The following is a 109,469-nucleotide window of genomic DNA, read 5'->3' as shown; positions in this document are numbered from 1 at the left end:
TACTTTTGGACTGGTGCGTATTTTGTGGCTAGTTGTGGTGGTGTCACGGTTGAGCAATTAAAGAATTACGTTGAGAGCCAAGAACAACCAAAACAATGATTCGCTGCGCTCAATTTTTATGTTGGTCGCAATTCATCATCCCGTTAAGTCTTGCGACTGTAACGGGAGTCCTCTTGCTCCATTAAGATAGAGAGATTTTCTTTGGGTACTTTCCCTTTAGGTGAATGGCAGTGAGAAAACATGAAACTCTTGCTATGACTGGGTGTAGGGGTGATGAGAAGAGCAGTATTTATGAGGTATCTTGATTTAATTATTTAAATGTTTACCTTATCCCCCTACACCCTTACACCCTGAAAGGCTAATACCTTAAAGATTTGCGCTTATCTTAGTGCCATTCCCCTTTAGGTGTTTTTAACTGATTGTAGTACATATGTTCGTTACACCCAATTTACACCAAATTTTTTGTTCAGACGTAGTACATGAGTTTAGATTAAGTATCCTATAAACACAAAAAACCCTTGTAAGGGTTAACTCACAAGGGTTTTAAGATGAAAGCGGGCGGCGGGAATCGAACCCGCATTAATAGCTTGGAAGGCTATAGTTTTACCACTAAACTACGCCCGCGCTGAAGTCATAGGCCAATACATCAGAATACTAAGAGCGTTTTTTATCGCTTTGTGGGTTTTGTGTATTAGCTTGAATGAGTATAGCAGAAAATCTACTAAGAGTGCAAACCACAATCATGAATACAGAGTTGTACCGCAGATCACACCACAAATATATCTGGCGTTGCTGATTAGTGGGATGATTTTTGTCTCACGCATTCGCCCTTGGCGTTCCCGCAGGGTAGACGCAAGGAATCAATATTCTGCTTTGTACAAAAGTCCCAATTCATCCCGCATTTATGCAACGCCATATATCTCTAATCACAGCGTTACATAAATGTGGGATTTTTTATATATAGCTGTTGACTGTTGACGGTTAACAGACTTGAAAGCTTGGTTTTGTGAGAGTTGTATTTTAGCTTGATGTCCTAATCTATCTGGCTACGGCTATAAGTTACGAAAAAACCCCGGCTGTATACCGAGGTGATTAGGAGAAGTCCAAATGTCAATTAAAGATATAAATATTTAATCTTAGTTTGATTGCTGATTTAGATACGCAAGAAACCTTTTGTTGTCCCAGGTAAATTATTGTAACGGATTTGTTACGAATTGGTCAACGACAATTGACATTAAGATTTTGATAGCTTTAATAAGTTTTCGTTATGTGTTGGACGACTAAGCAGAAAATTTCATTAATTAATAGTAGTAATGAAAGGGAGTAGGGAGTAGGGAGTGGGGATTGGGGAGTAGGGAAACTAAGCCGCCCACGTTCGCGTAGCGTCTCGCAGAGAGGGGCGGGGTTTTAACCTACCTTGCAATACAAGGATTTTATCGCCCACAAGGGGCGTTAGCGTAGCGGGGCGCAAGTCCGGCTTTAAACCTTTTTCGGGGCTAATTTCTTCCCCTACTCCCTACTCCCTACTCCCGCCCCGAAGGGGCAGTAAAAAATTAATTAGTCAGCCAGACAAGTGGCACAGCGATCGCATAAATATAGACTAAGCCAATGATGATGTTACGTATATACTGATACGTCTGCGATTTATGTCATCGCCTTTTGATCACCCATTGAGAATTGAACTTAGGCTTCCGTCTTCCCACCCTGAACTACTGGAAGGGTTGGATATGTGGTTGCGTTTGGGTCTAATATCAGACACTCAGGTTAAGCAAATATGTCGAGATTACCTGGTTTGTCGGTTAGAATTACAATCCCAGCCTGTGCCAGAACCAGAAAGGGTAGCGGCAACTATTAGAACACCAGAAAAGCCGTTAGTGGCGCAGTTGCCAGAAAAACCCAGAAAACAACCAAAAGAACCAGCACAACCTAACATCGCCACCAGGATGTTGCAGTCGTTAGGAGAGGAACTAAGTGTTCGTTGGTTATTGTTTCTGGGTGTATTCTTAGTTGTAATCTCATCGGGGGTACTGGCGGCTAGCCAATGGGAGAGATTCCCGGCTTCTGGACAGTACGGGGTTTTATTGGCTTATACTTTGAGTTTTTGGGGCTTTAGCTTTTGGGCTGGTAGACAAAATAACCTGAGATTAACGGCGCAGACATTATTGATTGTCACATTGCTATTAGTGCCAGTTAACTTTTGGGCAATGGACAGTTTCCGGTTGTGGCATAATCCATTGGATTGGGTAACAGTAGCGATCGCTGCCCCAATATTAACGGTAGTAACAGTATTGCTGTGGAAAAATCGCACAGTTATCAGCAATTTTCCCAGAGGAAAATTACCGTTAGTAAATGTTCTAGGGTTGAGTTATTTGCATTGGGGGTGGAAATTACCAGGATTTCCCTTAATTGCAGTTTATGTGGCGATGATCACTACAACCATCATCACAATTTATCACAGCCGTCGCCAACCCATACCCTCAACAGATGAAGGTGAAACATCCCACAAACCAATCATCAATATATATGCTGCCGTTATTGTTTATGCCTTATTACTTCTGCTATCACGGGCGATTTTCGTTGCTGGGGTGGAGATTACCCAATTAGGTTTAGCCATTGGTATTTGTGGTTGGTTAACAACTTGGCTAGCACAGCAAGGAAGACAAAAACAAACATCCCCCATATCCCCACTTCCTTGGGAAAAACTCGGCGGTATTCTCCTCTTGATTGGTTGGCTAGTAGCAGTAATAGAACAGCCAGCCCAAGCGATCGCCGTTAGTGGCTTGATTTTGTGGGTGGGAGGAGTGCGCCTATATAGATACAGCTGGCAAGGTGATTTAGCCTTGATCTTTGTCGTCGGGTTACAGGTGATTTGGTTAGGTTGGCGATTAGTTCCCTCTGGATTCAAGCAATTAGCGATCGCCGTTGGAACCCAACTCACCCAAGCCCAAAATGAACCTTGGGCGTTAATCAGTATTGCTTTATTTCCTTACATAGTTTTCATGGTGGTGCTGACAGAAACCCTGCACTATTACCGCAAGCGTGAAGTTGCACAGTTTGGCGAATTTTTAACACTGCTACTGGGTACTTGCTTAACAACGATCGCCACAGTTAATCCTACCTTGCGATCGCTCAACTTGTTGTTGTCCACCACCACCTTAGCAGTCATCAGCAAACGTCGTTCTCCTGTACCTGTTCCTTTGGTATATCTGACTCACGTTGGTGGATTGTTAACACTTTGTTCAATTATAAATAAACTCTTACCCGCCCTAGATTTACATATTTGGGCTAGTATCTTCCTCCTGTTGATGTTGGCAGAGTGGGTGTATAGTTTGGGTACTGGAATATGGCAACGTAGTGGCTGGTATATCGGTTTAGGACTAGCTGTTGTTAGTTTTTGGTTATTGTGGAATAATGCACAGCCTATCTGGGCGGGTGGCGTTGACAGCCAAGGCCATTGGAATGTGATTTGGTTAGTTACACCCATAGCCCTGACAGCTTTAGCCAGTCGCACAACAGACCATTACCGTACCACCAACAGTCTTTTAAGCATCCTCACGGTAGGGATGGCACAGTTATTAACCTTACCCTTACCCGGAACTAGATTGATTAGTTTGGCAGTGAGTACAGGGGTAATGTATGCCAATAGCCGCTACCTACCTAGTCCACAAGTTGCAGGGGTTACCATTGGTTTTGGTTTAAGCTTCATTGGGGCTTTGTTGTGGGAAGTGTTACCGCGTTTTACATTTGCAGGATGGTGTGTTGCAGGTGCGATCGCTACCTTAAGTTTATGGTTAGGACGCACAGTATTACTACGCCGTAACCAAGAATTAGCCAGTATCTATGCAGATGCAGCAGATAAATGGGCGATCGCCTTATGTGGCTTTGAACTATTAAATCTCACCCGTCATTCCCTAGTTGTTTATCAAGGATTTGAAGCTCCTGGGATTTTATACTTAATTGCTACAGCCATCACCTTAGGGGCAATTACTTATCGTTATTGGCGACAACCTACAGACTGGGTGTTTTATGGAATTGGTTGGTGTGTGGAGTTATTAATTGCTGAGGTTTTGGGATTTACCGGACGTTCAATTATTCACGTAGCCATTGCCAATATCGCCTTGGGTTTATTCACCCAATTGTTAGGCGAGTGGTGGCGACGACGTTACCAATTAACCAAGCTACCAAATAGTTTCCACATCCTACCTGTAGTTTATGGTTTATTTAGTGTACTGCTGCGGTTTAACACCTTTACCGATTGGTCTGGGTTGTGTTCCTTGGGTGTAGCCTTAATTTTCATTGGTGTAGGGCGACGTAGCCAAGACTTCAAACCCCTACTTTATTTAGGGATTATTGGTGTATCCGTCTCAGCTTATGAGATGTTGTTTTATCAAATGTCACAAGCCTCCGGTGGTGGTTTAGGTGACGGCTTAATTGCGATGGCTGCTTTGGGTACAACTATTATGTCTGCCTACCGCATCCTCACCCCTTGGCTAAGAAATTACTTACTTCTCAGCACCCAAGAACTGAAACTCATTGCTCATCTACACTGGGCTTGGAGTAGTGCTTTACTCATGACAGCAATTACTCTACCCATCCAAGTTAATCGCCTTGTGGGATTGGGAACGGGAGTATTTTTAATTACCTACGCCATCCTACAAGGTAGAACCAAACCAGATGAACCCGTTTCCCGTGTTTTTGATCGCATCACCACCGCAGACTTATGGGTGTACCTTGGCTTTGTATTAGTAGCTGGGATGAGAGTATATTGGCGGGAAACTGCCGTGGGGCAATTGATCACGGGGGTTTTAGTGCCTTGGAATGGTGCGATCGCCTGCGTATTTGCTTATTTCTTATATATCCTACCGTGGCAAAGTTGGGGATGGTCACAAAAACCTTGGCGACAAGCCGCCTATATTGTGCCACTGGTAATTTTAGGAGAAACCAGACTCTACGTCCACCCGATTACATTAATCATAGCCGCAGGCTTTTACATCTTTTTAGCCAAAGTAGCGGAAAACATCCGTTTTACTTATATAAGCGTGACCTTGGTAGATTGGGCGCTATTTTCCTGGTTGTATCAGTTACGCCTCACCGATAACTTATGGTATGTCACAGTTATTGGTTTATCGCTGTTGTATATTGCCCAAGTTGATCCAGAACTGCTCCAGCCAGAATCTAAACTAACTCGTCACAGCCTCCGAATATTAGGTAGTGGCGTAATCTGTGGATGGGCAATCCTATTTCACCAAAATGCACCCCTTATACCTGGGAGTTTCGCCTTAATTGCCATTTTCACTGGATTAGCTTTAAGAATCAGAGCCTTTCTCTATGTTGGTACAGCAACTTTTCTCATCACCAGCGTTTACCAGTTAGTAATTTTTAGCTTACGTTACCCCTTCTTAAAATGGGTTGTCGGCTTATTTGTTGGTATTGCCCTAATTTCTATCGCCGCCAACTTTGAAACCCGCCGCGCTCAACTAAATTCCATACTTCGCAACACCACCAATCAATTTGACGAATGGGAGTAATCAATTCTTAACAATTCAAAATTCAAAATACCCTACGGGAAGCTAAAGCTACAAAATTCAAAATTAAAGACATTTTCAGTCGGGGATTTAAACCCCGACTGAAAATGATACTACGTATAGACGCAGGGGTCTTAAACCCTTTTATTTACGATAACTGGCGAACCAAAGATTAATTTTTGTACAGACGCGATTAATCGCGTCTCCTCCCAGATGGATAAAGCCACCCCTTAAACACGCGAGTTACTTGAGAGTAAAGGTAAGGGATTGGGGATTGGAGACTGGGAATTGGGGATTGGGAAGAAAGTAATAAATGTGTACTGAGTTTTATTTAAAAATCAAGTATAAGTCTTATGTATATTTTGCGTAGGAGTTGAGCAAACTTCAAGGCTGAAGCTGTTGCAGACTGCGCGTAACACGGAAACGTCAAGGCGGAAGCTATTACAAAGAAGACAAAAGCTGTTGCAGACTGCGCGTAACACGGAAACGTCAAGGCGGAAGCTATTACAAAGAAGGCAAAAGCTGTTGCAGACTGCGCGGAATACGGAAACGTCAAGGCGGAAACTATTACAAAGAAGACAAAAGCTGTTGCAGACTGCGCGGAATACGGAAACGTCAAGGCGGAAGCTATTACAAAAAAGACAAAAGCTGTTGCAGACTGCGCGGAATACGGAAACGTTAAAACGGAAACTACTACACAAAAGGCAGAAACTCTTGCAAACCGCGCGTAACAAGGTAATAATGCTAACAACATTCTGTCTGGTGAAGATGGCAATGACAATCTGACAGGTAATGCTGGCAATGATGTCTTGCTTGGTGGTAACGGCAATGATACCCTCAATGGCGATGCTGGCAATGATTTGTTAGTTGGTGGCGCTGGTAACGATCGCTTATTTGGTGGTGCTGGTGCTGATACATTTGGTTTTGGTACTGATAACCCCTTTAATAGTGTTGATTTTGGCATCGATACCATTGCAGATTTTGCGGCGGAAGTCGATACTATTATGTTAGATGGGACAAGTTTCACTGCCCTTAATAATGCGATTTTTGATAACTTTTCTGCTAGTGTAAATAACGATACCTTAGTTGCAACTAGCAATGAGTTAATTGTTTACAGTTTGGGTAGTGGTCGCTTGTTCTATAACGAAAATGGCAGCGCTGCGGGTTTGGGTTCTGGCGCTCATTTTGCGACTCTCTCCGGCGCGCCTACTCTGAGTGGTGATGATTTTCTGATTTTACCGTCTGCTTTGCTGGATTAAAAATTTAAAGCGATCGCCCTTGTTGTTTTTTTAAGGGTGATCGCTCTAAGCTCTTTAAGAGAATGTTTAAAAAGTATTTGGCTGTGATATTGGAGGATGTTTGAAAAATATCATTGCTAACACCAAAATCTTAAAAACCTAACCCCTTGAGCCTCCTCTTCACCTAATTCTTCGCTGCAAACACTTCCACCACGCTGCTGTAAACATGAGGTTCTACCTTAGCGATCGCTTCATAAAATCCCTCATTGTGAAGCTCTTGAAATCGCGGATGCTGTCTCAACGCTACAAGCTGCGCGGCTGATTCCCAGTGAGCAACGGCTGTAACTTTTTCACCATCATCACTCTTGAGCAACTGAGCATCTAAAAACCCTGGTTGAAACTGCACCACCTCGGTATAAATCTGATGAACGCGTTGAAAAGCATCTTCTTGTCGTCCAGGTTTGACAGTGAAAAAGTTGACAAAAGTAACCATAAACGTGTTTTATTTCCTTACTAATGGGGATGGGTAAACCTGATTTAAAAGTTGGGATATTGCTTCTTGGCTATTAGAGTTAGTTAAACTTAAATTCAAAGGTGCTTGACTGATAAATTGAGCATAAGAAGCGGTTAGATAAGACTTGTATTCTTGGTAATCCCGCAGATGGGTTTGGAAAAAAGCAACTCCCAAGGCATTGATATAAGTATGAGCATTTTTTCTATCAGGCCCTAGCAATCCTTGGGGTACAGGAATCACTGTTTCACTATTTTGTAGGTCTGATTGTACGGAGAAGTGAGTACCATTTTCGATGACAGCCAAATATTTATCTTTGCTGGGTAAGTTGATGAAAGGTCGAATTTGTTCGGGAACTGCGGGGGTAAAGATATCTTGGCTTCCCGCTACCATCATCACAGGCATGGGGATTGTACTGATGCCTGTGTCTCCAAACACTACACTACTTAAAGGATTCATCACCATAATCGCTTTGATGCGATCGTCTTTGATCGTGTAGTTGTCGGCTTTGAGGTCAATGGCTCGACATTGGAGAAAAGTGGAAAGATTGAGGGAGCGATTAGGATTACATTCTTGGCGAATTTTACCAAAATCAAAGTTGGCACCAGCTAATGCTAAAGCTGTGTAACCACCAAGTGAATGTCCAATTACACCAACTTGTTGCAGATTTAATTGATTTTTAAATCTAGAGTCGGTTTCGTTCAGTCGTTGCAGTTCATCTAAAAGATATTTGATATCTAAAGGACGGTCAATTAATTCTGTGGGTTGGGGAGGACTGGCAATTCCGGCTAAAAATTCTTGTAATTGCTTGGAATTAGCCACAGGATGGTCAAGGGCAGCAACGACAAAGCCGTGGGACGCTAAATGTTGAGCGATATATGTAAAACTATGACGATTGTCAGCCAAACCGTGGGAAATGACGATGACTGGATAAGGTGCTGATGTCGTCGCTGATTTTGGTTGGGGTAAGTAAACATCAACATCATATTTTCGTTCTAGAACAGTTTTTGACTGTCCATCACGAGAGCGATCGTGTAAGTTTAAGGTGATTTTTGTGCTATTAAATTCCCCAGATTTACGAATATCTACTTTTTGGTTAAAGTCTATGGGCGGTAAATTGGTAGCTTCTTGAGTGGCTATTTGTTGGATTTTGGCAATAACTATATCTCTTTTTTGCAGTAGTTCTGATAATTGCCCCATTGTTTGTACAGTCTCAGAAAAGTTGAGGCGGATACTGGGGCTGGAATACTTTCTCAATATATTAATTAAAGAAAATCCTTCAGGACTAGCAGCAGATAAGATGAGGGCAGAACGCAAAGCATGAAAACCATTTTGTCTATTTTGAGTTTGGATTAATTCCCCAAAACGTTGCAGCATTTTTTCACCGATGGGGGAATAGGTGAATTGTGATACAAGCGTCGGTGAAACTGGGAATTTAGTTCTGAGAAAATCTCGGATCTGTCCTAATTGTTCTGGTTTGGCGCGATTGGCATAAAAAGCAAAATCCTTGGTAATTTTGCCTTCATTCACAAAGACTTCTAAATCTGCTGTGGCAATATCAAAGTCGCCAAAAGGGGGGTAATTAAATTCAATGCGGTCTGCTGCTAAAACAGGAGTAGTAATGGCAAGACTGGAGATTATGCCTAAGAAATAGCCGACAGGTTTTTTCCACATGAGGCTGGGGATTGGGGATTGGGTGAAAAGTCTTTTTGTGTCTAATTTGTATCATTTATTGATGTCCTAACACTACTGGCGACGGCTATATTTACCGTCGCAAAGCCTTCAGCCCCAGATTCGGAAACAACTTACTACTCACAGCGAACTGTACCCAAGCCGTTGCTAAAGTTTCTAAAGAACGGGCTACGAGCAAATCTCCTGCATCCACCGCCTCATAACCGCATTCCGTAATCAAATCAGCCACAATAGTCTTAGCTGCGATATCATCACCACAATAGAAAATACTGGGGCGATCGCTTCCAAATTGTCTAGAGTCAGCAGCAATCACCTCTGCAAAGGTAATATTAAAGGCTTCCACAACTTTGGCTTTTGGTGCAAACTGCTGAATTATCTCGGCAACAGATGTTTTTAATTCAGTGGCGATACCAATTGTTTTGCCTGTAAAGTCTGGTTGTAAGCCACTCACACAAGTAACGATAATTTTGCCATCAAGGGAACTTACAGAGTGGAGGGCTTCTTCTAAAAAAGGCACCCAGACAGCCAACATCACAACATCACTTTGAGCAACGGCTTCTTCAGGTGTTCCCACCTTGGCGTTTTCACCTGCCGAAATAGCTAATTGATGTAGTTTCTCTTCATCTCTGGAGTAGGAGAAAATAACTTGATGTCCGGCTTGCGCCCAAATTTTCCCCAAGCCGCCACCCATATTTCCTGAGCCAATTACGCCAATTTTCATGATTTACTACCCTATTTGGATGATTTAGGCAATCTTGGTCATGCCGCTATTTTCAGCAAAGTATTTAGGTGTAACGCCCGTATACTTCTTGAAGTGTTTTGTCAAATGGCTTTGATCTGCACAGCCGACCATGAGAGCGATGTCAGCGATCGCATATTGTCCTTGTTGGAGTAATTGCTTTGCTTTTTCCATCCGTTGCTGAAGTACATATTGATAGGGCGCAACACCCATCAACTGCTTAAACAATCGGCAAAAATAATATGGGCTGAGTCCGTAAATTTCTGCCAGTTCAGCCAACTGGATTGGTTGGTCTAAATGGCTGTGGATGTAACTTAGTACCTGCTGGAGTCTGTGAGTAGACACAAAATCAAACGATAGTTGTTGAGTGCAGGAATGGGTAGTCGGTATAACCTTTCTCATCACCACCATAGAAGGTGCTACGGTCGGCTTGATTGAGTGCCGTATTTAACCGCAGACGTTCTGGTAAATCTGGATTCGCCAGGAACAACACACCAAAGGAAACTAAGTCAGCATCACCCTTGGCGATCGCTGCATCTCCTTTTTCTCGGTTGTATCCACCGTTAGCAATCAGGGTTCCTGAATAAAAAGGACGAAAATCAGCAACAGGAATTGCTTTACCACCATGTCTGATATCTGCGGCTGAAGCTTCCATCAGGTGAAGATATCCCAAATCAAAAGAGTTAAGTGCAGTGATCGCATAGCTAAATAGAGCTTTGGGATCAGTATCATGGATATCGTTGAATGTGTTGCTTGGTGAAAGCTTAATACCTACCCGATTTGCTCCCCACACACTACAAACAGCCTCCGTCACTTCCAACAGAAATCGCGCCCGATTTTCTATGGAACCACCATAATCATCAGTGCGTTGATTAGCCCCATCTTGGAGGAACTGATCGATGAGATATCCGAAGGCTCCGTGGATTTCCACACCGTCAAATCCGGCTTCCAGGGCATTTTTAGCCCCCTGACGAAATTGCTCAACCACACCGGGAATTTCTTCTGTTTCCAAAGCGCGAGGGGTAACAAACGGTTGAGAACCAGTGTAAGTTGAGACATTACCAGCAGGAGCGATCGCCGAAGGCGCTACGGGTAATCCTCCATCTAGTTGTAAGGAAGGGTGAGAAATCCGTCCTGTATGCCATAGTTGCAAAAAGATCCGTCCACCTGCACTATGTACTGCATCTGTCACCAATCGCCACCCTGCAATTTGTTCTGAGGTATGAATTCCTGGTGTTCCTGGATAACCAAAACCCTGGGGTGATACTTGCGAACCTTCCGTGACAATTAGTCCAGCCGTGGCACGTTGAGCGTAGTATGTGGCATTGAGTTGTGTAGGAACATTTCCCTCACTAGAGCGATTACGAGTCATGGGTGCCATGACAATTCGATTTGCTAACGTGTAGGGGCCAAGTTGAACTGGAGAAAATAAATCTGCGTTAGTTAGTTCACTCATAGAAAAAATTTGAAGTTAACAGTCAACACTCAACAGCCCTTATTAGTTATGCTTTTTTAGCGCGCATTAGCTTATCATTCCCCTGTTACAGAAATACCTAGTGCTTTAGCCACACCTTCACCATAAGCTGGATCAGCTTTAGTAAAGTGAGCCAATTGCCTTTCGATAATGGATTGGGGTACACCTTGCATTGCCATAGCAATATTGCGGCACAATCGCTGCTGTCCGTCTTTTGGCAGTAAGCGGAACAAATCGCCGGCTTGGCTGTAATCTTCGTTACCATCACGATGGTCATAGCGATCGCCATCACCAGAAATCTTCCATGCTGGTTCTTTGTGGATGGGATCGGCAACGGGGCCGCCAAAGCTGTTTGGTTCATAGTTCACAGCACCTTTGCCGTTATCATCGTGGCGCATTAAACCATCCCGATGATAGGTATGTGCTTTGGTGGCGTGGGGGCAATTCACTGGCAGACTTTCATAATTCACACCCAACCGATAACGGTGAGCATCAGTATAAGACAAAATCCGCGCTTGCAGCATTTTATCGGGACTGAAGGAAATTCCTGGCACTACATTCGAGGGAGCAAAGGCAGACTGTTCTAACTCAGCAAAGTAGTTTTCAGGATTGCGATTCAGTTCCAAAATCCCCACCTCAATCAAAGGATAATCCCTGTGCGGCCAGACTTTAGTCAGGTCAAAGGGATTGTAGGGAGTTTTATCTGCATCTGCTTCTGGCATAATCTGCACCAAGAAACGCCACTGGGGATAATCACCACGAGCGATCGCATAAAATAAATCACGCTGGGCGCTTTCTCTGTCTTCCCCCACAACTTGGCTAGCTTCTTCGTTGGTGAAATTCTCAATGCCCTGTAGAGTTTTGAAATGGAATTTCACCCAAAAACGCTCATTAGCGGCGTTAATAAAGCTGTAGGTATGGCTACCATAACCATTCATGTGGCGATGTCCGATGGGCAAACCGCGATCGCTAAATAAAATCGTCACCTGATGTAAACTTTCTGGAGACAACGACCAAAAGTCCCACATAGAAGTGGGGTTACGCAGATTGGTTTTGGGGTCACGCTTTTGGGTGTGAATAAAATCGCTAAATTTTAAAGGGTCACGCACAAAAAAAACCGGGGTATTATTACCCACCATGTCCCAATTGCCTTCTTCTGTGTAAAACTTCACAGCAAAACCCCGCACATCTCGCTCCGCATCCGCAGCCCCACGCTCACCCGCCACGGTAGAAAAGCGTGCTATAACTTCAGTTTGCTTACCAACTTGGGAAAAAAGTTTTGCTTTTGTATACTTGGTAATATCTTGAGTGACAGTAAAGGTACCATAAGCCCCTGAACCTTTAGCATGAACCACCCGTTCAGGAATCCGCTCCCGATTGAAGTGAGCCATTTTCTCAATCAGGTAAAAATCCTGCATCAGTAAAGGGCCGCGCGCTCCCGCAGTTAAGGAGTTTTGGTTATCGCTGACGGGGATTCCGGCATCGGTAGTCAGAATTTGTTGTTCATGTTCGTTACTCATGATCTAATCTCCAATGCTGGCTGGATTGACACAGTAAAATGAAAAATTAAGGAACACAGCTTAAGGGTTTATAAGGGTTTAGGGGAAAACTAATGACTATTGACTAATGACTATTGACTAATTCGAGAATGGACTAACTCTACAATAACCAGCCAAATTTTGTCCCTATACCCCAGTTCAAGTTCTCAGTATGAATCAAGTTTGGTTGATGCCCAACGCCCCGACGAGTTGATTACCCTAACTTCCGGCTAGGTATTGTCGCTGTTGACGGTTGATGGTTGACAGACTTGAAAGCCTTGTGTTGTCAGCGCTTGATCTTAGCTTGATGTCCTAATCTATCTGGCTACGGCTATGTCTTATTGAAGAGTGACGATTCCCCGTTTCAAGGCGGTAATCACGGCTTGGATGCGATCGCTTACTCCCAATTTGCTGAGAATATTATTAACGTGATACTTTACAGTACCCTCGGATATCTGCAAAGCTGTACCAATTTCTTGATTGCTCTTACCGGTAGCCATCAAGCGAATTACTTCTAATTCACGTCCGCTTAGTTGCAGGATACCTATACGCTCTGCTAATTTAGCACCAACGGAAGGGGGAATATATTTCTGTCCTGCATTCACCACGCGAATGGCGGCGAGTAGTTCATCAGGTTCAGCATCTTTGAGCAGATAGCCTCTAGCTCCAGCTTTTAGCCCTCTGTAAATGTCTTCGTCACCGTCGTAAGTAGTCAAGACAATAATACGAGAGTTTTCAAACTCGTTACAGATAGTGCTGATGGCTGCTACTCCATCCATTTCCGGCATCCGTAGATCCATCAGTGTCACATCAGGTTGATGTTCTCGAAATGCCAAAACTGCCTCAAATCCATTACAAACCTGTCCAACAACTGCCATATCCGATTCTCTGTTAATCATCGCTGCTAAACCTTGGCGAACAACCGGATGATCATCAACAATCAAGATATGAATGGGGTTTTGTGAAGTCAAGTCGCTTTGCTCCAATTCAAAATTCAAAATTCAAAATTAAAGACCAATAGTGAGAGCTTGTTGGCCTAGCCTTAGAGTAGGGTATTTCGCTTTTCACCCAGTCCCCAATCCCCAGTCCCCACTGATTGGAGTTATCCAATTTAAACGCCCATTAGCTTAATTCGTAATGAGTATCGTAATTTCCGTTCCCTGTCCGGGGATACTTTGGATTGTTAATTGTCCTCCTATGCGATCGCTCCGTTCTTTAATTCCCATTAAGCCAAAACCTTTAACTACAGACAAGCTATCCGTATTTAATCCCTGCCCATTATCTTTAATTCGCAGAATCATCTGTATTGTTTCATACACCAATTCAATTTTAATTTCACTAGCTCTGGCGTGTTTAATGGCGTTTGTCAAAGCCTCTTGCCCAATACGTAGTAAGTTATTTTCTATATCTACTGATAGGGAATATACTTGACCAACAATACGACAGACAATCTGCGTATCAATGGAAGTAGACATTTGCGAGACAAGACGGTTAAAAGCTTTAGACAAATTACCAGTTTCTAAGATTTGGGGACGGAGAGCGTTGAGCGATCGCCTAGCCTCCGCTAGTCCTTCCCGCGCCAAATCCCGCGCCTGGGTAATGTGTGTCTGCACCTCTATCAAGTCATCAGTAACTATGCGAGAAGCCGCCCCCAATTGGACAATCACGCCTGTAAAGGCTTGAGCTAAAGTATCGTGAATTTCTCGCGCCATCCGGTTACGTTCTTCTAAAATGGCTGCGTGACGGCTGTTTTCAGCTAACTTGGTTAAGTGAATTGCTAGGGTGGCTTGCTGTGCCAATGTCATAATTAATTCTATGTTTTGGGGTAAGCTAGCCCTGTATTCTCGAAAGCATAAACCAATAAACCCCAGGGGACGGGAACCCAAAATCAAAGGTACACGCACGATAGAACGATGTCCTTGAGTCCGATGCCAATTTATTTGTGGATAAACTTGTTCATCGCAGTCATCCAAGTTAAAAACTACTGCCTCACCTCTTAAAAGAGATGTTTCCCAGAAAGTACAAGTATTTCCGGAAATCGGCACTTGAAACATAGCCATTTCTGGATTTTTCTTGATAGGAACTACTTCACCTTCACGTACATATCCTTTCATAACACGAGTATTATGAGATGAATCCTCGTAGAGAAACAGGGCAGCTGCATAGGAACCGATTTGAGCAGAGGCTTCTAAAAGAATATGTTCTAAAAATTTTTCTGAGTCTAGTTGGTCTGCTAATCTATTCACACAAATTCGCAAAGATTCGTTAGCTCTGGCCAGTTCTGTTAGCTGTCTTTGGGATGCTTTTTCTTGTTCACTGGCAACTGCGGCTTGTTTGGCTTCCACTAACTGTTTACGGTGCAGTGCAGCGCCAATGCCCTCAGCCGCAGTGGTAAGCACATCTATTTCTTGCTGACTCCATTGCCGATATTGAATGCAATCATCGAAGGTGACAGCACCGATGTAACGCCCTTCTATGAATAAGGGAACGCCCCCAGTTGATTTGATGCCTATCGATTCAAATTGCCATCGGATCACATCTGGCAAATCATCAATGATCCGCCAAATAGACCGCCCAGCATACAATTCTTTCACGATCACCTCGGCATGATCATTATCAATTACTGCCATTGTGGGATGATTGATTTGAGGCACAATACCTGGGGCTACCCATTCATAGGTGATGCGGTGATGTAATTTTTTGGTAGCTTGATCAGCAAATTCGAGAATTAGTTGAACGCGACTCATATTTGCTACTTCCCCGATCGCTTGCAGGGCAGTAGGAACTGCTACATCAATATCTTCCGTTTCTAACAAATTTTTAGTAACCTGGGCAACAGCAGAAAGTAAGCGATCGCGATGTTGCAGAGCTTCATTAATCCTGATCAATTCGGCAGCACGTTCTTTTTCTGCTTGTAGCAATGTTTCCTGAATCCGTTGACGTTGAATGGCACTGCCAATACAAGCTGCTGCTGTCTTCAATACTGCTAATTCATCAGTGCTGCGGCGCTTGGCTTCCCGACAGTCATCAAAACCCACAGATCCCCAACATTTACCATCGATAAAAATAGGCACAATGTGCAGGGCTTTGACTCCAATTGCTGCTTGTCCACTACGAAAAGGTTCTGGCATTTCCTCTAGTAAGTAGCTCAGGGCTTGCCCTTGGTTGATGCGATCGTACCAATCAGTAATTCCCTTGTATGTTCCTTGGGCTACTTGAGGATGATAAATTTGCGATACTGTGTGTCGGGAATGCCATTCATACAGAATCTTCCAGCCAGGAAATAACTCTGATGGTCGCTGAAAATTCTCAATTACACAAACTCGATCTGTATCTAAAGTTTCCCCTATAATTTGCAGTGCCATATTCACTGCTTGATCCAAATTATCTACAGTTAATAGCGCATTTGCCGCCGATGCCGTCGCTTCTAATAAATGGGTTTGTTGGATTGCGCCTTTTGGCTGACTCGTAGAAATGAGCATAAAGTAATGTCAATTCCAGGGGCAAGTATCTATTTAGTGATGTGATGCAAACTTCAAAATCAATCCCAAAAATAAGTATATTGTTATACGTATTTACTTAGTTAGATATATTGGTTTTATTTAATCTTCAGTAAAATCCATTAAAGATTGAGTAAATTAAATGATTTTTTAAGTAAAAATTGTTCAAAAATAGTAATATTCGGGTGGTAAAAAAACTTACGTACTTAATTTAGCTAAATATTTTAGTAAAAACATCATAAATTTATGGACACCGGACGCAATTCTTTACCCGCAGACTCATTACGGGTGAGTATTTTTCACAATCTGGCATCTCATTTAGCTGCCATGCGTCCAAAACAATGGACAAAAAATTTAGTGGTATTTGCTGCCCCATTGTTCGCCTTCAGTATCAATCTACAGTCCTTCCTGGGCGGATTGTTTGCATTTATACTATTTTGTTCTGCCTCCAGTAGCTTTTATCTCATTAACGATATTGCCGATGTTGCCTCTGATCGCCAGCATCCCGTCAAGTGTAAGCGGCCAATTGCGGCTGGGTTGGTGAGTATTCCAGTAGCGATCGGGATGGCATTGATTTTACTAGGAGGCGCTTTGAGTATCAGCTGGTGGCGATCGCCGCAGTTAGGTGCAGCAATTACAGGGTATGCAGTTTTACAAGTTGCTTATAACCTCAAACTCAAACGCCTAGTGATTTTAGATGTAATTGCGATCGCCACTGGATTTGTCCTGCGGGCTTTTGGTGGTGCGGCTGCAACAGATATTGTTTTATCAGCTTGGTTTTTACTTTGTACAGCAATGCTGGCGTTATTTTTGGGCATTGAAAAACGTAAAGCCGAATTGCGTTTGGCAGAAATTCAAGGTACAAAACTCCGTGCTGTACTCAGACGCTACTCCTTACCCCTCTTAGGACGGATGGAAAGCGTAGTGACCACAGGTACAGTCCTCGCTTATGCACTTTGGAGTTCAGGCCCAGCTTTACATGGCGCATCAACTCCTTGGATGCTAATAACCTTACCATTCGTACTGTATGGTATTTTCCGCTATCAACTTCTCAGCGACCCCCAAGAAATTGCCCATGAAGGCGAGGATCATCTAGAAAAAGGTGGACGCAGTGAAAGACCCGAAGAAGTTTTGTTAAAAGACAAAGGAATTCTCTTCACAGTAATTGCTTGGATCTGCACTTGTTTTGTCATTCTATTGTTGAAAAATCAGGGAATTATTCAATAGTTGACCATGCGATGGGTATTATTTGAATTCGGAGCAAAGTAACGTGACACATATCAAAACTTGGTTGAGTAAACTGCATTACTCAACCTCTATAGAGCAGCCTAATAAATTACCAAAACAAATCCTTACTTTAGCTGAAATTAAAATTGACTGGCTTAAAAATGCCGGGATTCGAGGTGTTATCCTTGACCTAGATAACACTATTATTTCAGAAGACGATCGCTACCTTTCTCCTTGGGCAGAAGATTGGATAGCCGAAGCTAAGTTAGCAGGCTTAAAACTTTTTATCCTCTCAAATGGTAAACGTCGCTACCGCGTTAAATATTGGTCACATCGCCTCGATATTAACGCCATCAGTCCAGCTAAAAAACCTTTTCCCTCAGCATTTCGCAAGGCCATGACTCAGATGCGCTTGTCATCGAAAAATGTCTTAGTCATTGGCGATAGTTTACATACAGATATTATGGGAGCAAAGCTTTCTGGATGCCTTTGCATTCAAGTTGCTAGTTTACCCCATCCACCGCGCTGGTGGGAAAAGCTAGCAGGTAAATGGGTACAAATACCTTATCCCAATGGTAAAGAATTATGGGATTTTGAAGGAGCTTTTGGATATAAAATATTTTCGTAAATAGCTGATTAAACATTAAAATAATGTACTCTATTTAAATCAAGCAAATTATATAATAGATTTCCAAAATTAGTAATGAATAATCCAATTATCTTTGCTTTATTAATTCTAACTACAGTAAGTTTAAATACAGTCGCACAAACCCTATTGAAACTAGGCTCAGGACAAAACCCTTTAAATTTGTATCTAATAGGTGGGATTTGTTGCTACGGCTTAAGCACAATTTTTTATGTGTTGGTTTTAGGGAAACTAAACTTATCCATAGCCTACCCATTAGTGATCGGATTAACTATTGTTCTGACTACAATAGCTGGGGCTGTAGTTTTGCGAGAAAAAGTTTTAGTTTCTCAATGGATAGGCATAGGTTTGCTGTTGAGTGGAATCAGTGCGTTCGCCTTAGCTAAATAGTCTTGTATTTGTGTATCTAAAATTAGAATTTTTATGAAAAAGCATCTCAAATTCCGTATAGTCCTTGGTTTAACAATACTAGGACAGTTAGCTCTACACTCAGTATATGGCGATGAGACATTTCTGTTTTCACTGCATTTTGCACCCTTATTAGTGGTTTTAGCAGCATTAAGTACACTCACTCGCGCTCGTCCTTTGGCTTTGGTGTTAGCAGGAATGTTGGTACTCATTGTTAGTGTGAATAACGGTCTGCAATTTAGCAAGGTAGTAGGGTTTTTTGCAGACCAAGGGCTAACACGTCAGGAAATCCTCCAAGAAATGGGCTTACAGAAAATAGTCGGAAGTTTGAAAGCCCAGCAATAGAAATCGAAAACGGGGATGTGTCAATGGGAACAAGCCTCTGAAAGGCAAATATCTTTCAGAGTTATGTCATAGTCAAGTGTACAAAGCCTTCACCCACTCCCATTCTAAGTTCAAACCCTCCCTCAAAGAAACCTTTGGCTCATATCCTAAAATTTTCCGTGCCTTCGACACATCAGCAGCCGTGTGACGTGCATCACCCATTGCCTTTTCTATGTGATTTCTCTTAATTGGCTGACCAACGATTTGTTCCATCGTGTCTAAGACCTCAGCCAAAACCACCCTACTACCACCACCAATATTAAAAATTTCTCCTACAGCCGCCGTTACACTAGCAGCAGCTAAATTTGCCGCTACAGCATCACTCACAAACGTAAAGTCACGAGTTTGCTGTCCATCTCCGTAAACAGGAATTGCTTCATCCTGCAAAACAGATTTAAAAAACTTATGAAAAGCCATATCAGGGCGCTGTCTGGGGCCATATACAGTGAAATAACGTAGAGCCACAAACGGCACACCGAAATTTTTGTGATATAGTCCACACAAACGCTCGGCAGCTAACTTAGTAATGCCATAAGGAGAAACCGGTTGAGGAGGAATTCCTTCATGAGTAGGTAAGGTTTCCGCATCCCCATACACACTAGAAGTAGATGCAAACACTAACCTAGTTAATTGTTGAGCATCCTTAGCTGCTTCCAACAAAACTTGTGTTGCATTAATATTGCGCTCAGTATAAGCACGGAAACCCTTACCCCAACTTGCCCTCACTCCCGCCTGCGCCGCCTGATGATAGACCACAGTCACGTCTTGGAGGAGGGATGTCCAATCTAGAAACTGAATATCTCCCTCAATGAAGGTGAAGTTAGATAAAGATTGTAAATAGGCAATATTTTTACGTTTTAGCAAGGGGTCATAGTAATCATTCACTTCATCAATCCCGATTACCTCTTGACCTTGTTTTAGTAAAGTTTCTACTAGGTGGGAACCAATAAATCCTGCTGCTCCAGTAACTATAATTTTTGCCATGTTACCTACTTTGTTCTTATTTTCTTAGTTTCTCTAGGCATCCGATTTGATTATTGAACAAATTTAAGTATTTGTAGGTTGGGTAATGTTTACCCCACCTATGTTTCAAAAATCAAGTACGAATCTCATATATTCACAGGTTAATAGTGAAAATGATGATACGTCATTATTTCCTAGTTATTTTTAAAACAATTATTCTTACTTTGGCAAATTGATGATGGGATTGGGGACTGGGGACTGGGGACTGGCTCATAAGTGTAGATTTTTTACTAAGTAGTGAGTAATGACTCTCAGCTAACGAGAAAATCATCATTTCACTAACCCCTACACCCCCATACCCTTAAACCCCTAGACCCCTACACCCTTACTAAAAATCAGCACTCCCCATCATTAGGACTTGCATCAGGGTCAGAATTGGTGAAAAATTGATCCGCGAGAGTCATCAGGTATTCTCGCTTTGCCAGAGACGTAAGAGGAAATCAGTGAAAGTTTTAGTTGTTGGTAACGGGGGACGTGAACACGCTCTAGCGTGGAAACTGTTGCAATCACCGCAAATTGAGCAAGTCGCCTGTGTGCCAGGAAATGGGGGTACGGCAACTTTGGCACGTTGCCAAAATGTAGCTTTAGCCGTGGACGATTTTGAGGGAATTAGTCAATACGCCTTGAGTCAGGGTTTTTCTTTGGTGGTGGTAGGGCCAGAAGTACCATTGGCAAAAGGAATTACTGACTATCTACAAGAAAAAGGGTTGATGGTATTTGGGCCCAGCCGAGCAGGGGCGCAAATTGAAGCGAGTAAGGCTTGGGCAAAAGCGCTGATGCAGGAAGCGGGGATTCCTACTGCTAAGGCTGCGGTATTTACAGAGGCGGCAGCAGCCAAGTCATATATTCAGGCACAGGGAGCGCCTATCGTCGTTAAGGCCGATGGTTTAGCTGCTGGTAAGGGTGTCACCGTGGCAACAACAATTGAGCAGGCGCAGAGCGCCATCGATGCTATATTTCAAGGGCAGTTTGGTAGTGCGGGTGAGTTTGTTGTCATTGAAGAATGCTTGACTGGGCAAGAAGTTTCTGTGTTGGCTTTGACGGATGGGTTGACAATTCGTCCTTTGTTACCAGCCCAAGACCATAAGCGGATTGGGGAAGGAGATACAGGGGAAAATACAGGCGGGATGGGAGCTTATGCACCAGCGCCAATTGCCACACCAGAGTTAATGGCACGGGTGCAAACTGAAGTTTTAGAAAGAGCGATCGCCACCTTACAATCCAAAGGCATTGATTATCGTGGTGTACTCTACGCCGGGTTAATGATTACACCCAATGGCGATTTTAAGGTTTTAGAATTTAACTGCCGCTTTGGCGACCCAGAAACACAAGTCATCCTCCCTTTATTAGCTACCCCCCTAGAAGAATTGATCCTAGCTTGTGTACAGCAGCGTTTAGGGGAACTACCACCCATTGCTTGGCAGGGGGGAGCATCCGCCACCGTCGTAGCAGCTTCCGGTGGTTATCCTGGGGATTATGAAAAAGGCCAAGTCATTACCGGCATTCCCCAAGCAGAAGCCACAGGCGCAACGGTATTTCATGCAGGCACAAAGTTGAACGCGCAACAACAGATAGTTACAGATGGGGGCAGAGTCCTAAATGTTACAGGAATTGGAGAAAATTTCCAACAAGCCCTCGCACGAGCGTACACTGGAATTAGAGCCATAGACTTTTCGGGCATATATTACCGGAGAGATATTGGTTATAGAGTCAATAATTGATAGTCCAAAGTCCATTGTTAACTGTTGACTGATGACTGATGACTGTTGACTGTTGACTGTTGACTGTTGACTGTTGACTGTTGACTGTTGACTGTTGACTAATAACAACTGACAACTGACAACTGACTAATGACTAATGTCCAAAATAACTGTTAATTTTTAAGTTGTTGGGGTTCATAACCAAAGCTACTAACAACTTTATTAGAGATGCTGGCGCTGTTAAAAACAATTCGAGAAGCGATCGCCAATTGGTGGTCAGAGTTCACACTCCAGACTAAACTGTTAGCCGCAGCCACTTTGGTGGTTTCCTTGGTGATGAGCGGTCTCACCTTTTGGGCGGTAAACACAATTCAGCAAGATGCCCAAGTGAATGACACCCGTTTTGGGCGGGATTTGGGTCTACTTCTGGCTGCTAACGTTGCACCCCTGGTTGCTGACCATAATCTGACTGAAGTTGCCCAATTTTCCCAACGCTTCTACAGCAGCACTTCTAGTGTGCGCTATATGCTCTACGCTGATGAAACGGGGAAAATCTTTTTTGGTATTCCCTTTTGGGAACCAGAGGTAGAAAATTCCCTTTCCATTGAGCGACGAATACAATTACCAGAAGAGTACCCTGGTGATGGCGAGAAGCCAATGGTACGGCAACACATGAGTCCAGATGGAACTGTGACTGATGTGTTCATTCCCTTAATTGTCGATAAACAATACTTGGGTGTTTTGGCTATTGGTATCAACCCCAACCAAACAGCCGTCATTTCTACCAATTTTACTCGTGATGTCACCATTGCAGTTTTTATTACGATTTGGGTCATGGTGATTTTGGCAGGGGTGGTTAATGCTTTGACTATCACCAAGCCGATTAAAGAATTATTGGTGGGGGTAAAACAAATTGCGGCTGGTAATTTTAAGCAGCGTATAGATTTGCCATTGGGAGGCGAACTAGGAGAGTTAATTCTTAATTTTAATGAAATGGCAGAGCGCCTAGAGCGTTATGAAGAGCAAAATATTGAAGAACTAACAGCCGAGAAAGCCAAGCTAGAAACCTTAGTTTCCACCATTGCCGATGGTGCTGTGTTGATTGACAACAATATGCAGGTGATTTTAGTTAACCCCACAGCCAGACACATTTTTGGCTGGGAAGGTGCTGATGATGTGGTGGGTAGTAATGTGTTGCATCACTTACCCCCGACTGTACAAATGGAAATCACTAGACCACTATACGAAATGGCAGCCGGTGAATGTGATAGTGCTGAATTTCGCCTAACTCTCAACCAACCCAGCAACCGCACAATTCGCATTCTTTTGACTACAGTCCTCAATCTCCAACGGGAAAGTATCAAAGGTATTGCCATCACAGTGCAGGATATTACCCGTGAGGTGGAATTAAATGAAGCCAAAAGCCAATTTATCAGCAACGTTTCCCACGAACTGCGAACGCCTTTATTTAATATCAAATCTTTTATTGAAACCCTCCATGACTACGGCGAAGACTTGAGCATAGAAGAACGCCAAGAGTTTCTGCAAACAGTTAATCATGAAACCGATCGCCTGACTCGCCTGGTGAATGATGTTTTAGATTTATCTAAGTTGGAATCTGGTCGTAGTTACAGTTTCGATGGTGTAGATTTAGCCCAGGCCATTGAACAAACACTACGTACTTATCAACTCAACGCTAAAGATAAAGGTATCGAACTCATCCAAGATGTTGCTTCTGGCCTGCCACTAGTCTTAGGGAATTACGATTTACTATTACAAGTTTTAGCTAATTTGGTCGGAAATGCCCTCAAATTCACTCCCTCTGGTGGCAAAATCGCCATCCGTACTTACGTATTAACCACTAAATCCAACTCCCCCAATCAGCCTACCCAAGTACGAGTAGAAGTTTCTGACACTGGCATCGGTATTGCCCCAGAAGACCAACAAGCGATTTTTGACCGTTTCTTCCGGGTAGAAAACAGAGTTCACACTTTAGAAGGCACGGGTTTAGGTTTGTCGATTGTGAGAAATATCGTGGAACGACATCGCAGTAAAGTAAATCTAGTTAGTGAAGTAGGGGTGGGTACTACTTTTTGGTTTGACTTAATTTTGTTTGAAGACGAAGCACCAAAAAAGATGCTGGAATCTGGTGAGGAGAAGGCCGCATTACCAGCTAATTAGGAGGAAAGGGGCAGAAGTGAATTAATTCCTATTAACAAAATTAGGACTTACTTACGCAAACGGGTTATCTGTTGAGACCGGGTGTAAGGGTTTAAGGGTGTAGGGGTGTACGGAACAAACGAATTGCGGATTGGTTTAACAGTCAACAGTCAATAGTATGGCTGTTGACTGTTGACTGTTGACAGGTTTGAAAGCCTTTGATTGTCAGGGTTTTATCTTATACCAATTTGAAAAAAGAATGTGACAGATGTACAACCCCAAATGCTTGTCCTCTCTTGATTCTTAATTTTGAATTTTGAATTTTGAATTTTGAATTGGTATTAGCTTGATGTCCTAATCTATCTGGCTACGGCTATATTTCAGCAAATTCGTTAGAAACTAAAAGTAGTACGCACTACTCCCACATAGATATTAGGGTTGCTGCTGTTACCTTCAGGGTTAAAAATAGTGATAACTCCTGGGGTAATAGCAATGTTGTCATTCAGCTTATATCTATAAAAAGCCTCTAAATGATAGGAGGTATCATCGTCTTGACGGCGATTATTACCACTGACGAATTGATTGTTAGCAACGTAAGGCGGCGCACCAAACACAAGGCCACCAAAATTTCCTTCTCTACCCAAATCAGGAAATCCTAGCTGCACAGCCCAATTCCAAATGTCTGCGTCACTCCTAGCAACAGTTGTGTTCTCAGCTTGGGCATTGGCGTAGCTACCCCAAGCTGTGACAGTAAAGTTAGGACTAAGTTTGTAATTGGCAGTGACACTGTAGTTATTGACAGAAGTTCGCGCACCATTAAATGGGTTATTAGCAAAGCCAGTACCAGTGCTACCTGTAACTCCACTACCTTCGGTGTAATAGGCGTTGACATACGTGAAAGCCAAACTCAATTCTGAGGTTGGTTGGAAGGTGAGTTGACCTAATGCAGAGTAACTACCATTAAAAATACCTCTACCGTTACTAGGGTCATTACCAATACCTGATGGAACAACGTAACCAGCAGTTAAGCTCAAAGCATCATTGAACTTGTGACTAACGATGATACCCGGCCCTTCTGTAGCCCGATAAATTGGGTTATAACGCCCAAAACGAGATAGCGCACCTGAACCACTAGAGTCAAAGTTGCGGCTGAGTCCGGGTACTTCATCAATATATTCCAACCCTTCAGTTGCTAGGCTAATCATTGTGGATTCGCCCACAGGGAAACGGTAAAACAAAGCCGATACGCTGACATTATTGGATTCATTACCATCAAACCCTAAGCGAGTTTGGTTAGTCCCAGTGACAGCTGTATTGAATGAAGTAATATTTCTTCCTTGTAACCTAACCCTGAGGCGGTCTTTACCAGTGAAGCTAGTGTCAAAGTTCAATCGGACGCGATCGCCAAAAATCACATTTTCATCAAGATTCGCTCTGCTAGCGCCACGATTTTCAGCATCGGTGTTAATTGCTCTATCAGAACCAAATACACTAGCCAATGCGAAAATAGCTTCTCCTCGCAGTTTAGTAGTTGTGGAGAATTGTTGTGATTCTAAAGTAACAGTACGAGCTTCTAGAGCATCTACTTGACCTCGAACAGTTTGCAATTCAGATACATATTCTTCTTGTAGCTTTTGCAGTGTTGCTAGGTCTTCTTTGTTGACCAGTTCAGCAGTGCTAGTAGCTATAAGTTGATTGATCTGATCTAAACAAGCATTTAAACCAGCCGCAAACTCATAACGAGTCAAAGCACGATTACCACGAAAAGTTTGGTTAGGATAGCCTGCTATACAACCGTATCTTTCCACCAGGGATTGCAAAGCCTGAAAAGCCCAGTCTGTTGGTTTGACATCAGAAAGCTGTGAAACTGAAGTTACTTGTCCGATAGTCTCAGCACTACTAAAACTGGATGGTTGATTGATTTTCGGTTCCTGGGTTACAAGCACTTCAGAACTCATAACTGGTGTTGCAACTATGAATAAGCCCAAAATTGCTGGACTAAATAACAAAGTATTTACCCAAAACTTTTGCATAAATGTATCCTCACACCTGGTAGAAACTGGCGAAAATAATTTTTTTCACATTGATTGCCGTTAGCAAAATAGATTTATACCGTTTCTTAATGAAGATGTCCTTTGTTCTGGACTGTAGAGGTGTTACATAGAACGTCTCTACATCATTTATTTGGTGTAACTTCATAGAGAATTGGTATTACTAATCAAGCTGTGAATTTAATATTCAATTGCCAAAAAAGTGAATATTTGACAAGAAAAAGTTAATTATCTGGAAGAAAGATTTTTTAAATTAACTTAAACAATATCAAAGCATAATTACTCACCACACACCAGAGATTGTCTTGAAATAAAAACAATTGTCATTTATTTACCTATTCTTAATTAAATGGCTCATTAGTTATTAAAGATTTTCTGTAAAAGAACTCCAAACAATAAATCAATTCAAAATTCAAAATTAAAGACAGCCACCCACAAGGGGAAGCCAGTCTCGTGGGCGGGTTTCCCGACTTGAGAGAACTGGCGTTGGGGTTTCTACCTACCTTGTGAGATAAGAATTTTTTCTCTGACGAGACGCTACCGCGAACTTCCACCAGGGGCGAGGTTTTGTTGGCGCAGCCTTCCCGTAGGGTACCTAGCTTTTTCCGATAAATTCATCTGCTTAAGTTTGTTGACTGTTGACTGTCAACCGTCAAAAATTTCGATGGAATATTCTTTTACTTGAAATTCCCTAAGTAGTAGGACTTATATTTATTTTTTAATCATTAATTAAATTCTTTTTTATTAAAAATTAGTCTCTTGTTAATTTAAACTTAATTAAAATATGTGTATTAATTTTGATGCCATAAAAATCAATAAGGTGATACGCACCCAAATCAAATATTTTTGCGTCAGGGCTGTCCATAGTCAAGAGTCCAGAGTCAAAGGCTAGCTTGGACTGTGGACTTTGGACTTTTGACAACCTGAGTGCGAAATATACAATTTAAATGCGTAACAGCTTATTGTACATAAGTATATTTGTAATCACCTCATTCATTAGGCTGATAAGTAAGTAATTAATCTATAATTTAGTATTTTCTTAATTGGTTATTAACCAATTAATAGTATTAATTTTGAGCAGAGACATATAAATGTCAAAAAATGACAACTACCGTGGCTATAGAAGTTAGTAATCTCTCCAAGAGTTTCAAAGGTAAGACAGCACTTAAAAATGTATACTGCTCCATCAATGAGGGAGAAATGGTTGCCCTTATAGGTGCATCTGGCTCAGGCAAATCTACACTTTTGCGGCACATCAACGGCCTGCATATTGGAGATGCTGGAACAGTTTATATTTTTGGTACAGTCTTACAAAGTAAAGGAAAAGTACACTCGAAAATTACATCTTTACGAAGCCAGATGGGCTGTATATTCCAACAGTTTAATTTAGTCAATCGGTTAACAGTCATCGAAAATGTTCTTGTTGGTAACTTAGCAAGATTATCTATTTTGCGCTCAATATTACGTTTATTTTCTAAAGAAGAAAAAGCCCAAGCACTTGCTGCGTTAGAGAGAGTAGGTATTATTGAACACGCTTACAAACGGGCATCTAAGCTGTCTGGAGGACAACAGCAACGAGTGGCGATCGCCCGTTGTTTGGTGCAAGGAGCGAAAATCATCCTGGCTGATGAACCAATTGCGTCTTTAGATCCTGAGTCAGCGCGGAAAGTCATGGAGTTACTTGTGCAGTTAAATCGCCAAAGTGGAATTACCGTAGTTGCTTCTCTACATCAGATTCAGATGGTGCGTAGTTACTTTGACCGGGCGATCGCTCTTAAAGATGGAGAAGTGATGTTTGATGGTGCAACTTTGGAACTAGATGACAAAAAACTCAATGAAATTTACGGTACAGCAGCAGAAGAACTGGTAATGCGAGGACATGGCGAACTACTCGTGTAATTTCCATCAATTTCCACGTCACTGCTTTTAAAAAACAATGACTCTTGGCTACTTATCTGAGAAATTTAAGCCTCAAAAATATAACATAGGAATCAATTATGAAAAGAAGATTATTTATTGAGCGATCTGCTTTATTTGGTGCATCTTTAATAGGAACTAAAACTATTTCCAGTACCGCCAATAACTGGATTGAACCAGTACAAGCTGCCCCTATTAAAGAACTTAATTTTGGGATTATTTCTACAGAATCTCAAGCTAATCAAAGACCTTTGTGGGAACCTTTTATTGCCGCTTTATCAAAGTCTATAGGTATTCCCGTTAGAGCCTTCTATGCTACTCAATACGCAGGGGTAATTGAAGCCATGCGTTTTGGTCAAGTACACATAGCTTGGTATGGCGGTAAATCCTATATCGAAGCTGCCAGAATTGCTAATGCAGAAGCCTTTGCTCAGACAGTTGCTACTGATGGCAAGAAAGGCTACTACTCTCACTTAATTGCTAATAAAAGTAATCCAATCACAGCAGCTGCTAAAAGACAAGGGGGAGACAAGTATGTGCTGCAAAACTCTGCCAAGCTGACTTTTGCTTTCAACGAACCTAACTCAACCTCTGGATTTTTAGTACCAAGTTATTATATCTTCGCTAAAAACAAGGTTGACCCCAAAAAAGTATTTAAACGCTTAATTTTTTCCGGTAGCCATGAAGCAACAGCCTTAGCGATCGCTAATAATCAGGTAGATGTAGCTACAAACAATAACGAGTCATTAGAGAGATTAGAAAAAACCAATCCCTCAGCACGCAAGAAGATTGAAATCATCTGGACATCACCCATTATTCCCAGTGACCCGATTGCTTACCGTAAGGACTTACCGGAAGATGTTAAGAAGAAGTTACGTAATTTCTTCTACAACTTTAAAGATAGAAAAATTCTCGAACCTCTACAGTGGTCAGCATTAGTTCCGGCTAATGATAAAACCTGGAATCCTATTCGTGAATTAGATATTGCTAAACAAGTTTTAGAATTGCAATCCAAAACTGGTCTGAGCGATGCAGATAAGAAGAAGTTGAACAATCTCAATAGTCAACTACGTGCGCTTCAAGGACGTTAATTATTCTTTTGTGTTGACTGTTGACGGTTAACTGTTAGCAGTCAACAGTCAACAGTCAACAGTTAACAAACCTCTTTATCCCACAACTAGGTTTATGAACAGAAGGACATTTATTCAGCAGGCTTCTTTGTTTACCATAACTTTAGCAAGCTCCAAGATACTTTCAGCCTGTAATTCCAACGTTAATGATAGTAACGCAGCAATTAAAGAAATTAACTTTGGTGTTCTGTCTACAGAATCTCAAGATAATCAAAAACCAATTTGGGAACCTTTTGCTGCTGCTATGTCTCAGGAAGTTGGTATCCCCATTAAACCATTCTATGTTACACAGTATGCCGCAGTTATAGAAGCTATGCGTTTTGGTAAAGTTCAAGCAGCTTGGTTAGGTGGTAAATCTTATATTGAAGCAGCGAGAGTTGCTAATGCAGAAGCTTTTGCTCAGGTTGTAAGTGCAGATGGAACTAGAGGCTACTATTCTCATTTAATTGCTAATAAAGATAATCCCATTACGGCGGAAGCTAAAGCAGTCGGTGGTGATAAATATGTGATTCAGAATGCTGCTAAACTTACCTTTGCTTTTAATGAACCCAATTCTACTTCTGGGTTTTTAGTCCCCAGTTACTATATTTTTACCAAAAATAATATTGAACCAAAAAAAGCTTTTAAACGCTTGATTTTTGCCGGTAATCATGAAGCTTGCGCTCTGGCTGTAGCAAATAAACAGGTAGATGTAGCTACTGTCAGCAATGAAGCATTAAATCGTTTGGAAAGAACCAACCCTACAGCCAGAAAGAAGATTGAAATTATTTGGCAATCACCTTTAATTCCTAGTGATCCGATTGTTTATCGTCAGGATTTACCAGCAGATATAAAAAAAAGATTGCAAAATTTTTTCTATAACTATAAAGATGCAAAAGTTTTAACACCATTTGAAATTTCTGGTTTTGTCCCGGCTGAAGACAAAAATTGGCATACAATTCGAGAACTAGAAATTGCTAAAAAAATCCAAGAAACTCAAGCCAAAGAAAATCTTAGCGCGCAAGAAAAACAGCAAAAAATAGCAGAACTAAATCAGCAACTCAAAGAGATTGAATAAATTTACATTTATAGGTATAAAAAAGTGCGATCGCAAAATAAATTAATTAGTAACTTATCACCTAGCGTAGTAGCAATGCTAGACCAAGAAGCAAAACTTGTGAATACCAAAAAAGTTTTGTTTCTTTTAGTAATTGCTGCTGTATTGATTTTTGCTTATAACCAAAGCGAGTTAAATTTCCTTGTACTTCTGCAACGGGGAGACAATATGACGGAATATACACGTTCATATTTCCCGCCAGACTTTAGCGATTGGAGATATTATTTTTCAGAAACGCTAATCACTATATCGATGGGAATTTGGGGAACTTTAATGGCGGCGATCGCAGCTGTCCCTCTATCTATCTTAGCATCTAATAATATGTGTCCAGTATGGGTTGTACAACCAACACGCCGCGTCTTAGATGCTATGCGTGCTATTAATGAAATCGTCTTTGCATTAATATTTGTAGTTGCTGTAGGGTTAGGGCCATTTGCTGGCGTATTAGCTTTATTTGTCCATACTACAGGCATTTTGGGTAAGCTCTTCTCAGAAGCGGTAGAATCAATTGAATCAGGCCCAGTAGAAGGAATTAGAGCTACTGGCGCAAGTCATATTCAAGAAGTTATTTATGGCGTGATTCCCCAAGTAATGCCTTTGTGGACTTCTTTCACTCTCTATCGATTTGAATCAAATGTGCGTTCTGCTTCTGTATTAGGAATAGTCGGGGCTGGTGGTATCGGAGTTTCCTTATATCAGAGTTTTGGGTCATTTGAATACCAAAAAGTCTGTGCAATTCTCATTATTTTGGTTGTGACTACTGGTGTTATTGATTTACTCTCGGCAAAGGTTAGGGAGTGGTTGGTTTAGTTCTATGGTTGAATGTTGACTGTTGACTGTTGACTGTTGACTGTTGACTGTTGACAGGTGACAGGTGACTGTTAAATATTATCTGACTTTTTTTTGAGGGAGTTAAGATAAGCGTTTAATTTAGGTGATAATTCATTAATCATTGGTTTAATCTTATCTATTTGTTCTTGAGTCAAAAGTTTTCGCTTATAAGCAAGTCTTAACCAATGTCTTGTTTCGTTTAAAGAATCTCTAGCTATTTTTATAAATCTTTGATTATCCTGTAAATTATAACGACCATTTCCCTCTGCAATATTAGCACCTATGCTGTCTGCCGATTTGACAATTTGTTTTCCAATTGTATCCTTTGCAAAGTAATCCCATTTCTGCACAATAAACCAAATTTCATTGGCTAGATTTTCTGATAATTGATAAACTCGCAAATTTTGGAAGGTTTCCATAATTGTTGATGCTTGACGGTTGACGGTTGACGGTTGATGGTTGACGGTTGACGGTTGACGGTTGACGGTTGATGGTTGACGGTTGACGGTTGACGGTTGACGGTTGACAGTTGATTGTTAAACTAACCCAAAAAAGTGTTTAAAGTCACCAGTCATCAGTCACCAGTCATCAGTCATCAGTCACCAATCACCAGTCACCAGTCATCAGTCACCAGTCATCAGTCACCAGTCATCAGTCACCAGTCATCAGTCACCAGTCACCAGTCATCAGTCACCAGTCATCAGTCACCAGTCATCAGTCACCAGTCACCAGTCACCAGTCATCAATCATCAGTCACCAGTCATCAGTCATCAGTCATCAATCATCAGTCATCAGTCATCAATTAAATTATTTTCAAAAAATAACTCCATGCGATCGCCTCGCAGTCGAGTTACACCATATTCAATTACGTTACCGGCTTGATCAACGTTGACTGATTCGGCTAATAAGATGGGTTGATTGAGGGGTATTTGTAGCCATTTTGCATCTTGAGGTTGCACTAGACGAGCCGAAACACAGGTACTACGGCGGATATGATCACATCCATAGACCTGCTGTAACAACTGAGATATTGATTGCTGTTCTCGTAAAAACTTGATATTTTTCGGCTCTAAAAAATCAGGGAAACGCTTGAGAGGAAAATATCCTGTACCCACACTAATGGGTTCTTCATCTGCTAAACCTAAACGTTCAATTAACGCTACTGGCTCACCACAAGGAATCTCTAATCCTTTAGCAACAGCATCATCCGCAAGTACTTCTAAAACGCGTAGCAGTTGAAATTTTGCTTGTAAACCTTGTGTTTTCAGGGTTTGGTTGTAACGTACTCGCTTACCAATAGCATAGCGGATGGTTTTGGCTGCGACAAAAGTCCCCCGTCCTCGGTCAACTCGTAACAATCCTTCAGTTTTCAGAAGAGCGATCGCTTGTCTGAGGGTATGGCGATTGACTGCAAACTGTTCTGCTAACTTGGTTTCCGTTGGTAGCTGTTCCCCTAGTTGATAAATCCCTTGATGAATGTTTTGCCTTAGTTTGTCAGCAATCTGGACATAAATTGGCATTATTTCGTTCATGTATCGATTATTAATAAATAGGGTTGACTGATGACTGTTGACTGATGACGGTTGACTGTTAACTGATGACTGATGACCGTTCACAGTTAACCGTCAACCGTCAACTTATGCCTTTTTAGGAGTGGGATGATCTAATCAATATTAGATTGTCAACTTGTGAGAATTGCGTTAATCTACTTACATCTAGATGTCTAGACAAGTTAAGAATAGTTTAAAACAAAATACCGCAAACTGACTTATGCCTACTGTGATACAGCGACAAGCATGGATGGCAACATTAGCTAAAGCCGAGTTAGAGCTATTAGAAAAACTGGTAAACAAATTAGGTACTTTGCCGAAATATAGCTTTTTACGCTGTCCAGAGATTGGTCTAGCAATGGTGCGAGGACGTGCTGGGGGTACAGGAGAGGCATTTAACTTGGGAGAAATTACCATGACTCGCTGTGTTGTGCAGTTAGAGAATCAAGGAGAAGAAGCATTAGCTGGATTTGGGTATGTTGCAGGGCGATCGCACCGTCATGCAGAACTAGCTGCTGTTTGTGATGCGTTACTACAAACCTCATATTGGTATGACCAAATTCAGGCTGAAGTAATTCAACCCTTACAAGCAGAATATCAACAGCAGCAAGAACTTAAGCAGCGTCAAGCAGCAGCTACTCAGGTTAATTTCTTCACGATGGTCAGGGGGGAATAGGAGATAGCTGTTGATTGATGACTGATGACTGATGACTGATGACTGATGACTGTTGATTGATGACTAATAACTAATGAATAAGGTTACTTTTTTTCCTGGTTTACAAGATCCGATTCATGATGCTCAGAGGACGTTTCGAGGGTTGCTGGATGCTCATGCTCGACCTGGGACACCTTATCAAATCAGTGCTGAGATGAGTGTACCTCTGGGTTTAACGCCTGTTTGTGGCGCGGCTTGTTTGACTTTGCTGGATTTGGATGTTGTGATCTGGCTACAGCCGAGTTTTAATGCTCAAGTGAGGGATTGGTTGTTGTTCCATTCTGGTTGTCGTTTTACTGAGTACCCAGAGGAGGCAAACTTTGCTTTAATTCAAGATTTGGCTGTGTTGTCAGAATTATCCATTTTTAACTGGGGGACAGCAGAAAAACCGGAAGCATCAACAACGTTGTTAGTACAGGTGGAAAGTTTCGAGATGGGACAACCTGTGATGTTGACAGGGCCGGGAATTTTAGATCAATGTGCGATCGCTCCTAAACTTCCCCGCCATTTTTGGGACTTCTGGATGCAGAATCACCGAGCCTATCCACAAGGCGTAGATGTATTTTTATTTACAGAAAATGCAGTCATGGGATTACCACGCACCGCTAAACCAGAGGTGTACTATGGCTCTTGAGATTCGTATTGCTACTCATGAGGATTGGTCTGTATTAAATCAGCTATATGCTGATATGGATGGTGAGCCACCTTTACCCAACGATGATTTAGAAAAAATCTTCGCAGAAATCGCACAAGTTCCTAATTACCACATATATATTGCCTATTTAAATCAGCAACCTGTAGGCACTTTTAGCCTCCTCTATGCACCAACGATGATGCACCGGGGATATCACAAATTTGCAGTCCTAGATTCAGTAACAGTAATTTCTTCAATGCGAGGAGAGGGTATTGGTAGCCAAATGGTAAAAGCTGCGCTCAAACTCAGTGCTGATGCTGGGTGCTATAAAGTCATGCTCTCTTCCAATTTAAAACGCGATCGCGCCCATCAATTCTATCAATCACTAGGCTTCGAGCAGCATGGCTGGAGTTTTAAATGCGTACTCCAACCAACCCAAAATTTTGGATAATCCCCAGTCAACCGTCAACCATCAACAAAAAATATATGCCATACGTTGCAGTAAAAGGTGGTGAACAGGCAATTCAAAATGCAGAAGCACTCTTGCAAAGCCGACGCAGAGGTGATCCTGCAATTCCCGAATTGACCTTAGACCAGATTGAACAACAACTTACCCTAGCAGTAGAACGGGTAATGTGTGAGGGTAGTTTATATGATAGAGAGTTAGCAGCCCTAGCTATTAAACAATCTTGGGGTGATTTAGTCGAAGCGATTTTCTTATTACGCGCCTATCGTACAACACTACCCCGCTTTTACTACAGCCAGCCTCTAGACACCAGTAAAATGCAGCTTCAGCGCCGCATTTCTGCCATTTTTAAAGATGTACCAGGAGGACAAAGGTTAGGGACTACCTTCGACTACATCCACCGCCTACTAGACTTTAAGTTGATTGCAGAAGGACAAGTTCCTACAGCACCAGAAGCAGAAGGAATTACAGAACCAGTTCCCCGTGTAATTGACACTCTAGATCGAGAAGGATTGATGCAGGCAGAGGGGTATAGGGGTGTAGGGGTTCAGGGGTGTAGGGGTGTAGGGGAAGAATTTGGCAATAATTCCCAGTCATCAATCAACAGTCAACAGTCAACAGTCAACCATCAACCACCCTTTGACATAACTCGCCAACCATTGACCTTTCCGGCGGGACGGGATGCGAGACTGCAAAATCTAGCGCGTGCAGATGAGGGTTTTTTACTATCTCTGGCTTATTCTACACAGCGAGGCTATGGCAGAAATCATCCTTTTGCGGGTGAGATTCGCATGGGGGAAGTAGAGGTGGTGATTTGCCCTGAAGAATTGGGATTTGAAATAGCGATCGCAGATATTACTGTCACCGAAGTGCAAATGGTCAATCAGTTTAAAGGTAGTAAAGAATTACCTGCTCAATTTACCCGTGGCTATGGTTTGACCTTTGGTTACAACGAACGTAAAGCCATGTCAATGGCGCTGGTAGATAGAGCGATGCGTGCTGAGGAATTAGGGGAAACAATTCAAGGCCCAGCCCAAAGTGTCGAGTTTGTCCTTTCCCATTCCGACAACGTAGAAGCACAAGGTTTTGTCCAACACCTCAAACTCCCGCACTACATTGACTTTCAATCCGAATTAAATCTAGTGAGGAAGATTAGACAACAACAAATAAATAATCAATCGCCAGATTCAAATATTACGTTGAAAGAATCTCAGCCTTTAGAAAATCAAAATTTAAATCAAGAAAATTCTCCCGTTGGTAAGGTCTAAGTATTTTCAACCCCTACACCCCTAAACCCTTATACCCCTACACCCTCTTTCAGAATGATTACAGGAATCAACCACATTACTTTATCTGTCTCCGACTTGGAGAAATCTTTGAAATTTTATACAGAAATTATAGGTTGTCAAGCGATCGCTCAATGGCAAAGAGGTGTTTATCTATTAGCGGGTGATTTGTGGTTGTGTCTATCTTTAGATGCCAACACACGCACAAATCCTATAGATGAATACACCCATATTGCTTTTAGTATCCCTAAAGATAAGTTTCCAGAATATAGCGATCGCCTGAAAATATTAGGAATCAAACAGTGGAAACAAAATACAAGTGAAGGCGATTCTATATATATTCTCGACCCCGATTACCACAAACTAGAACTTCATGTGGGTGATTTACATTCCAGGATAGCCGCAACTAAAAAAGCCCCCTATGAAGGAATGAAATTTTTTATTGAATCAGTCAACAATCAACAGTCAACAGTCAACAGTCAACAGTCAACCATCAACAGTCAACAGTCAACAGTCAACAGTCAACAGTCAACAGTCAACCATCAAACTAATACAAAAATTGCTATTCAAGGAGTAAATGTATTAACTCCCGATGGTTGGCTTAATGATGCCACAGTTTTAATTGAAGATGGGCAATTTACCAATATTGATCAAGCAATTACTCCTGACGGATATCAGTTGATCAATGCTCAAAACTTCCAAATGTTGCCGGGAATTATTGACTTACACGGCGATGCTTTTGAGCGAATGATTTGCCCACGCCCTGGAGTTAACTTTCCTCTACCAATAGCGATCGCTGATAATGACCGCAACCTCTTAGCATCGGGTATCACCACTTTTTACTGTTCAATCACCGACTCTTACGAACCAGGATTACGTAGCCGAGATTCTGCTCGTGCTTTAATTGACTTCATCTTAGGGACAGGTAAACAAGTTTTAAATTGCAATCATCGGATTCATATTCGACATGAAGAGGCAAACATAGCAGAACATCAAGAGTTGTGTGATTGGATAGTATCCGGTCAAGTGCATCTTTTATCTATCAACGATCACCTACCACCACCAGGAAATCACCGGAGATTGAACCGTTATCTCAACAGTGTGAAGCAAAGATCATCCATGTCCATAGAAGAGATTGAAGAATTAATCACCCAAGTTACAGCACAGCGACATGAAGGAGATGGACAAATACAAGAACTGGTGGATTTAGCTCATACATATAATATCCCCCTTGCATCCCACGATGATGATAGCCCAGAGAAGGTAAAACTCAGTCAACAACGGCGAGTAGCGATCGCTGAATTTCCCGCAACTGTAGACTTAGCAGCTCAATCTCGTGAATATGGTGCAGCCGTCCTCATGGGTGCGCCTAACTTAGTACGTGGCGGTTCTCACCTGGGCTTAATGAGTGTAGCTGAAGCTGTGAAACATAACGTTATTGATTGTCTTTGCTCAGATTATCATTACCCTTCCTTATTTTACGCCCCCTTCAAGCTGCAAGAATTAGGCTTAATGTCCTTTGAACAAGCATGGTCATTAGTTTCCAGCCGACCAGCAGAAGCGGCGGGGATAAGCGATCGCAAAGGTAAAATCGCCCCAGGTTTAGACGCTGATTTCCTATTGATATCTCCTCACAATTCCTTACCTTCTGCAATTACGGCGATAGCATCCGTATATGTAGCAGGAAAAGAAGTTGCAAGATATCAAACCCATTAACAATTCAAAATTCAAAATTCAAAATTCAAAATTCAAAATTCAAAAATAAATACCCCAGTCAACAGTCAACAGCCAACAGCCAACAGTCATTTATGAAACCCACTATCGAAAACATTATCAACCTATTCACCGAAAAAGGTTCTCAATTATACGGCGCGGAAGCTATTAGTCAACTAGAACACGCCTTACAATGCGCTAGCCTCGCCGAAGCATCAGGCCAAACCCATGAATTGATTACCGCTTGTCTACTCCATGATTTAGGGCATTTAATCCATGACTTAGGTGATAATCCAGCCAGCCAAGGCATAGATGATCACCATGAACATCGTGCCATACCCTTATTACGCCAGATGTTCAGTCCAGCCGTCACAGAACCGATTAGGCTTCATGTCGTCGCCAAACGCTATCTTTGCTCAGTTATTCCCGAATATTGGGAAAACCTCTCAGCCGCATCCAAACTCAGCCTAGAACTGCAAGGAGGCATATTTTCCGCAGAACAAGCAAACCAATTTATTCAACAACCATATGCCGAAGATGCTGTACAGTTAAGAATTTTTGACGACAAAGCCAAAATCACAAATCTCCACACACCCGATTTAAATCACTTCACCCAATTTATAACCGCCTCCTTAAATAAGCTGTCAACCCCTTCGGGGAATTCAAAATTCAAAATTCAAAATTCAAAATTGAAGACTTAGGAGTGGGGGCTTGTACCCAGAATTAATTAATTCAAAATTATTCTATTCTTCCTAACAGAATTTTGAATTCAAAAAATGGTCAACAGCCATCAGTCAACCGTCATCAGTCAAATGAATACTTCTCCCCCATCACCAGAAACAGGCTTTAACTTCGCCTACTTAGATGAACAAACAAAGCGTTCCATTCGCCGCGCCTTGCTGAAAGCCGTAGCTATTCCAGGACATCAAATTCCTTTTTCTTCCAGAGAAATGCCCATGTCTTACGGCTGGGGTACTGGTGGAATCCAGGTTACGGCTGCTGTAATTGGTCAAACTGATGTCTTGAAAGTAATTGACCAAGGTGCAGACGACACCACAAACGCCGTTAATATTCGCCGCTTTTTCCAAAAAGTCTGTGGCGTAAAAACAACAGAAAGTACACAAGCAGCAACTTTACTTCAGACTCGCCACCGCATACCCGAAACACCACTCAAAGACGGGCAGATTTTAGTTTACCAAGTCCCAATCCCTGAACCCTTGCGCTGGCTAGAACCATCATCTGTGGAGACAGGCAAAATGCACGCCTTAGAAGAATATGGGGCTATGTACGTCAAACTTTACGAAGACATCACCACACATGGACACATTGCCACATCCTACGACTACCCGGTCATGGTGCATCACCGTTATTTGATGAGTCCCAGCCCCATCCCTCGCTTTGATAATCCCAAAATGAATATGAGTCCAGCATTGCAATTATTTGGTGCAGGCAGAGAAAAACGCATATATGCAATTCCACCATACACCAAAGTCAAAAGCCTGGATTTTAAAGACCATCCCTTCACTATAGAAAAATGGGATAAAGCCTGTGAGTTATGCGGTTCTACAGAAAGCTATTTGGATGAAGTGGTGATTGACGACCAAGGCGGGCGAATGTGGATTTGTTCAGATACGGATTTTTGTAATGGGAGGAGAGAAGGGGTGACGGTTGACTGATGACTGATGACTGATGACTGGTGACGGTTGACGGTTGACTGATGACTGATGACTGGTGACGGTTGACTAATGACCAATGACCAATGACCAATGACTAATGACTAATGACCAATGACTAATGACTAAACCTCTTTTACAAGTTCACGAATTGAGTAAATCTTACGGTGGGATTAAGGCTTGCGATCGCATTTCTTTTGATCTCTATCCTGGGCAGGTTCTCGGTATTGTTGGAGAATCTGGTTCTGGTAAGTCTACTTTGTTGGGTGCAATAGCCGATCACATTGCAGTTGATCACGGTAATGTTACTTATCTTAGTCGTAGCGGTGAAGACTTAGAAATATTCCAACTTGCGGAAGCTAAACGGCGTTTATTGATGCGAACTGAATGGGGTTTTGTCCAGCAAAATCCCCGTGATGGTTTGCGAATACGGGTGAGTGCGGGGGCGAATATAGGGGAACGCTTGCTAGATATTGGGGTGCGCCACTATGGCAATATTCGGGATGAGGCTGCCCACTGGTTACGAGAAGTTGAAATTGACCCGACACGGATAGATGATTTGCCAGCCCAATTTTCGGGAGGAATGCAGCAAAGATTACAACTTGCACGTGTGTTGGTAACGCGTCCTCGATTGATTTTGATGGACGAACCGACGGGAGGTTTAGATGTGTCAGTGCAAGCGCGGTTATTGGATTTGTTGCGATCGCTTGTCCGCAATTTTCACCTGAGTGTAATCATAGTCACCCACGATATTGGCGTAGTCAGGCTGTTGGCGCACAGATTATTAGTCATGCAACAAGGACAAGTAGTGGAATCAGGTTTAACTGATCAAGTACTTGATGATCCACAACATCCATACACTCAACTATTAGTTAGTGCTGCACTAACGCCCTAATTAGTTGACTGTTGACTGTTGACTGTTAACTGTTAACCGTCAACTGTTAACACCCCCATGAAGTGATTCTTCGTCATCTGTGTCCTATTACTATTGATACTTCTTAACCATGCAATCATTAACTCTTAATCATCATTCAGTAAGCTTTCCTCGCCAAGCACTTTTACAAGTTGAGAATTTGCGAAAAAGTTTTATTTTGCATCAGCAAGGAGGCATTAATCTATCAGTGCTAGAAGGTGTATCTTTGAGCGTTAATACTGGGGAATGTGTCGCTCTTTCTGGCGCTTCCGGTAGTGGTAAATCTACATTTATGCGCTGTCTATATGCTAACTATCGCGTTGATAGTGGTTCTGTGTGGGTGAAGCATGAGGAATCTTGGCTTGATTTGTGTCAACTTGTACCCCACGAAATTTTAGCAGTACGACAGAAAACTATTGGATATGTCAGCCAATTTTTAAGAGTAATTCCTAGAGTACCAGCCTTAGAAGTTGCCGCAGAACCATTGTTGGAATTAGGAATAAATATAGATGTTGCATATAACAAAGTTAAAGACTTATTTCGTCGCCTTAACCTCTCAGAACGACTATGGCATCTTTCCCCCACGACTTTTTCTGGAGGCGAAAAGCAACGGGTAAATATTACTCGTGCTTTAGCAGTTGATTATCCAATTTTGCTGCTAGATGAACCAACTTCAGCCCTAGACTCGACCAATCGCCAAGTAGTAATCGAACTGCTACAAGAGAAAAAAGCTCAAGGTTGTGCATTAATTGGCATTTTTCACGACGAAGAAGTAAAAGCGCAACTTTGTAACCGTGAATTAATTTTTAAGAGTTGATGGTTAACTGTTGACGGTTGACGGTTGATTGTTCTTCAAATGATCCAACAAAGTGTCACCAGTTACCAGTTACCAGTTACCAGTCATCAGTCATAAGTCATCAGTCATCAGTCATCAGTCATCAGTCACCAGTTACCAGTCATCAGTCATCAGTTACCAGTCATCAGTCATCAGTCATCAGTCATCAGTCATCAGTCATCAGTCACCAGTCATCAGTCATCAGTCAACAGTCATCAATCCCCAGTCCCCAGTATTTATGAATGAGCAAATATACACTAACTACCGTCTACAACTACCAGATCAAGAACTGCTGGGTACTTTGGTAGTCCGAGATGGATTAATTGCTGATATTCAGCCAGGAATTCTTACTCATGGTCAAAATGGTGAAGGAGATTATCTTTTACCAGGATTGATTGAATTACACACCGATAATCTTGAACGCTGTATGTCTCCGCGTCCCGGTATTCGCTGGCCTTTAGAAGCCGCGGCCGTTTATCATGACCGAGATTTAGCCAGTGCGGGAGTAACAACAGTCTGTGATGCGATCGCTATTGGTGATGTAGCGGCTGGTTCTCCGCGCTTAACTAACTATGCACCGATGATTGATGTTATCTCCCAAGGACAAGCCGCCGGACGCTTTTGTGTGGAACATCGGATTCATCTACGCTGTGAACTGGCTTATGAGGAGGTGTATGAGATTACAGCAGAGTATACAAATCATCCTCTGTTATCCATGATTTCACTGATGGATCACACTCCTGGTCAAAGGCAGTTTATCCGCTTGGATAAGTTTAAAGAATATTACATGGGTAAACATGGTGTGACTCCTGACCAAATGGACGAGTTTATTTTGGTTCGTCAGCAAAAACAAGCAATATATGCAGAAAAAAACCGTATAGCTTTAGTAGAACTCGCCAAAACTCAAGGTATTTCTTTAGCGAGTCATGATGATGCTACAGTCGAACACGTCCAAGAAGCCTTGCAAGATGGCGTAGTGTTAGCTGAGTTCCCCACGACCTTAGAAGCCGCCAAAGCAGCACACAGCTTAGGATTACAGGTTTTGATGGGTGCGCCGAATTTAGTGCTTGGCGGTTCTCACTCTGGGAATGTTTCCGCAATGGAACTTGTCTTACACAATTTAGTGGATGTGATTTCTTCTGATTACGTGCCTCAAAGCCTACTACAATCTATTTTTATTATTGCCCATAAGACAGATAAGCCGATTTACCAAGCAATGCAATTATTTACTAGTAACCCAGCCAAAGCCATTAATTTATTTGGCGATCGCGGTAGTCTAGAGGTAGGCAAAAGAGCCGATTTTATCACCGTTCATGATGATGGTATTGTACCCCGATTGAAAACAACTATCTGCCGAGGCGATCGCGTTGCTTAACCAAAAAGATAAATTCGCAAATATAGCCTTAGCCAGATAGATTAGGACATCAAGCTAAGATAAAAGGCTTTAAATTCCGTCAACAGTCAACAATCAACAGCCATAACACCCACACGGGATAAATCAATTCACCCGCTTTACTCTGCTTCTTCATCAATTACTGCACTACGATCAAGTATCAATAAGTTGCGGAGTTGATCTGTATCTAATTCCGTTAACCACTCTTCGCCTGCACCAACGACCTGTTCCGCTAGTTGTTTTTTACTTTCAATCATGTCGTGAATTTTTTCTTCTAAGGTGCCGTTGCAAACAAATTTATGCACCTGTACATTGCGAGTTTGACCAATGCGAAATACGCGGTCTGTGGCTTGATTCTCTACGGCTGGATTCCACCATCTATCAAAATGAAATACATGATTTGCCCTGGTTAAGTTCAACCCTACACCACCTGCTTTGAGAGAGAGAATCATAATTGGCGGCCCCTGGGGGTCGTGTTGAAAACGGTCAATCATTTCTTCACGTTGCTTTTTGCTCGTACCACCATATAAGAAAAATATTTCCTGTCCTAATTGTTTTTCTAAATGTGGTTTGAGTAACTTACCCCATTCTGCAAATTGAGTGAAAATTAAAGCACGTCCCGCACCAGCAGCACCATAAGTATTGCTTTCAGCTAATACCTCTTCTAACATTTCTTCTAACCGTTGCAGTTTTCCGGAACTGTATTGTTCTAAGGTATTTGTTTTTAGATATTGCGCTGGATGATTGCAGATTTGTTTGAGTTTAATTAATAAAGCTAAAATCATCCCTCGGCGTTGCAATCCTTCAGCCGATTCAATTTCTGCTAAAGATGTTTCTACCACTTTTTGATAAAGTGCAGCTTGTTCTCCAGTCAAACCACAAAATACTGTCATTTCTTGCTTATCGGGCAAGTCTTGAATAATATCACGGTCTGTTTTCAGACGACGCAGAATAAATGGTTGCACTAAAGCACGCAATTGATTTAAAGATGCTGCATCACCATACTTTTCAATTGGCATAGCAAAGCGTCTTTGAAAGAATTGTTTATTACCTAAGTAACCAGGATTGAGAAAATCTAGAATTGACCAAAGTTCCTGCAATCTATTTTCTACTGGTGTACCTGTTAAAGCAATCCGAAATGTTGTTTCTAATTGTCTGACTGCTTGTGATTGTTTGGCTTCCGCATTCTTCACATTTTGGGCTTCGTCTAAAACAATTATCTGCCAAGAAATACCCTGTAATGATTTGACATCTCTATGAATTAATGAGTAACTTGTGATAACTAGATCATGTTTTTTTACAGCTTCTTGAAATGCTTTCCCTTTAGGACGTTTGTCACCATGATATTGGAGAACTTTAAGTGTAGGTGCAAATTTTCTCACTTCTCGTTCCCAGTTACCTAAAACGGAAGTAGGACACACTAGTAAAGTCGGGTTTTCTAATACATCCTGTTCTTTGAGGTGCAGCAGAAAGGCGATAAATTGAACTGTGTTATGGCAGATAATATTATTAGCGACAAAGTTGTGATGTTCTTCTACTTCAAAGTCGTAAACCCAGCCTTCGTAATCAATTTCTTCGATTTTTTCAACTTTGCAATAGAATACCTCCTTCTCCAGCATCTTTTCTAAAGAGTTTCTGGTAAGAGTTAACTGTTCTACATCTAAACTTTCATAAGCTGTTAAAGTTTGACTTATCCATTTAGAGGCCTTGAGTTGCTGATAATGTTGTTGGGTTTTTCCAGTAATTATCTTGTCCATCCCGATTACGACTTTCTGCAAACTCTCTCTTGAAAATTGCTGTGAGCCGTTAATATAAACAGTATTGTGCATTCCTAAATGCCGCAAAGGCAAGCCTGTGGTTTTAATGGTTTGAGCAACAATATCACTAGCTGGAATGCCTTCAACATTAGTATTATTGATGTGCTGACATATTTTTACTAACTTTGCCTGCTTTTGTGCATTACCAAAACCAATTTCTTGCAAAAATCTTCTAGCAGAATTACCACCGATAACACCGATATAATAAGTACGGAAAATTCGCTTACCATTGGTAGCTGATTTTTGCTTGGGTGAAGTTCTCAACCAAATACCAAAACGTCGCAGTAATGTAGATAATTGCTCAATTAATAAGGGAGATGCTGTGGCAATCTCAATACTCCGCATACTAAAAATTACAGCAGACTCGGCATCGAAATAGTTACGCAAAAATAGGCGTACACTATCTAAATCAGCCTGCATGATAAAAGACGGAATAGATTTTTCTGCTGAAAGTTTACCCCAAACATAACCTTTATTTTCTAAATATTGCCTATAAGTTTGGCTATTAATTTGTAGATAGGGAACTCTGTTTGGATGGCTATAAATTTGCGGGTTGTTAGTTTTGAGATTGTAGCGATCGCCTATACATTGAAATGTCTCTCTGAGTTCGTCTAATAATTTAGTATCCTTTTGGGTAATTTTGACAGTTCCTCTATCAAGTAGTTCATAGCCTTCGGCAATTTGCCAAGCCAAAAACTTGATTAAATTAGGGTCTTCCGGTTGACCATGCCAAATCATTTTAGCAGGTACACAAACGTAATCACCTACCTGTAAATTATTTGCCCAACCCTGATTTATTAACAGTTTGTGGCGATAGGTGATAGTTACACTGCTGCCATCTTGGAGTGTAATTTTTCTTAATTTCTCTCGTATCTGCTGCCGATACAATCGCCTAATAGGAGCCTGGACAATTTTACCAGTCTCTTCATTTATACAATTCACCAACAATTCCGCAGTCGGTTCTGTCCAAAATCCTTCACCATCAAATATGGCTGTACCTGCGTGATTTGTCCAAATAGTTTCGGCTGTCTGTAAAAGCCCATTGACATGAACTAATGTATTAGGCGCTACACATTTACCCAGTCCCATGTCGTCGGCGAGACAAGCACCTAAACCCCAGCGTTCGAGGAATGCTAACCAAGCCGCACCCCTTTCTTGATAAGGACGCAACTTTCCTTGGAAATTTTTCGGCGTAGGTAATGGTGCAACTGCTTGATTATTTGTCAGCGCCCCAATCAATTCTTGTAATGCGCCAGAGGCTTCAAAGCTGACTACGGGTAATTTCTCAATTACTTGTGTATCGCCACTACTTAGACGTAAAGCATCTTCTAAAGATAAGGCCATTTGGTCTTTACGCGCGGAGAAAAAGGCTTCGGCTGTCTTGATATCTTGGGGACGCAACTCCACCCATTCATCGTTAATTTCTACCAACGGGCTTTTTAAAGCTACCAATCTGTCAAATTCCGCTTTAGAAATAGTTTGCCCACCAATCGCTAAGTGCCATTGAAAATTAAGCAAACTCTGCAATCCTAAGCGTCCTGGTTTTTTCTTCGGCGTTTCGGCGGAGATTTTCAAACCCAAGCGGTTTGCCCAGCCTTCACGGTTCGCCAAACTAGGAGGTAAAATCACCCCTAAACCGCTATCTTCAAATCGCCAAGCCACAGCCTTGATAAATTCATAAGCCTGCATGGGGTTGAGATGACAAAATTGGGGTGATTCGGTATCTAAAGTGGGGGCAATGACCGGATACAATCGAGAAGCTAAACCCAAACCTCGCAAAAATGTTTCCTGGGGTTCTTGGATCGATCGCTGTTGATAAATTAGCTGTTCAACAGGATGTTGCCAAATAGTCGTCGCATCTACTAAAAATTCTGGATCATCGGCTGCTTGCAGGAAATACGCCAGTGTCCATTCAGTTTCTCCTGGTTCTGGAGAACGTAATTCAAAACAAGTCCGAAATTGATTTTTACTAGCCAGTTGATATTGTAGCGGCATTGTCCAAGCCTTGAGTGCCGCTTCTAACCGTTCCAAACCAACCGCATCTGCATCAACTGAATTAGATGCACCACTTAACGCTTGCAACCACTGTCGTACCGCCGACGGTAAAGATGCCATCAACCGAGTTTCCATCACAGGCTGATTCCCCACCATCTCCCGCAATTGCGTATCTATCGCACTATTGAGAAAACCCAATATTAATTCCTGTGGCTGACTAGGAAAATCTATATATATAGGAGATGGAGATAATTCCCCATTCCCCAATCTCTGATAAGTCCTACAAACCAAAGGCATCTTCGCGGCAAACTTTTCTAAACGAGTTCCATCTACAGCACTATCTAAAAGTACTTGCCATTTAGCACTTACAGAATTATTAGTTTGTCGTTGGATAATTGGGAGAAACTTAGACCTAGAAATTAAATCTAAACTCCAACGGGCAATTTGTGACCAAAAACGTAAATCTCCACCTAAGAAAGCATTCTCTATGCTAGTAACGTTTAGAGGTAAAGAAGTTAAAAATTTAATTGCAGCATTGGGGGGAAGACAAAAACCTTCTACACGCCAAGGTTGTAAATAAACTTCAAAGTCTGACTCAGATGCTAAAGCAGCAGAATGCACAGGAGAAATTAAAATGGTTTCTTTTTTACGAGGTTGGGAAATTTCCGTTGGCAGGGCAATTATTTGTGAGTGAATCGGTAAATTAATTTTTGCAGAACTTGCTACTTTAGAGGTTCGCTTTTCCGCTTGTTGCGGTAACAACTGAGCGATCGCCTGATGTTGAGACTGCAACCACTCACTTAACTCAGATGCAGACAGCGCCAAGGGATTGAGGGCTATTTCCTCAAAATCAAAATTCACCTGTGGCGATCGCCAAGTTTCCCCCCAAATAAATAAATAACTATCCTGCTCATTTAATATCCAACTACCGTGTAAAATTGCCATTTGTTAACTACTCAGACTTTACTTAAATTAATAAATGTTTATTTTTTGTCTATTAACTATATTTGGTTAAATAAATATCATCTAAAATAAATGTACGTAATTATTGATATATCAAAAATATAAATGATGAATCTACCTCTATATAAAGTACTAAAAAATGGTTCAACTGTAGAATTAGATTATATAAAACCTCAAGAATACGAAGATGTAAGAACGCTACTCAATTTCGTCATTGATGAAGGTAAAACTTATCCACAAAAACAACCATTATCACAACCAGAATTTGCAGCTTACTGGTTAAGTCAAGATGCCTTTGTTATTAGGTTATCTGGTAATAATGGTACACAAAAACCACGAGAAATATTAGGGTCATTTTATATCAAGCCAAACTTTCCGGGACGGTGCAGTCATATCTGCAACGCTGGTTTTATTGTACAACCAGGATTGCGGGGTCAGGGCATAGGTAGATTCATGGGAGAATCCATGCTTTCCCTAGCATCCCAATTGGGTTACGAAGCAGTGATGTTCAATTTGGTCTTTGAAACTAATATACCTTCAATCACCCTATGGCAATCCTTAGGCTTTGATATCATTGGCAGCATTCCTGATGCGGCAAAGCTAGCTGATGGAAATTTGGTAAAGGCGCTGATTATGTATAGGGGTATAGGGGTATAGGGGTATAGGGGTATAGGGGAAGAGTAAAACTAAATTCTTCCCTTACACCCTCACACCCTTACACCCTCCTGATGTTGCTCTTTGTATGTAACAGAAGCCAGCTACAGGGCATAAATGTTAGGATTGCCACAGAGAGAGAATAGCGTGCATAGAAGGAAAAAAAGCTGAATGGCAGAATTTGAGAAGTCAATATCCTTCGATGGAAGGGATATTCGACTGAAAGTAGGCCTACTAGCACCCCAAGCTGGTGGGTCGGTTTTGATAGAATCAGGGGATACAGCTGTTTTAGTCACAGCTACGCGATCGCCAGGTAGAGAAGGAATTGATTTCCTTCCCCTGACAGTGGATTATGAAGAAAGACTGTATGCGGCTGGTAGAATCCCCGGTGGGATTATGCGTCGTGAAGGCCGTCCCCCAGAAAAAACAATTCTCACCAGCCGTCTCATAGACCGTCCCTTGCGTCCTTTGTTCCCTTCATGGTTGCGGGACGACTTGCAAATTGTCGCCTTAACAATGTCGATGGATGAGCAAGTACCGCCCGACGTACTAGCGGTGACAGGCGCTTCCATTGCCACTCTCATTGCTAAAATCCCCTTTAACGGGCCGATGGCAGCAGTGCGGGTAGGCTTAGTGGGCGATGATTTTATTATTAACCCCACCTATGCAGAAATCGAAGCCGGAGACTTGGATCTGGTAGTCGCAGGTTCACCTCACGGTGTGATTATGGTGGAAGCAGGGGCTAATCAATTACCAGAGCGAGATATTATTGAGGCGATTGATTTTGGTTATGAGGCGGTGCGCGACTTAATTAAAGCGCAGCTAGACCTAGTAGCCGAACTCGGTCTGGAAATTGTCCAAGAAGCACCACCAGAGGTAGACCAAACTCTGGAAAATTATATCCGCGATCGCGCTAGCGACGAAATTAAGAAAATTCTGGCTCAATTTGAACTAACCAAACCCGAACGCGATGCCGCGTTGGACGTTGTTAAAGATAATATTGCCACAGCGATCGCCGAACTCCCAGAAGAAGACCCAATTCGTTTAGCTGCAACCGCCAACAGCAAAGCCCTGGGCAACACTTTTAAAGACATCACTAAATACTTCATGCGCCGTCAAATCGTTGAAGATAACGTGCGTGTGGATGGTCGTAAACTTGATCAAGTGCGCCCGGTTTCTTCCCAAGTAGGTGTTTTACCAAAACGTGTCCACGGTAGCGGTTTATTTAACCGAGGGCTGACTCAGGTATTATCAGCTTGTACCTTGGGTACTCCTGGTGATGCCCAAAACCTCAATGATGACCTGCAAACAGACCAATCAAAACGCTACCTCCATCATTACAACTTCCCTCCTTTCTCCGTCGGGGAAACCAAGCCCTTACGCGCCCCTGGTAGACGGGAAATTGGTCACGGTGCATTAGCAGAGAGAGCAATCTTACCTGTACTGCCACCAAAAGAGCAATTCCCCTACGTGATTCGCGTCGTCTCGGAAGTCCTTTCTTCCAACGGTTCCACCTCAATGGGTTCAGTTTGCGGTTCCACCTTAGCGTTAATGGATGCTGGTGTCCCCATCCTCAAACCAGTGAGTGGTGCAGCAATGGGCTTGATTAAGGAAGGTGATGAAGTCCGAGTCCTGACAGATATTCAGGGTATTGAAGACTTCTTAGGTGACATGGACTTTAAAGTCGCTGGTACCGATGCAGGGATTACCGCCTTGCAAATGGACATGAAAATCTCTGGTTTGTCTCTGGAGGTTATTGCCCAAGCTATTCACCAAGCAAAAGATGCTAGGCTGCATATTTTGGACAAGATGCTCCAAACTATCGACACCCCACGCACTGAAACCTCACCTTACGCTCCTCGCCTGTTGACTATCAAGATTGATCCAGACATGATTGGTCTGGTCATTGGCCCCGGTGGTAAGACAATTAAGGGCATCACCGAAGAAACTGGTGCAAAAATCGACATTGAAGATGATGGCACAGTGACAATTTCTGCGGTTGATGAAAACAAGGCAAAAAGAGCGCGTAATATTGTCCAAGGCATGACTCGCAAACTCAACGAAGGCGATGTCTATGCGGGACGTGTAACTCGGATTATTCCCATTGGTGCTTTTGTGGAATTTCTCCCTGGAAAAGAAGGGATGATTCACATTTCCCAATTAGCTGATTACCGTGTCGGCAAAGTTGAAGATGAAGTGGCGGTTGGCGATGAAGTAATTGTCAAAGTGCGCGAAATTGACAATAAGGGACGGATTAATCTCACACGCTTGGGTATACACCCAGATCAAGCAACTGCGGCGCGGGAAGCTGCGGCGGTGAATCGTTAAATCGATTGGGGATTTTAGATATTATCTAAAATCCGCGATGCCTCTTTACGTAGGCATCGCCGTAAAGTTTTTCATTATTGTGAATAATTGCAAGTTCGGCCAATTAGTGACGATATGGTTGCTTTGGTTGGTAATAGGTCATAGGTAATAGGTAATTGTTTTTTACCATGACCAATTACCAATTACCAATTACCATAAGTTCGATATACGAAAATCTATCTCAACCATAAATACTCATTTTGTCAGTTTGTCGATTTGAGCGAAGTTTGGTAAATAAAAGAAATAGCTTACATAGTTAAGCTTGCGCTTTTGTTCCATACTTAACACCAAGCATTGTGAGTGCTAAACCTTTGCCAGAAACTACTGCCCATGTCAAAATCATTCGCCAATCCTGGCAACACGGCTTCCTAGAAGGTGAAGTGAGTGCTGGTGATTTTGAGTGGCATTTCCAGTGGCATTTTCGTCGGGGAGAACTTTTGGTAAAGCCTTCCCAAGGACGCGCTTTAATCAAAGAACCCCTCGGCCGCTTCTTGGAACAGCAAGATTATCAACTAGAGCCAGGAGGAGACTATGCTTTTAAGATTCGCGCACAATTGTGAAACGTGGGCAGGAGGCTGGGGGCAGCGGAGAATAACTATTGACTATTGACTATTGACTATTGACTATTGACTCTTAACCATTAACCGATTCTGTGAGGCGATTGAGATATCTTTCGATTAAAAGAATGGCGACAATATCATCTATTGGGCGGGGCGGCTGACGCATTCCGTGGGGTAGTAGCTTTATTAGTCCTTGAGGAGGATACATCTGCCAATAGCGATCGCGTGCCTCTAAGGTACTATAACGTTCGTCTACTAAGACAATATTTAATGCTTCAGCTAATTCTTGCTGTAGTTTCTGTTTCCAGCGTTTGGCTGTGGTTTGGTTGCCCATAACTAGCATAGAAATGGGAAACTGTTGTCGTAGGGTATTAATGATGGCGATCGCATCTGCGGAAGCAACTACTTGATGATAATAGAGTTGCCGATCCAATCCCATCACCGCTAAACCACATTTATCTTTACCTGGATCAAAACCTAAAATAACTGGTTGTGTGGGAGAAAATGCACTTAAAGTCATAATAATTCCAAAAATAATTATTCAGAATACAAATAAATTTCGAGCAATATATTTATTGATTAACTAACTATTTTTAATATATAGCCGTAGCCAGATAGATTAAGACATCAAGCTAAGACAAAAACCGGAAAACAGAAGGCTTTCAAGCCTGTCAAGCGTCAACCGTCAACCGTCAACACCTATATTTCTAGTATTTTAATTACAACACTTTCTTGTTATCCTCAATCCCTGGAAGTTATTTAATATTGTGAATTTTGAATTGTTCACTCCCTACTTTGTTTATTTAAGTACTCAAAATAACTTTGCCATTTTGGATTGCTACTAATCGCACTCTCAATGGCCCGGCTGTATAAGTATCTTCAGCAGCGATCGCTTTAATTTCTATTGGTTGATCTAACTGACGCAACAAGGAAACAAAGCGCAGAAAAGTACCATCTATTTGGACACCTTCCACAATTCCCGCGTTTCTAGCACGAAATTGGGAAGCGGAAATTAATAAATCTAACCGTTGTCGTAACTGATAAGAGGTCATACTACGGGGATCGGCTGTAGTTGTAGCCAAAACCTCACTCCCAGAAAATACCAGCACATTTCTAGCTGTATCAGCAAAAAACTCTATCTGGTTTTCTCCTCTGACGTAATTACCAGCTGAGAATATTCTGACTACATATTCTCGACCATCATTAATTTGCTGAATCAGTTGCTCAATTCTATCTGGGGTGATACGTAGTAGTTCTATATTTGCCGAGTTTGACCCAGGTTCGCTTAATTCTAAACTGGCATTGCGGTTAGCTTCTTGCAGTAGTTGGAGGATTATCTGACGTGTAGCCGCTACCTGATTAGTCCGAACAACAGCAGAGGCCAAAACTTGACCGCGAACTAATGCTAGTTTGCCTAAACGTAAGTCGCGGTATGACTGGTAATATTTCTCCAGTCGCGCCACTTCCTGTTCTAAATAGTCCTGTTGTGTTTCTAATTCTTTGAGCCGTGACTCTCGTTTGGCAATTACCTCTTCTCGCTGTGCAATTTCCAAGTTACGGTTTTGAATTAGTTTATCTAGTTGGGAAATTTTCTGGTCGCGCTGTTGTAGTGCTTGTTGGCGGTTAGCTAGTTCTCTATCCCGTTGTTCTATGGCTTGTTGACGGTTAGCCAGTTCTCTGTCCCGTTGTTCTATGGCTTTTTTAGCTTCAGCATATAGCCTTTGACGTTCTGTCTTGAGTTGTTCTACTGCCCGTTGTAAGGCTTTTCTTTGATTGTAAACGCTTTGCAGTTCAGCGATCGCTTTTTGATATTGTGTAACTACTTGTCCCAGTCGGCTTTGGGTGCGCTGGTATTGTGCTTGGGTTTGCGCTAAATCTTGCTGTGCTTTTAATTTTTCTTTTTTGGCTTGGTCGCGCTGAGTTTCTACTTGTCTTTTGTCGGTTCTGGTGGTTTCTAGCTCTTGATTAACTTTATTGCGCTCAATTTCTACCTGAGTTTTTTGCTCTTCTGCAACTTTGAGCTGTTCTCGTTTTTGCCTGAGGTCTTTTTGAATATCTTCTAACTCAAAAACCCCTTTCCGCAGTCCTTCATCAGCAATAAATAAAATTGCCAGGGTAGTTGCTGAAATCAGTCCTCCCGTCAAAATTGTCACCAGTACAGCCGTATTTTTGGGGCGTAGATTAAACAGAGAGAGGCGTGCTTTGCCAACTCTTGTGCCGATGCGATCGCCAACAGTGGCAATTACACCTCCCAAAATTAAAATTGCTGCTATGAGGATGTACCCAGTGGTCATCTTCAGCTACCCAATTGAGTCCAGATACAGCCTACTACTTTCAATCATTATTTGTGGAGAATGGGAGGGTGGCAATAGCTGAAGTTACTCAAGATATTAGATTTACTTCTAACTATGGGTGCCATTGAAAAAAATATAACACGTACCACCTCTCATTATTCCAATTGTTTAAAGAGTTCAGAAGGCAAGAGCCAAAATCCAGTATGGGTTCACCGTCACTTGGAGTTAAATAAACGGATTGAAAAAACCAACTAAATCTATAATGACTAGGATTTAGCCTATGGTAATAACTAGCCACATTCTGAATTCTGACTCCTGTATTCTTCTTTAAGTGAACTGTCTGCTGAGAGTCACAGGTTTATGCACAGTAATCTTCTTTTTGTGAATGGAAATCATCTTTTTCTCCCGCAGATCCCCTAGTAGCCTAGTAACAGTAACGCGAGTAGAGCCAATTGCTTCGGCGATCGCCTGATGAGATAACTTTAAATCAATTGTGATTCCATCTGCACAAGGAACACCAAAATCACGACAGAGAATTAACAGAAAACTCACCAATCTCGAACCCATATCTCGGTGCGCTAAGGTTTCAATCATCATCTCTGTTTGTAGAATCCGCGAAGACAGACCCCGCAGCATCAACATTGATAATTCCGGATTTTCCTTTAGTGCTTGCTCAACTTGTTCAATTGGTGCAGAAAGCAATTCTACTGGAGTAAATGCCACCGCATGGTAAAACCTATCCGACTTGTTTCCTGTCAACAAAGACAGGACACCAAAAACACTATTTTCCCGCAGTAGTGCTACTGTAATCTCTTCTCCTGCCTCGTACACCCTGGAAAGTTTCACAGCCCCTTTCAAAAGAAAGTAGACTCGTTCGGCAGGATCGCCAGGAAAAAAGATCGTTTTATTGCGTTCAAACGTTTCGACAACAGGCGGAAAAGCTCCGGTTGCCATCTGACGAAAAACATTTGCTAGGGCCTTATCTTGTGTCACGATCATCTCCCTTCCCCTACCCAATGCCGGAATAACAAAAAACTAAAAACTAATTACCTAAGAATACACCTGAAAAATCAATAAAGCACCGTTAACCTTTCTGTACTTTCCTATACTCAAACGTACAACTTTATGGTTATTTGTTCATAATGATACCCAAATTTTACTATTTTTAGCTAGCAGTTCTTGATAGATACTTCTACTTTCTCTAACCATCAGGTTTTTTGCAGAAAAAATTAAGTAATCTTGAAAATATCTTAAGAAATAACAAACATTTTATTCTAAAAAACGCCCTTAATAATCATCATTTTTGCCAACTATGTATAAAACAAAGATAAAGGGTTTGGAGAAGGGTGTAGGGGTGTAGGGGTGTAGGGGTGCAAATGTTGAAAATCCTTACACCGAGTCTCAACAGATAACCTGGTTGCGTCAGTCCTATCTTGGTTAAGGCAGGCTGTTCGTGAGTAAGGGGGTAAGAGAAAAATTCTGACCCTCTTCCCCTGCTCCTCTTCCCTAGCTCTTCCCCTGCCCCTCCGCCTCTTCGGTCAAACAGCAAAAAAATTCCCAACATAGCTCGATTATCTCTTCTACTGGGTAGTGATTTCTGTCAAGCTGTACAAATGAATCGATCACATTAATGAAAACAGAAATCTCTATGCTGAATCTGACTGGAAAAAATGCCTTGGTTACAGGTATCGCCAATAATCGTTCCATTGCCTGGGGAATTGCCCAACAACTGCACGCAGCCGGAGCTAACCTTGGTATTACTTATCTACCAGATGAACGTGGCAAATTTGAGAAGAAAGTTTCAGAACTCGTAGAACCCCTTAACCCCAGCTTATTCTTGCCTTGTAATGTTCAAAATGATGAACAAATTCAGTCTACTTTTGATACCATCCGCGATAAATGGGGCAGGTTAGATATTCTGATTCATTGTCTAGCCTTTGCTAACAGAGATGATTTGACTGGAGATTTTAGCCAAACATCCCGTGCTGGTTTTGCCACGGCTTTAGATATCAGCACTTTTTCACTGGTGCAGTTAAGTGGTGCGGCTAAACCTCTAATGACCGAAGGCGGTAGTATTATTACTCTGTCATATTTGGGTGGTGTCAGAGCTGTTCCTAACTACAACGTTATGGGAGTAGCCAAAGCCGGATTAGAAGCTAGTGTACGTTATCTAGCATCTGAACTCGGCTCTCAAAATATTCGCGTTAATGCCATCTCTGCTGGCCCCATCCGCACCTTGGCTTCTAGTGCCGTGGGTGGCATTTTAGATATGATTCATCATGTGGAACAAGTAGCGCCCTTACGTCGGACTGTGACTCAGCTAGAAGTGGGTAATACAGCCGCTTTCTTGGCTAGTGATTTAGCTAGTGGTATTACTGGTCAAGTCTTGTACGTAGATGCAGGATACGAAATCATGGGGATGTAATAACAATTCAAAATTCAAAATACCCTTCGGGAACGCCAAGGGCGAACAAAATTCAAAATTAAAGACAGTTGGAGTCGGGGATGTTTTACCCCAATTCAACTGATACTACGTGTCGTAGAGGTCTTAAACCCTTGAATTTACGATAAAATTTGGGTACTGGGGAGTGGGGAGTAGGTTGTTCTAATTTCTTTCACCCACTCCCTATGCCCTACTCCCTCCTCCCAATTATGCAAATCAGCGATTATCCCCAACTTAACTTATCCTCAGTCCCTCGGATTGCTTCAGTGCATCGCACAACTGGGGAAACGAATGTGCAGGTTACTGTCAATTTGGATGGTACGGGAATTTGTAAGGCAGCTACTGGCATTCCCTTTTTAGATCATATGTTGCATCAAATTTCCTCCCACGGCTTGATTGATTTGGATGTCCAAGCCCAAGGAGACTGGGAAATTGATGACCACCACACAAATGAAGATGTGGGTATTACTTTAGGTCAAGCTTTGGCTAAGGCATTAGGCGATCGCAAAGGTATAGTCCGCTTCGGCAATTTTTTAGCACCTTTAGACGAAGCTTTAGTACAGGTAGCACTGGATTTTTCTGGTCGTCCTCACCTCAGCTACGGCTTACAAATTCCTACCGAACGTGTGGGAACTTATGACACCCAATTAGTTAGAGAATTTTTTGTGGCACTAGTCAACCATAGCCAAATGACTCTGCACATTCGCCAATTGGATGGCATTAATTCCCATCACATTATTGAGGCGACCTTCAAAGCCTTTGCCAGAGCAGCCAGAATGGCTATAGAAGTCGATCCTCGCCGCGCGGGGACAATTCCTAGCTCTAAGGGGGTTTTGTAAGCAGCAGGGGGCAGGGGAGGCAGGGGGGAGAAATCCCTAGTCCCCAGTCCCCAAAATTTGCAACAATTAACAAACCTATAGCGATCGCGCTGATCTTCCTGGGTACTTTATAACCAATGCTGCGTAATCACTAGTATTTGTTAATTAACACCCAATGCAGTCTTTTACAGACACCCCGGATTCTCAATTAACTACCAAAAATACCCCGCCAGTAGTGATGACTTCTGATTTGCGAAAAGTTTATCGCACTGGCTTTTGGATGAATCAAAAAGTTGTTTCCCTCAAGGGCTGTTCTTTAACGGTTTACCAGGGGGAAACTTTTGGTTTATTGGGGCCGAATGGTGCGGGTAAAACTACTTTGTTAAAGCTATTGTTGGGAATTATCCGTCCAACTGGTGGACAAGGGTTATTGTTGGGTCAGCCATTAGGCGATCGCCATATCAAGCAACGTGTTGGTTATTTGAGTGAAAATCCTTACTTGTATGAATATCTTACTGGTTGGGAGTTTTTAGAGTTAGCGGCTGGTTTATTTGCAATTCCTGCTGCTGTGCAACGTCAACGCATTCCTGAATTATTGGATTTGGTGGGTTTATCTGTAGCTGATGCCCAAAAAAAACAAATGCGCCGCTATTCCAAAGGGATGCTACAGCGTGTTGGCATGGCTCAGGCACTAATTAACGATCCAGAGTTGATATTTTTGGACGAACCAATGTCTGGTTTAGATCCTCTAGGACGCTACCGGATGCGGGAAATTATTTTGTCGCTGAAAGCCGCAGGTAAGACGATTTTCTTCAATAGCCATATTCTCAGTGAAGTGGAGAAAATATGCGATCGCATTGCTATCCTTTCAAAAGGTGAATTAATTTGTTCTGGTTCTCTGGATGAAATACTGGGTAGTCAAAACACATACCATGTTAAAGGTCAAAATGGTGATTGGGAAATTCTCAAAAAATGGCTGGCAAATTTAGTGTATGAACCTGATGGTTATTGGCAAGGTATACTGCAAGAAGATTATTATGATTTCCTCGCTAGCGTGCGTTTAATGGGTGGGCGAATTATTTCTATGAATTTATCTCGTCAATCTTTAGAAGAATTCTTTATCAACCAGATTCAAAAACAAGACACATCTTTACATGAAGTAATTGATCAATCAGAAGTGTAGCCTTAGCCAGACAGACTAGGACATCAAGCTAAGATAAAACCTGGACAACACGATGATTTCAAGTCTGTCAACAGCCATATCTCAGCAAAAATACTAATGTGGAAATTATATTCACAGATGTTGTTTAGTAAAATCAGGCAACTTTTACTGTAACTTTACTAAAAATTCAAACTTTGGAAAAAATATTTGACCGGATTAAGATAGTTTTTCTAGGAAAATGAGAATTGTCGGGAAACTTCAATACTTAAGTATAGTCAAGATTAAAATGTTTAGACAATACTTTACCGATGGTAGTCTCAGAGTTTAAAAAATATGCTTAACACAGGTTCGCTGAAATTTCTATCACAGCCAGCTGTGGGTGCAGCTTTACTAACTGCTGCTCATCTCGTTGTGCCGTTTGCCAGCGTAGCTCAGGGACAACAAGTATTTCCTAATTCGCAAACAGTACCCCCTACTAACCAACGAGTATCACCACCAGTACAAGTAGATACAAAATACTTGTTGGGAGGCGGCGATCTAATTCGTGTAAATGTATTTGAAGTTCCCGAATATGGTGGTGAATACCAAATTCCTCCAGGTGGAGCTATCAACTTACCTTTAATCGGCAGTGTTTCAGTTCAAGGATTCACAACAGAACAAGCTGCTGATGTCATCACTGACAGATATCGCAGGTTTCTGAAACGTCCCCAGATTTCTGTCAATCTTTTATCCCCTCGCCCCATCAATATCTTAGTTGCTGGGGAAGTCACACGCCCAGGATCTTACACTTTGAGCTTGCAAGGCGGTGCAGGTAATAATCCAGGGGTACAATATCCCACTGTATTGGCTGCACTCACAACAGCCCAAGGTGTTACCTTAGCAGCAGATGTCACTCAAGTGAAGCTGAGACGTAAAACCAGCAATTCTACTGAGCAAATCGTCAGTCTCAATTTAAAGGAACTCATCCAAACTGGTAGCTCTTCACAAGATATTACTTTAAGGGATGGAGACGTTATAGTCGTGCCAACTGCTACTAGCTTCAACGTAGCAGAAGCACGTAATTTATTTGCTGCTAACTTTGCTGCTAGCCAAACCGCACCCCGCACTGTAGCCATTATCGGTCAAGTCAATCGTCCTGGCTCATATCTTGTGAGTGCAGGGGCGACAGAGGCTCAGGCTGGTGGGAATGGGGCTAGTGGCAGTGGTTTACCCACGGTGACACGAGCAATTCAATTAGCTGGCGGTATTACCTCCCAAGCAGATATTACCAAGATCACGTTACGCCGACCGACAAGGACTAATGGTGAACAAACTATAGACCTCAATCTTTTGGAACTATTACGCACTGGTGATGTTAATCAAGATGTAATTGTCCAAGATGGAGACACAATCGTGATTCCTACTGCTACTGAGGTTAACCCAGCACTAGCGACGGAATTAGCAACTACTACTTTGTCTCCCAATACAATTCAGGTTGGTGTGGTAGGTGAAGTTAAACGCCCAGGAGCCGTAGACATTAGACCAAATAGCTCCTTAAACCAAGCACTACTCGCGGCTGGTGGATTTAATGACGCTAGAGCGCGTAGCGCCAGTGTAGAGTTGATGCGTCTTAACCCCAATGGTTCCGTGACTAAGCGTGAGATCAAAGTTGATTTCAACCAAGGAATTAACGAAGAGACTAATCCCATACTCCGTAACAACGATATTGTTGTAGTCGGTCGCTCAGGTCTAGCTAGGACTAGTGATAGCGTCGGCTTGATATCAGGGCCTTTAGGTACATTCTTAGGTGTAGTTAGACTCATCTTTGGTTTTTAACACAAGCTGTAAACTGGGGGCGTTGTCAAATTTGTCTGTCCCCAGATTTTTCTGTTGAACCAAATTAGGCGATAGTGCGATCGCCATTTATTTTTTAATATTAAATAAATATTAATTATTTACCTTCGTCTCATCACCAACTATATGGTTGCTTTGGTTGGTAACGAGTCATAGCTAATAGCCTTCTACCACTAGTGCCAGCAAAAAAGTAATTGTGTTTTACCATTACCAGTTACCGTTCGGCTAATGCTCACGGTGAAGCCCATGACCCACTACCAACCCCACAGATATTACAAGTATTCAAACAGACATGATAATAGACTTAAATGTAGGGCATGGTAGTACCATGTCCTTTAAACTAAAATTGCCCTAAAAGGTAATAGGAGCATATATGGAGCCAATTATTGCTATAGTCTTAGCGCTTATCGGTTATGCCTTAGGATCGGCAAAAATTATTAATGAAGGGAATGCAGCCCTTGTTGAACGCTTAGGACGGAGACATCGCACACTGAATCCAGGTTTAAACTTTATCGTGCCTTTGGTTGATCAGGTGGTGATGGAAGATACCACACGGGAGCAATTTATAGATATCAAACCCCAAAATGTGATCACTAGGGATAATATTTACCTAGAAGTTGATGCTATTCTTTTCTGGCGTATCCGGGATATGGAGAAAAGCTTCTATGCCATTGAAGACTTGCAGGGAGCGTTGACACAACTGGCAACAACCACACTCCGGGAAGTGATTGCTCAAAATACGGTAGAAGATACCAATGTCACCAGAGATGAAATGAACCGAACCATCTTAAGTGAGTTGAACAGCACAACAGCAGATTGGGGCGTTGAAATTATCCGGTTAGATATTCAAAGAATTACACCACCGGAAAGTGTGCGGAAAACTATGGAAGAGGAACGGGCGGCTGAATTCAAAAAACGGGCGCTAATTTCCGAAGCTGAAGGAGAACGTCAAGCTGCTATCAAGAAGGCAGAAGGAACAATGACTTCTATGCAGATAATTGCCGAAGCATTGCGTAGTAATCCCGAAAGTAAAGAAATTCTCCGTTATTTGGTCGCTCAAGATTATATTAATGCTAGTTACAAACTAGGAGAAAGTACCAATGCCAAGGTTGTGTTTGTAGACCCAGGCAAATCCGGTGAATTGATGAAAGAGGTTATGGCGGAGACTGTAAATACTGATGGTAATGGGAAGAGTGGGGAGCATGGGTAGAGAGTGGGGAGCAGGGAGCAGGGGGGAATAGCTCAATCCTCAGCACTCAATAACTCACTCCGAAAGAGTGCATCAGCAACTAGAGATACATCACGCATCTCTTGCACATCATGTACTCGCAGGATATCAGCCCCATTGAAAATTGCAGCGCAACAAGCCGCAGCTGTTCCCCAAACTCGTGCTTCGGGATCTGGTTGATTTAAAATTCGACCGATAAAACTTTTACGGGATGCGCCTACTAAGATAGGACAATTTAGCGCCCGTAATGAACCTAAGCGGCGTAGTATTTCTAAATTTTGTTCGTAGTTTTTAGCAAAGCCAATACCAGGATCAATAATAATTTTTTCGGGTTGAATACCCAAGGTTGTGGCTGTGGTAATTTGGTTAGCTAAAAAACTAGAAATTTCTCCCATTAAATCTTGATATTCAGTAAATTGCTGCATAGTCTGTGGTGTACCACGGATGTGCATCAATATAATTGGTACGCCAAAAGTTGCCACTGTGGGCAACATTTGGGGGTCAAATGTGCCACCAGAAATATCATTAATAATATTTGCTCCAGCTTCTATAGATGCTTTAGCTACTTCTGCTCTAGTTGTATCCACTGATATGGGTACAGGAATTTGCGATCGCAATACCTGGACTATTGGCAATACACGCTCCAGTTCTTCTGTCAGAGTGATTTGCTCTGCCCCTGGTCTAGTAGATTGACCGCCGACATCGATAATATCAGCACCAGCAGCTACCAGAGCTTTTGCCTGGTCTAGAGCGGCAGATGTAGTATTAAATTTACCACCATCACTAAAACTATCTGGCGTTACATTTAAAACACCCATTAAATAAGTACGCTGTCCCCAGTGGAAACAGCGATCGCCTATGATCAATTTACTGCACATAGTGATTAGTCATTGGTCAATAGTCAATAGTCAGTAGTCAACAGTTTTAGACTATGGACTATGGACTATTGACTGTGGACTATTTACTGATAGTTTACAATTCGGGCGAAACTTGCAGCTTCTAAACTTGCTCCACCCACGAGAACGCCATCGATTTCTGGTTGAGCCATAATCTCATCAATATTGCTTGGTTTGACTGAGCCACCATATTGAATTGGCACATCAGGATTCTTCAATTGGCTGCGAATTAAGCCAATAACTCTATTAGCCTCTGTTGTTTCACAAGTGTCACCAGTGCCAATTGCCCAAATGGGTTCGTAAGCAATCACCAAATTTGTCTGATCAACATCTATGAGGTCTTTGTCTAGTTGGCTGACAATTAGTGATTCAGTTTCTCCAGAATCTCGCTGTTGTTTGGTTTCGCCTACACAAAGAATCGGCGTTAACCCATACTTTTGAGCAGCTTGGAGACGTAAATTAACTGTCTCGTCTGTTTCCCCAAAAAATTGTCGTCGTTCGCTATGACCGACAATAACGTAACGGACACCAATTTCTGTCAACATTGGGCCAGAGATTTCACCAGTGTAGGCTCCATTTTCTGCCCAGTGGACGTTTTGCGCTCCCAGTTGTACAAGGCTACCATGTAGACTCTGAGACAAAATGGCCAGATCAGTGAAAGGAACGCAAAGCAGCACTTCCCGTTCTTGAGGTGTTTCCTCTAATGCAGGCAGAAATTCTTTTAAGAACTCTTGAGACTCTGCCTGGGTTTTGAACATTTTCCAGTTACCGGCAATAACTATTTTCCGCACAGGTGATTTAGTCAAGTTCCTAACGCTACTAGATGCACTTTTCAGTTTATGACTTTTTGTTAGCCATTTAGTCATTAGTCATGAGTCATTTGTCAGTTGTTACTCCCATCTGTTCTCTAGCTTGCTTATTTGCCCAATATCCTGAGAAAAATTACTAGGATGGAAAATAAAGCTAGTTTAAAAATTAAAATTTAAAATATACAACTGATATGACCTCGATATTACCCTTGCCTGATCCTCAACCAAGCGACGCAACCAATACTGATACAAGTTCTCTCAACTGGGAGGAAGAACTTGATAGTGCCATTTTTAGCTTTGAAGATATTCAAGCAGAACTCAACTATAAACAAGCACAATCGGCGCTGCGGAACTTAGTAGACAATATTGACCTCAGTTCTCAGGAAAAGGCTGGCTTGGAGTCAGAAATAGCTGATTTAGAAACCATGCTGGGGAAGTTAGACAGCATGGTGGTACAAATCGCTGCTTTTGGCATCGTGGGACGGGGTAAATCTTCTTTACTGAATGCCTTGGTGGGGGAATCTGTATTTGAAACGGGGCCTTTGCATGGTGTTACCCGTGCGGCTCAACGGGTCAATTGGCGGATTAGTGAAGAGGCGATTGGGGAAACAGAACGGGCTTTGCGTGTCACTTTACCATCGGTTGGGCGATCGCAGGTAGAGTTAATCGATACCCCTGGGTTAGATGAAATTGATGGGGAAACCCGCACTGCTTTGGCAGAACAGATAGCCAAGCAAGCAGATTTAATTTTGTTTGTGATTTCTGGCGACATGACGAAAATTGAGCATGAAGCCCTTTCTCAATTGCGAGAAGCAGGTAAACCCATCATTCTGGTATTTAATAAAGTAGACCAGTATCCAGAAGCCGATAGGATGGCGATTTACCAGAAGATTCGGGATGAACGGGTGCGGGAATTGCTCACACCCCTAGAAATTGTCATGGCTGCGGCATCACCACTGGTGAAAACTGCTGTGCGTCGTCCCGATGGCAGTAGGGGGGTGCAGGTGCGTACAGGTAACGCTCAAGTTGCTGAACTCCAGGTGAAGATTTTGGAGATTTTGCAACGGGAGGGCAAGGCTTTAGTTGCATTAAATACGATGCTGTTTGCTGATAATGTAAATGAGCAATTGGTACAGCGTAAATTGATGATTCGGGAGCAGAACGCTAATCAGTTGATTTGGAAAGCCGTCATGACTAAAGCGGTGGCGATCGCTCTCAATCCTGTGACTGTGGTAGATATACTGAGTAGTATAGTAATTGATGTTTCTCTGATTTTAGGTTTGTCTAAACTCTACGGCATCCCCATGACTGAAGCGGGTGCTGTGCAGTTGCTACAAAAAATCGCCTTGAGTATGGGGGGTATTGGTGTTAGTGAACTCCTGGCAAACTTGGGTTTAAGTGGGTTAAAAACTTTACTTGGTATCTCTGCAACTGCTACAGCTGGTGTTGCCTTGGGGCCTTATATCTCGGTTGCCCTTACCCAAGCCGGTGTAGCTGGCGTGTCTTCCTACGCTATTGGACAAGTGACCAAAGAATATTTAGCCAATGGGGCAACATGGGGGCCAGACGGGCCGAAAGCCGTAATTAACAGAATTTTGGCAACCCTTGATGAAAATTCCATTCTCAATCGCATCAAGGATGAATTACAGGTAAAACTTCATCGGTAAAATTAATAAAACGGTTATTAGTTCCAGGTTAAGAATAGCTAAATTCCAATTTGCTCTCTTACCCACTTTCTAAATGCCCTCAGCGCTGGGCTTCTGCCTAAAGTATGGCTTTGTTCAACAAACTTGGGAATTGCTTCTAAAATTGGCAAATTGGGAAAATTGGGACTAATTTCAGACTCGATATATTTACCATCCTGAAAAACATTAATTTGTAGCTTTCCTGTCTCATATCTCCACAATTCAGGGACTTTTAATGCTTCATAGGCATCAAGTTGGGTTTTAGAAGTAACATCAACTTCGATAACTAAATCAGGTGGAGGATCAACCGTTAAATCGATTCGCTCTTTACCTATCATCTGAGCCTGATTTTGAATATAAAAGGAATCATCTGGCTCTATACCAAAACGCATATCTTCACGTTTAAAGGTAGTTGAGCCAAAGGATTCACAATCAATTTCTAACTCTTCCAAGATAATTTTTACCAAATCCCCAATGATAACTTTGGCTACCTCATGTCTAGGCAATGGCATTCTTATCTCCAAAGTTTCCTGACTGTAAGCCAACCGAGTTGCACGATGGTCGCCTAGTTCAGTAAGAATTGCTTCAAATTCTTGCCAGCTAACATTGTGGAGTCTAACTCTATGTCCCGGTGGCACACTTAATTGTCTGAATTGAAGTGTTACCATAATCAATATCAAACTAAGAACATATAAGGTTATGGTAGCAGTAAAAAAGAAAATATTAACAGATATTTAATTCTTTGAAAATATGCTGTTGAAATTTTGTTAAACCATGTTTTTTAATTGTGTAATATCCATTATAAATAGTAGTTTCTAATCAGCAATGGCTCATAGGTAATTGTTGTTTAAGATTGCCGATTAGCAATCACCACAGATGTTTTAATTATCCAAAAGGTCATGACACGAAAAAAAATTGGAGTGATAAATATTACCACTCCAAGATTCTGAATAGAGGAGACATTTGTTAACTGATACTACTTGCCATTGCCATTACTACCATTACCGTTACTAGCAAGTACGCGTTCAGCAAGCTTTTCTGGGACTTCTTGCAGGTGGTCGTAAGCCCAATGGAAATAACCAACGCCGAGGGTGAGCGATCGCAACTCTACAATAAAGTTCTGCATCTCGGCTTGTGGTAGGTAAGCAGAAATATTATCCCAACCTTGCCAATCTTGTCTGCCTTCGTAGCCTAAAATTTGCCCCCGTCTACCACTCAACAATTGCAGTACCTTAGAGGTAAATTCGCTTGGTGTGGTCACTTCTACCCGCAAAATCGGCTCTAATAAGGTGGGTTGGGCTTGGGGTATCCCTGTTTGCATAGCTAAACGGGCGGCTTGCTTGAAGGCTTGTTCGGAACTATCAACGGTGTGATAGGAACCATTGGTTAATGTCACCGCTACATCAACCACTGGGAAACCCAAAGGCCCATGTACAAGGAATTCCCGCACACCCATTTCTACCCCAGGAATGTACTGTCTAGGTACTACACCGCCAACAATGCTTTCTTTAAAGTTGAAGCCTTCACCCCGTGGTAGGGGTTTGATATCCAAGAACACATCACCGAACTGTCCATGACCACCGCTTTGATGTTTGTAGCGTCCATGTACTGAGGTGACTGGTTTACGGATGGTTTCTTTATAAGGTACTTGTGGCAGATGGGTAGACATGGGCAAGTTATATTTGCGGCGCAGTCTATCCAGGGCGACTTGCAAATGAATCTCGCCTTGTCCCCACAAAATCACTTCGTGGGTGTCACCGTGTTGTTCCCAAGCTAAAGAGGGGTCTTCTTCTAAGAGTTTACTGATAGCACTACTGAGTTTTACTTCATCGTTGCGCTTTTCTGGGGTGATGGCGAGGGCGTAAACTGGCTCTAATTGTTGGGCTTTGGGTAATTGCGTCGGCTGTTCTGTAGAGATGGTATCCCCGGTTTTAATTCCTTCTAAGCGACTGAGGGCGACAATTTCACCTGGGCCAACTTCGTTCACTGACTGCTGTTGTTGTCCCATGAGGCGATAAATCCCCCCAGCGCGCACACCGTTAAGGACGATACCATCGGTGAGTTTGCCTTGCCAAATCCGTACTAGAGAAAGTTTGCCACCTTGGGGAGTGTAATAGGTTTTTAAGACTTGGGCTATGGGCGTATTACTAGCTTTGCCTTTGAGGCGACGGGCGGCGGTGGTTTCTGGTTCGGGGGCTTCCCTGAGTAAAGCTTCTAATAAAGGTCTGACACCATAATCTTGTTCAGCGACACCAAAGAAGACGGGGACTACTAAATCTGCCCCTAATTCCATTTTTAAATCTTTGAGGATTTCTTCTTGGGGTGGTTCAATATCTTCTAATAGTTCTTCCAATAAGTGGTCATCAAAATTTGCTAAGGCTTCGAGCATTTCTGCCCGTGCGGTATGTTCTTCTTGTTTGAGATGTTCAGGGAAGGGAATAGGGTCAGCTGGTGCGCCGGGATGATATTGATAGGCTTGTTCACTCACCATGTCGATAAAGCCGGTGAGTTGTTCCCCTGCCATGATGGGGTATTGGTGTGCCACTAAGGGACGACTAGAAACTGCTTTGAGGGCGTGTAATGTTTCGAGGACATGAATATTTGCTCGATCCATTTTATTCACAAAGACAAGATGGGGAATTTCCCAATCGTCTAGGAATTTAAATAGAGGAGCAAGGGTGAGGACTCTTTCACGTATTGGTTCACAGACTACAATTGCCGCATCAACGCCCATTAAAGCGTTATATGTTTCTTGGGTAAATTCAACGCTACCTGGACAGTCTATAAAAGTAAAACGAATGTCGTTATACTCAGCGCAGGCGGTGCTGATTTCTACGCTCATGTGGCGATCGCGTGATTCACTCGCACTATCCCCAACTGTGTTACTATCCTTAACGCTGCCTTTGCGAGAAATCGCTCCTGTGACAAATAATAAGCTTTCTAGTAAAGTTGTTTTTCCACTTAAATAAGGGCCGACAATGGCAACATTCCGCGAACCTAATCTGACTTTTTCGCTCATAAAACCTCCCTTGCGGTAAGTCTCAATACCGCATTGCCCTGTTTTTTCTCAAGATGAATAATCCCAGGATTACTCTCTCTTTAATTTGTTATTATCCTTCCTTTAATCAATGATGAAAAAAATTGTAGCCTGTCGTAAGATTTACCTTAAGAAACGTTAAGCGATACAAACTTTAATGCAGAATCTAAAATTTTTGTTAAAACGTAATTTTAAATGCCAGTTTATTTGAAGTAAAGATAACGAAAATTGTTGTGAGTTAGTCCATCAATGAGATTACCATTCTACAAATATCCCTTAACGGCGTTGCTGAGTTTGATATTATTAGGTGAATGCTTCACACCAGCCAACGCAACTATCCCCGTCATCCCAAGACTATTAGCACAATATAGTCTTCCTACAGCCCCAACCTTGTTAAATCAGGGGTTACAAGCAATCCAAGCTGGGAGAATCCAAGATGCGATCGCTGCTTTTCAATCAGCCATTCAGTTAGATCCTAACCTAGCCGCAGCCCACTACAATCTCGGTTTAGCCCTGCGACAAACCGGACAATTACAACCAGCCGCCGACGCATTTTATCGCGCTACCCAAAGTGACCCCAATTTTGCTTTAGCCTTTGCTAATTTAGGCGGGTCATTATTAGAAGGTAATAATTTACAACAAGCAAATGATTATTTGCAACGTGCGTTGGAATTAGAACCGAGGCTGGGTTTTGCCCATTATAACTTGGGGTTAGTGAGGCAGCAGCAACAAAATTGGGAAGGAGCGATCGCCTCATTTCAAAAAGCAGTAGAATTGAGTAAAAATGCACCTGAGCCTCATTATTATCTAGGACTTTGTTATTTACAATTAGGTAAATTGAATGAAGCTAAAAATGCTTTTAATCAAGCTATAAAAATCAATCCACGATATTCCGAAGCTCATTATAATTTGGGCGTTATCTTATTTAATCAAGGTAACTCCCAAGAAGCATTAATAGCCTTTAGAAATTCCGCCGAAGCTAATCCTAATTATCCCAATGCTTATTATGGTGCAGGATTAGTTTTTACCCAATTAAATCAATATAGTGAAGCAGCAAAAGTATTTAACCACGCCAGAAATTTATATAACACCCAAGGTAATCCTCAATGGGCTAAAAATTCTGAACAATTGTTACAACAAGTACAAAATTTAAATTCCGTACCACGCGGAGGTAATAATAATTAACCTACGCTAAAAATAAAATATGGGGTGAACTAACTAACGTCGTCGCAAATTAACCCCTCTTGACATGAACAATAAAATGCAAAAGCGTACCAAGAGTAGATTTCTATTTTGCGATCGCTGGTTAGATCGCCATGCTATTGTTCGTAGTATGGAAGCCTTTCAAGACTTATTAGTTATAATCTTGTGTTTAGCTTTATTTGCCGTAATGTTAATCCAATTATGGGGAATATTCGTCGCCATCACACAATCACTAGACTATAAATACATCACAGCGAAAATACTCTTTATCTTAATTCTGGTAGAATTGTTCAGACTATTAATGGTCTACTTGCAAGAACACAGCATTGCTGTCGGTGTCGCGGTAGAAGTAGCAATTGTATCTGTTCTGCGAGAAGTAGTTGTTCATGGCGCACTAGAAATTTCTGCAATTCAAACAGGTGCAATTTGTGGTTTATTATTTATTCTTGGTGCATTACTAATAGTTTGTGCCAAAACACCGCACATGGATTGTATGAGTGCAAATACAAAAATGTGTCCAATTTTTTATCAAGGACGCAGAGAACAAGAAACAGATTTCGAGTTTCAGTACTCACGCGGTTGTGACAAAAATCAACCTTTGGGGTAATTGGTGATTGATAATTGGTAATCAAAAAATCTCACGCCTAGACACAAAAACCCAGATAAAAACTCTGCGCCTCCGTGCCACCCTGCGGGTACTCCTGCGGAGAACTCGTAGAGTAGCCGCAAAGCGTCTACTGCGTGAGATAGCCTACCCTACTACAACCAACGCGCCGCATCTTTGGCGTGATAGGTTAAAATTAAGTCAGCACCAGCACGCTTAAACCCAGTTAGAGTTTCCATCACCACACGCTGTTCATCAATCCAACCATTCAGCGCCGCAGCTTTCACCATCGAATACTCACCAGACACATTGTAAGCAGCCACAGGTAAATTACTGGCTTCCTTCACCCGCCAAATAATGTCCATGTAAGCCAAAGCAGGCTTCACCATCAACATATCAGCGCCTTCAGCGATATCTAGTTCAATTTCTTTGATGGCTTCGCGGGAGTTACCAGGATCCATTTGGTAAGTTCTGCGATCGCCAAATTGTGGTGTAGAATCGGCTGCATCCCTAAATGGGCCATAATAAGCCGAAGCATACTTAGCAGCATAGGATAAAATCGGCGTGTCTTGAAATCCAGCCTCATCTAAACCAGCGCGAATTGCCTGTACAAAGCCATCCATCATTCCAGAAGGGGCGATAATATCCGCACCGGCTTTCGCTTGAGACACGGCTGTCTTTTTCAACAATTCTAAAGTGGGGTCATTCAATACTCTTCCCGTCAAATCACCCACTTGCAAATAACCGCAATGTCCGTGACTGGTGTACTCACATAAACAAGTATCAGCAATCACAATTAAATCAGGTACTGCCGATTTCACCGCAGTCGCCGCCTTCTGGACAATACCGCAATCATGCCAAGCACCTGTGGCATCTGTATCTTTATCTGCGGGAATCCCAAACAAAATAATTGCCGGAATACCTAAATCGTAAACTTCTTTAGCCTCTTCGACAATTTTATCTACCGACAGTTGGTAGACACCAGGCATAGATTTTACTTCATTGGCAATTCCTTCTCCTGGTACGGCAAACAACGGGTAAATCAAATCATTGGTAGTCAATACAGTCTCACGTACCATGCGGCGTAATTGGGGATGGGTACGCAAACGACGAGGGCGGTGTGTTGGAAACATAAACTTTTGTAAAGAATAACAATGGTATGGACACAAAACAAAGCGTCACAAAAGTCTGACGAAACTCCGTTGTTGTCGGACAGACTACAAACAGTGCTTAACTGTCCTTTGCCCTACTCTGCTTCAAGTTGTGGGGCAATTTTGTATTTTACCGTCTTGTTGCGTGTTAGTTGTCAGTTGTCAGTGTTGTGGATGGGAATTTTTCCACTTGGTAGGCATCTGTATTACATCTCGAATATCGAGAAGTTTTTAAATTTTATTTGTTAATAATCAGACAATTGAGATTTGACGAAATTAGCGATCGCCTATTTTTAAATTCTCAATTTTTCGGATACATTTATGATAATTTTTATTAAAAAATTTGTATGCCCACAAGAAACGAAGGAAGCAGACAGCCACCTTTGAGGGCAAAAATCACCTAAAAATCCAGCACAGGTAAACTGTAATTATCATTCCATAAAACTACGGGTTAATGAGCAGCCGATTTGCTGATTTAGCTTTTTTTTAAACACCATTAAAGCTTTTTGATTTCTCTGAGGACTTATACCAATTTTCTATGAAGTTCACCAAATAAATGTTTAAAACCCCTACACCCAGTCTCAAAAAACAACCTGCTTGGGTAAGCCCTATCAGCTATTCTGCTTTTAATTTTAAATTTGGAGCGTAAAGCCTACGGCATAGCTTCGCTTAACGCGTAGCGTTGTTTTAAGATGAAAAGACTCGCTAAAGTAGAAAAAAATTAAGTTAAGTTACACAACGAGGAAGTTAATACAATTTATGTCTACTGAAATACAGACGGAACTCCACCAAGCTGTTGAGCTTCGCCGCAATTTTGCTATTATCTCTCACCCTGACGCTGGTAAAACTACCCTGACTGAAAAACTGCTCCTATACGGAGGTGCGATTCACGAAGCTGGCGCAGTCAAAGCCCGCCGCGCCCAACGTAAGGCAACTTCAGACTGGATGGCAATGGAACAACAACGGGGTATTTCCATTACATCTACAGTATTACAGTTTGAGTACCAAAATTGCCAGATTAATTTACTCGACACACCAGGACACCAAGATTTTAGTGAAGATACTTATCGCACCTTGGCGGCGGCTGATAATGCGGTGATGTTAATTGACGTGGCAAAAGGTTTGGAACCCCAAACGCGCAAGTTATTTGAAGTGTGTAAATTACGGGGTTTACCTATCTTCACATTTATTAACAAACTTGACCGTCCAGGTAGGGAACCACTGGAGTTATTAGACGAGATTGAGCAAGAATTGGGTTTACAAACCTATGCTGTTAACTGGCCGATTGGGATGGGCGATCGCTTCAAGGGTGTTTTCGACCGCCACAAGCAAGAAATTCATTTATTTGAACGTAGCGCCCACGGTAGCAAGGAAGCCCGTGATACAACTGTAGAGCTAGGTGACCCCAGAATTGAAGAGTTATTAGAACAAGATTTATACTACCAACTGAAAAACGATCTAGAACTTTTAGAAGGTGTCGGCCCGGAATTAGATTTAGATTTGGTGCATCAAGGCAAGATGACACCAGTTTTCTTTGGTAGTGCCATGACAAACTTTGGGGTTGAGTTATTCCTCAAGTACTTCCTAGACTATGCCCTAAAACCAGGTGTCCACATCAGCAGCGTTGGTGAAGTACCTCCCACATACCCAGAGTTTTCGGGTTTTGTCTTTAAATTACAAGCCAATATGGATCCCAAACACCGAGATCGGGTTGCTTTTATCCGGGTCTGCACTGGTAAGTTTGAAAAAGATATGACAGTTAATCATGCTCGAACTGGCAAAATTGTGCGCCTATCGCGGCCACAAAAACTGTTTGCCCAAGAACGGGAATCGATTGATGTAGCTTATCCAGGTGATGTGATCGGTTTGAATAATCCAGGTGTTTTTGCGATCGGGGATACAATTTACACGGGGCAAAAGCTGGAATATGAAGGGATTCCGTATTTTTCACCAGAACTATTTGCGACTCTTCGCAACCCCAACCCCTCGAAATTTAAGCAATTTCAGAAAGGCATCTCCGAATTGCGTGAAGAGGGCGCAGTGCAAATTATGTACTCAGTTGATGAAGCCAAGCGCGACCCAATTATGGCAGCTGTGGGTCAGTTGCAATTCGAGGTGGTGCAGTTTCGCTTACAAAACGAGTATGGTGTAGAAACCATTCTGGAACTACTACCCTACAGCGTCGCCCGTTGGGTCGAAGGTGGTTGGGAAGCTTTGAACAAGGTGGGACGTATTTTCAACACCACCACAGTCAAAGACAGCATGAACCGCCCAGTTTTACTGTTCCGCAACGAGTGGAACTGTCAACAGTTACAGGGAGATCATCCAGAGTTAAAACTCAGCGCGATCGCTCCAGTTTTTTCTAGCCAAACAACGGAGTAATTCAAAATTCAAAATTCAAAATTCAAAATTAAGAAATCCATTCATAGCTACTGGACTGTATTAATGACGAATGACGAATTAGAAATTGCTAGGCTGGAAATTACTGGCATTTAAAATCAGTTCAACCAAATTTATTATTCAAAGATAAACTCAGAAGACCATGTCAGGTTTGGGTTTGTTCATTTTGAATTTTGAATTTTGAATTGATACCGCGCTGTTGCATCACCGTAGATCAATTAGCAGAGATGGGAGTGCCAGAATTTCTATGCCTTCACATACTGAATCGGCTTTGGAGGCTGGTTTAGCGGCCCTCAAGCAGGGAAATTATCAAGCAGCGATCGCTCAACTAGAACCTATCGCCACCCAGGGGAATGGAACGGCTAGCCTGCAAGCTAGAGTGGGTTTAGTCATGGCCTATGCACGCAGTGGCGAACTCAAAAAAGCGATCGCCCTGTGTCAAACTCTAACTGAAAGCCAAAATACCCAGGTGAAAGAATGGGCTAATGTTGCCCTGACACACCTCACAAAAAAACGTAAAAAGCCGCAAAATTCTCATCATCCAGCCGCAGATACATCTCCAGCCGCAACTACCAAGCCTCGCTACTCATCATCTGTGCCATCTGTAGGCTTGCAAAATAGATATGTAGGTAACAACGGCTTATTAAACTCTCCAGGCTATACCCAACCCAAAGAATTTGGGATTTATTGGCGACAAGCAAAACGCGCCAAAGTCTGGCAACCTTTAAAAAAGCCCAGTTTAATACCTTTGCGGCTGCTGTCAGTAGGAACATTCATCGCCCTGTTTTGGGTGCTGAAAGAAATCCTCAAGTCCGTCATGGCAGCCATTAACATCACCTTGGTGAAACTGCCTTACTTAGAACCATTGCAGCTTTTATATCGAGATCCTAGCAGATTGATATTAGCTGTTTTGTTCATAGCGATCGCTGCATCCCCTTGGTTGCTAGATTGGCTACTTGCTTATTTTTATGGACAAAAAGATTTATCTAAAGACCTATTGCCTAATTACAGTCGGGAAACCTCCCGTGTTTTACATCGCTACTGCCAACAGCGACATTGGCCGTCACCCCAACTACGGATTTTACCCATAGCTGCACCCATCGCCTTGACCTATGGTAATTTACCCAGAAACGCCAGAATTGTTGTCAGCCAAGGGTTATTGGAACAACTGGCAGATGATGAAATTGCTGCTATTTATGCCTCACAACTAGGACAGATCACTCACCAAGATTTTGTCCTGATGTCATTGCTATTGCTGGTCACTTTACCAATTTATCAATTGTATCAGCAAGTTGCTGTATGGGCAGACAAACTATCAAAAGGCCCATTTCATTGGCCGTTGACCATTACTTCTAGTTTGCTTTATGGGTTGTGGTGTGTGTTGACTGGTACGGCCTTGCTTTACTCACGACTTAGACCTTACCATAGCGATCGCCTAGCGGCAGAAGTTACAGGTAATCCCAATGGCTTGACTCGCGCCTTACTGAAAATTAGCATCGGCATTGCCAATGATGTGAAAAGGGAAGAACAAACCAGTGGTTTATTAGAAAGCTTAAACCTCCTGCTACCAGTCAGCTATCAACAAAGCATTTCTTTAGGGAGTATTGCTGGTCATCTGACCTTTGAATCTTTGTTGATGTGGGATAGTATCAACCCCTATCGTCGTTGGTTAACAGTTAATAATACCCATCCTTTAATAGGCGATCGCATCCGTAACCTCTGTCAAATAGCCCAGCATTGGCATATAGACCCAGAAGTTCATATAACTAGCCAACAATCACTCAGTGAACAGACATTACAAGTCACCCGTCCATCATTCTTACGGCAAACTGCTCCTTTTTTCGGCGTTCCTCTCGGTTTCGTCTTTGCCGGATTAATTTGGCTAGTTTGGCAAACCGCCTTTGCACTCAAGTTTTTAAATTTAAAGTGGATTTATGAAGATTTGTCTTTCGTGACAGGTTGCTTACTCATCGGCTTCAGCATTGGTACAGTCATCAGGATGAACTCCTTTTTTCCCAACATTAAACAAAGCAACATCCACACAGATCAACAACTACCCCACCTGTTAGCAAATCCCTCTAGCCTACCCATAGATAGCGTTCCCGTGCAGTTTATTGGCAAGCTATTAGGTCGCCAAGGCATGAGTAACTTTCTATCCCAAGACTTAATTCTCCAATCCAGCACAGGCTTAGTGAAATTACATCATGTTTCTTGGCTAGGACAACCAATTAATCCCCAGGATTTGGTTGGTCGGCAAATTATTGTTACAGGTTGGTTTCGCCGAGGTGCTACACCCTGGATAGACATCCAAACCATCCAAACCCAAAGTGGCAAAACTATTAATAGTCCCCACCCCATCTGGTCGATTATCTTGGCAGTCGCAGCCCAAGCCTGGGGAGCCTATATTTTCCTCGTGGGTTAGCCAAGGGGGATTAGGGAGCAATCTGTACAGACGCGATTAATCGTGTCTCTATTAGCCAATGGAAAATGAAAATGTAAATAAATATTGCTATTTATTTTAATAAATGTTACATTTTCTTAAGAAAAATAAGCAGCCAAAATTACACAACTAGCGAGCTTGGTTGTATCTGTTAGGCTCCTTGTGCCAATCTATCTGTTTTATCCTCCCAACACAGCAGCAAATCGACCAGCCACAGGCTGGTTTTTGTTTCCTTATATTTATGCTTCAGAAAAAAAAGTGCTTTATGCTTGAATGCCTCAATACTAATGCTAGAAAAGTGTATGATGAACTAGCTACGTAGAAAATACCGTGGTAATGTAAAGAGTGGTATTTAACTCTGCGGGTCAGGGCAAACAAAAAATTCTTACTGTAGTAGGCAGTAAAATAACAAATTTAAAACTTTTAGAATTAAGGTGGTAGTAGTTGAGCGTTGGTACGCTCTATGATTAAACAAGCTTGATCCCAACAAAAAACTGTATTGTATAAGTTGACAGTTTGGAGTAAAAAATTGGTTTACGGCAGTCTTGGTCAATAACACACAAAAGTCAAAGCCAAGCAATTGATTTGTTGCCTTGCCATGTTCACCATGTTCATTTAACTCTGGAGGTATAGTTCATGTCCGTGCGCCTATACATAGGCAATTTGCCAAAAGAAGAAATAGACCGTCAAGAATTGCAAGCTGTTTTTGCCGCAGAAGGCGATGCTGTGACGACTAAACTCATCAAAGACCGCAAAACGGGTAAATGCCGTGGTTTTGGGTTTTTGACAGTAAACAACGATGAACAAGCTGACCAAATTATTGAAAAGTATAATGGTCAGATGTTTAAAGAAACGCCTATCAAGTTAGAAAAAGCTTTACCACGAACAAAAGGTGATGAAGGCGAGGAGCAAGCAACTCCTAAACCAGCAACTACCTCTAGTGGTCATGCAGCTCCTAACACCAACAAAGAAGGTAGTCGTCGTGACAAAGGCGCTAAGAAATCTCGACGTGGCGGTGGTAATCGGGAAAATACCACCACAACTACCACTGATTCCGACGCTATTCGTCCAGATCCCCGTTGGGCTTCTGAATTAGAAAAGCTGAAGCAGATACTAGCAGCTCAAGCCACAAATTAAGTGAGCAGACTGAGAAATTAAAAATTAAAAGTCAGATTTTTTTGATTTTTAATTTTTAATCGTTAGTAGATAACAATTAACTATGTCAATGGTTAAGTGTCGCTATTTTTGTCAGTGCATTGGGCTATGTTCCAAGTCAGGTGTTAGGGTTCCGCCCGCCGCCGGTGATTGCTACTTTTGACCAGTAAGTACTGACAGAGGTAGCGATCACCTAAATTACAGTTTAGCTGACGGCACTTGTCGAAAATAACTAAATCTTCTTCTATCTTCCAGAGTCAGAAGTGCCAAGGTGAGGGCAAGGTACGATTCTTCTACTGGAATTATGGCAGAGGGAAGGGGCAGGTTTTCACGAATCAACTGAGCTTCAGACGCACGGATAAAGGCTTAAAAACCGCTTGCTATCTGTGTCTTAGAATGATTCTATTTCCTAATCTATCTGGCAACTGCTATAGTTTTGATGTCTTACGTATATCTAACGTAGATTACAGTAAAAATTGAATAAATTTTATACCCCTTGAGTCTCAATGAACATCAGACTAGACTCAAGGGGTTTTTGTCGTTAGGGACTTCCCTAAGAATAATATAGCTGTTGACTGTTGACTGTTGACAGACTTGAAAGCCTTTTATTGTCAGAGTTTTATCTTATACCAATTTGAAAAAAGAATGTGACAGATGTACAACCCCAAACGCTTGTCGTCTCTTGATTCTTAATTTTGTAGGCTTGCCTACTCTTCTCCTTCGGAGACGCGAACGAGAACGCTACGCGAACCCGTAGGGTATTTTGAATTTTGAATTGGTATTAGCTTGATGTCCTAATCTATCTGGCTATAGTTATATAGCTGGGGGCTGGGTGAAAAGTCTTGTTGTGTCTAGGTTGTATCATCTCGTTGATGTCCTAAAACTACTGTTTATAAGATACAAGGTTGGGTGGAGGAAGAAAACCAAACATTCTCAAGACTTTGTTAGGTTACTATTCTCTTAACTCCATTCCCTTGTGGGTGAATCTTTCCGTAATAGGGACAAGATTTACCAATTACCTATTACCAAAATTGACTCTAGTCTCGTGCCAAGATTTTTCAAAAAGTGAAGTGCTTCACACCAACAAAATATAGTAGAAACACCCTGCTTTCTTTTTGCCGTTCCCTGTGTTTTTTCAGGGGCGTAATTTTTTCCTAGAAAGAATTTAGATGATTGGCAAAAGCAGAGAGATAAGCGATCTTTCCCATATTCGATATTTGTTAAATTTTCCGACAACAACTTAAACTTATCCAGAGTTTTTTTATAAAAACTGTATTGAAAATTACAAAAATCTTATTTGCTTGTTAGTAACATTGGTGACTCAACTCTTAATGACGACAGTCATGATAATTGAATGAGCAAAATTAAGTAATTACCAGGAATATTTAAGAATATAAGCGGAGTTAACAGGTAAATTTACGGAAATGAAGGAAACATTTTCAGTAAAAATACGGTTAAGTTAAAATTGACTAATGGAAAATTCGCGTATATTTGCTGAACCAATATGATCACGTATTGGTGAAATAAACCCATGAATTTGTAGCGTCCAAAAAAGTATATCTGCATATTCATCACTATCTAAATAGAAGTTCATCTATCACAGGCATTCGATATACGTATAACCACCTACACATAAAGAGATTAAATGTAGATACCGAGCAAAAAAGTATAATTCTCGTAGTATGTGTATAACAATCTTTGACATATTAAATTAAAATAAAGATTACTCAACGTTCCTACATAATTCCCGCATATAGTGGTGTCAGCACACAAAAAGCTGACCGCGACTTTACTTAAAATCAGCAACACACACAAACTATGAACTCTAACACTGAAAAACGCATAGCTTTAATTTCAGTTCACGGAGATCCAGCAATCGAAATTGGCAAAGAAGAAGCTGGAGGGCAAAATGTTTACGTGCGCGAAGTGGGTAAAGCATTGGCCCAATTGGGATGGCAAGTGGATATGTTTAGCCGCAGAGTGAGTCCTGAACAAGAGTTAATTGTTCACCATAGCCCACTTTGTCGGACAATTCGGTTAACAGCAGGGCCAGAAGAATTTGTACCAAGAGATAATGGCTTTAAATATCTACCAGAATTTGTACAACAACTGCTTCGATTCCAAAAAGAAAACAATGTCAATTATCCATTAGTGCATACAAACTACTGGCTTTCTAGTTGGGTAGGAATGCAGTTAAAACAAATCCAAGGAAGCAAACAAGTTCATACTTATCATTCTTTAGGAGCAGTCAAGTACAAATCTATAGATACGATTCCTTTGGTTGCTACTAAACGTTTATCAGTAGAAAAACAAGTATTAGAAACAGCAGAAAGAATCGTTGCTACCAGTCCTCAAGAACAGCAACATATGCGATCGCTAGTTTCTACTAAAGGTTACATCGATATCGTTCCCTGTGGTACAGATATTCACCGCTTTGGTTCAATTGCTAGACAAGCCGCAAGAGCTGAATTAGGAATTGATCAAGAAGCAAAAGTTGTCTTGTATGTAGGACGTTTTGATCAACGTAAAGGCATAGAAACCTTAGTACGTGCCATGAATGAGTCTCAATTGCGTGACACGAATAAACTCAAACTAATTATCGGTGGTGGTAGTACTCCTGGGAATAGCGATGGTAGAGAGCGCGATCGCATTGAAAGCATTGTGCAAGAATTGGGTATGACGGAAATGACTAGTTTCCCAGGCCGCCTCAGCCAGGATGTCCTTCCTGCTTACTATGCTGCGGCTGATGTTTGCGTTGTTCCCAGCCATTATGAACCTTTTGGATTGGTGGCAATTGAAGCAATGGCAAGTGGTACACCTGTAGTAGCCAGCGATGTTGGTGGACTTCAGTTTACGGTAGTTTCCGAGAAAACCGGTTTATTAGTGCCACCAAAAGATATTGCTGCCTTCAACGTTGCGATTGATAGAATTTTGATGAATCCACAATGGCGGGATGAGTTAGGTGTTGCTGCGAGGAAACACGTTACCCACAAATTTGGTTGGGATGGAGTAGCCACCCAACTGGATGGAATATACACTCAATTATTGACACAGCAGGTCAAAGAACCAGCATTGTTAACTAAATAGGGCTTCTTAGCCTATTCTTTCATTGATTAATGGAGAATTAGTTAGGACTTACGCACCGAGATTTTCTGTTGAGACCGGGTGTAAGGGTTTCAAACATTTATACCCATATACCCTTCTCCAAACCCTTGATATTTCGTTTTCATGCGTAAGTTCTATTAGTAATAATCAAATACTAAGAAATTAGGGTTAGGGTTCAACATTATACCTCTTCCCTAAATTTTTTTGTCTTTATTCATCATAATTAAAATATCCCTACATCAAAAAATTATTGTTAAGCCATAACGATAATGGTATTTTCTTACAAGGGTTTACTTACGTAAATACCGTATTAGTAGCAATGCAATATTATATTTTTTGTAGTCAAGGGAACAAAATGATACCACCTGACAATTTTCTCAGCAAGAGTAAAACTCTGGCATTATTAGGATTAATCACCTTGGGGCTATCTCTAGCGCCTCAATCAGCACAAGCTGTATCACTCATTCCTTTAACTTCTCAAGATGCTACCCCTGGTTTTGATGATACAGATTTTAATTTGTTGTTGGACAACGGTGACTTTAAAGAACTGTTTGTGGCGGAGGGACGAATTGGCAATAATGCTACCAACGGCACTCAGGAATTAAGTATTAACAGAGATGTGAGAGCGCCCATAGGCGCTGGACAACCAGTTGCTCAAGGACAACTAATTTGGGGAAACGATACATTATGGGATTTTACCTTAGCTTATACAGGTTCTAAGGTAGACTTTTCCGTTAGCCGTGCGGGTGGTCCATCAGTTCTACTCTCGTCCACTGAGTTCAATAAGCCTGTAAATCAAATATATTTCCGTACTGCTGCCCAAGGTGGTAATAACAATTTTGTAGGACTATCTGACTTGTCTCTCAACGGAAATTCCATATCCAGCATATCCTCTCTTGGCACACCAGGTAATAGAGATGTGGACTATTTAGCTGTTGGGGACATAGATACGCCATTCACACTCACCGGGAAAACAAGATTTGCTTGGGGTGGTACACGGCCAAACAATTCTAACCTCGCCTTTCAAATTAAAGTGGGAACCGGTCGCAGAAGAGTACCAGAACCAGGTGTTTTAGGCGCTATCTTGACAACAACGATCGCTGGATCATTTCTCGGTTACAAAAAGAAAGTAGCTAGTCAACAAGCTTAAGACGAATAGCAAACTTTAATTAAAACTCAAGAATATTCTCCAGCCGACAGCCTGAACTTACCAAAGTTCAGAATAGCTAACGGCTTTTTTAATTTATATAACTGAGAATGAGGGAAGAGAGAAGTATACTAACCATTGTCTTGTAAATGCCAGTGACTAATTTGTTATGCAACCAGTAGACTTTACCACCCTTACAGCTACTTGTAGCGAACTCCGCGCTCACTGGCTACCATCCCGCCTAGAGCAAGTTTATCAGCGCGATCGCTACACTATTGCTATAGCATTACGTACCCTCGACAAAAGAGGTTGGCTACAAATTTCTTGGCATCCTCAAGCAACTCATATTTGTATTGGTGATCCACCTCCACGCACACCAGATACCTTTACTTTCAGCCAACAACTAGTCCACCAGTTGGGGGGATTAGCCTTAGTCGCAATTGAAGCGATCGCCCCTTGGGAGCGTGTAATTGATTTACAATTTGCCCGTCGCCCTGGAGATGATGCACTGTATCACATCTACGGGGAAATCATGGGTAAATACAGTAATGTGATTCTCACCGATGCCAACAATCTAATTATTACTGCTGCCCATCAAGTGAGTCAGCAACAATCAAGCGTGCGCCCTATCCAAACTGGACAACCTTATGAGACACCGCCCAAACTCACTGGGACTATCCCCAGTTTGCAGGAAACTCAAGCGCGGTGGCAAGAAAGAGTAAGTTTAGTTCCAGGAGCGATTAAACGTCAGTTGCTCAAAAGTTATAGCGGCTTGAGTGCTGTGTTGGTAGAATCCATGTTATTGGTAGCCAACATTGCCCCAGAAACTTCTACTGATTCCCTAACTTTTGAAGACTGGGAAAGATTATTTGCACGCTGGCAAGAATGGTTACACACCTTAGATAGTGGTAAATTTCAACCAGCTTGGATGGCAAACGGATATACAGTTATGGGTTGGGGTGCTGTTGCGCCAGTCAAAGATATCCAAACATTAATCAACGAATACTATACTAAGCAGCTAAATCAACAATTATTTGCTCAATTACGCCATCAACTAAATCAAAAATTAAGTAATATTTTAGGCAAATTACGTAATAAAGCCCAAACCTTTAGCGATCGCCTACAGCAATCAGATCGTGCCGATGAATATCGCCAAAAAGCTGATTTATTAATGGCACACCTACAAAATTGGGAACCAGGCATGAAAGAAATTAGCATCCCTGATTTTGAGACAGGTGAGCCTGTGGCGATCGCTCTTTTGCCTGATAAAAATGCTGTGCAGAACGCCCAAAATCTCTACAAACAACACCAAAAACTCAAACGCGCCCGCATAGCTGTCGAACCACTACTGCAAGAAGTACAAGCAGAAATCGATTATTTAGAACAAGTAGAAGCTGCTATTGCCCAAATAGATAACTACCGAACAGCAGAAGATTTGCAAGCTTTAGAAGAAATCCGCGACGAATTAATTGGACAGAAATATTTAGAAGAGTTGGAGTATCGTAGCCGCAATAACAACGAAACTGCTAGCACTAACTTTCACAACTATCGTACCCCTAATGGCTTCACAGTCTTAATCGGGCGCAACAATCGCCAAAATGACCAATTAACATTTCGAGTAGCCGGAGATTATGACTTATGGTTCCATGCCCAAGAAATCCCCGGAAGCCATGTACTATTGCGTTTAGAACCGGGTGCAATACCAGAAGTATCAGACTTACAATATGTAGCTGATTTAACAGCTTACTACAGTCGCGGTCGTCAGAGTGACCAAGTACCAGTCGTTTACACCCAACCCAAACACGTTTATAAACCCAAAGGAGCTAAACCAGGAATTGCTATTTACAAACAGGAACGCATCCTTTGGGGAAAACCGCAATTAGTAGATATAGAGAAGCTAGGAAGCTGAGAGACAGGAGAAGAAGCAGGGGAAGCAGGGGAGGCAGGGGGAGAAATTACTCCAAGATTTTCGCCCAATCCCCAGTCCAAGGCAAAAGTCAAAAGGCAAAAGGCAAAAGTCAAAAGAAAAAATCGGCGTTGCATAAATGCGGGATGAATTGAGACTTTTGTACAAAGCAGAATATTGATTCTTTGCGTCTTTGCGCCTTTGCGTGTTAGCGAAGCGGGGCGTAAGCCCGACAAAAATCATCCCACTAATCAGCAACGCCAAAAAATCTTTTACCTTTTTACTTTTTACTTTTTTGTCCCCAGTCCCTAACTTTGTAATCTGACATCAATGACAGTTGCATTGAAATTGTAGTTGAAGCCTTCCAACTCAAAGGGCATACCAATTTTTACTTTACTGTTACCTAAAACAGGGCCGTCCTTAGTAACTTGTGCTTTACCGTTTAAGGTTAACAGCATATCTGTACTAAAATTATTAGCCTTGGGATCTGGTAATTCTTTGACAGAACCATCTGGTTGAGTAGCGACTACGGTTCTTGGTAACTGTTCCACAGACTTAATTTCAATCTCACCATAAGGTTGATTGCGGATAATAACCTTAGTTTTACCACCTGTTTTTAACCCATTGCCAGCTAACTGTTGTGGATCGCGCACATTTAAACCGCGAACAACCAAATCCACTTCTATGGGTACTGTTTTCGCCCCGACTTGGGCAACACTGCCAGAAGTGCCTGGAAATACAAAGATACCAAATATAACCATTACAATAACAAGCAAAGCCCCTAAATCAAGAATGTTGACCTTGCCAAACAAGCGACCTTTGGAATCTAAAATAGCCATAAAAATTTTTCCGAATCAATGTGAGGTAATTGATTTTAACAACAAGTTTTATCAGTGGCACCGCAACTCTTCTACAAATGACAGTTGCAGTTACGCGACAGTTTATCATGAGTTGAGAAATTGGGATTGGGGAAAAAGGTTGACAGTTGACAGTTGACAGTTAACCGTTAACTAATGACTAATGACTGAGTTAAAAATGCAACTTACAAAAGGATAGATACGTCCTCTTATTTGGTGTGGTTCCAAAATTATCTTCTAGCCAAATTTATGATGAACAGGAAAGGCTTAATGGCAAATTACCGTGTGTGGTGGCGGCGCTGGTTTTATCCATTAATTTCGGTGGTAGTCGCTGTGAGTCTATGTTTGGGTACACCTTTGGTTGGAAGGGCTATAGACTTACGACCCCTTTTATTACAAGGCGTGCAAATACTTCAGCTATCTAATATATCCGATCGCCAAGAAGTTGATCTGGGCAATCAGATGAATCAGCAATTACGTAGTGGCGAAGTGAGAATTTCTCGGAATGCGGAAATTACTCGCTACGTAGACCAAATTGGACAGCGCTTAGTGGCAAATAGCGATCGCCCCAATCTTCCTTTTACCTTCCAAGTGGTGGAAAATGATGCTGTTAACGCCTTTGCCACTTTAGGCGGCTTTGTTTATATCCACACGGGTTTACTGAAAACCGCAGACAATGAAGCGGAATTAGCCAGTGTGATAGCTCATGAAATTGGTCACATTGGCGGTAGACATTTAGTAAAACAAATGCGACAACGAGCGCTGGCTAGTGGTTTAGCTTCAGCTACAGGTTTAGACCGCAATACAGCTGTAGGACTTGGTGTGGAACTAGCGCTAAACCGTCCCCGCAGCCGTCAAGATGAGTTTGATGCTGACACCAGAGGGTTAAGAACTTTAACAAGAGCGGGTTATGCACCATCGGCGATGGTTTCCTTTATGCAGAAACTCACGAAAGGTGGTGGTTCTGTGCCGGCATTTTTGAGTACTCACCCAGCAACAGGCGATCGCATCACTTCTCTCAGACGTGCTATTAATTCCCAAGGCAGTAGTGGGCGTGATGGCTTAGATAATGCAGCCTATCGCGCTAGAATTCGGTCAATCCTTTAAAAAGTGCTGAGTGCTGATCTAATGGGGCATTTACCCAGTGTACTCTTCTTACTCAGCACTCAGCACTGAGTGAAACTTGTTTTATCTTGAATTTTGAATTTTGAATTTTGAATTGTTAAGCTCGCTGTTTGCTACTGCGAACCGCTATTTTCTTGGGATCAACAGTAATTACTCCTTCCTCTAAGGGTAAGGTGCGTAAGCAGTTAGTAAAAATATTAATTTGGTAAATTAAATTATTTGTGATGTCTAATCCTGTTAACCAACCACTACGGGGATGGTATGCACCGGTATCTATATCAAGCCAACCCTGTCCTTGAGCTAATTCACCGGGATTTACACCAGGAAAAGTAAATGTAATAGTGTGACCTATAATTACTAGTTTATCAGGAAAGTATGGCTGGGGAATACTATGAAAATCTTCCCTAATCCAGCAAAACTGTTCTGCTGTTTGTTCCGATAAGGGTAGGTTAGGGTCAAGACCAGCATGAGTTAACCAAACGTCACCCAAGTCAATATATGTGGGTAAACTCCTTAGCCATTCTAAATGTTCTTTAGGAATGCTTTGATCTGGATAACTGGCGATCGTTGCATGACCTCCACTATGTAGCCATGCTTGCGTTGTGGCGACAGAAATATCACCACTAAGGATGTTTAATAACATCTGTTCGTGGTTTCCCAACAGACAAAAATAATTATTGTCTCTGACTAAATCTATTACGTATGAGCTGTGGGGGCCACGATCAATTAAGTCTCCCAAAAAATAAACTTGGTCATCACTACCGGGAGCGATCGCTTCTAATAAAGTGATCAATCCCTCGTAGTGTCCATGTACATCCCCAATAACTATTCTACGTTGACTAGTTTGGCTCATCGGTTCTTAACTGGAATAACTCAGCTGAATAATTTTGCTACAGTTTAGGCGGTTAGGATTCCGCAACAATAGGTAAAAACTACTTGAAGAATTTAAAGTTATTGTAGATGTTTCTGACAAAATCAGCCCTGGCGACAAAGGTCAAACTCCACTGCTGCAAATCTGCGCTCGGTTAGCCTAAAATTTATAAAGTCATTTTATTGATTCCTCATCTTAACAATGTCTGAACAGTTTTCTGCGGAAATTAGCTCACGCATCTGCAATCACATGAATGAAGACCATGCAAATGCAGTAGTCCTCTATGCTCAGGTTTTTGGCGGAGTTACCCAGGCCGCATCCGCCCAAATGCTGGCAATTGATGCTCAAGGTATGGATTTAACCGCACAAGTAAATGGCGAATCCGTCCCCGTGCGTATCCACTTCGATCATGTTTTAGCCGATGCAGAAGATGCCCATCACACATTGATTGCAATGGTTAAACAAGCTAGAGTCAATAGTCAATAGTCAATAGTCAACAGTCAACAGTCAACAGTCAACAGTTTTCTCCTCCCCCTGCTCCCCTGCTCCCCTGCCCCTGCCCAACTTCAACACCCTTTCGCTGAGGCTGGGTTGACAAAATCGTGTAAATCTGCATCCCAAACACTAATGTAAATTAAATCGCAGTTCTGACGGACAATTTGACCCTTAACTCCACCTGCGGTAAAGCTAAAATTGTCTGACTGACGTTGTTGGATTTTTTGTAAGCCTTGCTGAATTTTTGCCGTAGATTGACCACCCAACATCCCATTTAAGGTATTTTGCATGACTTGGGGGTCTACCGACTGAGCAAACGATACTTCAGTTTGGCGTAGCACACCAGAGTTACGATCAAATAAGTAGCCTAAGTCAACTTGATTGGGAACTAACCGATATACTACTGCACGAGTATTGCCCCACACGCCTCTTAAGTCTCTATTTGGCTTACCGAGTGTGGCTTCTACCGTGCTTCTGGCTGTACCTGTAGGAAACGCGGGAACACTGGGTCTGGTTGTATTTGCTTTTCTGCGAGGTAATGAATCTGCTGGAGTTGGGGGTGCGGGAACAGGTTGATTTTGTGGTTCTGGTGTTGTGCTGGGTTGTGGTGCTGGAGTATCGGCTGTGATGGGGGTGTTGTCTGGTGCGGGTGTGAATACTGCTGGCGGATTGGGGTTTTCTTGGCGGGTTTCTGTTTGTGGCGGTGTGTCAGGATTTACTGGCTGTTCTGTGGAATCAGGGAGGATAGAATCTGGGGAAACAGGCGGAGTATTGGGTGCAGTGGTGGGAATTTGAGAGACTGGTGAAGGGATAGGATTACTGACAACAGGTGGTTGCGATTGTTGGGGACGCGTCAAAGTAGACATTGCTACTCCTGCCATTAAACCACCTGCTATGAGACCACCGAAGATTAAAAGAGACTTTTGGCGATTGGGTTCAGCCCACCGTAGAGGTTCACCTTGAGGTTTAATAGAGGGAATAGATAAGGCTTGGGTTTGTTGAGTTGGTGTAGTGCTGGGAGGGATGCTAGGTTGAGCCGTCACACTAGATGATAAAGCATATAACATTTTACTGGCAGTACTGTAGCGATCGCCTGCGTGGGGTTTAATGGCTTGATTCAGCACAGATACCAGTTGTTGTGAGATATGAGGCGCAAAGTTTTGCCAAAGAACCTCCCCGGTTTGGGGATGAGTCGGCAATTCTTCAGGACTTTTACCAGTTAACAAATAAATCGCCGTCAAACCTAAGCTGTAGATATCAGTGGCGTAAACTGGTCTACCTACGGCTTGTTCACTAGGCATATATCCGGGTGTACCGATGACGAGCGATCGGGTAGCATATCCTGGGGAACTGACGACTGAACGAATGGTTTCTTTAACTGCACCAAAATCAATTAACACTGGTTTTTGGTCAACGTCACGGAGAATAATATTATCGGGTTTAATATCTCGGTGAATGATGCCCTTACTGTGGACGTAATCTAAAACTGATAGCAGACTCAACAGAATTGTTTTAACAATACCTTCGCTTTGAACGCCTTGGGATACCAAAAGCTGTCTGAGGGTCTGACCATGAATCCACTCTTGCACAAGGTAAAACTGCCCATTTTCAGAAAAGTAGGCGTATAGTCTGGGAATTTGGTTGCTGTGTTCACCCAAAAACTCTAGAGTTGCTGCTTCCCGCTCAAACCGTTGTTGAATAGATTGATAGGCTTGTGGGTCGTTGCTTACTGGTTTGAGTTGCTTAATCACGCAGCGACGGCGAGAAGGCATATGAGTATCTTCCGCCAACAGGGTTTCTCCAAACCCCCCAGCACCGAGTACTTGAATTACTTGATAGCGATTGTTCAGCAGAATAGATGTCATGGAAAGTTCAAAGTGTCCGCCCTTTCTCAATGTACATCACGATGTGGTGATAGGTTATGTTCCCGCAAATATGCAAGATATCCCGTTCCTATCGCAATTTTGTTGTAGCTATACCAATTCAATTAATGATTGCAACACATCATTGGGTGAAATGAAGACGCGATTAATCGCGTATCTACAGATGGTTTATTGGTCGCATTCTTTTTTCAAATTGGTATTACTTTGAGAATTCAAATAAGGTGATACGCACCTAGAGCAAATATTTTTGCGTCAGATCTTTCCATAGTTAAGAGTCCAGAGTTAAAGGCTAGCTTGGACTGTGGACTGTGGATTTTTGACAACCTGAGTGCGAAATCTACCATTTAAATGCGTAAAAGGTTAGCTGATTCATGAGTTTTTTCTCATCAATTATTTAAATAGTTTTCATGCTTCTGTATGACATTGATAACTAACGCCGTGTGCAACTTTCTCTCAAACCTAACCCCCAACCCCTTCCCTACAAGGGAAGGGGGGCAATATTTAAAGCCTCTCTCCTTGCAGGGGAGAGGTTTGGAGAGGGGTTTCAAAAATAAGTTGCACAACGCGTTAACTATCAACTTTTACCACAACCTAAACCAGTTATGCTAAAGTCAATTTCTAGCGTGGCAATGACATTGATCGGATTCAGCACTAGTCTAATGTTCCCTCACATTGCAGTTGCTGAAGAGATTTCCTGCCAAAGAAGACTAGGTGCAATCACCGTTGATAATGTGAAAGTACCTCAAGGTAAAACTTGCACCCTCGCTGGAACTACCGTCAAAGGAAATATCGTAGTCGAAGGCGGCGCAACCCTCAAGGCCATAGGTGCGAAAGTCAATGGTAGTATTCAGGCAGAGGGTGCAACTCTAGTAGATGTAAATTCTAATACCACCGTCGGTGGAAGCATCCAAGTGAAGCAAGGTCGTGCGGCTCGTGTGGTGAGTACAAGCATCGATGGAGATTTGCAGTTGGAGTCGAACTCAAGACAAATAGTTGCTAATCAAAACCAAATTGGCGGCAATTTACAAGTCTTTCAAAATACTGGAGGGGTAATGATTCGGCAAAATCGCGTTAAGGGCAATTTGCAGTGTAAAGAAAATACTCCTCAGCCGATTGGTGGTGACAATATTGTCCAAGGTAGTAAAGAAGATCAGTGTGCAAGATTATAAGAAGTTACTCTAATACCTGATTAGCAAACTTTGCTCCACTATACTGTGATTCAAAAAAGGGAATAGATTCGTATGTAATACTCCATACTACCTATCTGTTCCCTTTCTTGGTCAAATATATCCCAGGAAACAATTAGCCTATCTAGCACCACTGACAACCCATCTATTATTGTCCCCATCCCATACTAAAGAGAAGCGTACAGAACTGGATGATTGCCTGCCACTTTTCATAAAATATCGCAATTGAGCATTAACTGTGGCTGTGTCTGCATTCGCTTCTAGCAAACTTACTTGTTCAACATCTACACTTTCCACTTGTCCACCCCACCAATCAAGATAGGACTCATAACCTCTGGGGTGCAATTTTCTATTATTTTGGAAACTGGGAGCTAGCAGATTCCAAGCGGTACTATATTCACCCTCATTGATGGTTTCATAGTAATTTTGCACAGCCTCTTCTGGTGAAGGTCTATCTGTTTGTTGTGGTGGGGTTGTAATTTGGGGTTCTGGTGGTGTGGTTGGCTGTGGAACGGACGTAGTCGGTTCTATATTATTGCTGGGTTGGGAATCTATGGGTGTGGTAAACGGTCTTGAGTTTCTGGGAAATCGGACAGATGCCTGTGGTGTGGTATTTTGAGTGACATTCTGATTGATCGGTGTTTCAGGGGTGGCTGTGGGTGATGGTTCCACTGTTGGGGTGGCATTGTTGCTGATGGTAGTTTCACTAGGTAAAGATGTTGTTTGTGTTACAGGTTGATTTGGTCTAGTGAGGGCAAAACCAATAACTACGGAAGCACCAATTAAACCGCCAGCAATTAAACTACCCATGAGGATACCTCTATTACTGTTGTTGTGATTTATCGGTTGTGGTGTGGGTGTAGTACCTGGACTAACGGCGACGGTGTTTGTTTGAGTTGCAAAAGGTGGTGTAGTTACTACTGGTGGTTGCTGATAAGGGATGGTGGGTGATGATTGTGGTTGTTGATAGGGAACTGTTGGAGGGGAAACTACACCTAATTGCAAAGCGTCGAGCATTTCTCTAGCGGTGATGAAACGTTCTCGTGGATGGTAGGCGATCGCTCGATCAATCACAGCTGCTAATGTAGGACTTATATTCAAGGCGTATCTATGCCAAATAATCTCCCCACTGTGGGGGTCTGTTTCTAATTCCTGTGGCTGTTTGCCGGTGAGCAAATAAATTGCTGTCAGACCTAAACTATATAAATCACTGGAATAAACTGGTCTTCCGGCTGCTTGCTCGCTGGGCATATATCCAGGTGTACCAATAACAATGGAACTGGTAGGATTACCTTGGGAATTAACGACTGTTCCCATTGATTCCCGCACTGCACCAAAATCAATCAATACGGGTTTACCGTCACGATGGCGCAAAATTATGTTGTCTGGTTTGATGTCGCGGTGAATGATGCGCTTAGAGTGGACATACTCCAGAACGGGTAATAAGTTGATCAAAATATCTCGAACAGCACTTTCACTCAATAAACCTTGCTGTTTCAGTTTGGCTGTGAGAGTATCCCCTTCTACCCATTCTTGGACTACGTAAAATTGGGTATTCGACTGAAAATAAGCATACAAGGTGGGTATTTGTCCTGAGTAGCTGCCCAAATCTTCTAAAATCGCTGCTTCTCTTTGAAAACGTTCTTGTACTAGTTGATAAATCTGGGGATTATTGTGAATTGGTCTGAGCTGTTTTACTACACAACGGCGGTTGGAGGGCATTTGGCTATCTTCGGCTAAGAATGTTTCCCCAAAGCCACCACTACCCAAGGTTTTAATCACCCGATAACGATTGTCCAGCAGCTGTTCCATAATCAAATACGTAATAATACAGTAATAAGTGTTATATAATTTACTTTTTAAGTCTATTTGTATTTACTTAAAAATTGTTACTCAAATATAAATTTAACTATTTTTAAGTAATCAATGTGCGTATCAGTTGTTGAAATGATCCAGTTTAATACACCATTCCCTCTTGGGTGGTTTTTAGGCGTTTTTGCTACTAACCACTGACTATTGACTACTGACAAAAACTTAACCCACCAGGGGATGGAGTTTTTTATTTTTTCCATCTGTTACCGAAATATTAATTTTTCTTTACAAATACTGAGTGTTTACTCTTATTATTTATTAATGTTTGTTGATAAAGTTTGCGATTTTTATATCGATTTGTGTCAGATGAACGACAAAATGCCCATTGGGCAAGCTTTTTCTGATAAAAAACTGATATTGCCGAACAAAAAAATCTCTCTTGGGCGGCATGAGTCCCCAAGAAAATTTAGTAGAGAACACGCATCAAAGGAGCCGAGGAAGCATGTTCACCCACGTCAAGTCCACCATTAGACACATTGCGCCTGATAACCTGCGCGGACGTAATTTAATTAAGGTGGTCTATGTCGTGCTTGAGTCCCAGTACCAGAGCGCACTGTCGCAAGCGGTTCGCACGATTAACGCGAATAATCCCAACCTGGCGATTGAAATCAGTGGGTATTTGATTGAGGAACTGAGAGATCCAGAGAACTACGAAGAGTTCAAGCGGGAGATCGAGGGTGCCAATATTTTCATCGCTTCATTGATTTTCATCGAAGACTTAGCACAGAAAGTAGTTGCAGCAGTAGAACCACACCGCGATCGCTTAGACGTTGCCGTTGTCTTTCCCTCGATGCCAGAAGTTATGCGCCTGAACAAAATGGGCAGCTTTTCTCTGGCACAGTTGGGACAGTCGAAAAGTGCGATCGCCCAATTTATGCGGAAACGCAAAGAAAAATCCGGTGCGGGATTCCAAGATGGGATGCTGAAGTTATTGCGAACCTTGCCGCAAGTACTAAAGTATTTACCAGTGGAGAAGGCACAGGACGCTCGCAATTTTATGTTGAGCTTTCAATATTGGCTAGGAGGTTCCCCAGAAAATCTGGAAAACTTCTTGCTGATGCTAACTGATAAATACGTATTAAAAGCAGTAGAAAAACAGAATTCTGCATCCGTAGAATATGAAGCGCCAGTTGTCTATCCTGATTTAGGGATTTGGCATCCTTTAGCGCCGAGTATGTTTGAGGATGTCAGAGAATACCTCAACTGGTACACAGCCCGTAAGGATATATCCAGCGATTTAAAAGATCCCTTAGCGCCCTGTGTCGGTTTGGTATTACAACGCACTCACCTAGTGACCGGTGACGATGCCCATTATGTGGCAATGGTGCAGGAGTTGGAAGCCTTAGGGGCAAGGGTATTGCCAGTCTTTGCTGGAGGTCTGGATTTCTCCAAGCCTGTGGATGCTTACTTTTACGAACCAACGACTAAAACACCGTTAGTAGATGCAGTTATATCTCTCACTGGTTTTGCGTTGGTGGGTGGCCCGGCTAGACAAGACCATCCTAAAGCAATTGACGCACTTAAACGCCTGAATCGTCCTTACATGGTGGCGTTGCCTTTAGTCTTCCAAACGACTGAAGAGTGGTTAGACAGCGATTTAGGGTTACATCCGATTCAGGTGGCGTTGCAGATTGCCATTCCCGAATTAGATGGGGCGATTGAACCGATTATATTATCGGGTAGAGATGGGGCAACAGGAAAAGCGATCGCCCTCCAAGACCGTATCGCCGCCGTCGCCCAACGTGCTTTAAAGTGGGCTAACCTGCGCCGCAAACCCAAGCTCAACAAAAAAGTCGCTATCACCGTTTTCAGCTTCCCACCGGATAAAGGGAACGTGGGGACTGCTGCTTACTTAGATGTATTTGGTTCCATCTACGAAGTGATGCAGGCGTTGAGGAACAACGGCTACGACGTGCAAGACTTGCCAGAAAACGCCAAAGAGTTGATGGAACAAGTCATCCACGACGCACAAGCACAGTATGCTAGCCCGGAACTCAACATTGCTTATAAGATGTCAGTCCCAGAATATGAGGAACTAACACCTTATTCCCAACGCCTAGAAGAAAACTGGGGCCCACCACCAGGAAACCTCAACAGTGACGGACAAAACCTGTTAATTTACGGTAAGCAATTCGGTAACGTCTTCATTGGTGTACAACCCACCTTTGGTTATGAAGGCGACCCGATGCGGTTGTTGTTCTCCCGTTCTGCTAGTCCTCACCACGGCTTTGCTGCTTACTACACTTACCTAGAAAGAATTTGGGGCGCTGATGCTGTACTGCACTTCGGTACACACGGTTCATTGGAATTCATGCCAGGTAAGCAAATGGGGATGTCTGGTGAATGTTACCCAGATAACTTAATTGGCACAATTCCCAACCTGTACTATTACGCAGCTAACAACCCCAGCGAAGCGACAATTGCGAAACGCCGCAGTTACGCCGAAACAATTTCCTACCTGACACCACCGGCGGAAAACGCTGGTTTGTACAAAGGTTTGAAAGAACTCAGTGAGTTAATTGCGTCTTACCAAACCTTAAAAGATAGCGGTCGCGGTATCCCCATCGTCAACACGATCATGGATAAATGCCGCATCGTCAACCTGGATAAAGATATTAACTTGCCTGAAACCGATGCCAAAGATATGACCCCCGAAGAACGGGATAATATAGTTGGTAGCGTCTACCGCAAGCTGATGGAGATCGAATCCCGGTTGTTACCTTGTGGTTTGCACGTCATTGGTAAGCCCCCAACAGCAGAGGAAGCGATCGCCACACTAGTCAACATCGCCAGCTTAGACCGTCAAGAAGAAGAAATTCTCAGCTTACCCCGGATCATCGCTAACAGCCTGGGGCGCGACATTGACGAAATTTACCAAAATAACGACAGAGGCATACTAGAAGATGTCCAATTACTACAAGACATCACCCTAGCCACCCGCGCCGCCGTCCGCGCTTTAGTAGAAGAACAAACCAACGCAGAAGGACGAGTTTCCCTCGTTTCCAAGTTGAATTTCTTCAACATGGGTAAAAAAGAACCTTGGGTAGAATCCCTGCATCAATCAGGTTATCCCAAAGTTGACACCTCAGCCTTAAAACCCCTGTTCGAGTATTTAGAGTTCTGCTTACAACAAGTTTGTGCAGACAACGAACTCGGCGCATTACTCAAAGGCTTAGAAGGCGAATACATATTACCGGGCCCTGGTGGCGACCCCATCCGCAACCCAGATGTATTGCCCACAGGTAAAAACATCCACGCCCTAGACCCCCAATCAATTCCCACAGCCGCCGCCGTCCAATCAGCCAAAATCGTTGTAGATCGGCTATTGGCACGAAACAAAGCTGACAACAATGGTAACTGGCCAGAAACCATCGCCTGCGTCCTTTGGGGAACCGATAACATCAAAACCTACGGCGAATCCCTAGCCCAAATCATGTGGATGGTTGGTGTACGTCCGGTTCCCGATGCTTTGGGACGGGTGAACAAGTTGGAGTTAATACCCCTAGGAGAGTTGGGAAGACCCAGAATTGACGTAGTAATAAACTGTTCTGGTGTATTCCGCGACTTGTTCATTAACCAGATGAACTTGTTAGACCAAGGGGTGAAGATGGCGGCGGAAGCGGATGAACCATTAGAAATGAACTTCGTTCGCAAACACGCACTGCAACAAGCTGAGGAAATGGGTATTAACCTCAGACAAGCAGCCACCCGCGTGTTCTCCAACGCTTCTGGTTCCTACTCCTCAAATATCAACTTGGCAGTAGAAAACAGCACATGGGACAGCGAAGCCGAGTTACAAGAAATGTACCTCAAGCGCAAATCCTTCTCCTTCAATTCCGATAACCCCGGAATGATGGACGAATCCCGGCAGCTTTTTGAAAGCACCTTAAAAACTGCTGATGCAACTTTCCAAAACCTGGATTCCTCCGAGATTAGCTTGACAGACGTTTCCCACTACTTCGACTCCGACCCCACCAAGTTGGTAGCAAGTCTGCGTGGTGATGGAAAGAAACCTTCATCCTACATTGCAGACACCACCACAGCTAACGCCCAAGTCCGCACATTATCCGAAACCGTCCGCCTAGATGCCCGTACCAAATTGTTAAATCCCAAGTGGTACGAAGGTATGCTGTCTCACGGTTACGAAGGTGTCCGCGAACTTTCCAAGCGGTTGGTAAATACCACAGGTTGGAGTGCAACAGCCGGCGCAGTGGATAACTGGATTTACGAGGATACCAACGAAACCTTCATCAAAGATGAAGAAATGCAGAAACGGTTGATGAACCTCAACCCCCATTCCTTCCGCAAGATTGTCTCAACTTTGTTGGAAGTGAATGGTCGCGGTTATTGGGAAACTAGCGAGGAGAATTTAGACCGCCTCCGCGAGTTGTACCAAGAAGTTGAAGACCGCATTGAGGGCATAGAATAACCATCAAGATAGAGACGTTCTGTAGAACGTCTCTATTTTTTTAACCGTGTTTACGGATGGTAAATAATGTACCCTAATGAAAATTAGAAATATAATTATAGATATGTATGTCTGCTAGAGATGTTTTTCATGAAGTTGTCAAAACAGCTTTAAAGAAAGACGGTTGGCAAATTACTGATGATCCACTCACAATTAGCGTGGGAGGAGTTAATCTTTCTATTGACTTAGCCGCCCAAAAACTGATTGCCGCAGAACGCCAAGGACAAAAAATTGCAGTTGAAGTCAAAAGTTTTTTAAAGCAGTCGTCTGCAATTTCAGAATTTCATACAGCATTAGGGCAGTTTATTAATTATAGAGGTGCATTGAGAAAGGTAGAACCTGATCGTATTTTATATTTAGCAGTACCTTTAACAACTTACAAAACATTTTTTCAACTTGATTTCCCCAAAGAGATCATAATATAAAATCAAGTTAAGATGCTGGTTTATGATGTAGAGCAGGAGGTAATTTTCCAATGGATAAATTAACTCATTATCGGCAGCTTGTACAAAACATATTAAATGATTACGGTGAGCAAAAACCATCTCACTCAAATATAGAAGTTGAGACAATTTTCGATAAAGAACGCGACCATTATCAAATAGTTCATGTAGGCTGGGAAGGTCAAAATTGGGTACATAGTTGTATCATCCACATTGACATTAAAGGTGGCAAAATTTGGCTTCAGTGGAATGGTACAGAGGATGATATAGCTGCTAATTTGGTAGCTGCGGGAGTTCCAAAGGAAGATATTGTGTTAGGTTTTCAGTCGCCTTTTATGAGGCAGTTTACAGACTATGCTGTGAGTTAGTAAATATATGGAAAATATACAAGGATTAGTTATTAAATCTTAACTACTATTCTTTCATCAATATGATATCAATATGGTTGGAAGTGAATGGTCACTTTATTGGGAAACTAGCGAGGAGAATTTAGACCGCCTCCGCGAGTTGTACCAAGAAGTTGAAGACCGAATTGAGGGGATTGAGTAGCAACTTTCAATCTGTATAAATAGCATAAAGTTTTGGGGATACGGCAAGCCGTATCCCTTTAAATATTTTAACTATAATATTAAAACCTATTAGGGATATTATTTATGGCGTTCAAAGGCTTTAGTAAAAAAGTAGCTCATCAAAAGAGATTGAAGGAAGTTAATAAAATTATATAGAAAATCTTGAAGATACTAACTCTTTGAAACAAAATGCTATATCGTTTGGTAAAAAAATTACCAATGATTGGATAAAAATATCTAATTCAATTAGATTAAAATCAGAGCAGCAATATGGAAAATTTCTAATAGAATCTCGTTTATTAATGATTACAGCAATTACAGACTTGCTAGTTTATAGAGCAGGTATTCCTGGAAATACAAATGAACAATTAGGAAAAATATTACAACTTATAACTATATTTTTCCAAGGAGAATTATATACTAAAAAACTGATTTCAGAAGGACAGTACGTTAAAGCATCTGTGGCTATAAAGCAAGAAATTGAAATAATTACTCGTATCAATGAGATTAAAAAAGGAGTTGATAAAGATGGTCAAACTCCAAATGTTAAATATGCACCTCCTACTTTTAACCTACATTATGGTGATATGAATCAAATAGGTCACATATCTCAACCAGATTTTCTATCATTTTTACATTCAGTTAATAGAGATACTTTCACGGGAGCCTCAATTACACCTATTTTTAACGGAAATATTGCTAAGAATCTTTATGAAATACATCTTATTATTTTTTACCATATTATTAGAGAGTCAATTGAATTATTTCAGCAGTTATATCCAGACGATTTGGAATTGGTTTTACCTGCTTGTAAAATATTTACAATAATTGTTGATTGTCTTAAAACAGCAGAAATTATTAAAGATAATGAACCAAATTCATAAATAGAGGGTGTGATCGCTTTATGATTGTGCAGAATGCGCTCATCTTAATAAACAGGCGTTAGCGAAGCTTACCGGAGGTATCGCTTTGGGAATTTAGAGTGCGATCGCTCATCTGGAAAAACAGGCGATCGCAGTTTGGGAATGTGGGGAGGTGCGATCGCTCGATGCTAATGGCATGATATAGGAAGCGAGCAATGAGCCAAGACAATGCAAAACCAGCTTAAACAAATAGTTGTATCCGATCCAAAAGTGATGATGGGAAAACCTGTAATTGCAGGTACACGCATTACCGTTGAGTTAATTCTAGAAAAGTTAGCTGCTGGTGAAACCACAGAACAAATTTTAGAATCACACCCGCGACTTACACGCGAAGCAGTTCAAGCAGCTTTAGCATTTGCGGCTGAGGCTTTACGATATGATGTTATTTATCCCATTGTTGAGAACGCTTCTTGAAATTTCTAGCAGACGAAAATTTAGATTGGCAGATTGTTGAGCGTTTGCGCCAAGATAGCCATTTAGTGTGGTACGTTGCTGAAATGGAGCGAGGAATTTCAGATGACGTGGTGCTGGATTTAGCTAACCAAGAAGAAGCAATATTATTAACATCTGACAAAGATTTTGGTGAGTTAGTGTTTCGCCTACAACGTATTGCTTCAGGTGTTATATTATTGCGGTTAGCAGGTTTATTGACAACCCGGAAAGCAGAGATTGTTGCCAATACAATTAATCAACATAATTCTGAGTTAATAGGTGCTTTCACTGTTATTACACCAACAACAATTCGTATTCGCAAACTTGATAATTGAATACTGAAAATAAAGTATATTTTACTGCTTTTAAAACAGGCATTAGTGTAGCTTACCGTAGGTATCGCTTTTGGGAAGTTTTGGGAATGCAATGACATTCCACCAACTGTAGGCGATCGCATTTGGGAATGTGAAGTGCTATCGCCCATTGTGATCAACAGGCGATCGCTCTTTCGCCGTCTAGAGAAAACGCAACAGATATTACACTATCAATTGCTCTAACACTAATATTGGTAAGCTTGGTAAAGATGGTAAACGCGCATCATTCGTTAAAAAAAATGACGCTCCTCCACGAATAGCAGTAGCAATCTGAATAGCATCTGGGGTTCTTAAATTGTAGTTTGCTCTTAATTGTGCAGCAGTTTCAGCTATATCTGGAAAAACTTCTATAGTTGTTAACCCTTGAGAGTTCAACAAAATATCACGATATTGTTGAGCTAATATTGTATTTCCTTGTCGCAAGGGATATACTAACACTTCCGTAATAGTCAATACTGAAGTTACAACACTAAACTCACCACGAAACAGTGCTGCAAAGAAAGCATCTGTAACATTCAAATAATTAGGATTTTCTTCAATAAAATAAATTAGAGGTGCAGTATCTAATCCTACAATTTGACCCTGTATCTGGGCTAACCATTCCATGAATCACGTTCCTGATTAACATATTCTTGAGCATCAATCCCATTCCAGATTTCTTTACCTAACCCACGCAATTCTAAAATGCTACGTTTTGGCTGAGATATCATCGCCACTTGTTGACGAATTAGACTAGATAAGTCTGCAATTAAGCGTATTTGTTCTTCAGGGCTTAAACTTTTAGCTTGTTGTAATACTTCTTGATAGCTAGACATAAAATTTACAGTTTTAATTTTCTGCTCTAAATTTAGCTTACCGTAGGCGATCGCCTTTGAGAATGTGGAGTGCGTTAGCGCAGCTTACCGGAGGTATCGCTGCCCAAGAGCTAATGGAATATAGAATAGTATCTAAGGTAGTTAAAGTTGCTGCTTTAATATTCAATCTGGAATATCACTATGAATGCTTTCACAGTCAATCTTAAACCAGTATTGGAACTCACAGATGAGCAATTTTTTAATCTATGTCAAGCAAATAGGGACTTGAAGTTTGAACGCACCGCCACAGGAGAATTAATTATTATGCCACCTACGGGAGGAGAAACGGGGAATCGTAATGGCAGACTAAATCAACAATTATTTAACTGGACTGATACTGATGGTACTGGTATCGCTTTTGATTCTTCAACTTGCTTTAAATTGCCTAATGGTGCAGACCGTTCTCCTGATGCTGCTTGGATAAATTCAGAAAGATGGAATACTTTAACAGACGAACAAAAGGAAAAGTTCCCTCCTATTTGTCCTGATTTTGTCATTGAGTTACTTTCACCCAGTGATAGTTTGAAGGCTGCACAAGAAAAGATGAGGGAATATTTAGATAATGGTGTAAGTTTAGGTTTTTTAATTAATCGTAAATATCGTCAAGTTGAAATTTATCGGCAAGGAAAAGAGGTTGAAGTTTTGGAATCTCCTGCGACTATATCAGGGGAAGATATTTTAAAGGGTTTTGTATTGGACTTGGAAAGGATTTGGTAATTTATTTGGTCAGGTGTCAGTGCAGTTTACCAAAGGTATAGCCTGCCGTGTAATCATGAGATAAGCGATCGCTAAACTATCAATTGCTCCAGTACTAAAACTGATTGCTTTCAAAGTTAAAAAATTAAATTCGCAACCCCATAATTACTAAATCGCGTTCCACGCCATCCAAGTCTGCAACTTGGGGTAAATATCCCCATTTTTGAAAGCCGAAAGTTTCAAACAGGTGCAAACTTGGTTGATTGTGAGCGAAAATAAACCCCAATAGGGTTTTTAAACCTAAATTGGGACTTTCCTCAATTGCTTTGGCTAACAATTGCTTACCTAAACCGCACCGATGAAAAGCTGGGGCGATGTAAATACTAAGTTCAGCCGTTGCAGCGTAGGCTGGCCGTCCGTAAAATGATTGGAAACTCAGCCACCCAGCAATTACTCCGTCTTGTTCGATTACCCATAGGGGACGAAAGTTAGGCGATCGCCCTTGGAACCAAGCAAGACGACTTTCTACTGAAACTGGTTTTAAATCAGCAGTTGCCATGCGGCTAGGAACAGCAGCATTATAAATGCCTATAATTGTAGGCAAATCAGTTGTAGTCGCATGACGGATGGTCATTACTACCAAATGGAAGATAATTTTTGGAAAATACTTACAAATAATACATCTTTAATAGTAATAATTCTATGGGATTATTACTTTATTTTTATAATGTCAGTAGGTCGGGTATTGTCTACAAAAATAATCATCCTGTAAGCGATTTCTCGCTTACTGATGCTGAGATTTTGTCAATAATCAAATCGGATTTCCGTAAAGATTCCTCAGCAATTGTCAGAGATTGCTTACAATATATTCATTGCTATTTAACTCTTAGAAATCAGGGATGATATTTTTTGAGAGCCAATGCTTTCAACTCTTGATTGTAAAACGACCTCATGAACTTGGTTAATCTTCTTGCAACTATCTGAAAAATTATCTTTAATAGCTCCTCTCTCTCTAGTTCTATTCTATTAAGACTATTTTGTCTAAAAATCAGAGTATTGAGACATCTATACTCCGGCTAGGGATAGAGTTCCACTTTGTTAAGTCTCATTAACATGAAGATAGTAGCTAATGTTTAATTTTAATCAGTATGGTTGATAATTTATCTAAAGAAACCCATCATATAGAAGATAAACAAGAGACTAGTAATTCTATTGAATTAGAATTTTATCAATTTATAAATAAACTGAAAACAGGAGTTTGGCTACTAGGGATTCCATCTTGGCTATTTGGACTCACAGATAGAAGTATGTCTGCCTTTGCCGATGGTTATATTTCCACAAGAGAAGTTTTTCAGCTCTTGACAACATCATTTTTCTTCATAAGTTGGTTGTATTTAAAGCCAGAAAATGGCTCTGATGAAGAGATAGGCTTATTATGTCAAAATCCAGCAAGTCGATTTGCATTGAAAAAACGACACATGATTAGCCAGGAGTATATTCTCCCCTTTCCTTATCTTTGCCAAATTTATCATTTATTAAATCTTAAACATTTAGAGACTATTCACAAATTTAGTTTAAATAATTTAAGAATATTGAGTGTTAGCGACTTTCAACAAACCAATTTTGGGGGAATCATCAAATTCAATACACTCTTAGATTCGCCTATCAATGCTTTGAGAATTTGGAGGCAACCGATAGTAGAAGTAGATTTAATTTTACATACTCCTTATACAATTGAACTGAGTATTCCAGTTTACGATGGCAAAAGAATAACGGTGATATTTTATGCTTTCCCTCTCACTGAGCGAGAACACCAGTTATTTATAGAAATCTATAGTGACCTAGATTGGCCAAAACCATTGTTACAAATATTATTACATTTTGCATCTTGTTTAACTCTCTTTGAAGACTTACCTTATCTACGTAATTTAGCTGAAGTCAATATAGAACGTTTATTTAAATTAAGCAGATTTTCTAAACAAGCAAATATGCTGCTGTTTAAAAGATTTGTAGAATTATATGGCTCAAGTGGAGACAGAATTAAACTGCTGGAGGGAAGTAATAGAAATTAGGAAGACTTGGAGCATAATTAACTAATAACTATTGATGGCGATGGGCTGTGTCCCTCAGTAAGCGATCGCTACTTCCTTGAGAATGTTCATTGGGCCGTGTTGCTTGAGGATTTGCATTTCCGACGCGTTTTTCACTAACAAAGCACCCGCAAACCCCAAGGAATTTACGGAAATGGATTGGAAATGTTCTTGCGATCGCGGTACGATTAACATCCATTCTCTAGTTGCTAGTAAATTATAAGCACCCGATTGTCTATCATCATCAACCGCCCCTAAACCCACAGCACGCAGTAATTTATGGTAGATTTCTAAAGTTGCGTCAGCCCCTATCAACGGAGAATCTACCCAAGCAGGCTGTAAACTAGCGAAAGCATGGACGAATGGAAGCCCTGGTATAGTTGCAATATATTCCTCAAATTTTGCCGATGCGAATAGTGGCGCAATGGGTATCTGCGGTGCTGATGCTGTAAATGGTAACGGTACTAGTTGCAAGTGTTTATGTCGCTGGCTAGCACCTGCAAGTTTCCCTCCGTTGTAGAATGCTAAACCATCAATTCCTGCTAAACAAGCCCACATTGCAGTAAAGTCCGCTAACGTTAGCAACTTTTCCTGCTCTTCAAAATCACGGGTGATAATCAATAAGTGATAGTCAACAACATTAAATTTATTAAATATACATACATGAGTGTCGGAAATATCCGCTACAAATAAATCCTGTTCGTAAGGAAGAAAGGGGTTAAACTCTTTACCAGCAGATTTCTTCTCTCGTTTTTTCTTGTCTGCATTTTTACGGTCAAGGTTAGATAAAATTCGTACCAAAAAATTAACCCCATCCTGCTCAACAAATTCAAATTCTGTGGGTATCGATAGCAACACACCACAATTTAAAGCGTATTCCGTTTGTTTTTTTACCTGTTCCCACAATGTGTCTGGTTTTAATAAGATTTTGCCTTCAGTCCTAGTCACGTTGCTTTCTCCGAGGAATTAAACACAAAACTTAAAAACTCCACTCATAAACTGAGCGGAGTTTTGTAAATTTTATTTGCCTAAATTGTTAATGTTTTAATCTGAAAACCTTTAAAACACGCTCATGATAGTGATGATACTAGCACTGGTTAGAGCGATCAAACCACCCATCATTACATACTCACGTAATGGAGTTGGTAATTTGGTATTCTTCATTTTTGTAGAATCCCTTAATATAGCTGTTGTACCTAAAGATATCAGTTTCCGTATAAATAACTATAAAAGCAAGTTAAAACTTAAAATAGCGTAACCCTTCTTAGTAAATGTGAGAGTAATTACTTAACAGTCCATGAGACAATAATTTTAGTTAGGGAACCTAAATGATTAGTAAATAATATTATTAATTTTTTATTAATAAAGTTTGAATATATAAATGTGCAGCAGTACACTCTCCTGAGAACGTATATCTTTTAAAGTAGTAATTTCCGTACAATATAATTACCTATATTCCCTCATATCCGAGAGAGTTGTGTGCCTTTTTAGTCTAAAATTAATTTTAATCAAGGTAACAACATTTAACGGAAACTCTCATGACAGCTTCTACGGCATTTAAAACCCAAACAAACGAATTTAATTTAGATGAATTAAATCAACAGTTTGAAACTGCCACTCCTAAAGAAATTCTGGCATGGTCTATAGAGCATATCCCCACAGGGTTGGTACAAACTAGCGCCTTTAATGTGGATGACTTAGTAATTACCCATATCCTTTATAGTGAACTCAAACAACCAGTACCTGTAATCTTTCTCGATACTCTGTTCCACTTTCAACAAACTTTAGAACTCGTTGCAAAAGCGAAAGAAATATATAACCTAGATTTACAAACCTACAAAACTCCAGATGTAGACACCCGCGAAGCCTTTACTGCTAAATATGGTGAGGCGCTTTGGGATAAAGATATTACACAATTTCACCAAGTTACTAAAATTGAACCTCTACAACGGGGTTTAGACGAACTCAACACCGTCGCTTGGATTACTGGCCGTCGCCGTGATCAAGCCGTTACCCGCGCTAATATGCCTGTATTTGAATTAGATGGCAAAGGTCGTTTGAAAATAAATCCCCTAGCTACTTGGACACGTCAAGATAGTTGGGCTTACGTAGCCGAACATGGTGTGATTTACAACCCACTCCATGACCAAGGTTATCCCAGCATTGGTGATGAACCCATCACCACCAAAGTAGGCGAAGGCGAAGATGAACGCGCCGGACGCTGGAGAGGAAGCAATAAAACTGAATGTGGGATTCACATTTAGTCAGTGGTCAGTAGTCCACAGTCCATAGTTCAACACAAAGATGTTAACTATTTAACAGTCAATGGTTCAACGCTGAAAACAACCATTAATATTGACTATTGACTATTGACTATTGACTAATCATGATTAAAATCCTCCATCTCTCCGATATCCACATGGGAAGCGGTTTTTCTCACGGACGCATTAACAGCGCCACGGGACTAAACACGCGATTGGAGGATTTTGTCAATACTTTATCTGTATGTATTGATCGGGCGTTGGGAGATGCTGTAGATTTAGTCATATTTGGTGGTGATGCGTTTCCTGATGCTACGCCGCCGCCCTATGTGCAAGAAGCTTTTGCTAGTCAATTTCGTCGTCTTGTGGATGCTGAAATTCCGACGGTGTTGTTGGTGGGGAACCATGACCAACATTCCCAAGGACAAGGAGGCGCTAGTTTAAATATTTACCGCACTTTGGGAGTGCCGGGGTTTGTGGTTGGTGATAGGTTAATGACTCATCATATCCAAACTCGTAACGGCAAAGTGCAGGTGATTACTTTACCTTGGCTAACTCGTTCCACACTGATGACACGCCAAGAAACAGAAGGTTTGGGGTTGGCTGAAGTCAATCAACTATTAACAGAACGTCTGCAAGTGGTGATGGAAGGGGAAATTCGTCGTCTTGACCCTGATGTACCAACTGTGCTTTTAGCTCATCTGATGGCTGATAACGCGACGTTGGGGGCTGAACGCTATTTAGCTGTGGGTAAAGGTTTTACTTTACCTTTATCTTTGCTGACTCGTCCTTGCTTTGATTATGTTGCCTTGGGACACGTCCACCGTCATCAAAATTTGAATAAATCTAATAACCCGCCAGTGATTTATCCGGGGAGTATTGAACGGGTAGATTTTAGCGAGGAGAAAGAGGATAAGGGTTATGTAATGATTGAACTGGAACGGGGTAATGTGGAGTGGGAGTTTTGTCCCTTACCCGTCCGGACTTTTCGCACCATAGAAGTGGATGTATCAAAAGCAGATGATCCACAAGCTGCTATTGTAAAGGCGATCGCTAAACATGATATTCAAGATGCTGTAGTCCGGCTAATTTACAAACTCCGTTCCGAACAGATGGATGTGATTGATAACGCCTCCCTACATTCTGCGTTAAGTTCCGCTCACACCTACACCATTCAAGCAGAATTATTAAGTCAGTTGGCTAGACCCCGGATTCCTGAATTAAGTGCAAGTAGCAGCATCGACCCAATGGAAGCATTAAAAACTTACTTACAAAATCGTGAAGACCTCAAAGAGATATCAGCCTCCATGCTAGAAGCCGCAGAACAGTTGTTAGCAGAAGATTTGATCAACAGTTAATAGTCAGTGGTTCCTGAATTGTTATCAGGGTTTATCTTAAGTTAAAGAAAGGCTAATACCATTTCACTAAAATTCTGATACAAATCCGAACCCAGAAACCTTTGCAAAATATAGGTTTCTTAATTTTGAATTTTGAATTGGTATAAATCCTGTACTGTTTCTCATCCAAGTTATAATGGCGACTAGCAATTTTTTACCAGATCCCGAATCAGGTCAATCAATCAAGCCTGAGTCAGTCAAGAGAGTTGACTTACTGACCGTGTTTCGACTCGGACTCTTTCAAATGGGTCTGAGTATGATGTCAATTTTGACTCTGGGTGTACTGAACAGAGTCATGATTCAAGAGATAGCAATTCCGGCGACGTTGGTGGCGTTGGTTTTAGCATTACCTGCCTTTGTCTCTCCTTCTCGCATCTGGTTTGGTCAGATTTCTGATGCCAAACCTTTGTGGGGTTATCATCGCACAGCTTATGTTTGGGTGGGGGCGGCAATATTTGCGATCGCATCTTTTTTGGCTGTCCAAGTAATTTGGCAGTTAAATAGTGTCGCCAATAGCTCTAGTGGTTGGGTGTGGACTACTCAAACTGTTGGCTGGACATCACTTCTGGCTTTAGTTTTTGCGGTATATGGTCTAGCGATTTGTGCTAGTGGTACGTCTTTTGCTGCTTTGTTGGTGGATATCTCGGAAGAAGATAACCGTTCTCAAGTGGTGGGTATTGTTTGGTCAATGTTGATGGTGGGAATTATTGTTGGGGCAATTATCAGTTCTAGTTTGCTCAAACAATTAACCCCAGACGCAAATGCAGTAACTTTGCAAGCCGCAGTCAACCGACTATTTATGATAGTCCCAGCGATTGTGTTTGGGTTATCGATTGTGGCAACAGTGGGCGTAGAGAAAAAGTATTCTCTTTATAAGAGCCGTTCCACTTTGGTGAATCGAGAAGATAGTATTACTCTGGCTACAGCCTGGAAAATTTTGACAGCTAGTCCCCAAACTGCTTTGTTCTTCACTTTTTTGGTGGTGATGAGCATCAGTTTATTTATGCAAGACCCAATTGTCGAACCTTATGCGGGTCAGGTGTTTAAGATGCCCTTGGCAGAAAGTACCAGACTGAATGTATTTTATGGCATAGGTATTTTAATCGCTTATGGTGTAACTGGTTTTTTTGTTGTACCCCGTTTAGGTAAGCGGCGGACTGCTCGACTGGGTTGTGTTTTGGTCGCATTTGCCGCTTTAATGTTGGGTGCATCAGGATTCTCAGCTAATCCCGCCTTTTTGAAGTTTGGTTTGGTCATTTTTGGTTTAGCTACTGGTTTCTTAACTACAGCTGCAATTAGCTTGATGCTGGATTTAACAGTTGCAGAAACCGCCGGTACATTCATTGGGGCTTGGGGTTTGGCGCAATCCTTAGCTAGGGGATTAGCAGTAGTCATTGGTGGTGCAGTCCTGGACGTGAGTAAAAGACTGTTACCAACCTTAGAACTAGCCTACGCATCAGTATTTGTTTTGGAAGCGGTGGGGATGGTGCTGTCGATTTGGTTTCTCAACCGTGTGAATGTGACAGAATTTCAAACTACTACCAAGCAAGCGATCGCTTCTGTTTTAGAAAGTGATTTAGATTAGAACGTGAGAACTTATTAATGAATGATTTTTGGACGACAATTCTCGATTTTGCCCAAACTACCACCACCAGAGTGGGCGCGCGATTAATGCAGGACTTTGGGCAAGTGCAGGCTTTACAAAAAGCCGATGGTAGCTTGGTAACCCAAGCCGATAAATGGGCAGATCAAGAAATTCGGGATGCGATCGCCTCTACCTTTTCTGGTTATGGAATTTTAACCGAAGAAAGCGATCGCACATTTCCTGGGACAGAGTGGTGCTGGGTCATCGATCCTTTAGATGGGACAACAAATTTTACACGGGGTATTCCCATCTGGTCGATTTCTCTGGCTTTGCTTTACCGAGGAACACCCATTTTCGGTTATGTTTATGTACCACCCCTCAATCAAGCCTTTCATGGTTTCTGGCCTGGTAAATCTGGTTTAAGCACACCCTCTGGAGCATTTCTCAATCATCACCCAATTCATACCAGTAGTGACGCTCCCAGTAGCAATCACTTTTTTAACCTTTGTTCCCGCAGTTTAGCTGTTGTCCAGAACGGATTTCCCTGCAAAATTCGGATGCTGGGTGTAGCTAGTTACAATTTCTTGACGGTTGCGGCTGGTGCAACATTAGGAGGAATAGAAGCAACACCAAAAGTTTGGGACATAGCAGGTGCTTGGGTAATTGTCCAAGCTGCTGGTGGTAGCTGGGTTTCCCTTGGTTCAGAACCATTTCCCTTGTCAAACGGGGAAGATTATAGCGATCGCTCTTTCCCCACTCTCGTTGTCAGTCGCTCGGAGATGGTATCCTTTTTTACAGCATTAATACAGGATGTAAAAATTTAACTCGCCACATACTTCTTTATCGACCCAGGTCACCTGTAATCACAAAAATTTTTACAGGCGACCTGGGTAATTTTTCTGGATATGAGATTTTTTCGACGTATATGTATTTATCAAGGTGATTGTATTTGACTAGTATCACAACTCACTCATGATGTTGATACACGATGCAGATACTTAAACTTTAAACAAATTAGGCACAGTCAGAGAAATATCAATCATTGACAGTGGTCGTTCTTAAAGTCCTTGATACAAGTTTTTTCTAAGTATTTGAATGAAGAGTTATGTTATCTAACTTAGCTTTAATCCGCGAATTTATTACTCAATCCATCGCCAAGAAAGAAGTTCTTTTAGCTAATTCTGCTTTGCAAGCCCAAATGGTTTACAAAAGTAACCAATTAATTGCTAAGAAAGAAGGAATAATTGCCACCACACAACTGAATACTAACCCATCCGATTTTCTCATAGCTTCGCCTTCATCTTATTGGGATGTTATGAACGAGACATTAGCTGATTACAGCTATATATTTACAGGGGAAGTTGATAGACTAGGCTTTTATAAATATCAACAATGTTCTGTACCCCAAGGCTACCAACTGCGATGCACAACATCTGTTAATTTGTGGCAAAATTGGTGGAAATATCGGAAAACAGCCTTCAATTCCGGAATCCCTTTGGATATTTTAATTCGCACAAGAGATTCTTGGTACGGCATCAAAGATTTATTTATTAGTGATGGTCTCATTTATATTAAAACCTTAGTCAGTGAGATGACAGTTCATTCTAATGACCTAGTAATTTGGTTGAGTAAAAATGAGCTAGAATCTCAAGCTTAGATCAATATGTTTTTAGCTTTTTAACGCGGAAGTTAGTGCAGCGAAAAGTTCTGGAGGAGGGTTTCCCTCCGTAGGAACGCTGCTTTGCACAATGAAGGGAACCCCAGCAAGTAAGTGGCTCAACTTTTCAAGGTAGAAGTAGAGGTACTTATAAATAACAGCGATTATGAGAATTATGTTTATTATTAATCAAGGTTTGCTATTAAATTAAAAATGCCTAGCTTAGATTAAACTGTTGCGCGAGTATATGCACAGCAACCTATAAATATAGATTAAGAAGAGATTGAAGTATAGTGAAAGTTTTGCCAATTTTGTAAGAACTGATGGTTTTTTGATAATTGCTCACTTACAATTGGTTACATCTTACATAAAACATGGTGCATTCAGTATAAATAAGCAATGTTATCTAATTTAGAGTTATTACGGCAGTTTGCCACTCAATCTATCCAAAAGCAAGAAATTTTGTTAGCTAACAGCACTTTACAAGCTCAAACAGCTTATAAAATCAACCAAATTATAGCTAAAACCGAGGGGGTGATTGCTACCGCCCCACTCACTCATACACCCCTAGAATTCTCGGTTAAAGCAACTTCATCACATTGGGAACTGATGAACGAGGTGTTGGCTGAACATAACTATATGCTTACAGGAGAAATAGATAGTCGTAATTGTTATAGATATCAATATTGCCAAATTCCCAAAGGTTACCAGATGCACTGTATGAAATCAGTGCATCTGTGGCGTTCTTGGTGGAAATATCGCAAAAATACCCTGCAACTAGGAATTCCCTTAGATTTGCTGATCCGTACCCGCAATTCTTGGTATCCTGTTAGGGATTTAACTATCAGCGACGGATTGCTATATATCAAAACTTTAGGAACTGAGATTGCTGTTCACTCTGATGACTTAGTAATTTGGTTAAGCAAGATTGAGCAGAAGTTCCCCAACACTACTGAGATAGAAAGATGAAAGGAATCTGGCTAGAAAATAACCAGTTACAACTGCTTACAAATATTCCCATTCCGGAACCACCACCAGAAGACGCGCTAGTTCGTGTTTTACGCGCAGGAATTTGTAATACAGACTTGGAGTTGCTGCGGGGCTATTATCCCTACACAGGAATTCTCGGACACGAATTTGTGGGAGTTGTGGAACAAGGGCCAGAACATCTAATTAATCAAAGAGTTGTTGGGGAAATTAACGCTGTCTGCGGTTATTGTCGTTTTTGTCGGCGAGGACAACCAACCCATTGCGAAAATCGGACTGTTTTGGGTATTGTGAATCGTCATGGGGCTTTTGCTGAGTACCTCTGTTTACCAGTCAAAAATCTCCATCCTGTACCCGAAAATGTGTCAACAGAGGCTGCAACTTTTACCGAACCCTTGGCAGCAGCACTAGAAATTCAACAACAGGTAATATTGAGTAAAGATGACCGTGTGCTAGTAGTCGGAGATGGCAAATTGGGACAATTAGTAGCCCAAACACTAGCTTTAACTGGTTGTGAATTATTGGTTGTTGGTCGTCACGAAGAAAAACTCGCTCATTTAAAGCTAAGGGGCATTCAAACGGGTTTAGTTGATGCTGTCCAAGATAGGGCTTTTGATATTGTAGTTGAGTGTACTGGTAATCCAGAAGGATTTGCGATCGCTCGTCGGGCTTTGCGTCCCCGTGGTACTCTAGTTCTGAAAAGTACCTATGCTGGTAATCTCAGCCTTGATGCTTCTTCTTTAGTTGTAGACGAAATTACTCTCATCGGTTCTCGTTGTGGCTCTTTTCCCCCTGCACTGGAA

At 41.8% G+C, this 109,469-nt stretch carries 89 protein-coding genes, 1 tRNA gene and 3 pseudogenes (1 of these 93 only partly in view); 61 read left to right on the top strand and 32 right to left on the bottom strand.

Annotated elements, in window-relative coordinates; genetic code table 11:
- The coding region (locus H6G14_RS08400; protein WP_190566753.1) for a transposase at positions 1–99 on the top strand (99 nt) is incomplete at its 5' end.
- 454 nt (positions 100–553) lie between these two features.
- On the opposite strand, the gene H6G14_RS08395 is transcribed toward H6G14_RS08400, so the two are convergent.
- Positions 554–624, bottom strand: a tRNA-Gly gene (locus H6G14_RS08395).
- A gap of 1,022 nt (positions 625–1,646) precedes the next feature.
- On the opposite strand from H6G14_RS08395, the gene H6G14_RS08390 reads away from it, so the two are divergent.
- From H6G14_RS08390 to H6G14_RS08385, 3 genes and pseudogenes are all read left to right on the top strand, one after another.
- Positions 1,647–5,528 (top strand): DUF2157 domain-containing protein, encoded by a 3,882-nt coding sequence (locus H6G14_RS08390; RefSeq protein WP_190566751.1) that lies wholly within the window; start codon positions 1,647–1,649, stop codon positions 5,526–5,528.
- Between the two features lie 743 nt (positions 5,529–6,271).
- Positions 6,272–6,352: pseudogene (locus H6G14_RS33985) on the top strand (hypothetical protein); the annotation flags it as partial.
- Positions 6,335–6,784 (top strand): calcium-binding protein, encoded by a 450-nt coding sequence (locus H6G14_RS08385; protein ID WP_242053379.1) that lies wholly within the window; start codon positions 6,335–6,337, stop codon positions 6,782–6,784. The pseudogene H6G14_RS33985 and the gene H6G14_RS08385, both read left to right, overlap by 18 nt.
- A 163-nt stretch (positions 6,785–6,947) precedes the next feature.
- On the opposite strand, the gene H6G14_RS08380 is transcribed toward H6G14_RS08385, so the two are convergent.
- The 8 genes from H6G14_RS08380 to H6G14_RS08345 all read right to left on the bottom strand — a co-directional run bounded on the left by H6G14_RS08380 (position 6,948) and on the right by H6G14_RS08345 (position 16,199).
- Positions 6,948–7,256, bottom strand: a complete 309-nt coding sequence (locus H6G14_RS08380; protein WP_190566749.1) for an antibiotic biosynthesis monooxygenase family protein — start codon at positions 7,254–7,256, stop codon at positions 6,948–6,950.
- 9 nt (positions 7,257–7,265) lie between these two features.
- On the bottom strand, positions 7,266–8,948 hold the full coding sequence (locus tag H6G14_RS08375; RefSeq protein ID WP_190566747.1) for an alpha/beta hydrolase: 1,683 nt from the start codon (positions 8,946–8,948) through the stop codon (positions 7,266–7,268).
- A gap of 91 nt (positions 8,949–9,039) precedes the next feature.
- A complete protein-coding gene (locus H6G14_RS08370) occupies positions 9,040–9,687 on the bottom strand; it encodes an NADPH-dependent F420 reductase (RefSeq protein ID WP_190566744.1) in 648 nt (215 codons plus the stop codon).
- A 24-nt stretch (positions 9,688–9,711) separates the two neighbouring features.
- Positions 9,712–10,050 (bottom strand): helix-turn-helix transcriptional regulator, encoded by a 339-nt coding sequence (locus H6G14_RS08365; RefSeq protein ID WP_338421185.1) that lies wholly within the window; start codon positions 10,048–10,050, stop codon positions 9,712–9,714.
- Positions 10,051–10,054: 4 nt separating this feature from the next.
- Positions 10,055–11,161, bottom strand: a complete 1,107-nt coding sequence (locus tag H6G14_RS08360; RefSeq protein WP_190566740.1) for an alkene reductase — start codon at positions 11,159–11,161, stop codon at positions 10,055–10,057.
- Positions 11,162–11,235: 74 nt separating this feature from the next.
- Positions 11,236–12,699: a catalase gene (locus H6G14_RS08355; protein ID WP_190566738.1), complete on the bottom strand. Its 1,464-nt coding sequence runs from the start codon at positions 12,697–12,699 to the stop codon at positions 11,236–11,238.
- A 356-nt stretch (positions 12,700–13,055) separates the two neighbouring features.
- The gene (locus tag H6G14_RS08350; protein WP_190566736.1) at positions 13,056–13,688 is read right to left on the bottom strand and encodes a response regulator; all 633 of its coding nucleotides are present in this window, start codon (positions 13,686–13,688) and stop codon (positions 13,056–13,058) included.
- 156 nt (positions 13,689–13,844) lie between these two features.
- A complete protein-coding gene (locus H6G14_RS08345) occupies positions 13,845–16,199 on the bottom strand; it encodes a GAF domain-containing sensor histidine kinase (RefSeq protein WP_190566734.1) in 2,355 nt (784 codons plus the stop codon).
- A gap of 264 nt (positions 16,200–16,463) precedes the next feature.
- Here H6G14_RS08345 and H6G14_RS08340 point away from each other — a divergent pair, with 264 nt between their 5' ends.
- The 4 genes from H6G14_RS08340 to H6G14_RS08325 all read left to right on the top strand — a co-directional run bounded on the left by H6G14_RS08340 (position 16,464) and on the right by H6G14_RS08325 (position 18,843).
- Positions 16,464–17,444, top strand: a complete 981-nt coding sequence (locus H6G14_RS08340) for a decaprenyl-phosphate phosphoribosyltransferase (protein ID WP_190566732.1) — start codon at positions 16,464–16,466, stop codon at positions 17,442–17,444.
- 43 nt (positions 17,445–17,487) lie between these two features.
- The gene (locus H6G14_RS08335; RefSeq protein ID WP_479684945.1) at positions 17,488–18,072 is read left to right on the top strand and encodes a YqeG family HAD IIIA-type phosphatase; all 585 of its coding nucleotides are present in this window, start codon (positions 17,488–17,490) and stop codon (positions 18,070–18,072) included.
- Positions 18,073–18,147: 75 nt separating this feature from the next.
- Complete coding sequence (locus H6G14_RS08330) at positions 18,148–18,480, top strand: DMT family transporter (protein ID WP_190566728.1); 333 nt, start codon at positions 18,148–18,150, stop codon at positions 18,478–18,480.
- A gap of 33 nt (positions 18,481–18,513) precedes the next feature.
- Positions 18,514–18,843 (top strand): hypothetical protein, encoded by a 330-nt coding sequence (locus H6G14_RS08325; RefSeq protein WP_190566726.1) that lies wholly within the window; start codon positions 18,514–18,516, stop codon positions 18,841–18,843.
- Positions 18,844–18,915: 72 nt separating this feature from the next.
- On the opposite strand, the gene H6G14_RS08320 is transcribed toward H6G14_RS08325, so the two are convergent.
- Positions 18,916–19,866 carry an NAD-dependent epimerase/dehydratase family protein gene (locus H6G14_RS08320; RefSeq protein WP_190566724.1) on the bottom strand — a complete coding sequence of 317 codons (951 nt, stop codon included), beginning with the start codon at positions 19,864–19,866 and terminating at the stop codon, positions 18,916–18,918.
- Between the two features lie 482 nt (positions 19,867–20,348).
- Between H6G14_RS08320 and purD the strand changes: the two genes are divergently transcribed.
- Together purD and nblS are read left to right on the top strand one after the other, a co-directional pair.
- The gene (gene purD, locus H6G14_RS08315) at positions 20,349–21,626 is read left to right on the top strand and encodes a phosphoribosylamine--glycine ligase (RefSeq protein ID WP_190566722.1); all 1,278 of its coding nucleotides are present in this window, start codon (positions 20,349–20,351) and stop codon (positions 21,624–21,626) included.
- Between the two features lie 207 nt (positions 21,627–21,833).
- On the top strand, positions 21,834–23,786 hold the full coding sequence (gene nblS, locus H6G14_RS08310) for a two-component system sensor histidine kinase NblS (RefSeq protein WP_190566720.1): 1,953 nt from the start codon (positions 21,834–21,836) through the stop codon (positions 23,784–23,786).
- Positions 23,787–24,157: 371 nt separating this feature from the next.
- Here nblS and H6G14_RS08305 read toward each other — a convergent pair whose 3' ends face one another.
- On the bottom strand, positions 24,158–25,798 hold the full coding sequence (locus tag H6G14_RS08305) for an iron uptake porin (protein ID WP_190566718.1): 1,641 nt from the start codon (positions 25,796–25,798) through the stop codon (positions 24,158–24,160).
- Between the two features lie 1,119 nt (positions 25,799–26,917).
- On the opposite strand from H6G14_RS08305, the gene phnC reads away from it, so the two are divergent.
- From phnC to phnE, 4 genes are all read left to right on the top strand, one after another.
- The gene (gene phnC / locus H6G14_RS08300; protein WP_190566716.1) at positions 26,918–27,715 is read left to right on the top strand and encodes a phosphonate ABC transporter ATP-binding protein; all 798 of its coding nucleotides are present in this window, start codon (positions 26,918–26,920) and stop codon (positions 27,713–27,715) included.
- A gap of 98 nt (positions 27,716–27,813) precedes the next feature.
- Positions 27,814–28,824 (top strand): phosphonate ABC transporter substrate-binding protein, encoded by a 1,011-nt coding sequence (gene phnD, locus H6G14_RS08295; protein WP_190566714.1) that lies wholly within the window; start codon positions 27,814–27,816, stop codon positions 28,822–28,824.
- A 94-nt stretch (positions 28,825–28,918) separates the two neighbouring features.
- The gene (gene phnD / locus H6G14_RS08290; protein WP_190566712.1) at positions 28,919–29,920 is read left to right on the top strand and encodes a phosphonate ABC transporter substrate-binding protein; all 1,002 of its coding nucleotides are present in this window, start codon (positions 28,919–28,921) and stop codon (positions 29,918–29,920) included.
- A 75-nt stretch (positions 29,921–29,995) separates the two neighbouring features.
- Complete coding sequence (gene phnE, locus H6G14_RS08285; protein ID WP_199326090.1) at positions 29,996–30,769, top strand: phosphonate ABC transporter, permease protein PhnE; 774 nt, start codon at positions 29,996–29,998, stop codon at positions 30,767–30,769.
- A gap of 71 nt (positions 30,770–30,840) precedes the next feature.
- On the opposite strand, the gene H6G14_RS08280 is transcribed toward phnE, so the two are convergent.
- A complete protein-coding gene (locus H6G14_RS08280) occupies positions 30,841–31,209 on the bottom strand; it encodes a four helix bundle protein (RefSeq protein WP_190566708.1) in 369 nt (122 codons plus the stop codon).
- Between the two features lie 135 nt (positions 31,210–31,344).
- Here H6G14_RS08280 and H6G14_RS08275 point away from each other — a divergent pair, with 135 nt between their 5' ends.
- A complete protein-coding gene (locus H6G14_RS08275) occupies positions 31,345–31,596 on the top strand; it encodes a hypothetical protein (protein ID WP_190566706.1) in 252 nt (83 codons plus the stop codon).
- On the opposite strand, the gene phnF is transcribed toward H6G14_RS08275, so the two are convergent.
- Complete coding sequence (gene phnF / locus H6G14_RS08270) at positions 31,582–32,406, bottom strand: phosphonate metabolism transcriptional regulator PhnF (RefSeq protein WP_338421184.1); 825 nt, start codon at positions 32,404–32,406, stop codon at positions 31,582–31,584. The genes H6G14_RS08275 and phnF overlap by 15 nt on opposite strands.
- 154 nt (positions 32,407–32,560) lie before the next feature.
- Here phnF and phnG point away from each other — a divergent pair, with 154 nt between their 5' ends.
- From phnG to phnM, 11 genes and pseudogenes are all read left to right on the top strand, one after another.
- Positions 32,561–33,016 carry a phosphonate C-P lyase system protein PhnG gene (gene phnG / locus H6G14_RS08265; RefSeq protein WP_190566704.1) on the top strand — a complete coding sequence of 152 codons (456 nt, stop codon included), beginning with the start codon at positions 32,561–32,563 and terminating at the stop codon, positions 33,014–33,016.
- Positions 33,017–33,089: 73 nt separating this feature from the next.
- Positions 33,090–33,689 (top strand): phosphonate C-P lyase system protein PhnH, encoded by a 600-nt coding sequence (gene phnH / locus H6G14_RS08260; RefSeq protein ID WP_190566702.1) that lies wholly within the window; start codon positions 33,090–33,092, stop codon positions 33,687–33,689.
- Positions 33,679–34,140 (top strand): GNAT family N-acetyltransferase, encoded by a 462-nt coding sequence (locus H6G14_RS08255; RefSeq protein WP_190566700.1) that lies wholly within the window; start codon positions 33,679–33,681, stop codon positions 34,138–34,140. Before phnH ends, H6G14_RS08255 begins: the two co-directional genes overlap by 11 nt.
- Positions 34,141–34,175: 35 nt before the next feature.
- Complete coding sequence (locus tag H6G14_RS08250; protein WP_190566765.1) at positions 34,176–35,423, top strand: carbon-phosphorus lyase complex subunit; 1,248 nt, start codon at positions 34,176–34,178, stop codon at positions 35,421–35,423.
- 54 nt (positions 35,424–35,477) lie between these two features.
- Positions 35,478–35,879, top strand: a pseudogene (locus H6G14_RS34320) (fosfomycin resistance glutathione transferase); the annotation flags it as partial.
- Positions 35,871–37,157 (top strand): alpha-D-ribose 1-methylphosphonate 5-triphosphate diphosphatase, encoded by a 1,287-nt coding sequence (locus H6G14_RS08245; protein ID WP_242053381.1) that lies wholly within the window; start codon positions 35,871–35,873, stop codon positions 37,155–37,157. The pseudogene H6G14_RS34320 and the gene H6G14_RS08245, both read left to right, overlap by 9 nt.
- Positions 37,158–37,249: 92 nt before the next feature.
- On the top strand, positions 37,250–37,855 hold the full coding sequence (locus tag H6G14_RS08240) for a phosphonate degradation HD-domain oxygenase (protein WP_190566696.1): 606 nt from the start codon (positions 37,250–37,252) through the stop codon (positions 37,853–37,855).
- Between the two features lie 111 nt (positions 37,856–37,966).
- Positions 37,967–38,830 (top strand): alpha-D-ribose 1-methylphosphonate 5-phosphate C-P-lyase PhnJ, encoded by an 864-nt coding sequence (locus H6G14_RS08235; protein WP_190566763.1) that lies wholly within the window; start codon positions 37,967–37,969, stop codon positions 38,828–38,830.
- 118 nt (positions 38,831–38,948) lie between these two features.
- A complete protein-coding gene (gene phnK / locus H6G14_RS08230; RefSeq protein ID WP_190566694.1) occupies positions 38,949–39,722 on the top strand; it encodes a phosphonate C-P lyase system protein PhnK in 774 nt (257 codons plus the stop codon).
- A gap of 109 nt (positions 39,723–39,831) precedes the next feature.
- A complete protein-coding gene (gene phnL, locus H6G14_RS08225; protein WP_190566692.1) occupies positions 39,832–40,557 on the top strand; it encodes a phosphonate C-P lyase system protein PhnL in 726 nt (241 codons plus the stop codon).
- Between the two features lie 256 nt (positions 40,558–40,813).
- Complete coding sequence (gene phnM / locus H6G14_RS08220; RefSeq protein WP_190566761.1) at positions 40,814–41,950, top strand: phosphonate metabolism protein PhnM; 1,137 nt, start codon at positions 40,814–40,816, stop codon at positions 41,948–41,950.
- 137 nt (positions 41,951–42,087) lie between these two features.
- Here the strand turns inward: phnM and H6G14_RS08215 are convergent, their stop codons facing one another.
- Positions 42,088–46,725: an SNF2-related protein gene (locus tag H6G14_RS08215; RefSeq protein ID WP_190566690.1), complete on the bottom strand. Its 4,638-nt coding sequence runs from the start codon at positions 46,723–46,725 to the stop codon at positions 42,088–42,090.
- A 126-nt stretch (positions 46,726–46,851) separates the two neighbouring features.
- Here H6G14_RS08215 and H6G14_RS08210 point away from each other — a divergent pair, with 126 nt between their 5' ends.
- From H6G14_RS08210 to H6G14_RS08200, 3 genes are all read left to right on the top strand, one after another.
- Entirely contained in the window at positions 46,852–47,400 is a 549-nt protein-coding gene (locus H6G14_RS08210) for a GNAT family N-acetyltransferase (RefSeq protein ID WP_190566759.1), read from the top strand.
- Between the two features lie 168 nt (positions 47,401–47,568).
- A complete protein-coding gene (locus H6G14_RS08205; RefSeq protein WP_190566688.1) occupies positions 47,569–49,725 on the top strand; it encodes a polyribonucleotide nucleotidyltransferase in 2,157 nt (718 codons plus the stop codon).
- A gap of 335 nt (positions 49,726–50,060) precedes the next feature.
- Positions 50,061–50,324 (top strand): DUF3146 family protein, encoded by a 264-nt coding sequence (locus H6G14_RS08200; RefSeq protein WP_010998532.1) that lies wholly within the window; start codon positions 50,061–50,063, stop codon positions 50,322–50,324.
- A 73-nt stretch (positions 50,325–50,397) separates the two neighbouring features.
- Here H6G14_RS08200 and H6G14_RS08195 read toward each other — a convergent pair whose 3' ends face one another.
- From H6G14_RS08195 to ntcA, 3 genes are all read right to left on the bottom strand, one after another.
- On the bottom strand, positions 50,398–50,844 hold the full coding sequence (locus H6G14_RS08195; RefSeq protein ID WP_190566686.1) for a pre-16S rRNA-processing nuclease YqgF: 447 nt from the start codon (positions 50,842–50,844) through the stop codon (positions 50,398–50,400).
- A 283-nt stretch (positions 50,845–51,127) separates the two neighbouring features.
- Positions 51,128–52,618 carry a DUF3084 domain-containing protein gene (locus tag H6G14_RS08190; protein WP_190566684.1) on the bottom strand — a complete coding sequence of 497 codons (1,491 nt, stop codon included), beginning with the start codon at positions 52,616–52,618 and terminating at the stop codon, positions 51,128–51,130.
- Positions 52,619–52,945: 327 nt separating this feature from the next.
- Positions 52,946–53,617 (bottom strand): global nitrogen regulator NtcA, encoded by a 672-nt coding sequence (ntcA, locus tag H6G14_RS08185; protein ID WP_010998529.1) that lies wholly within the window; start codon positions 53,615–53,617, stop codon positions 52,946–52,948.
- Between the two features lie 649 nt (positions 53,618–54,266).
- Here ntcA and fabI point away from each other — a divergent pair.
- From fabI to H6G14_RS08160, 5 genes are all read left to right on the top strand, one after another.
- Complete coding sequence (gene fabI, locus H6G14_RS08180) at positions 54,267–55,043, top strand: enoyl-ACP reductase FabI (RefSeq protein WP_041456288.1); 777 nt, start codon at positions 54,267–54,269, stop codon at positions 55,041–55,043.
- A gap of 227 nt (positions 55,044–55,270) precedes the next feature.
- Complete coding sequence (gene hisB / locus H6G14_RS08175; RefSeq protein ID WP_190566682.1) at positions 55,271–55,900, top strand: imidazoleglycerol-phosphate dehydratase HisB; 630 nt, start codon at positions 55,271–55,273, stop codon at positions 55,898–55,900.
- Positions 55,901–56,054: 154 nt separating this feature from the next.
- Complete coding sequence (locus H6G14_RS08170; RefSeq protein WP_190566680.1) at positions 56,055–57,062, top strand: ABC transporter ATP-binding protein; 1,008 nt, start codon at positions 56,055–56,057, stop codon at positions 57,060–57,062.
- 312 nt (positions 57,063–57,374) lie between these two features.
- Positions 57,375–58,856 carry an SLBB domain-containing protein gene (locus tag H6G14_RS08165; protein WP_190566678.1) on the top strand — a complete coding sequence of 494 codons (1,482 nt, stop codon included), beginning with the start codon at positions 57,375–57,377 and terminating at the stop codon, positions 58,854–58,856.
- Positions 58,857–59,247: 391 nt separating this feature from the next.
- Positions 59,248–60,084, top strand: coding sequence for an SPFH domain-containing protein (locus tag H6G14_RS08160; protein ID WP_010998524.1), 837 nt, complete (start codon positions 59,248–59,250; stop codon positions 60,082–60,084).
- 32 nt (positions 60,085–60,116) lie between these two features.
- Here H6G14_RS08160 and folP read toward each other — a convergent pair whose 3' ends face one another.
- Together folP and tpiA are read right to left on the bottom strand one after the other, a co-directional pair.
- Positions 60,117–60,980: a dihydropteroate synthase gene (gene folP / locus H6G14_RS08155; RefSeq protein ID WP_190566676.1), complete on the bottom strand. Its 864-nt coding sequence runs from the start codon at positions 60,978–60,980 to the stop codon at positions 60,117–60,119.
- A gap of 83 nt (positions 60,981–61,063) precedes the next feature.
- The gene (gene tpiA / locus H6G14_RS08150; RefSeq protein WP_190566757.1) at positions 61,064–61,789 is read right to left on the bottom strand and encodes a triose-phosphate isomerase; all 726 of its coding nucleotides are present in this window, start codon (positions 61,787–61,789) and stop codon (positions 61,064–61,066) included.
- Positions 61,790–61,998: 209 nt separating this feature from the next.
- Between tpiA and H6G14_RS08145 the strand changes: the two genes are divergently transcribed.
- The gene (locus H6G14_RS08145; protein WP_190566674.1) at positions 61,999–63,474 is read left to right on the top strand and encodes a GTP-binding protein; all 1,476 of its coding nucleotides are present in this window, start codon (positions 61,999–62,001) and stop codon (positions 63,472–63,474) included.
- Between the two features lie 38 nt (positions 63,475–63,512).
- On the opposite strand, the gene H6G14_RS08140 is transcribed toward H6G14_RS08145, so the two are convergent.
- Positions 63,513–64,160 (bottom strand): Uma2 family endonuclease, encoded by a 648-nt coding sequence (locus tag H6G14_RS08140; protein ID WP_190566672.1) that lies wholly within the window; start codon positions 64,158–64,160, stop codon positions 63,513–63,515.
- 308 nt (positions 64,161–64,468) lie between these two features.
- Positions 64,469–66,511, bottom strand: a complete 2,043-nt coding sequence (locus tag H6G14_RS08135; protein ID WP_190566670.1) for an elongation factor G — start codon at positions 66,509–66,511, stop codon at positions 64,469–64,471.
- Between the two features lie 267 nt (positions 66,512–66,778).
- Here H6G14_RS08135 and H6G14_RS08130 point away from each other — a divergent pair, with 267 nt between their 5' ends.
- A complete protein-coding gene (locus H6G14_RS08130) occupies positions 66,779–67,714 on the top strand; it encodes a tetratricopeptide repeat protein (protein WP_190566668.1) in 936 nt (311 codons plus the stop codon).
- Positions 67,715–67,778: 64 nt separating this feature from the next.
- Positions 67,779–68,339 (top strand): phosphate-starvation-inducible PsiE family protein, encoded by a 561-nt coding sequence (locus H6G14_RS08125; protein ID WP_190566666.1) that lies wholly within the window; start codon positions 67,779–67,781, stop codon positions 68,337–68,339.
- Positions 68,340–68,491: 152 nt separating this feature from the next.
- Here the strand turns inward: H6G14_RS08125 and hemB are convergent, their stop codons facing one another.
- The gene (gene hemB, locus H6G14_RS08120; protein WP_011320024.1) at positions 68,492–69,469 is read right to left on the bottom strand and encodes a porphobilinogen synthase; all 978 of its coding nucleotides are present in this window, start codon (positions 69,467–69,469) and stop codon (positions 68,492–68,494) included.
- Positions 69,470–70,246: 777 nt separating this feature from the next.
- On the opposite strand from hemB, the gene prfC reads away from it, so the two are divergent.
- The 6 genes from prfC (at position 70,247) to H6G14_RS08090 (ending at position 81,643) form a co-directional block, all read left to right on the top strand.
- Entirely contained in the window at positions 70,247–71,869 is a 1,623-nt protein-coding gene (prfC, locus tag H6G14_RS08115) for a peptide chain release factor 3 (protein ID WP_190566664.1), read from the top strand.
- Positions 71,870–72,134: 265 nt separating this feature from the next.
- Positions 72,135–74,309, top strand: a complete 2,175-nt coding sequence (locus H6G14_RS08110) for a zinc metalloprotease HtpX (protein WP_190566662.1) — start codon at positions 72,135–72,137, stop codon at positions 74,307–74,309.
- 654 nt (positions 74,310–74,963) lie between these two features.
- On the top strand, positions 74,964–75,464 hold the full coding sequence (locus H6G14_RS08105; RefSeq protein ID WP_190566660.1) for an RNA recognition motif domain-containing protein: 501 nt from the start codon (positions 74,964–74,966) through the stop codon (positions 75,462–75,464).
- Between the two features lie 1,836 nt (positions 75,465–77,300).
- Positions 77,301–78,569 carry a glycosyltransferase family 4 protein gene (locus H6G14_RS08100; protein ID WP_190566658.1) on the top strand — a complete coding sequence of 423 codons (1,269 nt, stop codon included), beginning with the start codon at positions 77,301–77,303 and terminating at the stop codon, positions 78,567–78,569.
- Positions 78,570–78,942: 373 nt separating this feature from the next.
- Positions 78,943–79,737 carry a choice-of-anchor W domain-containing protein gene (locus tag H6G14_RS08095; protein WP_190566656.1) on the top strand — a complete coding sequence of 265 codons (795 nt, stop codon included), beginning with the start codon at positions 78,943–78,945 and terminating at the stop codon, positions 79,735–79,737.
- Positions 79,738–79,903: 166 nt separating this feature from the next.
- The gene (locus H6G14_RS08090) at positions 79,904–81,643 is read left to right on the top strand and encodes an Rqc2 family fibronectin-binding protein (RefSeq protein WP_190566654.1); all 1,740 of its coding nucleotides are present in this window, start codon (positions 79,904–79,906) and stop codon (positions 81,641–81,643) included.
- A gap of 305 nt (positions 81,644–81,948) precedes the next feature.
- On the opposite strand, the gene H6G14_RS08085 is transcribed toward H6G14_RS08090, so the two are convergent.
- Positions 81,949–82,479 carry a DUF4330 domain-containing protein gene (locus H6G14_RS08085; RefSeq protein WP_044522166.1) on the bottom strand — a complete coding sequence of 177 codons (531 nt, stop codon included), beginning with the start codon at positions 82,477–82,479 and terminating at the stop codon, positions 81,949–81,951.
- A 267-nt stretch (positions 82,480–82,746) separates the two neighbouring features.
- Between H6G14_RS08085 and H6G14_RS08080 the strand changes: the two genes are divergently transcribed.
- Positions 82,747–83,604, top strand: a complete 858-nt coding sequence (locus H6G14_RS08080) for a M48 family metallopeptidase (RefSeq protein ID WP_190566652.1) — start codon at positions 82,747–82,749, stop codon at positions 83,602–83,604.
- Between the two features lie 115 nt (positions 83,605–83,719).
- Here H6G14_RS08080 and H6G14_RS08075 read toward each other — a convergent pair whose 3' ends face one another.
- Positions 83,720–84,475, bottom strand: a complete 756-nt coding sequence (locus H6G14_RS08075) for a metallophosphoesterase family protein (RefSeq protein WP_190566650.1) — start codon at positions 84,473–84,475, stop codon at positions 83,720–83,722.
- 219 nt (positions 84,476–84,694) lie between these two features.
- Between H6G14_RS08075 and H6G14_RS08070 the strand changes: the two genes are divergently transcribed.
- Positions 84,695–84,979, top strand: coding sequence for a DUF2470 domain-containing protein (locus tag H6G14_RS08070; RefSeq protein ID WP_190566648.1), 285 nt, complete (start codon positions 84,695–84,697; stop codon positions 84,977–84,979).
- Between the two features lie 80 nt (positions 84,980–85,059).
- Here H6G14_RS08070 and H6G14_RS08065 read toward each other — a convergent pair whose 3' ends face one another.
- Complete coding sequence (locus H6G14_RS08065; RefSeq protein WP_190566646.1) at positions 85,060–86,853, bottom strand: serine/threonine-protein kinase; 1,794 nt, start codon at positions 86,851–86,853, stop codon at positions 85,060–85,062.
- Between the two features lie 677 nt (positions 86,854–87,530).
- On the opposite strand from H6G14_RS08065, the gene H6G14_RS08060 reads away from it, so the two are divergent.
- Positions 87,531–88,040, top strand: a complete 510-nt coding sequence (locus H6G14_RS08060; protein ID WP_242053377.1) for a hypothetical protein — start codon at positions 87,531–87,533, stop codon at positions 88,038–88,040.
- A 138-nt stretch (positions 88,041–88,178) separates the two neighbouring features.
- Here the strand turns inward: H6G14_RS08060 and H6G14_RS08055 are convergent, their stop codons facing one another.
- A complete protein-coding gene (locus tag H6G14_RS08055) occupies positions 88,179–89,870 on the bottom strand; it encodes a protein kinase domain-containing protein (protein WP_190566642.1) in 1,692 nt (563 codons plus the stop codon).
- 502 nt (positions 89,871–90,372) lie between these two features.
- Between H6G14_RS08055 and H6G14_RS08050 the strand changes: the two genes are divergently transcribed.
- The 4 genes and pseudogenes from H6G14_RS08050 (at position 90,373) to H6G14_RS08035 (ending at position 96,294) form a co-directional block, all read left to right on the top strand.
- Positions 90,373–94,359 (top strand): magnesium chelatase subunit H, encoded by a 3,987-nt coding sequence (locus H6G14_RS08050; protein WP_190566640.1) that lies wholly within the window; start codon positions 90,373–90,375, stop codon positions 94,357–94,359.
- Positions 94,360–94,466: 107 nt separating this feature from the next.
- A pseudogene (locus tag H6G14_RS08045) lies at positions 94,467–94,886 on the top strand (XisH family protein).
- Positions 94,874–95,209 (top strand): XisI protein, encoded by a 336-nt coding sequence (locus H6G14_RS08040; RefSeq protein ID WP_190566635.1) that lies wholly within the window; start codon positions 94,874–94,876, stop codon positions 95,207–95,209. The pseudogene H6G14_RS08045 and the gene H6G14_RS08040 overlap by 13 nt, the downstream one beginning before the upstream one ends.
- Positions 95,210–95,589: 380 nt before the next feature.
- Positions 95,590–96,294 (top strand): hypothetical protein, encoded by a 705-nt coding sequence (locus tag H6G14_RS08035; protein ID WP_190566633.1) that lies wholly within the window; start codon positions 95,590–95,592, stop codon positions 96,292–96,294.
- 58 nt (positions 96,295–96,352) lie between these two features.
- Here the strand turns inward: H6G14_RS08035 and H6G14_RS08030 are convergent, their stop codons facing one another.
- Positions 96,353–96,502 (bottom strand): hypothetical protein, encoded by a 150-nt coding sequence (locus H6G14_RS08030; protein WP_190566631.1) that lies wholly within the window; start codon positions 96,500–96,502, stop codon positions 96,353–96,355.
- On the opposite strand from H6G14_RS08030, the gene H6G14_RS08025 reads away from it, so the two are divergent.
- On the top strand, positions 96,502–96,747 hold the full coding sequence (locus H6G14_RS08025) for a DUF433 domain-containing protein (RefSeq protein ID WP_190566629.1): 246 nt from the start codon (positions 96,502–96,504) through the stop codon (positions 96,745–96,747). The genes H6G14_RS08030 and H6G14_RS08025 overlap by 1 nt on opposite strands.
- Positions 96,744–97,100 (top strand): DUF5615 family PIN-like protein, encoded by a 357-nt coding sequence (locus H6G14_RS08020; RefSeq protein WP_190566627.1) that lies wholly within the window; start codon positions 96,744–96,746, stop codon positions 97,098–97,100. Before H6G14_RS08025 ends, H6G14_RS08020 begins: the two co-directional genes overlap by 4 nt.
- Before the next feature lie 201 nt (positions 97,101–97,301).
- Here the strand turns inward: H6G14_RS08020 and H6G14_RS08015 are convergent, their stop codons facing one another.
- From H6G14_RS08015 to H6G14_RS33980, 3 genes are read right to left on the bottom strand one after another with little or no spacing between them, the layout of a single operon-like run.
- Positions 97,302–97,745 (bottom strand): type II toxin-antitoxin system VapC family toxin, encoded by a 444-nt coding sequence (locus H6G14_RS08015; RefSeq protein ID WP_190566625.1) that lies wholly within the window; start codon positions 97,743–97,745, stop codon positions 97,302–97,304.
- Positions 97,733–97,954 (bottom strand): hypothetical protein, encoded by a 222-nt coding sequence (locus H6G14_RS08010; RefSeq protein WP_011320049.1) that lies wholly within the window; start codon positions 97,952–97,954, stop codon positions 97,733–97,735. Before H6G14_RS08010 ends, H6G14_RS08015 begins: the two co-directional genes overlap by 13 nt.
- A 37-nt stretch (positions 97,955–97,991) precedes the next feature.
- On the bottom strand, positions 97,992–98,120 hold the full coding sequence (locus H6G14_RS33980; RefSeq protein ID WP_277884304.1) for a hypothetical protein: 129 nt from the start codon (positions 98,118–98,120) through the stop codon (positions 97,992–97,994).
- Positions 98,121–98,134: 14 nt separating this feature from the next.
- On the opposite strand from H6G14_RS33980, the gene H6G14_RS08005 reads away from it, so the two are divergent.
- Positions 98,135–98,710 carry a Uma2 family endonuclease gene (locus H6G14_RS08005; RefSeq protein WP_190566623.1) on the top strand — a complete coding sequence of 192 codons (576 nt, stop codon included), beginning with the start codon at positions 98,135–98,137 and terminating at the stop codon, positions 98,708–98,710.
- Positions 98,711–98,834: 124 nt separating this feature from the next.
- Here H6G14_RS08005 and H6G14_RS08000 read toward each other — a convergent pair whose 3' ends face one another.
- A complete protein-coding gene (locus H6G14_RS08000) occupies positions 98,835–99,323 on the bottom strand; it encodes a GNAT family N-acetyltransferase (protein WP_190566621.1) in 489 nt (162 codons plus the stop codon).
- Positions 99,324–99,837: 514 nt separating this feature from the next.
- Here H6G14_RS08000 and H6G14_RS07995 point away from each other — a divergent pair.
- Positions 99,838–100,761, top strand: coding sequence for a hypothetical protein (locus tag H6G14_RS07995; protein WP_190566619.1), 924 nt, complete (start codon positions 99,838–99,840; stop codon positions 100,759–100,761).
- A gap of 54 nt (positions 100,762–100,815) precedes the next feature.
- Here the strand turns inward: H6G14_RS07995 and H6G14_RS07990 are convergent, their stop codons facing one another.
- The gene (locus H6G14_RS07990; protein WP_190566617.1) at positions 100,816–101,727 is read right to left on the bottom strand and encodes an ATP adenylyltransferase family protein; all 912 of its coding nucleotides are present in this window, start codon (positions 101,725–101,727) and stop codon (positions 100,816–100,818) included.
- 590 nt (positions 101,728–102,317) lie between these two features.
- Here H6G14_RS07990 and cysH point away from each other — a divergent pair.
- From cysH to H6G14_RS07955, 7 genes are all read left to right on the top strand, one after another.
- Positions 102,318–103,043 (top strand): phosphoadenosine phosphosulfate reductase, encoded by a 726-nt coding sequence (gene cysH / locus H6G14_RS07985; protein WP_190566615.1) that lies wholly within the window; start codon positions 102,318–102,320, stop codon positions 103,041–103,043.
- Positions 103,044–103,165: 122 nt separating this feature from the next.
- Positions 103,166–104,398 (top strand): exonuclease subunit SbcD, encoded by a 1,233-nt coding sequence (gene sbcD / locus H6G14_RS07980; RefSeq protein WP_190566613.1) that lies wholly within the window; start codon positions 103,166–103,168, stop codon positions 104,396–104,398.
- 175 nt (positions 104,399–104,573) lie between these two features.
- Complete coding sequence (locus tag H6G14_RS07975; protein ID WP_190566611.1) at positions 104,574–106,022, top strand: BCD family MFS transporter; 1,449 nt, start codon at positions 104,574–104,576, stop codon at positions 106,020–106,022.
- A gap of 17 nt (positions 106,023–106,039) precedes the next feature.
- Entirely contained in the window at positions 106,040–106,846 is an 807-nt protein-coding gene (locus tag H6G14_RS07970) for an inositol monophosphatase family protein (protein WP_190566609.1), read from the top strand.
- A 281-nt stretch (positions 106,847–107,127) separates the two neighbouring features.
- On the top strand, positions 107,128–107,679 hold the full coding sequence (locus tag H6G14_RS07965) for a hypothetical protein (protein ID WP_190566607.1): 552 nt from the start codon (positions 107,128–107,130) through the stop codon (positions 107,677–107,679).
- Positions 107,680–108,078: 399 nt separating this feature from the next.
- A complete protein-coding gene (locus tag H6G14_RS07960; RefSeq protein ID WP_190566605.1) occupies positions 108,079–108,648 on the top strand; it encodes a hypothetical protein in 570 nt (189 codons plus the stop codon).
- Positions 108,645–109,469: the 5' portion of an MDR/zinc-dependent alcohol dehydrogenase-like family protein gene (locus H6G14_RS07955; RefSeq protein ID WP_190566604.1), read on the top strand. The gene runs 132 nt beyond the window's last position; the window shows 825 of its 957 coding nt (coding positions 1–825); the start codon lies at positions 108,645–108,647; its stop codon lies beyond the right edge, outside the window. Before H6G14_RS07960 ends, H6G14_RS07955 begins: the two co-directional genes overlap by 4 nt.

It is taken from the genome of Nostoc parmelioides FACHB-3921 (genome assembly GCF_014696625.1).
GTDB classification, from domain to species: domain Bacteria; phylum Cyanobacteriota; class Cyanobacteriia; order Cyanobacteriales; family Nostocaceae; genus Trichormus; species Trichormus parmelioides.
The sequence above is the reverse complement of the archived record's forward strand: the minus strand, read 5'-3'. Positions and strand labels throughout refer to the sequence as shown.

Bases quoted from the DNA above. Each gene is read 5' to 3' on its own strand.
- H6G14_RS08250 (WP_190566765.1), top strand. From the start codon at position 34,176: ATGCCATACGTTGCAGTAAAAGGTGGTGAACAGGCAATTCAAAATGCA.
- H6G14_RS08240 (WP_190566696.1), top strand. From the start codon at position 37,250: ATGAAACCCACTATCGAAAACATTATCAACCTATTCACCGAAAAAGGT.
- H6G14_RS08160 (WP_010998524.1), top strand. From the start codon at position 59,248: ATGGAGCCAATTATTGCTATAGTCTTAGCGCTTATCGGTTATGCCTTA.
- H6G14_RS08075 (WP_190566650.1), bottom strand. From the start codon at position 84,475: ATGAGCCAAACTAGTCAACGTAGAATAGTTATTGGGGATGTACATGGA.
- prfC (WP_190566664.1), top strand. From the start codon at position 70,247: ATGTCTACTGAAATACAGACGGAACTCCACCAAGCTGTTGAGCTTCGC.
- H6G14_RS08065 (WP_190566646.1), bottom strand. From the start codon at position 86,853: ATGACATCTATTCTGCTGAACAATCGCTATCAAGTAATTCAAGTACTC.
- H6G14_RS08360 (WP_190566740.1), bottom strand. From the start codon at position 11,161: ATGAGTGAACTAACTAACGCAGATTTATTTTCTCCAGTTCAACTTGGC.
- phnK (WP_190566694.1), top strand. From the start codon at position 38,949: ATGACTAAACCTCTTTTACAAGTTCACGAATTGAGTAAATCTTACGGT.
- H6G14_RS08215 (WP_190566690.1), bottom strand. From the start codon at position 46,725: ATGGCAATTTTACACGGTAGTTGGATATTAAATGAGCAGGATAGTTAT.
- H6G14_RS08355 (WP_190566738.1), bottom strand. From the start codon at position 12,699: ATGAGTAACGAACATGAACAACAAATTCTGACTACCGATGCCGGAATC.
- H6G14_RS08370 (WP_190566744.1), bottom strand. From the start codon at position 9,687: ATGAAAATTGGCGTAATTGGCTCAGGAAATATGGGTGGCGGCTTGGGG.
- H6G14_RS07995 (WP_190566619.1), top strand. From the start codon at position 99,838: ATGGTTGATAATTTATCTAAAGAAACCCATCATATAGAAGATAAACAA.
- H6G14_RS08170 (WP_190566680.1), top strand. From the start codon at position 56,055: ATGCAGTCTTTTACAGACACCCCGGATTCTCAATTAACTACCAAAAAT.
- H6G14_RS08325 (WP_190566726.1), top strand. From the start codon at position 18,514: ATGAAAAAGCATCTCAAATTCCGTATAGTCCTTGGTTTAACAATACTA.
- H6G14_RS08235 (WP_190566763.1), top strand. From the start codon at position 37,967: ATGAATACTTCTCCCCCATCACCAGAAACAGGCTTTAACTTCGCCTAC.
- H6G14_RS08125 (WP_190566666.1), top strand. From the start codon at position 67,779: ATGAACAATAAAATGCAAAAGCGTACCAAGAGTAGATTTCTATTTTGC.
- H6G14_RS08280 (WP_190566708.1), bottom strand. From the start codon at position 31,209: ATGGAAACCTTCCAAAATTTGCGAGTTTATCAATTATCAGAAAATCTA.
- H6G14_RS08105 (WP_190566660.1), top strand. From the start codon at position 74,964: ATGTCCGTGCGCCTATACATAGGCAATTTGCCAAAAGAAGAAATAGAC.
- H6G14_RS08340 (WP_190566732.1), top strand. From the start codon at position 16,464: ATGGACACCGGACGCAATTCTTTACCCGCAGACTCATTACGGGTGAGT.
- H6G14_RS08055 (WP_190566642.1), bottom strand. From the start codon at position 89,870: ATGGAACAGCTGCTGGACAATCGTTATCGGGTGATTAAAACCTTGGGT.
- H6G14_RS07975 (WP_190566611.1), top strand. From the start codon at position 104,574: ATGGCGACTAGCAATTTTTTACCAGATCCCGAATCAGGTCAATCAATC.
- H6G14_RS08255 (WP_190566700.1), top strand. From the start codon at position 33,679: ATGGCTCTTGAGATTCGTATTGCTACTCATGAGGATTGGTCTGTATTA.
- H6G14_RS08100 (WP_190566658.1), top strand. From the start codon at position 77,301: ATGAACTCTAACACTGAAAAACGCATAGCTTTAATTTCAGTTCACGGA.
- H6G14_RS08380 (WP_190566749.1), bottom strand. From the start codon at position 7,256: ATGGTTACTTTTGTCAACTTTTTCACTGTCAAACCTGGACGACAAGAA.
- hemB (WP_011320024.1), bottom strand. From the start codon at position 69,469: ATGTTTCCAACACACCGCCCTCGTCGTTTGCGTACCCATCCCCAATTA.
- H6G14_RS08110 (WP_190566662.1), top strand. From the start codon at position 72,135: ATGCCTTCACATACTGAATCGGCTTTGGAGGCTGGTTTAGCGGCCCTC.
- ntcA (WP_010998529.1), bottom strand. From the start codon at position 53,617: ATGATCGTGACACAAGATAAGGCCCTAGCAAATGTTTTTCGTCAGATG.
- phnM (WP_190566761.1), top strand. From the start codon at position 40,814: ATGAATGAGCAAATATACACTAACTACCGTCTACAACTACCAGATCAA.
- H6G14_RS08210 (WP_190566759.1), top strand. From the start codon at position 46,852: ATGAATCTACCTCTATATAAAGTACTAAAAAATGGTTCAACTGTAGAA.
- H6G14_RS08320 (WP_190566724.1), bottom strand. From the start codon at position 19,866: ATGGCAAAAATTATAGTTACTGGAGCAGCAGGATTTATTGGTTCCCAC.
- H6G14_RS08135 (WP_190566670.1), bottom strand. From the start codon at position 66,511: ATGAGCGAAAAAGTCAGATTAGGTTCGCGGAATGTTGCCATTGTCGGC.
- H6G14_RS08090 (WP_190566654.1), top strand. From the start codon at position 79,904: ATGCAACCAGTAGACTTTACCACCCTTACAGCTACTTGTAGCGAACTC.
- phnG (WP_190566704.1), top strand. From the start codon at position 32,561: ATGCCTACTGTGATACAGCGACAAGCATGGATGGCAACATTAGCTAAA.
- H6G14_RS08165 (WP_190566678.1), top strand. From the start codon at position 57,375: ATGCTTAACACAGGTTCGCTGAAATTTCTATCACAGCCAGCTGTGGGT.
- H6G14_RS08060 (WP_242053377.1), top strand. From the start codon at position 87,531: ATGTTCCCTCACATTGCAGTTGCTGAAGAGATTTCCTGCCAAAGAAGA.
- H6G14_RS08050 (WP_190566640.1), top strand. From the start codon at position 90,373: ATGTTCACCCACGTCAAGTCCACCATTAGACACATTGCGCCTGATAAC.
- H6G14_RS08005 (WP_190566623.1), top strand. From the start codon at position 98,135: ATGAATGCTTTCACAGTCAATCTTAAACCAGTATTGGAACTCACAGAT.
- H6G14_RS08095 (WP_190566656.1), top strand. From the start codon at position 78,943: ATGATACCACCTGACAATTTTCTCAGCAAGAGTAAAACTCTGGCATTA.
- H6G14_RS08000 (WP_190566621.1), bottom strand. From the start codon at position 99,323: ATGACCATCCGTCATGCGACTACAACTGATTTGCCTACAATTATAGGC.
- H6G14_RS08080 (WP_190566652.1), top strand. From the start codon at position 82,747: ATGATGAACAGGAAAGGCTTAATGGCAAATTACCGTGTGTGGTGGCGG.
- phnD (WP_190566714.1), top strand. From the start codon at position 27,814: ATGAAAAGAAGATTATTTATTGAGCGATCTGCTTTATTTGGTGCATCT.
- H6G14_RS08345 (WP_190566734.1), bottom strand. From the start codon at position 16,199: ATGCTCATTTCTACGAGTCAGCCAAAAGGCGCAATCCAACAAACCCAT.
- fabI (WP_041456288.1), top strand. From the start codon at position 54,267: ATGCTGAATCTGACTGGAAAAAATGCCTTGGTTACAGGTATCGCCAAT.
- H6G14_RS08085 (WP_044522166.1), bottom strand. From the start codon at position 82,479: ATGGCTATTTTAGATTCCAAAGGTCGCTTGTTTGGCAAGGTCAACATT.
- H6G14_RS08040 (WP_190566635.1), top strand. From the start codon at position 94,874: ATGGATAAATTAACTCATTATCGGCAGCTTGTACAAAACATATTAAAT.
- H6G14_RS08140 (WP_190566672.1), bottom strand. From the start codon at position 64,160: ATGGTAACACTTCAATTCAGACAATTAAGTGTGCCACCGGGACATAGA.
- H6G14_RS08305 (WP_190566718.1), bottom strand. From the start codon at position 25,798: ATGCAAAAGTTTTGGGTAAATACTTTGTTATTTAGTCCAGCAATTTTG.
- H6G14_RS08130 (WP_190566668.1), top strand. From the start codon at position 66,779: ATGAGATTACCATTCTACAAATATCCCTTAACGGCGTTGCTGAGTTTG.
- phnL (WP_190566692.1), top strand. From the start codon at position 39,832: ATGCAATCATTAACTCTTAATCATCATTCAGTAAGCTTTCCTCGCCAA.
- H6G14_RS08145 (WP_190566674.1), top strand. From the start codon at position 61,999: ATGACCTCGATATTACCCTTGCCTGATCCTCAACCAAGCGACGCAACC.
- H6G14_RS08025 (WP_190566629.1), top strand. From the start codon at position 96,502: ATGCAAAACCAGCTTAAACAAATAGTTGTATCCGATCCAAAAGTGATG.
- H6G14_RS08070 (WP_190566648.1), top strand. From the start codon at position 84,695: ATGTCTGAACAGTTTTCTGCGGAAATTAGCTCACGCATCTGCAATCAC.
- H6G14_RS08190 (WP_190566684.1), bottom strand. From the start codon at position 52,618: ATGACCACTGGGTACATCCTCATAGCAGCAATTTTAATTTTGGGAGGT.
- H6G14_RS07960 (WP_190566605.1), top strand. From the start codon at position 108,079: ATGTTATCTAATTTAGAGTTATTACGGCAGTTTGCCACTCAATCTATC.
- phnE (WP_199326090.1), top strand. From the start codon at position 29,996: ATGCTAGACCAAGAAGCAAAACTTGTGAATACCAAAAAAGTTTTGTTT.
- H6G14_RS07970 (WP_190566609.1), top strand. From the start codon at position 106,040: ATGAATGATTTTTGGACGACAATTCTCGATTTTGCCCAAACTACCACC.
- H6G14_RS08390 (WP_190566751.1), top strand. From the start codon at position 1,647: ATGTCATCGCCTTTTGATCACCCATTGAGAATTGAACTTAGGCTTCCG.
- H6G14_RS07965 (WP_190566607.1), top strand. From the start codon at position 107,128: ATGTTATCTAACTTAGCTTTAATCCGCGAATTTATTACTCAATCCATC.
- sbcD (WP_190566613.1), top strand. From the start codon at position 103,166: ATGATTAAAATCCTCCATCTCTCCGATATCCACATGGGAAGCGGTTTT.
- H6G14_RS08330 (WP_190566728.1), top strand. From the start codon at position 18,148: ATGAATAATCCAATTATCTTTGCTTTATTAATTCTAACTACAGTAAGT.
- nblS (WP_190566720.1), top strand. From the start codon at position 21,834: ATGCTGGCGCTGTTAAAAACAATTCGAGAAGCGATCGCCAATTGGTGG.
- cysH (WP_190566615.1), top strand. From the start codon at position 102,318: ATGACAGCTTCTACGGCATTTAAAACCCAAACAAACGAATTTAATTTA.
- H6G14_RS08010 (WP_011320049.1), bottom strand. From the start codon at position 97,954: ATGTCTAGCTATCAAGAAGTATTACAACAAGCTAAAAGTTTAAGCCCT.
- H6G14_RS08195 (WP_190566686.1), bottom strand. From the start codon at position 50,844: ATGACTTTAAGTGCATTTTCTCCCACACAACCAGTTATTTTAGGTTTT.
- H6G14_RS08015 (WP_190566625.1), bottom strand. From the start codon at position 97,745: ATGGAATGGTTAGCCCAGATACAGGGTCAAATTGTAGGATTAGATACT.
- hisB (WP_190566682.1), top strand. From the start codon at position 55,271: ATGCAAATCAGCGATTATCCCCAACTTAACTTATCCTCAGTCCCTCGG.
- phnH (WP_190566702.1), top strand. From the start codon at position 33,090: ATGAATAAGGTTACTTTTTTTCCTGGTTTACAAGATCCGATTCATGAT.
- H6G14_RS08205 (WP_190566688.1), top strand. From the start codon at position 47,569: ATGGCAGAATTTGAGAAGTCAATATCCTTCGATGGAAGGGATATTCGA.
- phnD (WP_190566712.1), top strand. From the start codon at position 28,919: ATGAACAGAAGGACATTTATTCAGCAGGCTTCTTTGTTTACCATAACT.
- phnC (WP_190566716.1), top strand. From the start codon at position 26,918: ATGACAACTACCGTGGCTATAGAAGTTAGTAATCTCTCCAAGAGTTTC.
- H6G14_RS08375 (WP_190566747.1), bottom strand. From the start codon at position 8,948: ATGTGGAAAAAACCTGTCGGCTATTTCTTAGGCATAATCTCCAGTCTT.
- H6G14_RS08245 (WP_242053381.1), top strand. From the start codon at position 35,871: ATGAAATTTTTTATTGAATCAGTCAACAATCAACAGTCAACAGTCAAC.
- folP (WP_190566676.1), bottom strand. From the start codon at position 60,980: ATGTGCAGTAAATTGATCATAGGCGATCGCTGTTTCCACTGGGGACAG.